The organism is Microbacterium cremeum (assembly GCF_015277855.1).
In the GTDB taxonomy this organism is placed as follows: Bacteria; Actinomycetota; Actinomycetes; order Actinomycetales; family Microbacteriaceae; genus Microbacterium; species Microbacterium cremeum.
In genome coordinates this window covers 3308884-3423519 of sequence record NZ_CP063812.1, presented here as the reverse complement: position 1 = coordinate 3423519, position 114636 = coordinate 3308884, and the positions used below count along the sequence as shown (strand labels likewise).

Here is a 114636-nt window from a genome sequence, read left to right as displayed (position 1 = left end):
CCACCGCATGCGTCGGCCAGGCGCCGAGGACTCCTCCGATCGAGTGCGTGGGGTACCACAGCGGCGGATAGCTGGCGGTGGCCCTCCAGTTCTCGCCGCCGGAATAGCGGTAGGCGTCGTAGAAGCCGAGGTCCATGTCGTGGACGTAGTCGCCTTCGGCGTAGAAGAGGCGTCCGAACTCGCCGCTCTCGCGCTTGCCTCGTGCGAAGACGGTCGCCGGGTTGTAGTAGCTCGTCTCGCCCATCATGTAGGTGAGCCCGGTCTCGCGCACTGCATCGATGATCGCCGAGATCTCTTCCAGGCTGATCGCCATCGGCACAGCGGAATAGACGTGCTTGCCGGCGCGGAGTGCCCTCACCACGAGTGGACCGTGCGTCCAGCGCTGCGTGAAGATCGCGACGGCGTCGACCGCGTCCGATGCCAGCATCGCGTCGAAGCTCTCGAAGCTGCCGGCGATGCCCGCCTGTGCGACGAGACCGTCGGCACGGTCCGCGAGCACGTCCGTGACGTAGACGGCCGCGATGCCGGGGTGGTGGTGGAACAGGGTGGCGAATTGACCGGCGAACTGGCCGGCGCCGACGATGCCCAGGGAGAAGGCCATGGCGATTCCTCTTGAGTGTGAGGTCGGCGGCTTGCCGACCATGGAAGTGTGACACGAAGAATCTACGCGCGTCAACCAGTCTGTTGTCGCCGTTTTCTCGCCGAAAATCAAGAACTCATAACGGTCTTGCGGTCTGTGGTCTACGCGGGTAACCTGACCCGTTGTCGGCAGGTTCCGCCGCCGTCATCACAAACGCACCCGAGTGTTAGGAAAGACGATGAAGTCACCATTGGCACCGATCGTCGGCATCGCCGCGATCGCTCTGGCTGTGACCGGCTGTGCCGGCGGCTCCGGCTCCGGCTCCGATACCGCGAAGATCGAGTTCCAGACGAACCTCGGCGCCACCGACCCGATCCTCGTCGTGCTCACCGAGATCACCGATGCGTACGAAGCCGAGAATCCCGGCGTCGACATCGAGCTCGTGCCGTCCACCGACACCTACGAGGCCGACATCAAGGTGCGCCTCGCGTCCGGCGATGTGCCCGACATCTGGGCGACGCACGGCTGGTCCCTCCTGCGCTACTCCGAGTTCCTCGAGCCGCTGGACGCCCAGCCGTGGGCGAAGGACTTCAACCCCGCCCTCGCCCCCGCGATGCAGAACGACGACGGGGAGTTCTTCGCACTTCCGATCGACACCGACGTCGCCGGCATCGTGTACAACGCATCGGTGCTCGAGGCAGCGGGGATCGACCCGGCGTCTCTCGAGGACTGGGCGTCGTTCACCGACGCGCTCGCCACGCTCGACGCGGCAGGCGTGATTCCCCTCTCGTCCAGCGGCAAGGACTCGTGGTTCGCCGGCAACATCGCCGACTTCATGGCGTCGGGCGGGTTCACCGACGACCAGCTCGACGGCTTCCTCGACGGCGAGTTCCAGAACGACGGCTACGCCGATCTGCTCGACGATGTGGCGCAATGGCAGGCCGCCGGCTACTTCAATCCCGACTACTCGTCGGCGACGATGGACGATCTCGGCCGGTCGCTGGCAGAGGGGACGACGGCGTTCGTCATGGTGCAGAACTATCTCGTCACCACGGCGCTGGGCTTCAACCCCGACGCTGAGTTGGGCTATATGCCCATCCCGAGCGATGTGGGTTCCCCCTTCCTCGTCGGCGGTGAGGGCCGTGCGTTCGGCGTCGCGAAGGACTCCGCCCACAAGGAGCAGGCGCTGGACTACCTGGCCTTCCTGGCCGATCCCGCGAACCTCTCCCAGCTCGCGAGCGCGGTGGGCGGCATCCCGGGTCTCACGAACGCCACGAGCGACCTCGGCATGCTGCAGGCCAGTTATGACCAGTTCGTCGCCAGCGGCGACTACCCGCTGCTGCCGTACTTCGACCGCGTGTACCTGCCCAACGGCATGTGGGACACGATGGTGTCGACGACCGACAGCGTGATCACCGGTCAAGGCGCGGTCGGGTCCGCCGTCGAGCAGATGGCGGCCGACTTCGACAGCCTGTTCGCCCAGTGATCCCCGTGAGGGCGGTCCGGCCACCGGTGGACCGCCCTCACGATCCCCGAAAGGCTGCGCCGTGACAACGACGTCCTCCCCGCTCCGAATGCCGACGGCCCGACCGCGCCGCGGGCGTGCGACCGGACCGCGATTCGCCCGGGCGGGCCTGAACGTGTTCTACCTGCCGGCCCTCGCGCTCGTCGGTGTCTTCACGATCCTTCCGCTCATCAACGGCATCGGGATCTCGTTCACGAACTGGAACGGCTACAGCGCCGCCCGCGCGTTCGTCGGCGCCGACAACTACGCGCGGCTGTTCTCCGATCCGAACTTCCATACGGCTCTCGTCAACACGATCGTCTACGGCTTCGGCAGCACGATCGTGCAGCAGGTGATCGGCCTCGCCCTCGCGCTGGCGCTGGATCGCGCCATCCGCGGACGCGGCATCGCACGCGCTGTCATCTACCTCCCCGTGCTGGTGTCGCCCATCGTCATGGGCACGATGTACTACCTGTTCTTCGCGTACAACACGGGCGGCCTCAACGACATCGTCGTCGCCTTCGGCGGTGAGCGGGTCGCCTGGCTCGCCGACTCGACCACCGCGATCGCCGTGATCGTGATCGTCAACTCGCTCCAGTTCGTCGGCATCTCGATGGTGATCTATCTCGCCGGACTCCAATCGATCCCGGTGATGTACCTCGAAGCGGCACGGTTGGACGGTGCCAGCGCGTGGCAGCAGTTCCGTCATGTGACCGTGCCGCTTCTGCAGCCGGCGTTCGCCACCAGCATCGTGCTGAACCTCATCGGCGGTCTGAAGCTGTTCGACATCATCCAGGTGCTCACCGGCGGCGGTCCGGGCTACTCCACCAACTCGGTGTCGACGCTCATCAGCAAGGTCTACTTCGACAATCAGAATGCCGGGTACGCGTCCGCCATCGGGGTCGCCCTGTTCGTGCTGATCGCGGTGTTCACCCTCGTGCTCAACACGATGCTCAACCGGAACAGGCTCGACGTATGACCTCGACCATCTCCCGCACGGCCGGCGAAACGACGGCCTCGACCCGCACGATCGTCGTCGGCCATCACGATGACACGCCGCCGCGTCGCGGCGGCACGGCGGCGCGCATAGCGATCGGCGTCGGGCTGGTCGCGGCATCCCTCGTCCAGCTGCTGCCGTTCTACATCGCGGTCACCACGTCGCTGAAGCCCCGGACCGACCTGTCTTCGCAGTGGCTGCCGCCGACCCAGATCTACTGGGAGAACTACGTCAACGCGATCGACCGCGGAAACGTGCTGGGCGCGATCGGCAACAGTGCGATCGTCACGGTCGCCAGTACCGTGCTCGTGTGCGTGCTCGGGGCGCTCGCCGCGTACCCTCTCGCGCGCCGCACCACGGTCGTGAACCGCGGCGTGATGCTGCTCATGATCGGGCTCATCATGGTGCCGCCGCTCAGCATCCTCGTGCCTCTGTACACGATGCTCAACGGGCTGCACGCGATCAACACCTACTGGGGCACGATCCTCGTGATGGTCGCGACGCAGCTTCCGCTGAGCGTGTTCCTCTACGCGTCCTTCATGCGCGGGCTGCCGGTCTCGATCGAGGAGGCCGCGTCGGTGGACGGCGCCGGGCCGGTGCGGATCCTGTTCCAGGTCGTGGTGCCGATGCTCAAACCCGTCACCGCGACCGTGGTGATCCTCACCGGCGTCGCGGTGTGGAACGAGTACGCGCTCAGCGTCTATCTGATGCGTGCGCCGGAGATGCGCACGATCGCCCCCGCCATCGGCACGTTCTTCGCGAGTTCCGGCAGCGACCTCGGCGCCGCCGCGGCGGCGGCCCTCATCTCGGTGATCCCTGTGCTGGCGGTCTACCTCATGCTGCAGCGGTACTTCATCAAGGGGATGGTGGCCGGCGCCGAGAAGTGATCCGCCCGATGCCCTCGCCGAGGGCGAGGACAGTTGCCCAGGCGCGAGGCGCCAGACAGACTGGGTGGTCGTACGACGGATCGATCCAGGGAGCGAGAAACATGCAGCAGCGGGAACCGGAAGCATCGATCCGTGAGGCACAGGCGAGCCTGCGGGCATCACTGCCCTTCGACGACATCGATGACTTCGCGGCCGCCGACCGCGGGTTCATCGGCACGCTCGACGACCCGAAGATCCGCAACGCGGCCGGGGACGTGGTGTGGGATGCCTCGACCTACGACTTCATCCAGGGCGATGCGCCCGACTCGGTCAACCCGAGCCTCTGGCGCCAATCCAAGCTCGTCGCCAAGCACGGTCTGTTCGAGGTCGTCGAGGGGCTCTACCAGGTGCGCGGACTCGACCTGTCGGTGATGTCGTTCATCGAGGGCGACACCGGGGTGATCGTCGTCGACCCGCTCATCTCGAAAGAGACCGGCGCCGCCGCGCTCGAGCTCTATCGCCGCCACCGGGGCGACCGTGCGGTGAAAGCGGTCATCTTCACGCACAGCCACATCGACCACTTCGGCGGCGTGCTCGGCTTCGTGAGTGCGGACGACGTGACCTCCGGCCGCGTGGAGATCCTCGCGCCCGAAGGTTTCCTGGAGCACTCGGTGGCCGAGAACGTGTATGCGGGCGTGGCCATGGCTCGCCGCGCGGGGTACATGTACGGCGCGGCGCTGGCCCGCGGCCCGAAGGGCGCGGTCGGTGCCGGCCTCGGCCAGACCACGTCGATCGGTGAGGCGACGATCCTGCCGCCGTCGATCGAGGTGACGACGACGGGCGAGACGCACACGCTCGACGGCGTCGAGTTCGAGTTCCAGATGGCACCGGGCACCGAGGCGCCGTCCGAGATGCACTTCTACCTCCCGCGCTACCGTGCGCTGTGCATGGCGGAGAACGCCACGCATACACTGCACAACCTGCTGACGCTGCGCGGCGCCCTCGTGCGCGACCCGCACGTGTGGTCGCGCTACCTCACGGAGGCGATCGAGCGGTTCGGCGGCGAGGCAGAGGTGGTCTTCACGTCGCACCACTGGCCGACGTGGGGCAACGCCGAGATCAAGAAGTTCCTCGCGATCCAGCGCGACCTGTACGGATACCTGCACGATCAGACGCTGCGACTGCTGAACCAGGGTTACACCGGAGCCGAGATCGCCGAGATGATCCAGATGCCGCCGGCGCTGGAGGCGTCGTGGAGCACTCACGGCTACTACGGCTCGGTGAGCCACAACGTCAAGGCGATCTACCAGCGCTACATGGGCTGGTTCGACGGCAATCCTGCACGCCTCTGGCCGCACCCGCCGAAGCCGCTCGCCGAACGCTACGTCGCCGCGATCGGCGGCGTCGACCGTGTCGTGGAGCTGGCGGGGGAGGCTTTCGAGGCGGGCGACTACCGCTGGGCCGCGACGCTCCTCGATCATGCGGTGTTCGCCGACGAGAACCACGCTGCGGCGCGCACGCTGTACGCCGACACGCTCGAGCAGCTCGCCTACGGCGCCGAGAACGGCACGTGGCGCAACTTCTTCCTATCCGGCGCGACCGAGCTGCGCGAGGGCAACTTCGGTACGCCGACGCAGACCAACGCACCGCTCATCCTCGCCCAGCTCACACCGGAGCAGCTCTTCGACGCGGTGGCGATCCGTGTGAACGGCCCGAAGGCGTGGGACCTGTCGCTCGCCATCGACGTCACCCTGTCGGACCTGGGGCGCAGCTTCCACCTGACGCTCGGCAACGGCGTGCTCGTGTACGTCGAGCGAGAGCCTGACGCGTCGACGCCGCTCGCGCTCACGCTGACCAAGCCGCGGCTGATGCTCCTCGCCGGCGGCGACGCCGAGTCCGACGGGATCGAGGTGCGTGGCGACATCGCAGTGCTGACGCAGCTGCTCGAGGTCCTCGACCAGGGCGACTCGGACTTCAACATCGTCACGCCCTGACCCGGGCGAGCGGATCAGGCCGCTGCTCGCGCTACTGGACCACGTGCCGGCTCCGGTGGCTCACACAGTCCTGGCGGCGGGCTATGCCAACCGTGGCAGCGAGTCCGACGGGCCGGTGCTGCAAGAGTGGGCGACACGATTCGCCGGCGGGCTCGGCATCCGCTGCAGCAGGTGTTTCCTCACGGCGTCGAGTGTTCGGCAGGGTCGACGCGATCGAACTCTGGGAGCGCCGTTGTCGTACTTCACTCGAATCCGTCGCTCGCTGAGAGTGCTGCTATAAAAGCGGATCGAAGTACTTACGTGTGACAGCCGCGGCGTACTGTTCATCGCGAACGTAGACGGCCTGCGTGGAATCTCCCCACTCCCTCAACGCGGCGCTGCTGCCGAAATCCAGCTCTCGAGCGACTTTATTAGGCCAGCGCGCATTCACGAGAACGATACGAATCGGTCCTTCGGCACCTCGAAATGCCGCGAAGTGAGCGCGAGCGTCCGCCCCTCGTAGCACGACCCCGACCTCGAAAGCAGCGCCCGGTTTGGTCAAGGATTTCGGAGTCTGCCGCAGCCCGCTTCTCACGGTCTCCTGGAATGTCACGACTCGACCATTGTTGCTCGCTTTGTTGCTCGCATTGTTTCTCGCGCGGATCGACGCCGCCAGAGCGAGGACGATTGCGAAGCCGATGGGAACCCACAGAAGTCGATACCAGAGCGGGGTGCTCCAGTCGAAAATGAGGATCACTGAACAGACAAGGCCAGCGACCCACCACATACCGAGCGAGTTCGCGTACGCCATGAGGTTCCTCACACCGCCACCCTCCCTCGAGCTGCGACCACCCGGCTCCCGAAATCGTATCCGCCAGCTCCGGGGCGGTGAGCAACGGAAGCGCCGAGGTCGTCCTGGATGAGGTTCGCGACGACCCCAAGGCGGTCTGTCGGGGCTTGGATGCTGACATCGACGACCTCTTTCCAGTGGTCGAGATCCAGCGGCGGATCGGCGCCCATGAGGTGGAAGTGGTTGGCGCTCGCGTGAACTTCCGCTCGGCTCCTGGGCTGACTCCCGTGACTCAGCTCAGGGCGACGCAAGGGTGGTCACCGCGATGTCGAGCTCGCCCGTGGATCGCGCTGCAGGAACGGGCTCGGCCACGCGCCGAGCGCAACCACGCTGAGGACTGTCTGAATCAGGCCGGTGGCGAAGTAGATGCCGTGCAGGGGTGACCAGACGAGCATGATCGCGATCTCCACGAAGATCCAGATCATCATGGTCAGCCCTGCGGCTGCGTGGAGCCCCCACGCCACCCGATACCGGCCGTACTGGGCGGCGAGCGCGAGGGCTTGGACGCCGCCGACGACGACGCCGAGGATCACGCCGGGCCAGAAGTACGACGTGAAGATGCTTCCTTCCAACCACTCCAGAGGGATGCCGAGTCCGCCGCCGAAGGTCAGCCCGACCATCCCGACCAGGGCGGATAGCAGGTTGAACCAGGCGATGACGTACAGCCCGATCCGGAGCGCGCGCGGAGGAGAGGACACAGTCGCCATGCGTCCACGATAGGCCTGGCAAGGGCGCGCGCGAACGTCGAGAGACGGGCGCGCATGCGATGGCGATAGCCTCCGGACGTGGGTTTCTCGCCGCTGGGTCTGGTCGTCGCGCTCTGTGTGCTCGCGCCCACCTTGCTCCTGGTGTGGTTCCCGCCACAGGTGCCGGTGCCGGCCGCACACGTGCCTCGCGCGCTGGGGCTTCTCGAACGGGCGGGACAGGCGCTCTGTGTCGTCGTTCCCGCGATCACGCTACCGGGCCGGCTCATCGGCTGGTGGGCGGTCCCGGCGGTCGTCGCACTGGTGGGCTACTACGCGCTTTGGGCGCGCTACCTGCTCGACGGTCGCACGGCGACCGCGCTGTACCGGCCCTGGTGGGTGCTGCCGGTGCCGATGGCGATTCTCCCCGTCCTGGTGATCTTGAGCACCGCTGCCTGGCTGAGCAACCCCTGGATCGCCGTTGCCGGGGTGATCCTGGCCGCGGGGCACATTCCGGCGTCCGTGATCATCGCCAGGGCGGTGCAAGCCGGCGCTCAGGACGTTCCTTGATGCCTGCTGGTGTACCGGCGAGACTCAAGCGACGAGATCACGCCCTGGTTTCGTTCGCGGTTGGCCACGTGGAGCCGGTCGGCACTTCATCCTCAGGCAGGGGTTCCGCGAGTCTGGTGAACACGTCCGGAAGCGCGGGGCACGTTCCCCGGGAGGCGGCAACTGTGCCCGCGCCGACATCGATATCGAGTTCCACGCACGCGTAGTAGAAGTAGTAGGGATCGCTCGCGAACCCGGCGGACTCTTCATAGCCGCCGAGCACGAACACTTGCACCACACCCGAGGCTGGCTCAGACCCCTCCACCAGCGAGACCACGGTGATGTCGTGCGGGAGGACCTCGCTTCGATTCGGGAGGTACTGCGCCGCGATCTCGTCCTCATCGAGGCCTACGGCATTGAACCATGGCAATCCGCCGTTGCCGTGCGGTCCCTCGCCTGCCGCGATGCTGTGGTCAGCCACAAACTGTCCAACGGTTGTCGCAGGCGTGGAGTCGAGCGCACGGTCGACATCTGAGATGGTTTCCGAGGCTTGGTACATGACCCCTCGGACCGCTGTTTCGAAATTCGGGTTTGGACCGCACGCCGACAGCAGCAGCACGCAAATCGGAAAAGCGAGGACCAGGCTGGCCCGCCTCGTCTTACGGGTAGATACCATTCAGCGCACCCTCCTCAGCCTCCGTGTAGTACCCCGTGCCAGCAGCAGTAGGCGCTCCGCGGATGCCGTCCGGTAGCCGATGGTGGGGGTGCCGCTCGCGTCCCGGTGGTCGATCTACGCGGTCAGCTTCAGATCGCTGGCGGGGCGGTGGACTCACGGATGACCAATTCCGGCTCGATGACCAAGTGTTCTGCGCGCTCGCCCGTCCGAATCTGATGGTGCAGCATCCGAAACGTCGCGTCGCCAACCGCGCGGAAATCGATCCGCATCGACGTCAGCGGGGGAGAGAAGTATGCGGCGGTCGGCATATCGTCGACGCCCACGATGGCGAAGTCGCTGGGCGCTCGATGTCCGCGCTGTTCCATCGCGCTCATGAACCCGAGTGCGATCTCGTCGTTGGCGGCAAAGACCGCCGTGAAGGCATCCGGGTCAACGAGTCCGCCCGCGCGGTAGCCGGACGCGGATGACCAATCGGTCGCGCCAGGTACGACAAGTGGTTCGAGGCCGGCTTCCGTGATCGCGTCGCGGTAGCCGCGCTCGCGCTCGTTCGCTTCGTTGCGCGTCGCCGGTCCGGCGATATGGATGATGCGGCGGTGCCCGAGCGATGCGAGATATCGCGTCGCATCTAGCCCGGCCGAGTAGGAGTGGGTGCTCGCGGACCCCGCGGGGGAGTAGGGAAGCTCCGCAACGGTGATGATCGGTGTGGTCTCGTCCCAGCCCGCAAGGAGAGATTGGATGCCGGGTATCGGAGTGGACACCACCACGCCGTCTACAGGCACTGCGAGGAAGTGCGACAGCGCCCGCTTCGCTTCGCCTTCCCATCCCTGCGCGTCGAAGTCGAGGTCGAGTTCGGCGATCATCAGCGTTACATCGGCTTCCCGGGCGGCTTGCCCGAGTCCGGTCAGGACACCAGCGCTGCCGTAGTTCAGCGCGCCCATCGCGAGCACGCCGACCGTGTTGGTGCGCTGCGAGCGAAGGTTGCGCGCCGACTGGTTGGGTACGTACCCCAGTTCATCGATCGCCGTCGTGATACGCGACCTTGTCTCAGCGCGCACGTATCCCACACCCGTGAAGTACCGCGAGACCGTCTGGGTCGAAACGCCCGCCAAGCGGGCGACGTCGGCCATGCTCGGGCGTGTGCGGGCACGTGATGTCGGCATCTGTTCACTTTCACAGGCGTTTGTAACGATGGGATAACAGTCGACTCGATCTTATAGGTTTACGATCACCTACGGCGTAGGTTTTCGATCACCTAATCGGTCAACCGGTTGAACGAACTATCTGTATACAGAAGGTCAAGGATGACTTCCATCCCCGACGTCGCCGTCACTCAGAACGCCCGCACCTGGACTCTCGGGACCAGTCCGTGGCAGCGCATCCCCGCTATCGGGGCTCCCCGCGCCCGGGTCATCATCGACAACGACTTCTCCGGCGATCCCGACGATCTGTACCAGCTCGTCCACCACCTGCTGTCGCCGAATGTCGACATCCGCCTCGTGGTCGCCTCGCACCTTCGCGACGGCGACCCGTTCGACAGCGGCCCCGATACGGCCGAGAACGCGACGCGCGTCGTCGAGGACGTCTTCGCGCGGATGGGCCTCGAGTCGACCGACGTCGTCACCACTGGATCCAATCGTCCCCTTGCGGATCGCACCACGCCGCAGCCGGCCCCCGCGGTCGATGCGATCGTCACGGAAGCGATGCGTGACGACGACACCCCGCTCTTCTTCGTCGCCGGCGGCGGTCTCACCGACCTCGCTTCGGCGTACCTCGTCGAGCCGCGCATCGCCGAGCGCATGACGGTGATCTGGATCGGCGGTCTCGAGCACGAAGGCCTGGCCGTGCCGCCACCGGACGCGATGCCGATCGAGTACAACCTGCTGATCGACGTCGTCGCCGGCCAGGTCGTGTTCAACGACTCCGGCCTCGCGATCTGGCAGGTGCCGCGCGACGTGTACCGGCAGTGCCTCGTATCGGACGCGGAACTCCGCTTGCGTGTCGCGGCGACAGGACCGCTTGGTCGATACCTCTACGACGAGGTCGCGCGCGTGGTCCGACGCGCGACCGGCCAAGGGCGCGGCCCTGCCGAAACGTACGCACTCGGCGACTCACCCCTTGTTCTCCTCACCGCGCTGCGTTCGCTGTTCGAGGCCGACTCCTCGTCGAGCCGGCATGTCGGGATGCCGACCCCGGCGATCGCCGACAACGGAACCTACGTCCCCGCACCAGACGCCCGCCCGATGCGGGTCTACACCTGGGTCGACACCCGCCTCATGTTCGAGGACTTCTACCTCAAGCTGCAGGAGTTCAGCGCCTGGCAGCAGTCCGAGACCCTCTACCCCAACCAATGACCAACGGGCCCTCCGGGGGACCCGCTCACCAGAAGAAGGAAGCAACGATGCACACCAAGCGCATATTGGGCGCTGTCGGACTCGCCGCGACCGCCGTTACTGTCCTGGCCGGATGCTCCGGAGCGGGCGGCGGCAGCGACTCGGACGAGCTCGTCATCTGGATGCCCACTCAGGAAGACACGCAGGGCACCGCGATCAACGCGCTCATCGACGAGTTCGAGAAGCAGAACGACGGCGTCACGATCAAACTCGAGCAGCGCTCCGTCGACGAGCACAAGACCGCCCTCCGTCAGGTCGCGGGCACGGACGCCGGGCCCGACATCTACTGGTACTGGGAGGGCTCGGGTCTGGGCGGCGAGCTGGTCGACGCGGGGATGAGCCTCGACCTGACGGACTATTACGACGAGTACGGCTGGGAGGATCGTTTCACTGCGGCCTCGATGAGCGGCATCACGCAATACGGCGGCTTCAACGGGGTTCCATGGAGCCAGCAGGGTGAGGGCATCTACTACAACAAGAAGCTCTTCGACCAGGCAGGCATCACCACACCGCCGACAACGTACGACGAGCTCGCCGAGGCCGCGCAGAAGCTCAAGGACGCCGGAATCACGCCGATCGAGTTCGGAGGAACGGTCAACTGGGACGTGATGCGTCTGCTCGACTCGCTCATCGAGACCGAGTGCGGTGCCGACGTCGCCGACGAACTGAACATGGGCGACGGCGACTGGGGCGCTGAAGAGTGTGTCACTGCCGCATTCAGCGAACTGAAGAAGTGGGGCGACGAGTACTTCAACGAGGGCTACCTCGGCATCAACAACGACGACGCCGCCCAGCTGTTCTTCTCCGGCGAGGCCGCGATGTCGCTGGAAGGCACCTGGTACAACGCGCAGGTCGTCGACAACGGCATGAATCCGGACGACATCGGGATCGTTGTATTCCCCACTGGCACCGGCCGTCTGTACGGCTTCGGCGAGGCGTTCTACATCAACGCGGCCAGCGGCAAGGCCGACCTGGCCGCACAGTTCCTCGACTTCGGCACTTCGACCGAGGGCCAGGAGATCGTGGGCTCCGCGTGGGCTGCGCTCTCGGTCAACAAGGACGTCGCGGTCGACGACTCCAACCCCCTCAATGGGATCTGGGCCGACCTGTTCGGCCAGGCCGACGGTGGCTACACGAACAACGACCAGAACTTCTCGACGGCCGAGACGACGGAGTACTGGCGCATCCAGAACTCCGTGCTCACCGGTGCCATCGACCCGGCCGACGCCGGCGCCGAGTTCCAGAGGTTCCGCGATTCCCAGTAGTCGCTCCCCGGTGGGGCGGGCATAGTCCGCCCCACCCAAGTCCCCACTCCGGACCCGCCGATCCACCAGAGGTGAACCATGGCCACCGTCGCCCTCGTGACCGAGGGGCGCGCGAAGCGGCGCACCCCGAAGCACCACCGCCTGACCCTCGCGCTGCCCTACCTGATCCCAGCGGTCGTGCTCTATGGGTGGTTCCTGCTCTACCCGATGCTCGACGCCGTTCGACTGTCCTTCTTCGAATGGTCGGGATTCCGCATCCAGGAGCCCGTCTGGGTCGGTTTCGACAACTACGTGCGTCTGTTCACGCAGGATGCCGTGTTCTGGACCGCGTTCGGCAACTCCGTGGTGTGGGTCATCCTGTCGCTGATCCTGCCCACCGGCATCGCCCTCATCCTCGCGCTCGGCCTCAACCGCAAGATGGTCGGCCGCAACCTGATGCGCGCCGTCTTCTACATCCCCGCCGTCTTCGCCTCGATCACGGTCGCCGCGATGTGGCGGTGGATCTACAACCCCACGCTCGGCTTCGTGAACCAGTTCCTGGAGGCGGTCGGACTCGGAGCATGGACCCAGTCGTGGCTGGGGGACCCCCAGTTCGCGCTGGGCTCCATCTTCATCGCGAACATCTGGCAGGCCGTCGGCTTCAGTATGGTGTTGTTCCTCGCAGGCCTGCAGACGGTCCCGGTCGAACTGATCGAGGCCGCCAAGCTCGACGGGGCGAACGCCTGGCAGCGGTTCCGGGCCGTCACGGTGCCAGCGCTGCGTCCCACCACGATCGTCGTGATCATCCTCACGATCATCAACTCGTTGAAAGTGTTCGACCTCGTGGTCGGCATGACCGGCGGCGGGCCGGCGCAGTCCACCCAGGTGCTCGCGCTGTGGTCGTACACCCAGTCGTTCACCAACCACCAGTTCGGCATGGGCGGCGCCGTCGCCACCGTGCTGCTGATCGTCACTCTGGCCCTGGTCATCCCCTACATGGCCTGGTCGATGAAGGGGGAAGACCGATGACCAGCGCTGTCGCCACGCCGGTCATCGCACCGGAGATCTTCGACGACAAGTCCGCCCGCCGCCGTCGCGGACGCCCGGACTACGTCGGCATCGGCCTGTGGATCTCACTGGGAATCACCGCCCTGCTGTGGTTCCTGCCGTTGTACCTGATGTTCATGACCTCGGTGAAGGGGAGGCCCGACCTCAACAGCACTCCGATGTGGTCGCTGCCGACCACGTGGGAGTGGGGCAACTACGCCTCCGCGATCGACACCGGCGACTTCTGGACCACCGCCGGCAACAGCCTCCTCATCGCGATCATCAAGGTGCCACTCGGACTCGCGATCGCCGCGGCGGCCGCGTACGCCCTCGCCCGCATCCGCTTCCGCGGCGGGCGCGCGGTGCTCATGGTCATCGCGATCGGCTCGATGGTGCCGGTGCAGATCGGGCTCGGCCCGCTGTTCAGCACCATGCTGAATCTCGGCCTGCTCGACTCGCTCTACGGCTTGATCCTGCCCTACCTCGCGTTCGGCATCCCGTACCAGATCTTCGTGCTCTATGGCTTCTTCCGCGGCGTGCCCGAAGAGCTCGAGGAATCCGCCCGCATCGACGGCGCCTCGACGTTCCGGATCTTCTGGCAGATCGTCCTCCCGCTGGCCAAGCCCGCGCTCGCCGCCTTGTTCGTGCTCGACTTCGTCGCGACGTGGAACGAGTACGCGATGGCCACCACGCTGCTGCGCACCCAGTCGAACTGGACCATCCCGCTCGCGGTGCAGAGTTTCTCCACTCAGTACGGCACCGACTACGGCCCGATGAACGCCTTCATCTTCATGTCGGCGATCCCCGTGCTCATCGTCTACCTGCTCTTCCAGCGATACTTCGTGCAGGGCGCACTCGCCGGTGCCGTCAAAGGATGAACCCATTGCCTTTCGCCAGCGCGGGCGAGCGCTCTGGGCACCGAACGAGGAGCCGTCGTCGCGGCCGGAGGGACGTGGCACATTCGCACTCCTATCGGCAAGCTTTGTTCCATCGTCCCGACCTCTCGACACGAGAGTGACTCGTGACGATCGAGCACGATCTCAAATGCGCAACGCCGATCGCGCTTCTGCCCGGACATCGGCCGACGGGATGTCGAGGGTTGCTGTGAGTCCACCCTCTGCGTTCGGTGCGAGATCGAGCCTGCCGCCGTGGGCGGCCATGGCTGCGTCAGCGATCGCGAGACCGAGACCGTGACCGCTCCCGCGTGTGAGGGAGCGTCCGGCGCCACGCGCGAACGGCTCCTTGAGAGTCTCGAGGTTGGCAAGTGCCACCGTGGGGCCAGTGTTCCAGACGATGAGGCGGACGCGCCCGCGAGAGGATGCGACCGAGATTGAGGCACGCCCGCCGCGGTGATTGTGGTGGATGGCGTTTCTGACCAGATTCGACACCGCCTGGCGCAGGAGCACCGGATCTCCCCAGGCGGTGGCGCTCCCGGTGGGACCTTCGATCTCCACATCGAACGAGGCGGCGTCATCGTTCAGGCCGGTCACGACAGTCTGCGCGAGAGCGACAAGATCGACGGGCTCCGGCAGGGCGGCCGCGTGCGCTGCCGTGGCGAGGTCGAGCATGGCATCGACGGTCTCGATGTTGCTTTGGTTGACTTCGCTGATGCGATCGATGAGACCGCGAAGATCGGCGGGATCCGCTGATGGGTTGGAGCGGGTGACGTCGATCATGGTCTTGATGGTCGCCAATGGGCTCTGCAGTTCGTGGGAGGCGTTCGCGGTGAAGCGACGCTGGGCGGCGAAGGAGCGTTCAAGAGAGGCGAGCATCTGATCGAACGCGTCTGCCAGAGTCTGGATCTCGTCCGGTGGGCCGTTGAGTCCTACGCGATGTTCTAGTGACCCCTCGGTCGCGCGACGTGCCGCGTCTCCGATATCACTGAGCGGTTTGACGATGCGTCGGGCGATCAGCCATCCGACGGTGGCTCCGATCAGCGTCATCAAGAGCAGGGCGAGAATCGACGCGACGATGAGGTTGTCGAGGAAGTCGTCGGCCTTGACGATGGCGATCCCGTCTGTGCGCCCCGAGGGTCCGCTGGGTGCTGCGCCCGGGTGAGCCGCGTCGCTGACGATGCGGTAGGTCGGCACGAACCTCATATACAGATACACGAGCGTGATCAGGATCGCGCCAGACCCGGTTATGAGTCCGGCGTAGCTGAGGGTGAGGCGCGTTCGGAGTGTGAGCCGCCGCCGTCTGGCTTCGCTGCGAGGGATCGCTCTTTGCGTCATGTCACTCGTCGAATCGGTAGCCTGCGCCGGGGACGGTCTGGATGACCCACGGGTGGCCGAGTCGCTTGCGGAGGTTCGAGATGGTGACGCGTGCGGTGTTGGTGAAAGGGTCTGCGTTCGCGTCCCAAGCTTTCTCGAGCAGTGACTCCGCACTCAGCACGCCGCCTTGAGCAGCCATCAGTGTGTGGAGCACCGCGAACTCCTTCGGGGAGAGGCGGACCAGGCGTCCATCGCGGTAGACCTCTCTCCGGAATGGGTCGAGTCGCACCCCATGCCCTTCCAGGATGGGCGGGCGTGCCGGCTCGGTGCGACGTTCCAGCGCCCGCAGGCGCGCGACCAGCTCAGGGAACTCGAACGGCTTGGCGAGGTAGTCGTCCGCGCCGATCTCGAACCCGCCCACGCGGTCGTTGAGGGTTCGGGCTGCGGTGAGCATCAGCACGCGCACGCGGGGGTGATCCGCGGCGATAGCCCGACACACGTCGTCGCCATGGATGCCGGGAAGGTCTCGGTCCAGGACCACCAGGTCGTACTCGTCTCCGGCGATCAGCTCGAGCGCTTCCTCGCCTGTCGAGGCGATGTCAGCTGCCATCGCCGCTCGCCGCAGACCGGTTCGCACAGCATCGGCCATGAAGGGGTCGTCCTCGACGATCAGCACCCGCATGTGTGCTCCTCTCGCCGCGGCCGGTCTGATCAGGAAAGCACACCAGCCGTTGGAAAAAGTTAAAGAGATTCTTGAACGCGCTGGCAACGGCCGGGTTGTTGCACTGGTGTCGTCCGCGGAGAGCCCGTGGAGTCACACTGCGAGGAGCACCCCGATGGCCACCACCAAGAAGTCCCGCTATATCGCCACCCTGCTGCTTGCCTTGCCGCTCATCGCGGTCCTGAGCGCCTGCGGCGCGGCCGACACCCGGGGTGACGATGGCTCGAGTCCCGACCCACAGGCGAGCCAGGCGCCGCAGTTCGATTCGTTCGAGGAGTACCAGCTGGGGTTTGCCGAGTGCATGCGCGACAAGGGCATCGACATGGCCGACCCCGCCGACGGCGGCCAGTCGATCGGCCAAGCCGACGATGCGTTCATGGAGGCGGCGGAGGCCTGCCAGACCGAGATGGGCATGCCGCCGGCTCGCGAGAGCGGCTCGGACAACGTCGGGCCGTCATCCGAGGAACTGCGTCAGCAGCACCTGGAGATCGCGGAGTGTCTCCGCGAGCACGGGGTCGACGTTCCCGACCCCGGCCCCGGTGAGGAGCTCGCCATTCCGAGCGACGTGCCCGCGGACGCGTTCGAAACCTGCGCACCTCAGGGCGTCATGGGCAGCACCGGAGGCAACTGATGAGCATCGTCGAGACCGATCCTCCTGCCGAGGATGTTCCTCGTCCAGCAAGGCGACGGCGCCTCTTCGTCGCGCTGGCCGTCCTCATGGCCCTTGCGTTGAGTGCTGCAGGCGCGTTCTGGGTGTACTCCGCTCAGGCGGCGGTGACCGACGAGAACTCGAACGGGCACCCGTTCACCGGCACCACAGACGAGATCACCAGGGGAGACCTGCAAGGCAACACCTCCGTCGCCGGCACGCTGAAGTTCTCCGGCTCGCGTCCGATCCAGGCCGCTGCCGACGGGATCGTGACGGCCCTTCCCGAACCCGGCTCGGTACTGACACCTGGTAGTCGCCTGTATGCCGTCAACGACGTGCCGTCCTTCCTCATGAGCGGTGCGCTGCCGGCATGGCGTGCCTTCACCAACGGCATGGATGACGGACCCGACGTGAGACAGCTCGAACAGAGTCTTCGCGACCTGGGATATTTCACTGAGGAGCCCGACGACCGATTCAGGTGGGCCACGACGCAGGCCATCATGAGTTGGCAGGAAGCGAACGGCCAGCCGAGGACGGGAGAGATTCCGCTCGGCGCGGTCGTCTTCTCCGGTGGCGATCTGCGAGTGGGCGAAATCAGCAGCGGTGTCGGGGAGCGTGTGGGTCCGGGTGCGGACCTGTACAACGCGACACACACCACGCAGGTCGTCGAGGCCAACGTCAAGCTCCCCGACCAGCAGCTCGCCGCGCTGGATACCGCTGTGACGGTGCGACTGCCCGGAGGCGAGAACGCGACCGGAAAGGTCACGGCTGTCGGCACACCCACCGAGATCGACGGCGCCAACGGGCAGAAGCAGACGGTCATCCCCATCGTGGTCTCGCTGGATGACCCTGTTCAGGCTGTGGCGTTCCAGCAGGCATCCGTGACGGTGGTCATTCCGAGCGAGAAGCGGGAGGACGTGCTGTCGGTCCCCGTCGGGGCTCTCTTCGCGATCACGCCGGAGCAGTTCGGAGTCGAGGTCGTGGATGACGACGGCACGACGACGAAGGTACCGGTCACGACGGGGCTGTTCGCCGGCGGTCGGGTCGAGATCAGCGGAGGCGACATCGAGGCCGGTCAGCGCGTCGTGGTGCCGGAGCGATGAATCCGCTCGTGTCGCTCATCGACGTCCATCGCTCTTACGGCAGCCCGCCCGTACAGGCGTGCGCCGGCATCACGCTCGACATCTCCCACGGAGAACTCGTCGCAATCGTCGGTCCCAGCGGATCGGGCAAGTCGACACTGCTGAACCTGGTGGGCACGCTCGACATGCCCACCTCGGGAATCGCCCGCATCGATGGGATCGATGTCAACGAACTCGATGACCGTTCGTTGTCGGCACTGCGTGCACACCGCATCGGGTTCGTGTTCCAGCAGTTCCATCTGGCTGAAGGGACCACGACGATCGACAACGTCGCGGATGGTCTGCTCTACGCCGGCGTACCCAAAGCCGAACGCCGCAGGCGGGCCGTCGTGGCCCTGAAACGCGTCGGGCTCGGCCATCGCCTGGAGCATCGTCCACATCAGCTCTCGGGCGGCGAAAGGCAGCGCGTCGCGATCGCCCGCGCCGTCGTCGGTGAACCACCTCTGCTGCTGGCCGACGAACCGACGGGAAACCTCGACAGCGCCTCTGGTGCAGCGATCGTTGAGCTCCTCCACGACCTGAACCAGCAGGGCACCACGGTCGTCGTCATCACCCACGACAACGAGCTTGCGGCCGAGTTCCCCCGCCGCATCTCGATCCGCGACGGACGGATTCTCAGCGACGCGCGAAAGGAATCCGCTTCATGAGCATCACTGCCCCGCCACAATGGCGCCCCACCGCGACAGCCATCCAGCGTCCGCCGCGATCGGTACTGCGCGGCCGAGACATCCTGTCGCTCGCGGCGACGGGGCTTCGGGCCCGACCGACGCGAGCAGTCCTTTCTGCATTGGGAATCGCCATCGGGATCGCAGCGATGATCGCGGTCGTCGGAATCTCCGCCTCGAGCCAGGCCCGCTTGAACGACGAACTCGACCGGCTCGGAACCAACCTGCTCACCGCTACTGCAGGAAAAGGCTTGACGGGCTCGCAATCTGCGCTTCCCGCCGACACGGTCCAGAAGATCCGGCTCATCGACGGTGTCCTGGAGTCCAGCGCGACGGGCCTCCTGAGCGAATCCGTCTACCGGAGCGAGCTGTCCGAACCGGCCGCAACCGGCGGAATCTCCACGATGGTCGCCGATCAGAATCTTCTCGACGTCGTCTCCGGACACATGCGATCCGGTGCGTGGCTGAATCCGGCCACTGGGACCTACCCGACGGTGGTCCTCGGTGACACGGCCGCCCGACGCCTCGGCGTCGTCACGCCGGGTACGCAGGTGTGGCTCGGTGGCACGTACTTCACGGTCGTCGGCATCCTCGACCCGGTTGCCCTCGCCCCGGAGCTTGACACCGCTGCTCTCATCGGTGAGTCCATCGCGAGCGCCTTGTTCGACTTCGACGGCAGCCCCACAACGGTGTATGAACGGTCCGCAAGTGAATCCGTGGAACGCGTTCGCAGTCTGCTTGCCCCGACGATCTCGCCTCAAGCGCCCGAGGAAGTGGAGATCTCACGACCCTCAGACGCACTCGCGGCCCGCAACGCAGCGAACCAGGCCTTCACCGGTCTCCTCCTCGGGATCGGCTCCATCGCCCTCCTGGTAGGCGGCATCGGCGTGGCCAACACCATGATCATCTCCGTTCTGGAACGCCGCAAAGAGATCGGGCTCCGGCGAGCGCTCGGTGCCACTCGGCCTCACATCCTCGTGCAATTCCTCGGAGAGGCGCTCCTGCTGTCCGCACTGGGGGGAGTCTTCGGGAGCGCGTTCGGTGCTGTCGCCACGCTCATTATGGCGACGCTCAACGGATGGCCGTTCGCTCTCCCTTCGCTCGCGATCGTTGTCGCCATCGGCGCCACGCTCGTCGTCGGCGCCATCGCCGGCCTGTACCCCGCGCTGCGAGCGGCACGCACACCCCCGACCGCCGCACTCAGCTCCTGACGCACAGCCGGCGACGATGAGGTGTTCGTCGAACTCCGTGCTGGTCGCGCCGGGTGAGATGGCGAAGACCTTGACTCCGGTCGCGCGAGTTTCGGCCCACCTCAGGTCCGCATCGGCGAACGCAAGATGGGATTCGCGTTCCTTACAAACCAGATGGGCGGAATTGCAGACCGACGCTCGCACCGCATCCTCAACACCCTGCGGCAGGTGACCTCGGCGTGAAGTCCCTCCGATGCCGCTGCGCTGATCGCTCTACTCGGAGATCTACGCCCGTGCACGGTCCCGGATCAGGGCAAAGCGAAACCCCCGCGATGTAGAAGCTACGCGAGGGTTTCTGGGATGACTGTAACGATCATCCTTGTGGCTCCGACCGGCATCGATCCGGTGACCTTTCGATTTTCAGTCGAACGCTCTACCAACTGAGCTACAGAGCCTCACGGCATCCGTTCCCGACGAATCGGGCGTGCTTGCCGCGTCCTAGACGAAAGGCCCTCTTCGAAAAAAGGGCCCGTCGCTCGGAGCGACCCTGACGGGACTTGAACCCGCGACCTCCGCCGTGACAGGGCGGCACGCTAACCAACTGCGCTACAGGGCCATGCTATTGAATTTTCGGGCGTGACCCCAACGGGATTCGAACCCGTGCTACCGCCGTGAAAGGGCGGCGTCCTAGGCCGCTAAACGATGGGGCCGGGTGAACCCGGGGGCTCACTCACCGAGGGTCAAGCATACGCAACAGTCCGCTAAAACGCCAATCGAGGGCGTGGCGCTCTTGTGCCTCCGGCTCGGCGGGGTGAGACTGGCGGATGACCGCTGTCCCGGAAGCGGCGGTCGCGGCGCCGTGCAGGGGTTGCGGATGTGACTCATGTTGCTAGTGTGAAAAACGTTGACGTCGCGAGGGGAGGATCCGGTGGAGTCCGACAGCGCCATCGTTGATGCCTCAGACGAGTGCGGCTGCGCACCGTCGCCGCGCGAGCGTCGCCTGCTGTGGCCGGCTATGAACCGCCGCACCGCCCTCGGGCTCGGCATCCTCGGTGCCGCCGCGGTCGGCGCCTTCGGAGGCCCGCTCGTCTCGCCCGCGTTCGCGGCGACCTACCCCTCGTGGGAGGAGGTCGAGCGCGCGAAGGCGAACGAGTCCGCCAAGGCGGCCGAGATCACCAAGATCCAGGGCCTCATCGCCGGTCTCGAGACCGAGGTCGCCACCAAGCGCCAGCTCGCGCAGCAGGCGTCCGACGAGTTCTTCGTCGCTCAGCAGGCGTACTTCGACGCGGCGCTGCGCGCCGATGAGCTGCAGCAGCAGGCCGACGAGCAGGCGGCAGCAGCGCTCACCGCCGCGCAGAACGCCGGACGCGTCGCCGCGCAGCTGTATCGCAGCGGTGGCAACGACACGTCGCTCGAGCTGTTCTTCGCGGGTTCCGCCGCGGGCGCCGACGACCTGCTCGCCCGGCTCGGCACGATGGACAAGCTCGTCGCGCGCAACAACGACGTCTACGAGCAGGCCGTCGCCGCGCGCAACTCCGCGCAGAGCCTCACCGCCCAGGCCGAGGTGCAGCGCGCCGAGCGCGACCGGCTGCAGAAGATCGCCGAAGAGAAGATGATCGCGGCGCAGAAGGCCGCGGACGAGGCTCAGGCTGCGCTCGACAAGCAGCGCGCGATGCAGGTGACCCTCGAAGCGCAGCTCGCCGCGCTCCAGGACACGACCGCGAAGACCGTCGCGGCCTACCAGGAGGGCGAGCGCATCCGCAAGGAGCAGGAGGAGCGCGCTCGCCAGGAGGAGGAGCGCCGCCGTCGTGAGGAGGCCGAGCGCCTCAACCAGGGTGGCGGAGGAGGCGGCGGCGGAGGTGGCGGCGGCGGCGGAGGCGCTGTCGTCGGCTCGGGCTGGGCGCGACCGTCGTCGGGATGGCGCAGCTCCGGCTACGGGCCTCGCAGGGTGCAGTGCGGCAACAGCTACTGCTCGAGCGGGTTCCACTACGGCGTCGACCTGGCGGCCGGCTGCGGCGCCGGCATCTATGCCGCGTCCGCCGGGCAAGTCGTCTACGCCGGGTACAACGGCGGTTACGGCAACTACATCAAGATCGACCACGGCGGCGGCGTCGGCACCGGATACGGTCACATCCGCCAGGGCGGCATCTTCGTCGGCCACGGGCAGTGGGTGAGCGCCGGCCAGCTGATCGCGAGCGAGGGCAACACCGGCAACTCCTTCGGCTGCCACGTTCACTTCGAGGTCTACGTCAACGGCGGCACGGTCAACCCGACCGACTTCATGGGCGCGCGCGGCATCTCGGTCTGACGACCCCGAAACGACGAGAAGCGGATGCCGACGGCATCCGCTTCTCGTGACGTTCCCGGTCAGAGCGTGTTCGGTGCCACGCCCTCACCCTGCGTGCGGGTCTCGCCCTCGTGCTCGGCGAAGCGGTCGAACGCCTCCGACACGAGCCGCTCGGCCTCGGCGGCGCCGGCCCACTCGTCGACCTTGACCCACTTCCCGGGCTCGAGGTCCTTGTAGTGCTCGAAGAAGTGCGCGATCTCGTTCTGGGTGTACTCGGGGATGTCGGCGACGTCCTGGATGTGCCCCCAGCGCGGGTCCTTGGCGAGCACGGCGACGACCTTGTCGTCGCCGCCGGCCTCGTCGCTCATCTTCAGCACGCCGACGGGGCGCACCTGGGCGAGGATGCCGGGTGCCAGGTCGTGGTCGAGCAGCACGAGCACGTCGAGCGGGTCGCCGTCCTCGCCGAGCGTGTTCTCGAAGAACCCGTAGTTGGTGGGGTAGCCCATCGGCGTGTACAGGATGCGGTCGAGGAAGACGCGACCGGTGCCGTGGTCGACCTCGTACTTGATGCGGCTGCCGCGCGGGATCTCGATGACGGCGTCGTACGCGCCCATGATGGTGCTCCTTCGGATGACGGTGGGATGCCGCGACAAGCCTAGTCGCGGTGCGCACCCGGGTACGGTGGGCGGGTGGAGGAGCGCAGACCCGGACTCGACCCGGCCGTCGCCGAGGTGCGGCTGGCCGTGCGCCGTGCGCTGACCGGGCTCGTGCCGGGCTCGACCGTGATCGTGGCGCTCTCGGGCGGTGCCGACTCACTCGCCCTCGCTGCCGCGACGGCGTTCGAGGCGCCGAAGCTCGGCCTGCGCGCCGAGTCGGTCACCGTCGACCACGGACTGCAGGAGGGGTCGACGGATGCCTCGGCCACTGCTGCCGCGACGGCCGAGGCTCTCGGGCTCGGTGCCCGCGTCGTGCGTGTCGAGATCGGCGCCGGCGGCGGACCCGAGGCGGCGGCCCGCGAAGCGCGGTACCGCGCGCTCCGCGATGCTGCGCGGGACGTCGGCGCCGTCGCGGTCCTCGTCGGCCACACCCTCGACGACCAGGCCGAGACGGTGCTCCTGGGCCTTGCGCGCGGGGCCGGCGCCGCGAGCCTGCAGGGCATGGCCGAGGCCGCGGAACTGGACGGCGTGGCACTGCTGCGGCCTCTGCTCGGTGTGCGCCGCGCGACCACGCGCGCCGCGTGCGCGGCGGAGGGCCTCCAGCCGTGGGACGACCCCCACAACACCGACCCCCGCTACGCGCGGGTGCGGGTGCGCACGAAGGTGCTGCCGGTGCTCGAGTCGGAGCTCGGGCCGGGCATCGCCGAAGCGCTCGCGCGCACCGCCGCGCAGCTGCGCGAAGATGCGGAGGCGTTCGAGGACATGATCGACGAGACGATCGAAGACATCGTCGAGCACGCCGAGGCGGGCATCTCGGTGTCGGTGGCGGCGCTCGCGGCGAACCCGGCGGCGCTGCGCAACCGCATCATCCGGCACGTGGTGGCCAGCGAGTTCCACGAGAGCCTCACTCGCACGCAGACGCTCGAGGTGGCGCGGCTCGTGACGGACTGGTCGGGTCAGGGACCCATCGACCTTCCCGGGTGCAGCGCTCGCCGCGTCGGCGGCCGCGTCGAGTTCACCGCACGCTGACCCGGACCCGGCATGGGGAATTGTCCCCTTCGGCCCCGGGCCCCGCATCGATAGCGTGAGTGACGACATGGCAGACGTCGAGTTCTCAGACTCCGATTTCACCGGGGCCGTATCGCACCTGCTCGATGCGGGCGACACCTCGGTCGATGCCTTCTGCGTGGCATTCGGGGCCCTCGGGTCGGCGGTGGTGGAGTCCGCGGTCGGCGACGTCGACGGGCTGGTGAGGCACGCGATGGCGGCGCTCGCCGGGGTCGGCGGCGACCTGTCGACCGACGTCGGCACGGTGCACACCGAGCTCCGCGCGCTCGACGCCCAGCTGGCGGGAGCGGGCGGATGACGCTGCCGGGTCTGGCGGCCGACCCGGGCGAGGGCGACGTCGAGGGCATCCGCGACCTCGCGCTCCTGTTCCGCGACCGTGCGGGTGCGCAGCGCGAGCGGAGCGCCTCGTCGCAGAGCGCCCTGAGCGCGCTGTCGCCGGTGTCGGCCGTGAGCGTCGACGCCCTGCGCCCGCGCATCACGGTGCTCGCGGCGCGATTCATCGAGGTCGCCGACGCCGCCGACGAAGCCGCCGTCGTGCTCGAGGACTACGCCGACGCCGTCGCCGACCTCAAGCGCCGGGCCGCCTCGGCGCTGGCGGCCGCGGAGTCCGACTACGCCGACATCGGGACCCGGCGTTCGGCGGCGCTCAACGCCGCGTCCGAGTTCGTCGTCGGCTGGGCGCTGGACTGGGACGACGTGCTGCCGTCGTGGCTGTACCTCGACGACCCGTCGCTGCTGGACCGCTGGCAGGGAGCGATCGACGACTACCGGTCGTCGCGCGCCGCCTACAACGCACTGCGCGACGAACGTGACCAGCTCGACCACGACACGGCGGCACGGCTCTCGGGCATCCCGCTGGTCGCCGCGATCACCCACGACGGCGTCGTCGGTGCGGACGGCTACGTCGCGGCGACCGCGCTGTGGGCGGGCGACACCGACGATGTCACGGCCGAGCAGATCGCCGCGCTCGGCGATCCGGCTCTCGTGCGGCAGGTGTGGGACAGCCTCGACCGCGCCGAGCGCGACGCGCTCATCACAGCCGCGCCCGAGATCATCGGCAATCTGGACGGCATCCCGATCGCCGACCGCGTCGCGGCCAACCGCCTCAACATCGAGGCCGAGATCGCCGCGCGCGAGGCCGAGATCGAACGGCTCGAGGCGCTGCGCGACGCGGCGCTCGAGAACGCGTACCACAGCCACGGCGCGATCGAGCAGCGGTACGACGACCTCATCGCCGAGCAGCAGCGACTCATCGACTCCTACGAGGGACTGCTCACGCAGGAGATCCGCGTGACCGACGAGTCGGGTGTCTCGCGGGTCGAGATCGGCGCCCGGGTGGTGGTGTTCGATCCGTCCCTCGATGCGATCGCGACGTACCACGGACCCCTCGACCCGGTGACGGGGGACATCCCCGCGTGGGTCGAGTCCGTCGCGATCTCCGTCCCGGGAACCGGTTCGAACATGACCGACTTCGGCGACGGCCGTGCCGCCGACCTCCAGCACGCGGCCGGCCGCCGGTCCGCCGTCTTCCAGTGGGCGGGTGGCGCGTTCCCGCAGTCGATTCCGGAGGCGATGAGCACCTCGTACTCGCACGACCTCGCCCCGCGCCTGCGCGACTTCGCCGCCGGCATCGCCATCCCGGCGAGCGCCTCGCTCACGGTGGTCGGCCACAGCTACGGTGGCGCGACGGTCGGACTGGCGGAGGCGGCCGGGCTGCGCGCCGACCGCGTGCTCTACGTCGCAGCCGCCGGCATGGGCGACGGCGTCTCGGGTGTCGCCGACTTCCCGCATACTTCAGAGGTGCCGCACTACGCCATGATGAGCCGCAACGACCTCGTCGTCGGGCTCATCCAGGGTCGCGAGGGCGACCTCCACGCCCTGCACGGGCAGTCGACCCTCACCGCCGGCGGAGTCACGCGTCTCGAGACCGGGTGGATCGACGCGTCCGACCCGGGCAGCGACGACATCGAGGACTACAACGTCCCGGGCAACGGCACCCCCTCGGCGATCGACAGTCACAGCTCGCTCTACACGCCCGGCTCGACCTCGTTCGAGAACATGGTCGCCGTCATCACCGGCGGCGAGGCCGAGCTGTTCGCCGAGGACGAGATCATCGTCGCCGGCGGCCGTCCGATCACGATCGACGGCATCGATCGTGACGACTACGAGCCCACCTACGTCGAGGTGGGCTGACGGATGCGCCGGATCGTCGCCGCCCTCGCCGTCGTGGCCTTCGCCCTCACTCTCGGAGGATGCAGCATGCCCGAAGAAAGCCGCCTCGACGAGTTCCGAGCCGAGGCCGACCGCATCCTGGCCGACACGGTCGCGATCGTGCCAGAAGAGCTGATCGCGGAACGCGGCTTCGCCGAGTCCGAGCCGCGGTTCGGCCCGACGGAGGGCACGCCCGCACCGGGGGACCCGGCGTGGTGGCAGGCGCGCGAGGACCTGAACCTGATCGCCGAGACGGATGCCTCCGCCCGCGCGTTCGACGCCGTATCGGGGCATCTCTCCGCGGACGGCTGGTCGCAGTCCCGCGTGCGCGAGGTTGACGGCTGGGTCACCGAGGGATTCCGCAAGGAGCTCGACAGCGGCGACTGGTACATCGAGGTGACGTGGGTTCCCTCGGCCCCGGGCCTCGCCGAGATCCTCGGCGTGCTCGTCGTCAGCCCGCAGACCGTCCGCGGCGATGCCCGCTGACCTCGGCGTGCGGTCGTCCTGATCGCCCACCCGTGCGTCTTCGCCGTGCCCGCCAGGACGCAGTCCACGGGCGCGAGGTCGTGGGCGGGCGGGACCCTCAGGAGTACGGTCCCGGCGGATGCGCGGGAGGGTTCCGCCTAGACTCGTCGCATGCGCGCGGCCGACGTCTCCAGTGATCTCACCGAAGTCCTCGTCACCGAGGAGCAGATTCACGACAAGCTTCAGGAGATCGCGGCCCAGGTCGCCGCCGACTATGAAGGCAAGGACCTCCTCCTCGTCGGCGTCCTCAAGGGCGCCGTCATGGTGATGGCCGACTTCTCGCGGGCGCTGCCGGCCCTGGTCCCGATGGACTGGATGGCGGTGTCGTCGTACGGTGCGGGCACCAAGTCGAGCGGCGTCGTCCAGATCCGCAAGGACCTCGACACCGACATCCTCGGCAAGCACGTGCTCATCGTCGAGGACATCATCGACTCGGGTCTGACTCTCAGCTGGCTGCTGGAGAACTTCGCCGCCCGCGGTGCGGCATCCGTCGAGGTCTTCGCGCTGCTGCGCAAGCCCGAGGCCGCGAAGGTCGAGGTGCACTGCAAGTACGTCGGGTTCGACATCCCGACCGAATTCGTGGTCGGCTACGGCCTGGACTACGCCGAGCGCTACCGAAACCTGCGCGACGTCGCCGTGCTCGCGCCCCACGTCTATTCGTAGGCCCGGGCCGCGTCTTGCCGGTCGACGGCGCCCCTCGCTCCACGACCGGGACCGCCGGCTTACGCCGTCGGCGAATGCACAGACAGCGCCGAGGATCCCCGCGATACCCTGATTCAACCGTCGGCGGCCGCATTCCGGCCCGCCGCGGCTCGTCGACGAAAGGGGTCGGGCACGCGCCCGCACCATGGACTTCAAGAAGATCACCCGCAACCCGCTCTTCTACGTCCTCATCATCGGGGTCTTCCTCATCGTGGGGTTCTCGCTCATCTCGAGCCTGAACGGCGCGAAGCAGATCTCGACGCAGGAGGGTCTCGAGCTGCTGGCCGGCGACACGGTCACCGAGGTCGTCAACACCGATGGCGACCAGCGCGTGGACATGACTCTCTCGAAGGAGTACGAGGGCGCGACCGACGTGCAGTTCTACTACGTGTCGGCGCGCGCGGACGAGGTGGTCGAGGCGATCAACGCCGCCGACCCGAAGGACGGCTTCAACGACACGGTGCCCCGGCCGTCGTTCTTCGACGGGTTCCTCTCGCTGCTGCTGCCGATCCTGCTCCTGGGCCTGCTGTTCTGGTTCCTGCTGTCTTCCGCGCAAGGCGGCGGCAGCAAGGTCATGCAGTTCGGAAAGTCGCGCGCGAAGCTCGTGACCAAGGAGATGCCGCAGGTCACGTTCGGCGATGTCGCGGGGTCGGACGAGGCGATAGAAGAGCTCGACGAGATCAAGGAGTTCCTCAAGGACCCGGCGAAGTTCCAGGCCGTGGGCGCCCGCATCCCCAAGGGCGTGCTGCTGTACGGCCCTCCCGGAACCGGCAAGACGCTCCTCGCCCGCGCCGTCGCGGGTGAGGCCGGCGTGCCGTTCTACTCGATCTCGGGCTCGGACTTCGTCGAGATGTTCGTCGGCGTCGGCGCGAGCCGCGTGCGCGACCTGTTCAACCAGGCCAAGGAGAACTCGCCCGCGATCATCTTCATCGATGAGATCGACGCGGTGGGCCGCCACCGCGGCGCCGGCATGGGCGGCGGCCACGACGAGCGCGAGCAGACCCTGAACCAGATGCTCGTCGAGATGGACGGCTTCGACCCCAAGGTCAACGTCATCGTGATCGCCGCGACCAACCGTCCCGACATCCTCGATCCCGCCCTGCTGCGCCCGGGCCGCTTCGACCGTCAGATCGGCGTCGACGCGCCCGACCTCAAGGGCCGCACCAAGATCCTCGAGGTGCACGGCCGCGGCAAGCCGCTCGCCGACGGCGTCGACCTCGAGGTCGTCGCCCGCAAGACGCCGGGGTTCACCGGCGCCGACCTCGCGAACGTCCTCAACGAGGCCGCGCTGCTGACGGCACGCTCGAACGCGCAGCTGATCGACAACCGCGCCCTCGACGAGGCGATCGACCGCGTGCTCGCCGGACCGCAGCGCCGCACGCGTGTGATGAAGGACAAGGAGAAGCTCATCACCGCGTACCACGAGGGCGGCCACGCGCTCGCGGCGGCGGCGATGAACCACACCGACCCGGTGACGAAGGTCACGATCCTCCCGCGCGGCAAGGCCCTCGGCTACACGATGGTGCTGCCGCTCGACGACAAGTACTCGGTCACGCGCAACGAGCTGCAGGACCAGCTCGCGTACGCGATGGGCGGTCGCGTCGCCGAGGAGGTCGTGTTCCACGACCCCACGACCGGTGCCTCGAACGACATCGAGAAGGCGACCAACATCGCCCGCAAGATGGTCACCGAGTACGGCATGACCGGTGACATCGGCCCGGTGAAGCTCGGCCAGTCCTCGGGCGAGGTGTTCATGGGCCGCGACATGGGCCACGGCCGCGACTTCTCGGAGCGCATCGCGGAGCGCGTCGACGCCCAGGTGCGCGACCTCATCGAGCAGGCGCACAACGAGGCGTACGAGGTCATCAACGCCAACCGCGACGTGCTCGACAAGCTCGCGCTGGAGCTTCTCGAGAAGGAGACCCTGGACCACCTCGAGCTCGCCGAGATCTTCAAAGACATCAAGAAGCTCCCGCCGCGCCCGCAGTGGCTCTCGAGCGAGCAGCGTCCCCCGTCGACCCTGCCGCCCATCGAGGTGCCGCAGCGCCGCGACGAGGCCGGGCTCGCCGCGAGCGTCGAGGCGGAGCAGCCGGTCGCCGAGAAGGCGCCGAAGCGTCGCCCCAGCGGGCAGGCGCGTCCTGCGACCGCGTAGGCTCGGCCCGTGGCCGTCGACCGTGAGCGCGTCGCCGCGCTCGTGCGTGAACTGCTCGAGGCGATCGGAGAGGATCCCGATCGCCCGGGACTGAGGCAGACGCCCGAGCGGGTCGCCGACGCGTACTCGGAGTTCTTCGCGGGCGTGGGGGAGGATGCCTCGGCCCCCCTCGCGCACACGATCTCGGTGACGCGGGGCCCTGCCCCCGACACGCTGCCGTCGGGCGCGGTCATGCTGCGCGACATCCTGTTCCGCTCGGTGTGCGAGCACCACCTGCTGCCCTTCCGCGGGCATGCGCACATCGCGTATCTGCCGGGTGAGCGGGTCGTGGGGCTCGGATCCCTGCCCAAGGTGGTCGAGATCCTGTCGTCGCGCCCTCAGGTGCAGGAGCGACTCGGCGAGCAGATCGCCGACGTGATCGCAGCGTCTCTCGACACCCGCGGGGTCCTGGTCGTGCTCGATGCGACGCACGAATGCGTGACGATGCGCGGCGGCAAGCAGACGGATGCCTCGACCGTGACGATCGCGGCACGCGGCGAGCTCGCCGAGCCCGCCGCGCGCGCCGAGCTGATCGCGCTCCTGGCGGGGCCGCTGGCGGCGTCACGAGGCCAGGGAGGCCGCGAATGACCCTCGTGATGGGCGTGGTCAACGTCACGCCGGACTCGTTCAGCGACGGCGGGCGGTACGAGGATGCCGAGGCCGCCGTGGCTCACGGGCTGCGGCTGCGCGCCGAAGGCGCCGACATCCTCGACGTCGGCGGCGAGTCCACGCGCCCCGGCGCCGAGCGCGTCGGTCCGGCCGTGGAGCAGCAGCGCGTGCTCCCGGTGGTGCGGGCGCTCGCCGAGGCGGGGGCCGTGGTGAGCATCGACACCATGAACGCCTCGACCGCGCTGGCCGCCGTCGAGGCCGGCGCACGCATCGTGAACGACGTGTCGGGCGGGATGGCCGACCCCGGCATGCTCGCCACGGTCGCCCCCACGGGTGCCGACATCGTGCTGCAGCACTGGCGCGGGCACTCCGCCGACATGTACGCCCACGCGGTGTACGACGACGTCGTCACCGAGGTCGTCGCCGAGCTGGCCGCGCGCGTCGAGGCGGCGGCGGCCGCCGGCATCCCGCCCGCCCGTGTCATCGTCGATCCCGGCATCGGCTTCGGCAAGCGCGGCCGGCAGAACTGGGAGACCCTGCACGGACTGCCGAGGTTCGTCGCGATGGGGCACCGCGTGCTCGTCGGCACGAGCCGCAAGCGATTCCTCGCCGAGGCGCTCGCCGACGACCCGGCCGACGCGACCGAGGCGCGGCGCGACCTCGCCACCGCCGTCACGAGTGTGCTGGCCGCGCAGGCCGGCGTGTGGGCCGTGCGCGTGCACGATGTCGCCGCCACGCGGGATGCTCTCACCGTGGCAGGCACTTGGGAAGGAGCGGACCGATGGGCGTCTCCGACGAGATCGCGCTGACCGGACTGCGCGTCTTCGGCCGTCATGGCGTGTACGAGCAGGAGCGCCGCGACGGCCAGGACTTCGTGATCGACCTCGTGCTCGGGCTCGACACCCGCCCCGCGGCGGCCAGCGACGACGTCGCCGACACCGTGCACTACGGCGAGCTGGCCGAGCAGGTCGCGCAGATCGTGGCGGGCGACCCCGTCGACCTGCTCGAGACCCTCGCCGACCGCATCGCGCGCCGTGTGCTCGACGATGCGCGCGTCGACACGGTGCGGGTGACCGTCCACAAGCCCGATGCGCCCATCCCGCTGACCTTCGCCGACGTCGCCGTCACGATCGAGCGCACGAGGGCGGCATCGTGAGCCGGCGGCTCGCCCAGGGCGTCGACGCGGAGGCCGCTCCCACGCGGCGGGCGCCGATCGAGGCGGTGGTCGCGCTCGGCGCGAACCTCGGCGACCGCGCAGAGACGATGACGGCGGCGATCACGGAGCTGGCACGCCTGCCCCTCGTCCAGAACGTGCGGGTGTCGGAGCCGATCGAGTCAATCGCGCTGAAGCCGGAGGGGCCGGATGCCGCGGCCCCGGCGTACCTGAACGCCGTGGCGATCCTCACCACGCGCCTGGCGCCGTCCGTCCTGCTGGGCTACCTCCACGCGATCGAGCGCCGCTTCGGGCGCGAGCGCAGCGCCGCGCGGTCGGCGCTCGAGCCGGGCTGGGAGGACCGCACGCTCGACCTCGACCTCATCGCGTACGGCGATGTCGTCAGTGACGAACCGCACCTGCTGCTCCCGCACCCGCGCGCCGCCGAGCGGGACTTCGTGCTCGGCCCCTGGCTCACGGTCGACCCCGATGCGCAGCTGCCCGGCGTCGGGCGCGTCGACGCGGCTCTCGAACGCCTGCGGAGGCGGACATGAAGCGCACCGGCGCCGGTGTCCTCCTGTTCGCCGCTGCGCTGGGCACGGGGGCGGGATTCCTCGTCGACCAGCTGCTGACGTCGTCCGGACGCCCGACGTTCACCCCCGCGGTGTCGCTGCCGATCCTGCTGGTCGCGCTGGGCGCGATCGTGATCGTGCTCGCCGTGCCGATCCGTCAGGCGACCCGGGGCACGACGACACGTGCGGTGAACCCGTTCCGCGCCGTGCGCGTGGCGATGCTCGCGAAGGCCTCGAGCATCGTCGGCGCGGCGATCGGGGGCCTCGGGCTGGGGCTGCTGATCTTCCTCACGACCCGACCCGTCGCACCCTCGATAGGCTCGTTGGGAACGGTCATCGCGACGGCTGTCTGCGGCGCCCTCCTCGTCGCGGCCGGGCTCGTCGCGGAGCACCTGTGCACCATCCGGAAGGACGACGATGACGAACAGCCCGGGGATCCCGGACTCGAACCGCGAATCGACGGGCACTGACGCGCCCGGCGACGAGACCTTCCAGACTCTCGTCGAGCCGCGGTCGGCGAACCGGCTCGATCTCGCCGGCGGCGTGTGGCACCAGATCTCGCCCAAGTACGTGCGCGTGCAGTTGATCTCGAACGGCTCGTTCCTGCTGCTGGTCGTCGCGGCGACGCTCGTCCTGACGCTGCTGATGCACCAGTGGTGGGCGTGGATCCCGGGCGGCATCATGACCGTGATCCTCGTCTGGACCCTCGTGATCCTGCCGCGTCAGGCGCGGTCGATCGGGTATCAGCTGCGCCAGGACGACCTCGTCTTCCGCCGCGGCATCCTGTGGCAGCGCTTCGTCGCCGTCCCCTACGGCCGCATGCAGCTCATCGACATCACCCACGGGCCGCTCGACCGCGGCTTCGGGATCGCGCAGCTGAAGTTCGTGACGGCCGCCGCCGCGACCGGTGTCGTGATCCCGGGGCTCGCGCAATCCACCGCCGAGACACTCCGCGACCACCTCGTCGAGGTCGCCGAGAGCCGGCGCACGGGCCTGTGACCGTGGACTCCGACGGTGGGAACCCGCTGCCCGACCCCGTGAACCCGCCCCCCGGCCCGGTCGACGCACACCTCGCCCCGCCGCCCGAGCTCGTGCGCTCGCCGCTGAGCGACGGCGAGTGGCATCGCCTGCATCCGCTCACACCGCTGCTGCGCGGAGGGCTGTTCCTCCTCGTGGTGATCGGCATCATCGTCGCGAACCTCCGCGATCGCCTGCTGATCGTGTTCCTGCCGTGGCTCGCGCCCGACATCGAGGACGAGGTCGGCCGGTGGGAGGGCTCGGGTGGCGACCCGATCGACTTCATCGTCGTGAACAACCTCTACGTGCTGGCGGCGCTCGTCGTGCTCGCGGTGCTCGTCGTGCTCGTCGGGGGCTTCTACCTCTCGTGGCGGTTCCACACCTTCCGCATCACCGGCGACGACGTCGAGGTGCGCAGCGGCATCCTGTTCCGCACGCAGCGCCGCGCGCCGCTGGACCGCGTGCAGGGCGTGAATCTCACGCGGCCGATGGTGGCGCGCCTGCTCGGCATGGCCAAGCTCGAGGTCGTGGGTGCGGGGGCAGACGCCAACGTCAAGCTCGAGTACCTCTCGACCGCCAACGCCGAGGCGGTGCGCGCCGACATCCTGCGGCTCGCGTCCGGACAACGGCTCGCGGAGGCCGCGGCTGCCGCCGGGCCCCGCCAGGGCGGTCGCGTCGCCGCGCTGAGCCACACCGTCGGCCGCGAGCTGACCGGCATCATCGAGGGACCGGAGGCGCCGGCGGCGGTGCCGGAGTCCGTGGTGAACATCCCGGTCGGCCGCCTCGTGGGATCCCACGTCCTGAGCATGTCCACGGTCGGGCTGCTGTTCGCGTTCGCGGCGATCGTGGTGGGTGTGTCGCAGGGCGTGACGTGGCTGCTGTTCGGTTTCGTGCCGGCCATCATCGGCTTCGGCGCGTACTGGGTGCGCTCCATCCTGCGGTCGCTGCGCTACTCGATCGCGCCGACGCCCGACGGCGTGCGGATCACCTTCGGACTGCTCACCACCGTGACGGAGATCGTGCCGCCCGGTCGCGTGCATGCGGTCGAGGTCACCCAGCCGATCCTGTGGCGTCCGGCCGGATGGTGGATGGTGCGGATCAACCGGCTGACCGGCCGAAGCTCGACCGACACCAACACCGACCAGTTCACGACCGTGCTGCCGGTGGGCAGGATCGAGGACGTCGAACGCGTGCTCCGGCTGGTGCAGCCCGGCGTTCCCGAGAGCGAGTGGACGCTCATCGTCCAACAGGGCATGGCCGGCCCCGGCGAGGACGACACCTTCACGAACTCGCCGCGCCGCGCATGGTGGATCCGCCCGCTGTCGTGGCGGCGCAACGGCTTCCGGCTCACGCCCGATCTGCTGCTGCTGCGCCGCGGGGTGGTGTGGCGCAAGCTCGCGATCGTGCCGCTCGCGCGCCTGCAGAGCTTCGGGCTCTACCAGGGTCCGTTCGATCGGCTCACCCGCGTCTCGAACGCCCGCGCGCACGTGGTCGCCGGACCCGTCTACCCGTACCTCGCCGCGATCGACCGCGACACGGCGCTCGAGCTCTTCGACGGCGTCGCCGGCGGGACCGTCCGCGCCGCGCTCGGCGATCGCACGCACCGCTGGGCGGTGACGGATGCCGATTCCGCCGTGACGCCGGGCGACGAGCCGTTCCCTCTCGATTCGCCTGCTCAGCGACCGCTTCCCGAACCGGTCGTCGAGCGAGCGAGGATCGAGCGAGGCGAAACGCCTCCGGCATCCGAGACGACGCCAAGCGAGGAGGACCGCACGTGAACCGTCAAGGACGCCTCGGAGTCGGCGTGATCGGCGCCGGACGCGTCGGCCCGGCGATCGGCGCCGCCCTCGCCGGGGCGGGCCATGCTCTGGTGGGCATCACAGCGGGCTCCGACCCCGACCGGGTGGAGGCCGTCCTTCCCGGCGTTCCGGTGCTCGACGCCACCGAGGTGGCGCGTCGCAGCGAGCTGGTGATCGTCGCCGTGCCGCGCGCCGAGCTGAAAGGGCTCGTCGCGGGGCTCGCCGAGGTCGGCGCGTGGCAGCCGGGGCAGTTGGTGCTGCACACCGACGCCTCGTACGGCACGGACGTGCTCGCACCCGCGGTCGCGAAGGGCGCGATCCCGCTCGCGGTGCATCCCGCCATCACGTTCACGGGGACCTCGATGGATGTGCGGGCGCTGCAGAACTCGTACGCGGCGGTGACGGCGCCCGGACCGGTGCTGCCGATCGCACAGGCGCTCGCGGTCGAACTCGGCTGCGAGCCGGTGGTGGTCGACGAGGCCGCGCGTCCGGTGTACGCCGAGGCGATCGCGACTGCCCGCGACTTCTCGCACTCGATCGTCCGGCAGGCGGCCGGCCTGCTCAACGATGCGGGAGTGCCCCACCCGGGCGCGTACCTTTCGGCTCTCGTGCACACCGCGATCGACCAGGCGCTCGCCGAGGCGGGCACGGGGCCCGGCATCGATCCCACCGCTACGATCCAAGGATGATCTCCACCGCAGCCGAGCTGCGCACCCGGCTTGCGGCGGTCAGGGCCTCGAGCCCGGGCGCCCGCGTCGCTCTCGTCTCGACCATCGGCGCGCTCCACGACGGGCACATCGACCTCATCCACCGTGCGCGCGAAGTCGCCGACATCGTGGTGGTGTCGGTCTTCGTGAATCCGCTGCGGTTCGCGAGCCCGGCCGAATTCGAGGCGTACCCGCGCACGCTCGACGACGACCTGCGACTGCTGGGGTCCCTGGGCGTCGATGTCGTCTTCGCACCCGGCGCGGACGAGCTCCTCCCGAACGGCTCGGCGGCGACGAGGATCAGCGCCGGCGACCTGGGACTGCGGTACGAGGGCCGCTCGCGGCCGTCGTACTTCGACGGCCTGCTGACGGTCGAGGCGAAGCTGTTCCACCTCGTCGAGCCGGATATCGCGATCTACGGCGAACGCGACCGGCAGCGCGTGTTCCTGGTGCGCCGCATGATCGCCGACCTCTTCTTCGACATCGAGGTGGCGACCGTCGAGACCGTGCGGGGTGACGACGGGCTGCCCGTGTCGACGCGGGTCGGGCTGCTCGACGAGCAGGACCTCGCGGCGGCCGCGCTGCTGCCCGCCGCCCTCGATGCTGCGGCGGCGAACGCCGACCGCGGGGTGGACGCCTGCATCGCCGCGGCGCAGTCGGCGCTGATGGGCGAGCCGCGCATCCGCCTGGAGTACCTCAGCATCGTCGACCCCGAGACCTTCCTGCCGTTCGATGAAGGGACCCAGGGTCGCGCGCTGGCGCTCATCGCGGCGACGGTTGCCGGCCACCGGTTCATCGACAACGCCGAGGTCTACGTCGGCTGAGCGGGCGGCGGGAGCGCGGCATCCGTCGTTCACTCGGCGACGAGGCGGCCGTCGATACACTTGAGGGTCCGCTTTGCGAGGAGCCCTCCCCATGACCGACCAGACCCCGCCTGACGAGCCGACCGACCCCTCGGATGCCGAGCTCGACGACGTCTTCGAACAGAAGGCGGTGCGGCTGGCCAAGCGCGAGCGTCTGATGACGGAGCGCGCCGACGCTTCGGGCGGGGCCTACCCCGTGCAGCTCCCGCTCACCGACACCATCCCGGCGCTGCGCGCGCGCTACGGCGACCTGGAGGCCGGTGCCGAGACCGGCGTCACGGCCGCCGTCGCGGGACGTGTCGTCTTCAGCCGCAACACCGGCAAGCTGTGCTTCGCGACTCTTCAGGCCGGCGACGGCAGCCGCATCCAGGCGATGGTCTCGCTCGCCGCAGTGGGCGACGAGTCGCTGCAGCAGTGGAAGGAGCTCGTCGACCTCGGCGACCACGTGTTCGTGTCGGGCGAGGTGATCTCGAGCCGCCGCGGCGAGCTGTCGATCATGGTCACCGAATGGCGCATCGCATCCAAGGCCGTGCTGCCGCTGCCGAACATGTACACCGAGCTCAGCGAGGAGAGCCGGGTGCGCAGCAGGTTCCTCGACCTCATCGTGCGCGACCGCGCCCGTGAGACGGTGATCGCCCGCGCCACGGTGAACGCGAGCCTGCGCGAGACGTTCGCCTCGCACGGCTTCGTCGAGGTCGAGACCCCGATGCTGCAGGTGCAGCACGGCGGGGCGTCCGCGCGCCCTTTCATCACGCACTCGAACGCGTTCGACGCCGACCTCTACCTGCGCATCGCCCCGGAGCTCTACCTCAAGCGCGCCGTCGTCGGCGGCATCGACCGCGTGTTCGAGATCAACCGCAACTTCCGCAACGAGGGCGCCGACTCGACGCACAGCCCCGAGTTCGCCATGCTCGAGGCCTACCAGGCTTACAGCGATTACCACGGCATCGCCGACCTGACGCAGGAGCTCATCCAGAACGCCGCCCGCGCAGTCGCGGGCTCGACGACCGTGACGTGGGCCGACGGCACCGAGTACGACCTCGGCGGGGACTGGGACCGCCTCTCGATGTACCAGTCGCTCTCGCACGCGGCCGGCCGCGAGATCACTCCCGAGACCCCGCTCGACGAGCTGCGCGCGCTCGCCGCGGCCGAGGGCGTCGACGAGCCCCCGCACGTGATCCACGGCAAGCTCGTCGAGGAGCTGTGGGAGCACTTCGTGAAGTCGCAGCTCACCCGTCCGACGTTCGTCATGGACTTCCCGCTCGACACCAGCCCGCTCGTGCGGGAGCACCGGTCGATTCCGGGCGTGGTCGAGAAGTGGGACCTGTACGTGCGCGGCTTCGAGCTCGCGACCGGATACTCCGAGCTCGTCGATCCGGTGATCCAGCGCGAGCGCTTCGTCGAGCAGGCCAAGCTCGCCGCGCGCGGCGACCTCGAGGCGATGCGCGTCGACGAGGAGTTCCTGCGCGCCCTCGAGCACGGCATGCCGCCGACGGGCGGAATGGGCATGGGCATCGACCGGCTGCTCATGGCGATCACCGGGCTCGGCATCCGCGAGACGATCCTGTTCCCGCTGGTCAAGTAGTCACCGGCGACCCCGCTGGGCAAGTAGTCACCCGGCTCCGCCCCGGCGGAACGCCCAGTCGGGCAGGTGGCCCGCGCGGACGAACGACAGCACGATCTCGGACAACCCGTGCTCGGGCTCGATCTCGCACGCCTGCGACGCGTAGACATCGGCGTGCGTCGAGCGGCCCAGTGCCCATGAGAGCCAGGCGCACATCGCGAGCGGTCCAGGGCGGGACGCGCGGGGAGCCACCGCGGCCACGCGCCTGACCAGTCGCAGCGCGACCGCCAGACGCTCCGGGTCGGGCCGGTCGCCCTCGCCCCACATGCGCATCGCGAGGTGCGACGGATACTCCTCGCCCGCCTCCCACCGCAGCTGCGCGTCGAACGCCTCATCCCCCTGGACGAGCGTGCCGCTCCACTGCACGAGGGCGATGTCGCGCAGCGACGGCCGCGAGAGGCACCACGCCAGCGCGGCGGCGTCGAACGCGTCGAGCGCGTCCGGGTCCCATTCGAGCGCGCCTTCGAACAGGCTCGGGAGGTCGTCGAGCCGGCACACCGTCGCGAGCGCCAGGGGGTCCACCCGCGGAGCAGGGGCGGCGGATGCCTCGGCGCCCTCATCCCCGGCGACGGGAGGCGGTGCGGGCGCCAGGTCGGCCGAGGTCGTGCCGGCGGTGCTCGCGGTGGGACGGTCGCAATGGTGGATGGGACGGTCGCCGTGGTGGGCGGGACGGCCGTCCGGGGCGCCGGCTGCGACCGGGGCGTCGGCTGCGACCGGGGCGTCGGCCGGTGCGCCGTCGCCGCACAGCAGGGCGACGGCCTCGCCCAGCGCACCCAGCGCGCGCCCGACCCGCTCTCGTTCGGCGATGTCGGTCAGCGGAAGGTCCGCGCCGGAGGCCTGATCGCCGTCCGGCTCGGGCAGCCCGGCGAGCTCGTCGAAGACCGCCCCGAGATCCGACAGGGATCGCCCCAAGGCGGGCGAGCCCGGGTCGAGGAACGAGCCCCACGCGTCGGAGGCGACGCACAGCACGTCCGAGACGCGCAGGCCGCACGCGTCGGCGCGTCGACGCAGTTCATCGGCGAGGCGGCGGTGCGGCATCCCGTCGCCCTGCACGAACGCGTCGTCGCAGTACACCACCGCGGCGAAGGCGTCGGCATCGGGAAGCCGGCACACCATTCCGGTCACGGTCGAGGCGACCCGCTCCACCGCCCCGGCGTCGCGGGGCAGATCGAAACGCATCGCGCCGAGGCTGCGCGAACCGCGGAACGGGATCACCACGAGGCTCTGCGCCGGGTGGTAGCCGAGCAGGCGTGGGACGAAGGACAGGAACTGCGCGGCATCCGCGGCTTTCACGATCGTCGTGGTCATAGCGAACGACTCTCGTCGCCGGCGGCGGCCGTGCCGCGAGGCCGGGGCGGATCTCTGGACAACCCGCGGCGGATGCCGCCTGGGGAGAAGCCGGTGAGGATCGCACCCCGGCCGCCACGGCGTATCCTGGAGGGCATGGACGATTACTGGGTCGCAGTCGTGTGGACGCTGCTGCCCACCGTGGTCGTCAGCGCGCTCTTCTTCTTCATCCTGCGCAGCGTGATCTTCGCCGACCGCAACGAGCGGCGCCAGTACGCCAAGATCGAGGCCGAGGAGCGCGCGAGACGCGGACTTCCGGCCCACGCGCCGGCCCCGGCATCCGCATCCTCCGCCTCCGCCTCCGAGTCGTGACCGCGGCGCCCAGTACGCTGGGCACACGCAGTCGGGGGAGCGCGGAGGAGACAGTGTGATCACCATCACGTTCGATGCGACGTGGTGGGTCGTGGTCGTCTTCGTGGTCGACATCGCCATCCGCATCGCGGCGATCATCATCGTGCCGCGCAATCGCCGGCCCACGGCTGCGATGGCGTGGCTGCTCGCGATCTACTTCATCCCGATCATCGGCGTGTTCCTGTTCCTGCTGATCGGCAATCCGCGGCTGCCCCGCAAGCGCCGCCGCAAACAGGAGCGCATCAACGACTACATCCACGACACCAGCGCGTCGCTGGACTTCGGCACCCTGCGCCCGCACGCGCCGCAGTGGTTCACGTCGCTGGTCACGCTCAACCGCAACCTCGGCGCGATGCCCCTCGCAGGAGACAACGCCGCGCACATCATCTCGGACTACCAGGAGTGCCTCGACGCGATGGCCGACGCCATCCGCCAGGCGGAGCGCTACGTCCACGTCGAGTTCTACATCTTCCAGGCGGATGCCGCGACCGACAACTTCTTCCGCGCGCTCGAAGAAGTCGCGGCCCGCGGCGTGCCCGTCCGCGTGCTGCTGGACCACTGGGCCAATCGCGGCAAGCCGAAGTACCGCAGCACCCTCAAGCGGCTCGACGCGATGGGCGCGCAGTGGCACCTCATGCTCCCGGTGCAGCCGCTGCGGGGCAAGTACCAGCGGCCCGACCTGCGCAACCACCGCAAGCTCCTCGTCATCGACGGGCGCGTGGCCTTCACGGGCTCGCAGAACGTCACCGACTCGACGTACAACCTGAAGAAGAACATCCGCCGCGGCCTGCACTGGGTCGACCTCATGGCGCGCATCGAAGGCCCGGTCGTGGCATCCGTCAATGCGGTCTTCCTCAGCGACTGGTACAGCGAGACCGACGAGGTGCTCACCGACGAGATCGACCTCTTCGACGTGAAGTCCGGCCCCGGAGACCTCGACTGCCAGATCGTGCCGTCGGGCCCCGGATTCGAGTTCGAGAACAACCTCAAGCTGTTCGCCGCGCTGCTGTACGCGGCGAACCGGCAGATCATCGTGGTGAGCCCCTACTTCGTGCCCGACGAGGCGCTGCTGCTCGCGATCACCACGGCGTGCCAGCGGGGGATCCACGTCGAGCTGTTCGTGTCGGAGGAGGGCGACCAGGCGATCGTCTACCACGCGCAGCGCAGCTACTACGAGGCGCTGCTGCGGGCGGGCGTGAAGATCTGGATGTACCGGAAGCCCTTCATCCTGCACACCAAGAGCCTCACGATCGACGACGAGGTCGCGATCATCGGCTCGAGCAACATGGACATGCGCTCGTTCGGTCTCAACATGGAGATCTCGCTGCTCGTGCGCGGAGAGGAGTTCGTGCGCGAGATGCGCGACGTCGAAGACACCTACCGATCGCTCTCACGGGAGCTGACCCTCGAGGAGTGGGAGAAGCAGCCGCTGCGCTCGACCGTGCTCGACAACCTCGCGCGGCTCACCTCGGCGCTGCAGTAGGGCGTCGGGCGTTCTCCCGGCAGATCGTGACTTTCACGTGATCGGCGTGATGAGACTTCGGCGCCATCTGCGACACCATGAGGGTGGACGGATGCCGCATCTGGGGCATCCGCGTGTTCCGAGGAGGCTCGTATGACCGCTCGTTCCCGTTCAATCGTCGCAGGTCTGGGTCTGGCGCTGCTGGCCGCCGGAGTCCTGACCGCCTGCGCGACCCCCGCCGGTTCGGGCTCTTCGCCGTCCGCATCGGTGGATGACTCGGTCCAGGAGGCCGACATGTCGGCGGCCTGGCTGGACAACGGACGCGCGGTGGGCATCGTCACCCTCGGCTCGTCCACGTGCGTGCCCACGGCGGGCGACGTCGCCTACGCCAAGGGCGTGCTCGAGGTGGAGCTCGTCGAGCCGGAGGACGCGACGGCGTGCACGCGCGACCTCGTGCCGCGCGCGACGATCGTGGCGCTGCCCGAGGGCATCGACCCGACGCAGGAGCTCGAGATCCGCGTGAGCGGCGAGGGGTACCAGGGCGAGACCGACCTCGACGGCGTCGCCGGGCTCGACCCGAGCGGCGAGACCGACTACCTCCCGAGCGCCGGCTGGGCCGGCGACGACGGACAGTTCGTCATCATGTCGTGGGGATCGTCGTCCTGCGCCCCGACGCTCGAGTCGGCCGAGGTCACGTCGCCGACCGAGGTCACGGTGACCTTCGCCACGCCGCCCGCCGACCAGGTCTGCACGATGGACATGGCCCCGCGCGGGGCCGTCGCCCAGGTGCCCGACGACTCCGACCTCGACGACGCCGAGGTGTTCGCCATCCTCACCGGCGGCGAGTTCGACAACGTCCGCGTCCCCATCATCGGCAACGACTGACCGCGGCGACGACGGATGCCGCGGCCCGCGGCATCCGTCGTCCCTCCGCTCCCGCGGCCCCGGCGTCCCCGGGGTTCCGCGCCCTGCGCTTCGCGCCCTGCGTCCCGGCACTGCGCGTCCTGCGCTGCGCGCCCTGCGTCCCAGCGCTGCGCGCCCTGCGTCCCAGCGCTGCGCGCCCTGCCCTGCACTGCGCGCCCTGCGCTGCGCGCCCTGCGCGTCCCGGCGCTGCGCCCTGCGTTCCCGCGCACTGCGCCCCCGTGTTCCGCGCCCTGCGCTACATGCTCCGCAGTCACTTTCCGCGACTCGCGCCCGGGTCTGTCCGCATGTTGTGACTGCTGAACCTCGGGCCTCGGCTCCGTGCCCTGGCGCCCCCGGCGCCCTCCCGCTCCGCAGTCACTTTCCGCGACTCGCGCCCGGGTCCGCACGCATGTTGTGACTGCTGAACCTCGGACCTCGGACCTCGGACCTCGGACCTCGGACCTCGGCTCCGTGCCCCGGCGCCCCCGGCGCGCCCGGCGCCTTCCCGCTGCGCAGTCACTTTCGGCGATTCGCGCCCGGGTCCGCCTGCATTTTGCGACTGCTGAACGTCGAGGACCCCCGCTCCGCAGTCACAATGTGCGGTCCAAAGGGTGCTGGAGCCGCAGTTTGTGACGGCGGAGCGTCGCGCGCGGGGCTGTGGAGAGCGGGCGGAGTTTCCACAGGTGCGCAGGCCTGGACTCACACGGGGCGCTGGGGTGGCCAGGTTGGAGGGCATGCAACGGACTCGGATCCCGGATGAACTCGGCAACGCCTTCACGGTGGCCGACGCTCGATCGGCGGGTGTCACCGCCTCGAGGCTGCGTGGGCGAGATCTCGACGCGCCGTATCGGGGTGTTCGGGTGGTCCGTCGCTCAGACGCCGAGGACGCGGGCATGGCGACCGGCGCTCACGGTGCCGGCGCAACCGCCGCGCGGGCGGATTCGCCGCAGCCCGACGTGATCGGTGAGGCGAAGGCGGCGGCAGACGCCCGCGAGCTGCGTCGGCGGGCGCTGGTGTTCTCCCTGACGATGCCGCCGAACCAGTTCTTCACCCACGTCACCGCCGCGATTCTCTGGGGACTGCCCGTGCCCGCTGCGCTGCTGCGGGATGCGTTCGGACGCCTGAGAGACCTCGACGTCGGCGTCTTCGGTCCGCTCCGGCATCCGCGGCACGCAGGGGTTCGCGGTCATCAACTCAAGCACGGGCGAAGCCGCGTCGTGAAGCACGAGGTGCACGGCGTTCGGCTGACCACACCCGCGTACACGTGGGTCGCTCTGGGCGCAGTGATCGTCGACCACTACGACCTGGTCGCGGTCGCCGATGCCATCGTCCGCGAGCAGATCTTCAGTGACGACCCTCCGCCCCTGGCGACGCTGGCTCAACTGCATCAGGCTCTGGCCGCTGGGCGCCGGGTCGGCGGACCGGCCCTGCGGGAGGCGTTGCCGCGGGTGCGGACGCGTTCGGCTTCGCGCATGGAAACGCGCTGCCGGCTGATCCTGTCGGATGCAGGGCTCCCGGAGCCGGAGCTGAACCACGTCGTGTTCGATGGCAACGGAGACTTCGTGGCCTGCGTGGATCTCGCATACCCGGGGCAGAAGATCGCGATCGAGTACGAGGGTGAGCATCACCTGCGAGACGCGGGGCAGTGGGCGAAAGACATCGCCCGATACGAGGCCTTGGCGGCGGCGGGGTGGTTCGTCATCCGTGTCACCAAGGCCGACGTGTTCGATGCGCGGTCCGACCTGGTTCGGCGCGTCCGCCACGCCCTCCGCAGCCGCGCATAGCCCTCCCACTGCAGCCGCGCGTACCCCTCCCCGCCGCACCCGCGCGTACCCCACACCGTCCGCTCCGCAGTCCCTTCCTGCGCATCCCGCCCCCGCTGAGCACGCACTTCCTGACTGCGGAGCATCGGCGCTCGGCGCCCTACGCGCGCTCCGCCGGAGCTCCGCAGTCAGAAAGTGCGCACGGATGCCGCGGGCCATGACGAAAAGTGACTGCGGCGCATCGGCGCTCGGCGCTCGGCGCTCGGCGCTCGGCCGTACGCGCGCTCCGCTGGAGCTCCGCAGTCAGAAAGTGCGCACGGATGCCGCGGGCCACAACGAAAAGTGACTGCGGAGCATCATCGCGCCCAGGGAAGGGGGCTACGCGTCGGAGCGGACGAGCAGCTCGCCGATCTCGCAGTCCAGGGCCCGGCAGATCGCCGACAGCGTCGAGTAGCGGATCGCCCTGGCCCGGTCGTTCTTGAGGATCGACAGGTTCACGACCGACACCCCGACGAGCTCCGACAGCCGGGTCAGCGTCATGCCGCGCTCCTCGAGCAGCTCGTCGAGCCGACAGTGGACCCCCGAAGGCCCCTCGTCGTCGGCCGGGCTCATACGAGCAGCTCGGTTTCGCGCTGGAGGCGGTCACCCACGGTGAACACCGTCGTCATCATCGCCACAACGAACGCCAGGACAAACAGCTGCCCGAGCGGCACGCTCATGACGACGTTGTCGAACGTGCCGTCCGAGATCGACCGGAACGCGTCATTGGCGACCATGTTGCCGAAGAAGGGCACACCCGCGACGCCCGCGAGCCCTGCGATGCCGGCCGTCGCGACCAATGCCGTGTTCCGCCGGCTGAAGACCCGGCCGCGCATGACCGAGATGGTCACGGCGATGAGGCAGGCGAGGACGCAGGTCAGCGAGAGGATCGACACCGCCTGCTCGATGATGAGCGCGCCGACGCCCGCGATCGAGAGCTCGTCGGGCATGAGCAGCGCAGTGTCGAGCCCGACGCGGCGCGGCTCGCCGTCGGGCCCGATGGGCGCTTCGGCGATGGTCCCGGCGAAGAGCGCCGGCACCGTGATCGGGCCGCCGCTCAGCACGCCCACGACGCGTGCGACGCCCGAGATGGCGGTGGCCCCGACGAGGACGATCCCGGCAGTGATGAAGATCCACATCGCCACGACGTCGCCCTTGCTGAGGGCGTGATCCCGCTTGGTCACAGTCATGCTATCCCCTGCCTCAATATCGATAAACGTTGTTATCGAAAAACGATAAACCCGACGGATGCCTCGGCGCAAGGCATCCGTCAACCGAATGTCGGGGCGGGCGCGCTATGCCCACGGCGAACACGGCCATGCGCTCCCGGCGGCGTCGTTACCCTCGATGTAAGGCGCCAGAAGTGCATCACCGCGCTCCGTGCGCCCCGGAGGAAAAGACGATGTTCGAGAGATTCACCGACCGTGCCCGTCGTGTGGTCGTCCTCGCCCAAGAAGAGGCGAAGATGCTGAACCACAACTACATCGGCACCGAGCACATCCTGCTCGGGCTCATCCACGAGGGCGAGGGCGTCGCCGCCAAGGCCCTCGAGAGTCTCGGCATCTCGCTCGACGCCGTGCGCGAGCAGGTGCAGGACATCATCGGCCAGGGGCAGCAGCAGCCGACCGGCCACATCCCGTTCACTCCCCGTGCCAAGAAGGTGCTCGAGCTGTCGCTGCGCGAGGCGCTGCAGCTCGGCCACAACTACATCGGCACGGAGCACATCCTCCTGGGGCTCATCCGCGAGGGCGAGGGCGTCGCCGCGCAGGTGCTCGTCAAGCTCGGCGCCGACCTCAACAAGGTGCGCCAGCAGGTCATCCAGCTGCTGTCGGGCTACCAGGGCAAGGAGCCTGCGGGCGTCGCGAGCGGCGCCGGCGAGCAGACCCAGGGCACCACGGCGGGTGGCTCGCAGGTGCTCGACCAGTTCGGCCGCAACCTCACGCAGGCCGCGCGCGACAACAAGCTCGACCCGGTGATCGGACGCGAGAAGGAGATCGAGCGCGTCATGCAGATCCTGTCGCGCCGCTCCAAGAACAACCCCGTCCTCATCGGCGAGCCCGGTGTCGGAAAGACGGCGGTCGTCGAAGGCCTCGCGCAGGCGATCGTCAAGGGCGACGTGCCCGAGACGCTCAAGGACAAGCAGCTGTACTCGCTCGACCTCGGCTCGCTCATCGCCGGTTCCCGCTACCGCGGTGACTTCGAGGAGCGCCTGAAGAAGGTCACGAAGGAGATCCGCACGCGCGGTGACATCATCGTCTTCATCGACGAGATCCACACCCTCGTGGGTGCCGGCGCCGCCGAGGGCGCGATCGACGCCGCGTCGATCCTCAAGCCGCTCCTCGCCCGCGGCGAGCTGCAGACGATCGGTGCGACGACGCTCGACGAGTACCGCAAGCACTTCGAGAAGGATGCCGCGCTCGAGCGCCGCTTCCAGCCGATCCAGGTCGCCGAGCCGAGCCTGCCCCACGCGATCAACATCCTGAAGGGGCTGCGCGACCGCTACGAGGCGCACCACAAGGTGCAGATCACCGACGGTGCGATCGTCGCCGCGGCGAACCTCGCCGACCGGTACATCTCGGACCGCTTCCTGCCCGACAAGGCGATCGACCTGATCGACGAGGCCGGCGCCCGCCTGCGTCTGTCGATCCTGTCGAGCCCTCCCGAGCTGCGCGAGTTCGACGACAAGATCGCCAAGGTCCGGCAGGACAAGGAGCAGGCCTCCGAGGACCAGGACTTCGAGAAGGCCGCATCGCTGCGCGACGAGGAGAAGTCGCTGCTCGCGGAGCGTCTGCGCCTCGAGAAGCAGTGGCGCTCGGGTGACGTCGCCTCCCACGCAGTGGTCGACGAGGGCCTGATCGCCGAGGTGCTCGCCCAGGCCACCGGCATCCCGGTGTTCAAGCTCACCGAGGAGGAGTCCAGCCGCCTCGTCTTCATGGAGAAGGCGCTGCACCAGCGCGTCATCGGCCAGGAGGAGGCGATCGCCGCCTTGTCGAAGACGATCCGCCGTCAGCGCGCGGGCCTCAAGGACCCGAAGCGCCCGTCGGGCTCGTTCATCTTCGCCGGCCCCACCGGCGTCGGAAAGACCGAGCTCGCCAAGGCGCTCGCCGAGTTCCTCTTCGACGACGAGGCCGCGCTGATCTCGCTCGACATGTCGGAGTTCGGTGAGAAGCACACCGTCTCGCGGCTCTTCGGCGCTCCTCCCGGATTCGTCGGATTCGAAGAGGGCGGTCAGCTCACCGAGAAGGTGCGCCGCAAGCCGTTCTCGGTCGTGCTGTTCGACGAGATCGAGAAGGCGCACCCCGACATCTTCAATTCGCTCCTGCAGATCCTCGAAGAGGGTCGCCTCACCGACGGTCAGGGGCGAGTGGTCGACTTCAAGAACACCGTGATCATCATGACGACCAACCTCGGATCCTCGGCGATCGCCGGCGGCCCCGTGGGCTTCCAGGTCGAGGGTGATCAGGGCACGACGTACGACCGCATGAAGGGCAAGGTCAACGAGGAGCTCAAGCGCAACTTCAAGCCCGAGTTCCTCAACCGCGTCGACGACATCATCGTGTTCCCGCAGCTGTCGAAGCCGGAGCTCGTGCAGATCGTGGACCTGTTCACGAAGCGCCTCGGCGAGCGTCTGCTCGACCGCGACATGACGATCGAGCTGTCGCAGGCGGCCAAGGAGCGGCTCATCGAGATCGGGTTCGACCCGGCTCTCGGCGCGCGTCCTCTCCGCCGTGCCATGCAGCGCGAGGTCGAGGACCGCCTGTCGGAGAAGATCCTCCACGGCGAGCTCGAGGCCGGTGACCACGTGAAGGTGGATGCCGAGAACGGCGAGTTCGTGTTCGAGAACGGTCCGCGCGGCGAGAAGGTGGCCGTGGGCGTCGCCTCGCGCGGCGAGATCAGCGCGACGCCGGATCTCGCGGCCGGCGCCTAGGGGTCACGCCGCAAGGCGAAGAAGCGGACGAAGCGTGGATGCCGGCGGCATCCACGCTTCGTCGTTCGCGGCCTACTTGAGGCTGCCTGCCGTCAGACCCTCGGTGATCTGCCGGTTGAAGGCGATGTAGATGATGATCATCGGGAGCGTCACGATCGACAGCGCGGAGAACAGCAGGCTGTAGTCCGTCACGTACCGGCTAGAGAACGCGAGCAGACCCGTCGGAATCGTCTTCAGGGCATCGTCCTGGATGTACAGGAGCGCCAGCAGGAACTCGTTCCAGCACGAGAGCGCCGAGAAAACCGCGACCGTGGCGAGCCCGGGCCGCAGCAGCGGCATCGCGACCATGCGGAAGATGCGGAAGTCTCCGGCGCCGTCGATCCGCGCCGCCTCGAACAGTTCTTCGGGTATGGCGTCGAGGAATACCTTGAGCAGGTACGTTGCCAGGGGAAGCCCCATCGCCGTGTAGGGGATGATCAGGGCCAGGTAGGTGTCGGTCAGACCCAGGTTGGTGAACATGGTGCTCTGCGCGATGAAGTACGACTGCAGCGGCAGGATGAGGCCGAGTGCCAGGAGACCGAGCAGCAACTTCGCCCCACGGAATCGATACCGACTGAACGCGAACGCGGCGGCGGACGAGAGCACGAGGATCGCGAGCACCGACACTGTGGTCACGATCGCACTGTTGAGCGCATAGCGGCCAATGTTGCCGACCTCCCACGCCTCCGCCCACACCGAGAAGTCGAATCCCGTCGGAAGCGAAAACGGGGTCGTGAAGATCTCGGAGTTCGTCTTGAAGCTCGACAGCACCATCCAAATGAGCGGGATGAAGAAGACGAGCGCCAGCAGGGCGAGGCCGACGTAGACGAGGCCACGGCTGAGGCGTATCCCGGTGCTCATCGGACCACCTCCGGTGCGACGGCGGATGTTGTGGGCGACACTGGAGCGAGCTTGGCTGTGTCGTCATCCGGCCTCCGCGGTGCGCGATCCTGCCGATCTGCGCGGCGGCGCAGCGTCGTGGCGACGAGACCGACGGCGACGACGACCGCCGTGAGGACGACGGCCATAGCCGAGCCGTAACCGACCTTTCCGGTGTGGAAGACCGACTGCACGAGGTACGTCGTCGGGATCTCGGTGGCGTGGTACGGCCCGCCGTTCGTGAGGACGTAGAAGAGGTCGAACGACTGGAACCCGCCGGTCACGCACAGGAGGATGGCGACCTCGATCGAGTTGCGGATGATGGGCACCCGCACTCGCCAGAAGATCGTGCTCTCCTTCGCGCCGTCGAGGCGGGCGGCCTCGACGACCTCGGTGGGGACCTGCCGGAGCGCCGCGTAGAAGATCGTCATGTAGAACCCGGCGTAGACCCACCCGGATACGAGGCAGATCGCGAGCAGCGCGGTCTGCTCGTCCCCGAGCCACACGCGCGTCCAGTCCTCGAGTCCGAACGCGCGCAGTGCCCCGTTGAGGAGACCGAAGTCGGGGTTGTAGACGAAGGACCAGAGGACCGCGACGACGACCATGGGGAGCATGACTGGTGTGAAGATCGCGACCCGGAACCAGAGCGATCCGCGTTTGACTGAGATCGCGAGGCCGGCGAGGACGAGCCCCAAGAGCACCTCGACGACGAGCGTCGCGAGGATGTACAGGACGACGTTCACGAACGACTGCTGGAACACTGCGTCGCCGAAGGCGCGAAGGTAGTTGTCGACACCGACGAACACCGCGTCGCTGTACCCGTCCCACTCCGTCAGGCTGAAGGCGCCCGTGAAGACAAACGGCACGAGCACAGCGAAGCCGAAGACGACGAGTGCGGGGGCTATGAACAGATACGGGGCAAAGGGCCGGTGTGCCCTCATGAGTCCTCCGATCGTGCAGTGCGGGGCCGAGGTGGTTTGCCCCGGCCCCGCGTGGTTGCTACTTGGTGAGCGTGTCCTGCAGTTGTGTGAGGGCGTTCTCGGCGGTTGTGCGTCCTGCGAGGACTTCGGAGAGGCTGCGGTAGAAAGCGTCGGCGACGTCGAGCTCGTAGCCGGTGTCGGGTGGGCTGATGACGACTTCGGATTCCGAGAGGAGCGAGTTGAGTCGCACGGTGCGTTCGTCGATGGAGTCGGACGCGGTTGCCGTCACGGGGACCGCTTCGGCGTCGATGAACGCCTGCGTGTTCTCGGCGGAGCTGAGCAGCGCGAGGAACTCCGCCGCCTTCTCCTGCTTCTCGTCGCCGCTCTTGGCGTTGACGATGTATCCCGTGACGACGCCGATGACGCTGTCGGGGTCGGCCTCGGACGGCATCGCGGGGAGGTTCTCGAAGTCGAAGTCGAGGTCGGGTGCTTCGTCGATGGCCCAGCTGACGAGCCACGATCCGATCGCGTGCATCGCGGCCTTGCCCTGGAAGAAGAGCTGTGCGCCTTCGTTGTCGTCGATCGCGTTGACCGACTCGTTGACGCACTTGTGCTCCGCGAGGTCCTCCACGTACCCGAACGCCTTCTGCCATTCGGGGGTGTCGACGTCGGCTTCGCCGTTGAGCGCCTTGTCGTACGCCTCGTGCCCGACGACGCGGGAGACGAGGTGGGCGAGCCAGTTGCCCGCCGCCCAGAGGTCCTTGTTGCCCGATGCGATCGGGATGAAGCCCTGCTCGTTGAGCGTGTCGCACGCGTCGAGCAGCTCGTCCCATGTGGTCGGAGCCTCGATACCGGCGGTCTCGAGGATCTCGGTGTTGTACCAGAGCACGTTGGTGACATCCGCGATGTGCGGCAGCATGAGGATGCGCCCATCGACGGTCACCGCGCCGTACTGGGACTCATCGAGGACACCGGTGAGGGGGCCGTCCTCGATGAAGGGCGTGAGATCGGCGGCGAACCCGTCCGCGTCGCGCTGGAGGAGCCGGTTGCCGACCCACTCAAAGTAGAGATCGGGCGCGTTCCGGCCGTTCAGAAGGTTCGGCAGGCCGATGGTCTGGTAGAGATCGTCCTTCTGGAAGTTCAGATCGACCTCCCAGTCGTCGTTGGCGGCCTCGAACTCCTCGGCGACGGCCTCCCAGACGCGGATCTGCGCCTCGCCCGGGGAGCCCATCGCGATGCGCAGGGTGTGGTCATCGGCGGCCGACGCACCGCCGGAGCACCCGGCGAGGGCAAGAACGGCGACGCTCGCCGTCGCCAGCGCGACAGCAGTGTGCAGGCGCCTATTCACCGCGGATGCGGCGTTGCCGGCCAGAACCGGGCGGACATGTGCGACTCTGCGCATATTGTCACCTCTCTAGTTAGTAAAGTTTCCTATCTGCAGATTAGACCCTAGACGCAGTGGTTCTGTCAATGACAGGGGCCACACGGAGGGGAAACGTAGCCGAGCCGTAACCAGCCCGCGCCGGGCGCCGCCCAGCTCGCGATGCTCGACGTTCAGCACGTCGGTGGTCGGGGCGGTCTGCGACCGCCACGAGCACCGCCGGTTGCGAACACCCGCCGGACGCAGGGGCCCGAGAGTGCGGAGCTGACCGTTGACACCGAGATCCGTGGCCGCTAGCGTCCAGATAGGAAAGTTTCCTAACTTACTCGGGAGGCACGGCTTACGGCCTGCGAAAGCCCGAAGCGGCCGCCGAATCGAGTTCAGCTACGTCATTGCCACATCACAACTAGGAAAGGAAAAGCCATGCGTTTCAAATGGAAACCAGCAGTTCTCGTCTTTGCCATACTCGCCTGCCTTCTGGGAGCGACGCCAGCAGTATTCGCTGCCCCGCCTGTCCACTCACAGAAAGCGACTGTGCTCTACACCTACGACGAGGCGCTGAGCAAGCTCGGTTCATCCGATGCAGAAGCCGCCGTGAAGATGTACATCGGCTTTGTTCAGGATGAGACGTATCATCCCGCGACCGCAAACCCGGCCGTCGACATGCCGACACACCTTTCCAACGCCAATACCTTCGTCAACTACCAGTTCGACGTCAAGCCGTCTCTTTTCCCTGCGCTTCGCGGTGTAAACACCTCAGTCCTAGACCACAACCGCAAGAACCTGTGGATCGGGACAGATCACGGGGTTACGAAGATCAACTTGAAAAGCAACAAGATGACGGAGTACCAGGCAGCCGACGACCAACTCGTCGACGACAAAGTGCTGCTGCTCATTTCTGATGGTGGCAAAGGCGTGTTCGCGATCACGGTATCCGGCGTTGCCCGGATTTCCCAGTAAGGAAAGAGGGTGACTCCATGTCAATCATGAACAAGAAGCTCAAAACGCTGATCGGTAGTGCTACAGCCGCCGCTTTGCTGGTCTCACTGCCTGCAATGCCGGCGCTCGCGGCCAAGCCGCAGGGAGCGTCATTCTCGGCAGTCAAGCTGGAATCCACTCGCACGAAAGAGGTTACCTACTATAAGCCCGGGACGACGACGCCGGAGATCAGGTGGGTGACCGACACGTCGGCTCTGACATTCTTGCCGATCGAGGTCGCTGGCGATGTCACGAGTGTGGTGAAGGACGCAGAGGGCGTCTACTGGATCGGAACCGAGAACGGACTGCAGCGCGTCAACTTCGAAGAAGAGGATGAGCGCGACATTGTGCAGTATTTTGCCGGACCGCGCTACATGTTCGACGGGGACGATCATGTGACTGCGCTGGCCAGTGACGGACAGGGCGGCGTGTGGGTTCAGAACGCGCGAGGCATTACGCATATTGCGATGCCGTTCAAGACGCTGGAAGAGAAGGCCGCTGCCTATGAAGACATCATTCAGTCGGTCCATGATCGCAGAGGGATGACCTCGGATGCGGGGTTCACCTTCACCCCCACCGACGCGACTCGCGGGATCAACTACAGCGACGGCACGTTCACATCACATGCGAGAACGTCCGACAACGACGGACTGTGGACGGCGATGTACGCCATCGGTGAGATCTACCGGTACAAAACGTTGCTCGAGCAAGGCGGCTCGCAAGCGGACGTCGCTGCAGCGAAGGATGCCGCGCTTCGCTCCACTAAAGCGGTGCTCTTGCTCGACTACGTGTCGGGCCGTGGCAATGGCTTTCCGGCACGCTCGTACATGTTGACGAGTGAAGCGGGAGCGCAGACGTCTGACGGCACGGACTTTGGCTACCAGAGCCAGAACGGGTTCTGGTTCCATCCTGTGATGGACGGCTCGCCGAATCCGAATGGCATCATTCCGAGCATGGAACGTTTCGATGAGGACAACAACCCCATCGAGCCGATCGGCTACTCGATCGTCCGTGTGACCAGGGACGCGATGACCAAGATCGGCGGCAAGCTGTTCCCCTCAGGGGGAGACGGCGAGATGAACTACAACGGGCTTACGCTGACGGCGGACGCGGTCGCGAAGCTGAACGCTTCACGACCTGCCGATGCGCAACTGGGCACTGACATCTATGTGAAAGTGAACGATTCAGTGCAGCAAGTGCTTCCTGTGATCAGCTCGGCTACCAATACAAGGACGAAGCCAAGCGCTGACACCGGGACGAGCGCCACGAATCCGCCCCTGTTCCAGCTCACAGTGCCGGTTTACGAGCAGATCCCGACGTTCTTCAACGAATTGTTCCCAGAGTCGGCGATCAAGAATGGCCGCATTGACATGAGCCAGATCGTCTACAAGGCAGACACGTCGTCCGATGAGGTCATCGGCCATTATGCTCTGTTCTTTGCAGCCAACGAGTACCTGGTGGGAGATAGTGCCGATCCGGAAATGCTCGCGCTCAAGGACATCATCGAGCAGACAACCGAGCGTATGACCGATCTGATCTTGAAAGACGATCACTTCTACATCGAGGATGCGACCGGCAAATCGACCCTGTGGTCCAAGTGGTTCGCCAAGTATTTCAACGACACGACCGGTGCGATGGAGCAGCGTCCGGAGTGGGCCGCCAACGTCGGCGTCGACGCGAACGGCGAGGATTCGCTTTCGTACGGCTATGAGGATGCGCCACTGAATGCGCTGGAAGTGATGTCCATTCTCAAGACGGCCAGCAACATCATCGGCAATCAGGAGTACAAGGACGCCTATGAGTTGCTGTTCGACGCTTCGGGATATAGCAAGGAAGAGCCGTACATCAACGGCAAGGGCTATATCGGCATGGCGAACGAGTACATCGACCGCCGTCTCGTCAGGCAGGCGACCAATGCATACGGGATCAACAATAATGAGCTGGTGACCCGAGACAATTATGCGGCCGCGTATGCCGAAGCCGGTGACGACATCCAGGAACGGTCGAACATCAACGCCACTCTGCATAATGATTGGACGCAGTACATCAACTACTCCGACGAAGAGCTGGCTTGGTTCGCGCTGTATCCGCTCATTCTGCAGGAGAACGAACCGGCCAAGCGCCAGCAGATCGTCAAGGCCTTCGATCAGTGGTACGTGAATGAGGTGCGTGAGCAGAATCCGTACTATACGTTCCTGTACCAGCTGGCACACCCGGAACGAAAGGACATCGATCTTCAGTCGGCCGTTCGGTACTTGTCCCGGCAGTACGAATATCAGATCGAATTTCCGATGCAGATGAACCGTCAGGACGTCCTCTACATCGAGCCGGGCGATCGCGACGATTACAAGCAGACGAACTACGTGCTGCCGCCTGACGAGCGACGTGCAATGAAGAACAATGGGAATCCCTTCGAAACCGAGAACTCGGCGACCGGTGTATATCCCAACTACGATTACAACAGCGGCAGCTTTGTCGTCGGATTTACGTTCACGCTGCCGTACTGGATGGGCCGCTACCACGGCATCATCAAGGAGTAGCGCGACGCGAGCCGCATGAGAAGACCACCGCACCGGCGTATGGCTACGTGTGGTGGTCTTCTCAGGTTCGCCGCCATCAGCCGCGAAAGTCAGCGGCGACGGGCGTTGACACCGTCCCCCCATGGCCATTACTGTCTAGATAGTAAAGTTTCCTAACTTCCGGAGGATCGCGGTGAACGCATCGGTACCAGGCGACAGCCGCGGCCCGGCACCCGCACAGCCAGGCCTGCTACGCACTCTGAACAACCGCGTCGTGCTCGACCTTCTGATCGAGCACGAAACGTTGAGCCGAAGCGACGTGCGCACGCTCACGGGGCTTTCGAAGCCCACTGCGTCGTCGCTGCTCCAGCGGCTTGAAGAGAGCGGCCTCGTGCGCCCGAGCGGGCTCGGCGATACCGGTCCCGGGGGCCGTGCACCGCAGCTCTACCGCATCAATCCGGCCGCCGGGCATGCTGCCGCCGTCGACGTGCGCCCCGGAAGCGTACGGGTGCGCATTTCAAACATCGCGGGCGCCATTGTCATGGAGCGCGTGGAGGAGAACGATCAGGCCGCAAACGGCCCGGAAAGTGCCGCCGCCATCATCCGGTCCTGCTGCGACGTGGCAGGACTCTCCCCCGACCAGCTCGACGCGATCGTCGTCAGCGTGCCCGGCTCCTACGATATCGCGACCGACACTCTCAACTACGTCGGCCATCTGCCCGGCTGGCAGCGACCCTCCGTTGGCGCCGAGCTGCGAACGCTGTTCCCCGACGCATCAGTCGCCATCGAGAACGACGTGAATCTCGCCGCGATCGCCGAGCGGCACGCCGCCCGCGGTGAGTCCGAGAGCTTCTTCCTCTTTTGGCTTGATGATGGCGTCGGCGGAGCGATCATGATCGACGGGGCGCTTCATCGCGGAAGTCGTGGCGCGGCCGGCGAGGCCGCATTCCTGCTCATTCCCGGTGCCGTGTTCGATGCGGAGAGCCGTACGGACGGAGCACTCGAGCGCATCGTCGGCGATCAGGCGCTGCGCGGGCTCGCCGCTGCAGCCGGGCACGAGGCAGCGACCGCACGCGAGGCGCTGAGTGCACTGCTCGACGATCCCACCGCAGCGCCCGTCGTCACCGAGCTCTGCCACCGCTACGCGTGCGCCATCGTCTCGGTCATCGCATTGCTCGACCCGGCGCGTGTCGTGCTCGCCGGCGAGCTCGCGCGGCTCGGCGGCGAACGGCTGCGCGCCGAGGTCGCCCGGCAGCTCGCCGCGATCATGCCCGCGGCGCCCCAGCTCACCCTCACCGTAGCGACCGACACCCCGATCCTCGACGGCGCGATGCTGATGAGCCTCGAGATCGCGCGCGACCGGGTGTTCACGACATGAGTGGGCGGCGCATTCGGCTCGCTGTGGTCGGCGGCGGCTCGACCTACACGCCCGAGCTCGCGGACGGAATCGCTCGCCTCGGCAAGACCCTCCCCGTCGAGGAGCTCGTGCTGGCGGACCCTGATCCCGCACGCATCGAGGTCGTCGCGGGGCTCACATCGCGCATACTCTCCGAAGCCGGCAGTACCTGCCGCGTCAGCACGACTGCCGACATCACGGCGGCCGCGGAGGGCGCAGACGCAGTGCTCGTGCAGCTACGCGTCGGCGGGCAGGCCGCCCGTAGTCGCGACGAGAGCTGGCCGCTCGAGTGCGGCTGCATCGGGCAGGAAACGACGGGGGCCGGCGGACTCGCCAAGGCACTTCGCACCATCCCCGTCGTACTCGACATCGCCCGTCGGGTGCGTGCCGTGAATCCCGACGCCTGGATCGTCGACTTCACCAACCCGGTCGGGATGGTGACTCGTGCGCTGCTCGACGACGGGCACCGCGCGGTCGGCCTGTGCAACGTCGCGATCGGCTTCGAGCGGCTCTTCGCTTCGCTGCTCGGCGTCGAGCCGGAACGTATCGAGCTCGACCACGCCGGGCTCAACCATCTCAGCTGGGAGCTCGGCGCGCGCATCCGGCACGACAACGGGACAGCCACCGAGGTGCTTGATCGTCTCATCGACGCACACGGCGATGCGCTCGTCGATGAGACCGAGCTGCCGCTCCCCCTGCTCCGCTCCGAACGCGTCATCCCCTCGTACTATCTGCGGTACTACTACCAGCACGACGAGCTGGTGTCGCTCGCCGGCGACCGGCCCTCGCGCGCCGCGCAGGTCGCGGCGCTAGAGGCTGAATTGCTCGAGCTGTACGCCGATCCGGCACTCGACCGGACGCCCCCGCAACTGCGCGGCCGTGGCGGCGCGTACTACTCGGACGCCGCGGTCGGCTTGCTCGCGAGCCTGCTCGGCACGGGCGCAGCACGCGATCACATCGTGAACGTGCGCAACCGCGGCATCCTGCCGTTCCTCGACGACGAGGCGATCATCGAAGTACGTGCGAAGGTGGGGCCGGACAGCATTCTCCCGCATCCGGTGCCCGCGGTACCTCCACTGGTCTCGGGGCTTGTCGCGCATGTCGCGCGCTACGAGCAACTCGGCGTGGAGGCCGCGCTGCACGGCGGTCGCGACCGTGTGGTGCGGGCGCTCCTCGCGCATCCGCTCGTCGGGCAGTACGCGACCGCGCAGGCGCTCGCCGACCGGCTCATCGCCGAGAACAAGGAGTGGCTGCCGTGGGCGCACTGACCGAACCGCGACTGCTCGCGTTTGACGGCGGCAACAGCAAGACCGACGTGCTGCTCGTCGCCTTCGACGGCACGGTCGTCGCACGCGCGCGTTCGGGGCCTTTCGCACCGCATATCATCGGTGCGGCTCCCGCCGTCGCGACAGTGGCGCCCGCCGTGGAACACGTGCTCGCGATCGCCGGGCTCACCCATGTCGACGTCGTCGCCGGCTACCTCGCCAACGCCGATCTCCCGGAGGAAGAGGCGGCGATCGCGTCGGCGATCGCCGCCTACAGGTGGGCCCCCCACGTCGAGGTGCACAACGACACCTTCGCCATGCTCCGTGCGGGCACCGACGCCGAGACGGGCGTTGCGGTCGTCTGTGGGGGCGGCATCAACTGCGTGGGGATCGCGCGCGACGGACGTCACGTGCGCTACCCAGCACTCGGCCGCGCCACGGGCGATTGGGGCGGCGGGTTCGCGATCGGCAAAGAGGTGCTCTGGCACGCCAGCCGCGACGAGGACGGCCGTGGCCCGGCGACCCTGTTGACCGACCTCGCCGCACGGCACTTCGGATGCTCGTCGGCCGTCGAGATCGCGACAGGCATGCACCTCGGCACCATCGACCGTGATCGCGTGCACGAACTTGTTCCCTTGCTGTTCGCAGCGGTCGACGCCGGCGACTCCGTCGCAGCCGGAGTCGTGCAGCGTCAAGCCGAAGAGATCGCCCTGCTCGCGACGACGACAATCCGCCGCATCGACGCGCTCGACGCGTCCATCGACGTCGTGCTGGGCGGCGGTATGCTCACGAGCCGTCACCCAGCGCTCATCGAGCCTGTGTTCGAACGCATCGGCGCCGTCGCGCCGGACGCCGTCGTCTCGATCGTCACCGACGCGCCGATCGTCGGCTCCGCGCTGCTGGGCCTCGAGCACCTGGACGCGCTCGTGGGACAACGCGGCTCCGTCCCCGCCCGCCGTGAACGGCTGCGGGCCACGCTGGAGACTCCTTACGACGTGCGGGCCACGCTGGACGCCGCTTACGACGTGCGGGCCACGCTGGACACCTCCTACGAAGTTCGGGCATGACGCTGCGCATCGGGCTAACGAGACCCGGCTCTGGGTCGAGGCCACGCCCCCGAGAGGGGCGAGGTGGAGGCGGAGGTCGGCGACCGGATCCAGGGGCGCGCGCGAACCTGAACGACGGAATGGCTGCCTCGGCCCCAGGGCCGAGGCATCCATTCGTCGCGTCAGTGTCGCGCGCTACTTGAGGCTTCCCGCGGTGATGCCTTCGGTGATCTGACGGTTGAAGGCCACGTAGATCGCGATCATGGGCACCGTGATGATCGACAGTGCGGCGAACAGCAGGCTGTAGTCGGTGACGTATCGGCTCGAGAACGCTAGGAGGCCTGTCGGAATCGTCTTCAGCGCGTCGTCCTGGATGTACAGCAGTGCCAGGAGGAACTCGTTCCAGCACGACAGCGCGGAGAAGACGGCGACGGTCGCGAGGCCGGGCTTGAGGAGCGGCAGCGCCAGCATGAGGAAGATGCGCACGTCGCCCGCGCCGTCAATGCGCGCCGCCTCGAAGAGCTCCTCGGGGAGCGCATCGAGGTACACCTTCAGCAGGTACGTCGCCAGCGGAAGCCCCATCGCCGTGTAGGGGATGATGAGCGCCCAGTACGTATCGGTGAGCTCGAACTCGGTGAACATCGTGCTCTGGGCGATGAAGTACGACTGCAGCGGCAGGATCAGCCCGAGTGACAGCAGCCCGAGCATGATTCCCGACCCACGGAAGCGGTAGCGGCTGAAGGCGAACGCCGCCGCGCTCGACAGCGCCAGGATGGCCATCACCGAGACGGTGGTGACGATGATGCTGTTGAGCGCATAGCGGCCGAGGTTCCCGATCTCCCAGGCGGTGGCCCACTGCGAGAAGTCGAACTGGGTGGGCGGTGCGAACGGAGCGCTGAAGATCTCGGAGTTCGACTTGAAGCTCGACAGCACCATCCAGATGAGCGGGACGAAGAAGCCCAAGGCCAGCAGTGCGAGCGCGAGGAGTACGACGGGCCGGACGATCCGCAGGCGCGTGACGGTGCTCATCGCGATTCGTCCCTCGCCTTGGCGATGAGTCGTCGGTGACTTCGACCTTCGCGATCGGCAGTGCGCCGGAGGGCGGTGAAGAGGAGACCCACCGCGACAATGACGATCGTGAGGATCACCGCCATCGCAGAGCCATAGCCCACCTCGCCGGTGCGGAACACCGCCTGCACGAGATAGGTCGTCGGGATCTCGGTCGAGTGGTACGGTCCGCCGTTGGTCAGCACGTAGAAGAGATCGAACGACTGGAATCCGCCCGTCACGCAGAGGAGGACCGCGACTTCCACCGCATTGCGGATGATCGGCACGCGGATCCGCCAGAAGACCGACCACTCACCCGCCCCGTCGAGCCGTGCCGCCTCGACGACCTCCGTGGGCACCTGACGGAGGGCGGCATAGAAGATCGTCATGTAGAAGCCGGCGTACACCCAGCCCGAGACGACACAGATTGCGAGGAGTGCGGTCTGCTCATCGCCCAGCCACACCCGCGTCCACTCGCCGAGCCCAAGCTGCGTCAACGCCGCGTTGAGCAGACCGAAGTCCGGGTTGTAGACGAACGACCACAGCAGGGCGACCACGACCATGGGCAGCATGACCGGCGTGAAGATCGCTACACGGAACCAGATGCTTCCGCGTTTGATGCTGAGCACGAGGCCCGCGAGCGCCAGGCCGACCAGCACCTCGAGGACGAGGGTCACCACGATGTACACGACGACGTTGACGAAGGACTGCTGGAAGACCGTGTCCTGAACGGCCTCGACGTAGTTCTGCAGGCCAATGAAGACCTGATCGCCGTAGCCATTCCACCGCGTGAGGCTGTAGTACCCGGTGGTGACGAACGGCACGAGGACGGCGAAGGCGAAGACGGCGAGAGCCGGTGCCACGAAGAGATAGGGCGACACTGCGCGATGGGGCTTCATGCGTTCAAACTCTCTGGGCGCGGGCGCGGGCGCGGGCACGGGCGCGCGCGGGCGCGGACGGGGCGCCCCCTGACCGGGAGCGCCCCGCCCGGCGTCACTCGACCTGTCCGGCCAGCCGCGTCACGGCGTCCTCGGCAGAGGTGCGGCCGCCGAGCACTTCGGCGAGTGCCCGGTAGAAGGCGTCGGCGACCTCGAGGTCGTAGCCGGTGTCGGCGGGGCTGATGACGACATCCGCTTCGCCGAGCATCGTGTTGAGTCGGACCGTGCGCTCGTCGATGGACTCCGACGCCGTCGCACTGAGGGGAACGGCCTCCGCCTCGATGAACGCCTCGGTGTTCTCCGCGGTGTAGAGCATGGCGAGGAACTCGGCGGCCTTCTCGATCTTCTCAGGCGAACTCTCGGCGTTCACGACGTGTCCGGTGATGACGCCCTCGACGCTGCCCGGATCGACCTCGGAGGGCATCGCCGGGAGGTTGACGTAGTCGAAGTCGAGATCCGGCGCCTCATCGATCGCCCAGCTCACGAGCCAGGAGCCGATCGCGTGCATGGCAGCCTTCTCCTGGAAGAACAGCTGTGCGCCTTCGTTGTCGTCGATCGCGTTGACCGACTCGTTGACGCAGCCGTGCTGCTGCAGTTCCTCGATGTAGCCGAAGGCTTGCTTCCACTCTGGGGTGTCGAAACTCGCCTCGCCTGCGAGGGTCGCGTCGTAGACATCCGCGCCCACCACGCGTGAAACGAGGTGGCCGAGCCAGTTGCCTGCTGCCCACAGGTCCTTGTTGCCGGACGCGATGGGGATGACTCCCGTCGTGTTGAGGGCGTCGCAGGCCTCGAGCAGGTCCTCCCATGTCTGCGGCGGTGTTACACCGTGCTCGGCGAGCAGCTCGGTGTTGTACCAGAGGACGTTCGAAACGTCAGCGACGTGGGGGACCATGAGGATCCGGCCGTCGACGGTTGCGGCGTTGTACAGCGAGGGATCGAGGACCCCGGCGAGCGCGCCGCTCTCGACCTGCTCGGTGAGATTCGCCGCGAAGCCGTCCTGGTCGCGCTGGAGCAGGCGGTTGCCGACCCACTCGAAGTAGATATCGGGAGCGTTGCGACCGTTGAGCAGGTTCGGGAGCCCGATCGTCTGGTAGAGATCGTCGTCCTGGTAGTTCAGTTCGACGGTCCAGCCCTCGTTGGCTTCTTCGAACTGCTCGGCCACGGCATCCCAGACCCGGATCTGAGCCTCTCCCGGCGATCCCATCGCGATGCGAAGGGTCTGGTCATCGCCGGCTCCCGCGCCTCCGGCGCAGCCGGTGAGCACGAGAGCGGCTGCGCTGCCCAGCGCCAGTGCCGCGGCAGCAATCCTCTTCCTGGTCATTCACTTCTCCTGTTCTCGCGTATGGTCTGGTCGAAGTACGGCGGTTGACGCCGCGTTCGGTTTGGTCATGAAGCCCACTCCGGGTGGCCGCAGAGGTCGTCGAGGGTCATGTCGAGGACGTCACCGAAGACGCGCCGCCCCCGGGCGCGGAACTCGGCCAGCAGCGGGCTGAGCAGGGACGGCCCCTTCTCGTAGATCTCCCCGGTCGCTGTCAGAGTTCCGATGAGCTCGAGTGCGCGGACCCCGAGCTCGAACGACTCGAGCCAGGGGCGCGCCTCGGCCAGGAGCGCAGCGGTGCGGCAGCGCCCACTCATCAGATGGTCTGACGATGCGCGCAGCTGGGCGGCGAGCGGCAGTATCGCTTCGGCCGCGCGAGCGGAATCGCCGTTGAGCATCGCAAACGCGTGATCTTCGAGGGCGCGCGTCACTTGCGGCGCGTCGTCGGCACTGAGGCACGACGACCGCACGTTCTCGGCGAAGTCGCGGTAGGCGTGAACATCAGCCTCGCCCACGACGTCGCGCAGGGCGACGGTCCAGCTCTCCTCCGGGTCGTAGTTCCGCGGCGACCACAGATAGTCGGCGATGGTCGCGAACGCGATCTTGGACGATTCGAACAGTGCCATCCCGTTCGCGATGACTCCGCGGGAAACGGTGTCGAGGACCGCCGAGCGGCCGCGGTACGGCCCGATGTGCAACTCGTGGCCCATAGCGACGTCGTTGACGGGGTAATTGTCCCAATACAGCGGCTGACGCCCCGTCGCGCGGGCAAAGGTCTCAGCGTCGGCGGCATCGAGAGTCGCGGAGCAGATCGCCCGCCCGGTCCAGAAGAGGTCGATGTCGGGCGCTAGCGCAGCGCCGAGTTCTGAGATGTATGCCTCGTCGCCGTAGCCCCAGTATTCGGTCGGGCAGACGACGAGGCTGGCGTGGTCATCGATGTTGCGCAGGCGTTCGTTCACGGTGTTCGCGAGGTCGCTCTGCGCTTGTGCCAGACTCCGGAATCGCGCGACGTCCTGATCGTGCTGCAGCCTGGCGGGAATGTCGTCCAGGAGCAGGCCGAACCGGCGTACGCCGAGTGCACTCACGCAGGCGAGCTTCGCCACGAGCGCCGCCGTATCGTCGGCACTCGAGTACCGGATGCTGAGCCCCGGCGAGATGCAGTACACGAACTCGACGCCGTGCTCGCCGCACGTCGTGACGAGTTCTTCGATGCGCGCACGGTCTGCCGTGTCGTATTCGGTCGCCCACTCGCGGCGCATGAGCGGGTCGTCTTTCGGCGCGTACACGAACCGGTTCATCCCGCGCGCGCCGATGAACCGGATCATGTCGAGGCGCTGCTCGTGCGTCCAGGGGCGGCCGTAGAATCCCTCGACGATGCCGCGCTCCGCGAAGGCAGGTTCACCGGTCTTGCCGACGCCGAATCGTGGGCCGGTCATCCGCGCCGCTCCATCAGCAGCGCGTTGATCGCGTCGCCCTCGTCGATGTTGCTACTCGCGTACACGCGGGGCACGACTCCCTCACTGACGGCGAGCGCCACGGCCTCGGCGACGATCGTGTTGACGATAGATGCGCCGACGGCCGTCGACGTCGGTGCCACGGCACGGTCGAGCCCGGGGATCTGGACCGCGGCGTCGCCCGGTGCGCCGCCGTTGTCGATCACGATGTCGGCCACGTCCAGCAGGCGCCGATCGCCACCGCGAGGTGCCGTCGACGCGGAGTGGCGTCGGCTCGTGACGGCGATGACCGTGAGCCCTCTGTTCCTCGCCTCCGTCGCCAGTTCGACAGCGACAGGATTGCGACCCGAGTTCGAGAAGACGAGGAGAACGTCGCCGGCCGCGACGTTGTGACCGTCGAGCAGGACCGCGGCAAGCCCCGAGAGCCGTTCGAGGCTCGTGCTGAGGGCGGCATCCGCGTGGAGCATGAGCCCTTCGAAAAGGATGGGCCGGACGTCGGCCAGCCCGCCCGCGCGGTAGTACATCTCTTCAGCGAGCAGGTGCGAGTGCCCTGACCCGAATGCGTGGATGCCGCGGCCTGCGACGAGCGCGGTCGATACCGCCCGAGCCGCAGCGGCGATGTTCTCCCACTCCTCATCTGCGACGAGCTGGATCAGCCGCGCGACCTCGGCGAGATACCGGCGCCCGGGTCCGATGTCGTTCTCTGTCATTGTCAGCCTTTCGCCCAGACGTGTACAGCATCGCCGTACGCCGATGCTTCGAAGGCGAGCCGCTCTGCGCCGTCGAGCCCTCCGCCGAGCGCTGCTCGAAGGTCGACTAGACCGGCGAGTCCGCGAAGCGTGTCCTCGAGCTCGGGGCGGAGCTCTTCGGCGAGCCGGCCCACCACTGCCAGCGGGCTCCCGGGTTCGCGACCGGCAGCGGCCCATCCCGCTCGGACACATGCCGTCAGCTCGACGAGCGCGGTGTCGAGGATCTCGCGTGCCACAGGATCTCCTTCCCGCGCCGCATGAATAACGGCTGGCGCGAACCGCGCGATGCGGTCCACCGCGCGGGGGTCGGCGTGGATGCGGATATGCAGCCCGTGGACGTCTCCGAAGGCTTCGGCTGTCGACAACTGCAATCGGGTCGGGATGCCACGCCCGTCGGCTGCCCGCAGGGCCGCTGCCAGGCCGGCTCGCCCGATCCAGAAGGCACCTCCCTCATCGCCGAGCATGAATCCGTGGCCGCCGATGAACTTCGCGCCTCCGGTGCGAGGCCGTGCGACGCAGGCGACGCCGGTGCCGACGGCGAGGACGATCCCCCATCCGCCACCGAGTGCGCCGGCATGACTGGTGACGCCGTCGTCGCAGATCAGGAGGCGTTCCGCCCCCATCGTCGCGGCGATGAGCTGGGCGAGCCGGTCGCGTTCGCCCACGTCCTCCGGAACCGTCGTCAATCCGAGGACGGCGATCCGCGTGAGCGGGGAACCGGCCGATCGCCACGCCGAGAGCACAGCATCGGCCGTGGCGGCGACGGTGTCGGCACCGCCCCAGCTGACGCCGGGTGCGTCTGCGGCGACTCCGCTCGAGTGGCGCACTCGAACCGCGGACTGACCGCCGTCGACGACCAGAACGGCTTCTCCGATGGTGCTCATGGCGACACCTGTCCTCGGCCGAATCCTGCCGCGCTGCCCGTGACATCGGCGCGCAGCTGGTACTTGTCGCCCCGGTACAGGCACGAGGCGAGCATGACGATGCGGCCGGTTCGATCGGCATCGACCATGCGCAGACGCAGACAGGCTTGATCCTCGTCGATCTCGAGAAGTGCCCGGGAACGCTCATCGGCGAGCGTCGGCTCGATGAGCACGCTGGCCGCGTTCGCGACGATCTTGTAGCGCGAGGCGAGAACCTCATACAGCGAGCCTTCGAGATCGGCGGCGGTGAGTCGCGGCGCGTACGACTCGGGTATGCGCACGTTCTCGATGGCCATGGGCTCGCCGCTGCCGAGCCGCAGTCGGCTGAATGAGAAGACCCGCGATCCGCCCGGGATCTGCAGCCGCTCGGCCAAGGCGGTGTCGGCCTCGATGCTGCGGAACTCGAGCACGCGCGATGACGGAATGAGGCCGCGTGAACGCATGTCCTGCGAGAAGGAGGTCAGCCCGAGCATGCGGAGAACCGGGCGGAACGCGACGAATGTGCCGGACCCGTGCCGCCGTTCCAGGAGCCCTTCGGTGACTAGCGAATCGATGGCTGCACGAAGCGTCATACGCGCGACGCCCCACTCTGCGGCGAGTTCGCGCTCGCCCGGCAGACGCGTGCCGGCGTGCGAATCGCTGACGAGCTCGCGCAACCGACCCCGCAGGAGCTCGCGGGTCGTCGCCTTCGACGTGGGGATCACGGCAATGAGTAGAACCGATGCTGATCCACTTTGCAATCGTCGACTAGACCACTTCATCACGATCGCGTCACAACGCCGTTCGGGCAGAAGCCGCAAGACCACGGCTCCATCCGAGTCGCTCTCCGGAGCGAAGCGGACTGATGATCGGACCACCTCGTTCTCGTCGGATGAGCCAGTGGCTAGACCACTAGGTGCGGCAGGAGGCATCACTCGTCCGCGGAGCGGCTCGTGATTATCCTCAACGTATGCGCGTACGCCCCGCCCGTCTCGACGACCTCCCTGCGGTGTACGCCATCTGCGACGAACTCGGCACGGTCGCAGAGGCTGAACCTCGAACGCGGGAGCTGCTTGGCCACGTCTACGCCGGCCCGTACGTCGTGGCGCCGGAGACGCGCTCGGTCGTGGTGGTGGACGAACTCGGCGTCGCTGGGTATCTGCTTTGCGCGACCGATACCGCCGCGTTCACGGCATGGTGCGAGTCGTCGTGGTGGCCTGGTCTGCGGGCAGACTATCCGCGAGCAGCCGTCGGTCGCGCGGTGGTGGATCAGGAAGTGGTCGACCTCATCCACGCCCCGCCCGCAGCTTCGTCACGTGTCGTCGCGGAGTACCCCGCGCATCTGCACATCGACATGTTGCCTCGCGTGCGGGGAAAGGGCCTCGGCTCCCGACTCATCCGTGACCTGCTCGTAGACCTCTCGCGCCGAGGCATCCCCGGCGTTCACCTCGATGTGGGTAGCAACAACGCTCGCGCAATCGCCCTGTACTCGCGCCTCGGTTTCGTCGAGCTCGAGCGCGGACCCGACTCGGTGTTCATGGGCAGGCGCACCGAGCTCTGACTCTCGTCGGAGGGACCCCGGGGGGCTCTACGCTGGACGGGTGGCAGAGTTCACCGTCCGGCCGGCGCGTACGCGCGACATCCGTGGCATCCAGGCGATGCTCGAGCCGTTCGTGCAGCGACGGATCCTGCTCGGCAAGGACCTCGTCGTGCTCTACGAGGCGACGCAGCAGTTCGTGGTCGCGGAGGACGCGGCCGGCGCGCTCATCGGCTGCGGTGCCCTCCACGTGATGTGGGAGGACCTCGGCGAGATCCGCACGCTGATCGTGGTGGACGGCTGGCTGCACCACGGCGTGGGTCGCGGGATCGTCGAGGCGCTCGAAGACAACGCCCGCACGCTCGGGCTCTCGCGCCTGTTCTGCCTCACGTTCGAGGTCGACTTCTTCACGCGCCGCGGCTTCTCGCAGATCGGCGAGCAGGTGGTCGATCCCGACGTCTACTCGCAGCTGATCCGCTCGCCCGACGAGGGCGTCGCCGAGTTCCTCGACCTCGCGCACGTCAAGCCGAACACGCTCGGCAACACGCGCATGCTCAAGCACCTCTGACGAGGGCGCCGCAGGTCGTACCAGGTCGGCCGGGCGCGCCGACCGGCGAGGACGGATGCCGGGGCCTACCCTTTTCTCATGACCGGCACGCCCGTCCGACGACGCCACTCCCCGGCGGTGTACCGCCGACGGCGCCTCGCGCTGCTGATCGGGGTGCTCGTGATCGCGGGCGTGGTGTGGCTGCTCATCGCGCAGCCCTGGGCCGGCTCGGCGACCGAGCCGCCCGCTGACGACAAGCCGCAGTCGCAGAGCACGGCCGACTCGCTGCCCGTGCCGTCGGGGGGTGCGCCGGACCCGGCTTCGACCGGCGCGGTCGAGGGCTCGGTCGTCGAAGGGACGACGACCGAGACGCCGTCGCCGACTCCGACGGCGCAGCCGTGCGTCGCGAGCGACATCGCCGTCGAGGCCGTCACCAGCCAGGACTCGTACACGGGCGACGAGGCGCCGCAGTTCTTCATCAAGCTCACCAACAACGGCGGCGACTGCACCCTGAACGTGGGCACCAGCGCCCAGTCGTTCACGGTGGCCAGCGGCAGCGACGTGTGGTGGCGCTCGACCGACTGCCAGAGCGAGCCGAGCGACATGGTCGTGCTGCTCGGTGCCGGGCAGACCGTGTCGAGCGCGGCTCCGCTCACGTGGGACCGCACGCGCTCATCCGTCGACACGTGCGCGGATCAGACCCGCCCGCAGGCTCCGGGCGGCGGGGCCTCGTACCACCTGTCGGTGGAGATCGGCGGCATCACCTCGGCGCAGTCGAAGCAGTTCCTGCTCTACTGACCGCCCAGCAGGCCCCTGAGACAGCCGGGCCTACGGCATCGGTGTCCCCCGAAGGGAGGACAGACGCGCACGATGCGCTCGGCGTAACGTGAGCCTCAGCTCCCGCGAGCGCACTCGAAAGCCTGTCCCCAACAGTTGTCTCGGCCCCAGCGAGCGTCTTTCCGAGTCTCCCGGTGAGCATGGGCCCTCTCGAGCCGCCCCCGGGCAGGCGCGAGGGGGTCGTGCGTGCAAGAGCGAGGCCGAGACGCCTCCCCAGAACGTCGCCTCGGCCTCGCTGCCCCCGCACTCAGGACTTGTCTTCTCCGAACACCTCGGTCTCCATCGCGTCGTACCCCTCTTCCTGCGGATCGCCATGCACGCCGCCCGAGAGGGCGTATTCCTCTTCCGGCGAGAGCACGAGCCGGTGCCGGAACACGAGCGCGAAGCCGACCAGCAGCACGACGTACACGATCGCGATCGCGATGATGGCAGGGAGGAACGTCGGGTTCAGCAGGAAGCCGACGAAGATGAGCAGGGCGATCGCGGCGGCGATGACCGCCCCGGTGATGCCCCACGGGCTGCGGTACGGGCGGTCCACGTGCGGCAGCTTCTTGCGCAGGATGATGAACGACACCATCTGCAGGAAGTACGCGAGCACCGCGCCCCACACCGCGATGTTGAGCACGATCGCCCCCGCGACGCTGCCCGACCCGCCTGTGAACTCGATGATCAGCAGCGCGACGAAGCCGATCACCGCGCCCACGACGAGGGCCACCCACGGCGTCTTGCGCCGGCCGGTGAGCGACAGGAACTGCGGGTAGTACCCGGCACGCGAGAGCGAGTACATGTTGCGGCCGTAGGCGAACATGATGCCCTGCAGCGAGGCGAGCAGCCCCACCAGCGCGAACAGCGCGAGCACGGCGGCCACGCCGTCGCCGACGATCGCGCGGAAGCCGTCCAGCAGCGGCTCGGCCGCGACCCCGGTCGCCTCGGCGCCGAGCACGCCGGTGTTGAGGAACAGCACCAGCAGGCCTGTGACGATGAGCGTGCCGCGCGCCCAGAACCCGGCACGGGGGATATCGCGCACGGGGTCGTGCGACTCCTCCGCCGCCAGCGGCAGCTCCTCGATGCCGAGGAAGAACCACATCGCGAACGGCAGGGCGAACAGGATCGGCAGGACGCCGTGCGGCAGGAACTCCGTCTGTCCCGGGTCGGGCACGATGTCCCACAGGTTCGCCCACTGGAACGCGCCCGAGAAGAGCGCCATCGCCGAGAACACCAGGATGATCCCGATCGAGATCACCGAGACGACGATCGCGAACTTGAACGAGATGTTCGCTCCGGCGGCGTTGAGCGCGATGAAGACGGCGTAGAGGATGATCCACCACACCCATCCGGGCAGCGACACTCCGAGCAGCTCGGTCGTGATCGCGTCGGCATACGACGCCGAGAAGAAGACGATGACCGCGGTGGTCGCGACGTACTCGATCGTCTCGGCCGCGCCGGTGATGAGGCCGCCCCAAGGCCCCATCGCCGAGCGGGCGAACGAGTACGCACCCCCGGTGTGCGGCATCGCCGCGGCCATCTCGCCGATCGAGAAGATCATGCCGTAGTACATCGCCACGAGGATCACGAAGGCGATGAGCATGCCGCCGAATCCCGCGAAGTCGATACCGAAGTTCCAGCCCGAGAAGTCACCCGAGATGACGGCGGCGACGGCGAGTCCCCACAGGCCCCATACTCCCGCCGAGCGCTTCAGTCCGCGCTTCTCGAAGTAGCCCTGGCCGGCGCGTGTATAGGTCGCTCCGGCGACCTTGGCGGAGCTTGCGCTCGACGCCCGTGAGGTGGGATCCGGCGTGGGTGCTGCACTGCTCGTTTGGGACATCGGTCCTCCGTGGCTTCGGATACGGACGTGCACTCGGGTGTGGCGCGACGGTGCGTCTTGGGCGATTGTGGTGCCTATTGGTGGGTCCTGTCTACCTTTGCGCAGGATTTTCTGGTTAGAGTGATCCCGTGAGCGCGGTTCGGGGGGAACCGCGCTCACGATTCTGAAGACCGAGTGACACCAGGAGGACGGATGCCGGGCAACCTCTCGGTCGAGCAGCTCGACGCGGCGATCGCCGCCGGCGAGATCGACACGGTCATCGTGGCTTTCGCCGATGCGCAGGGCCGGCTCGTCGGCAAGCGCGTCTCGGCCCGCCTCTTCCAGGAGGAGGTGCTGCCCCACGGTGCCGAGGCCTGCAACTACCTGCTCTCGGTCGACGTCGACATGAACACCGTCGAGGGCTACGCCATGTCGAGCTGGGAGACCGGCTACGGCGACATGATGCTGCGTCCCGACCCGGCGACGCTCCGTCTGGTGCCGTGGCATCCCGGGTCGGCTCTGGTGATGGCCGACCTCACGTGGGAGAACGGCGATCCGGTCGCGCAGTCGCCGCGCGACATCCTGAACCGCCAGCGCGCTCGACTCGCCGACCGCGGACTCGTGCCCTTCGCCGGCACCGAGCTCGAGTTCATCGTCTTCGACGACACGTACCGGGATGCCTGGGCCCAGGGCTACCGCGGACTCACGCCGTCGACCGACTACAACGTCGACTACGACCTGCTCGCATCGGGACGCCTCGAGCCGCTGCTGCGCGACATCCGCGTGTCGATGGACGGCGCCGGCTTCTACACCGAGGGCGTCAAGGGCGAGTGCAATCTCGGCCAGCAGGAGATCGCGTTCCGCTACGCCGAGGCGCTCGAGACGGCCGACCAGCATGTCATCTACAAGGCCGGCGCCAAGACGATCGCGGGCCACCACGGCAAGTCGCTGACGTTCATGGCGAAGTTCAACGAGCGCGAGGGCAACAGCTGTCACATCCACCTGTCGGTGCGCAGCGACGACGGCGAGCCGGTCATGGCCGGCGACGGGCCGCACGGCTTCAGCCCGCTCATGGAGCACTGGATCGCCGGCATCCTCGCCACGTTGCGCGAGTTCACGCTGCTGTACGCGCCCACGATCAACTCCTACAAGCGCTTCGCGAAGGGCTCCTTCGCCCCGACCGGGATCGCGTGGGGACTCGACAACCGCACGTGCGCACTGCGGGTGATCGGGCGCGGCCCGTCGCTGCGCGTCGAGAACCGGGTGCCCGGCGGCGACGTGAACCCGTACCTCGGCATCGCCGCGATCATCGCCGGCGGGCTGCACGGCATCGAGCACGAGCTGCCACTGCCCGACCGCCTCGAGGGCAACGCGTACACCTCCGGCGTCGACCACCTGCCGACGACGCTGCGCGAAGCCGCCCGGCTCTTCGACGAGTCGGCGATCGCGCGCGCCGCCTTCGGCGACGACATGGTCGAGCACTACCTGAACCAGGCGCGCATCGAGGTCGAGGCCTTCGACGCCGCCGTGACCGATTGGGAGAGAGTCCGTGGTTTCGAGCGGCTCTGACGGCGCTTCGCACGTTTCGTCGAGCGAGGAGCACAGCGACGAGACGAAACGCCGCCCCGTCATCGGCCTGACGACGTACCTGGAGCAGGCGAAGCAGGGCGTGTGGGACGTGCGCGCCGCGTTCCTGCCGCAGCAGTACTTCGACTCGGTCACGGCGTCCGGCGGCATCGCGGTGCTGCTGCCGCCCCAGCCCGATCCCGAGGTGGCCGCATCGGCCGTGCTCGACGGCCTCGACGGACTCATCCTCACCGGCGGGCTCGACGTCGATCCGGCGCAGTACGGCGCGCCGCGGCATCCGCTCACCGATCCTGCGCGCCCCGATCGCGACGAGTGGGAGCTCGCCCTGTTCCGCGGCGCGGAGGAGCGACGGATGCCGGTCCTCGCGATCTGCCGCGGACTCCAGCTCGTGAACGTCGCGCGGGGCGGCACGCTCCACCAGCACCTGCCGGAGGCGCTCGGCACCGAGCGCTACCGCATCGGCGGCGGCGTGTTCGCCGAGAACGAGGTCGTCGTCGACGAGGGTTCACGCCTGGCGGACCTCCTGGGGCCGGGAGCATTCGACGTGCACAGCTACCACCACCAGGGCATCGACCGGCTCGGCGAGGGCCTCGTCGTCACGGCGCGCACCGACGACGGACTCGTGCAGGCGTTCGAGTCCGACGGCGACGGGTACGTGGTCGGCGTGCAGTGGCACCCCGAGGAGAACCGCGAGGACCGCCGGCTCTTCGCGGGCCTCGTGGCCGAGGCATCCGCGTACTCCGAGACGTCTCGTCTCGCTTCGCTCGCGCGACGACCGGAGAGTTCTCGGTCGTTGAGCGAGCGAAGCGAGTCGAAACGCGCCGCACCGACGAACGAGCAGGTGACGGCATGACCTCGACGTTCACCCTGATCAACCCGGCGACGGCGCAGCCGGTCGGCGAGGTCGCGCGCGCCGGCGTCGCCGAGGTCGACGACGCCGTCGCGCGAGCAGTCGCCGCCCAGCGATCGTGGGCGGCCCTCCCGCCGGTCGCGCGGGCCGACGCGCTGCGCGCGTTCGCGCGCGCGGTCGAGGCCCGGGTGGAAGAGCTCGCACAGCTCGAAGTGGCGGAGTCGGGGCATCCGATCGGGTCCGCGCGGTGGGAGGCGTCGCACGTCGCCCAGGTGCTGAACTTCTACGCGGGGGCGCCGGAGCGGCTGAGCGGGCAGCAGATCCCGGTGGCCGGCGGCCTCGACGTCACGATCCACGAGCCGTACGGCGTCGTCGGCATCATCGTGCCGTGGAACTTCCCGATGACGATCGCGTCGTGGGGCTTCGCCCCGGCGCTCGCCGCGGGCAACGCCGTCGTGCTCAAGCCCGCCGAGCTCACACCGCTGACCGCGCTGCGGCTCGGCGAGCTGGCGCTCGAAGCCGGGCTTCCTCCCGGGCTCTTCCAGGTGATCACCGGGTCGGGCTCGGTCGTGGGCCAGCGATTCGTGTCGCACCCGGACGTGCGCAAGGTCGTGTTCACCGGGTCGACGTCGGTGGGCACGGATGTCGCAGCCGGCTGCGCGCGCGAACTCAAGCCCGTCACGCTCGAGCTCGGCGGAAAGAGCGCGAACGTCGTGTTCGCCGACGCCGACCTCGAGAAGGCGGCGGCCTCGGCGCCGGGCGCCGTGTTCGACAACGCCGGGCAGGACTGCTGCGCGCGCAGCCGCATCCTCGTGCAGCGGTCTGTGTACGACCGGTTCCTCGAACTGCTCGAGCCCGCGGTGCAGGCCTGGCGAGTGGGCGACCCCGCAGACGAGGCGACCGAGATGGGACCGCTGATCTCGGCATCCCACCGGTCGACCGTCGAGGAGTTCCTCGACGGGGCGAACGTGGCGTTCCGCGGGTCGGCGCCGCTCGCCGGCGATCCGGCGCTGGGCGGCGGCTTCTGGCTCGCGCCGACCGTGGTGCTGGCAGATCGCGGCGACCGGATCGCACGCGAGGAGGTGTTCGGACCCGTCGTGGCCGTGCTGCCCTTCGACGACGAGGCCGACGCGATCCGGCTCGCGAACGACACGATCTACGGGCTCGCCGGGTCGATCTGGACCGAGAACCTCGGCCGCGCGGTGCGGGTGGCGCGGGGAGTCAAGAGCGGGGTGCTGTCGGTGAACTCGCACTCGTCGGTGCGGTACTGGACGCCGTTCGGCGGCATGAAGGCCTCCGGACTCGGACGCGAGCTCGGGCCGGACGCCGCCGAGCACTTCACCGAGACGAAGAACGTCTTCTTCGCGACGGATGCCGACCCCGCCCGCTGAGCGAGCGAAGCGAGACGAACGCCTGTGAACGAATGGAGAGCCGGATGACGATCGACCTCACGCAACGACTGAAGGACCGGGTCGCGGTCATCACGGGCGGCGCGTCCGGCATCGGCCTGGCCACGGCACGCCGCTTCGCCGCCGAGGGGGCGCGCGTCGTGATCGCCGACCTCGACCCGGCGACCGGCGAGGCCGCCGCCGCCGAGGTCGGCGGTGTGTTCCGCCGCGTGGACGTCGCCGACGCGGCGCAGGTCGACGACGTGTTCGACGGGGTCGCCGCCGACCTCGGCCGCATCGACATCGCCTTCAACAACGCCGGGATCTCGCCCGCCGACGACGACTCGATCGAGACGACCGAGCTGCCGGCGTGGGACCGTGTGCAGAACGTCAACCTCAAGAGCGTGTACCTGTGCTCGCGGGCGGCGCTGCGCCACATGGTGCCGGCCGGCAGGGGCTCGATCATCAACACCGCGTCGTTCGTGGCGCTGCTGGGCTCGGCGACGTCGCAGATCTCGTACACGGCCTCGAAGGGCGGCGTGCTCGCGATGACCCGCGAGCTCGGCGTGCAGTTCGCACGGCAGGGCATCCGCGTCAACGCGCTGTGCCCGGGACCGGTCAACACGCCGCTGCTGCAGGAGCTGTTCGCGAAAGACCCGGAGCGCGCGCAGCGCCGCCTGGTGCATGTGCCGATGGGCCGGTTCGCCGAGCCCGAGGAGCTCGCCGCGGCCGTGGCCTTCCTCGCGTCGGACGACGCCTCGTTCATCACCGCGACCGCGTTCGTCGTCGACGGCGGCATCACCAACGCCTATGTGACTCCGCTATGACCGACGCACCGCTGCACGAGGTGCGCAAGGCCGTGTACCGGCCGGTGCGCGAGGGGAACGCGCTCGAAGACACCGTCGCGCGGCTCGTGCAGACCATCCGGCTCGGGGTCGTCGCACCGGGGGAGTCGCTGCCGTCCGAGCGGGAGCTCGCAGTGCTCTACGCGGTGAGCCGCGACACCGTACGCGAAGCCATCCGCGAGCTCGCCGACACCGGCTACCTCGTGCGACGCCGCGGCCGGTACGGCGGCACCTTCGTCGCCGATCCGCTGCCCGAGCCGCCGCATCCGGGCGAGGTCGACGCCTCCGATCTCGAAGACGTGCTCGGCCTTCGCCGCGTGCTCGAGGGCGGCGCCGCGCGAGCCGCAGCCGGACGCACGCTCGATGCGGCCGCGCGCGACGAGCTGTGGGCGCGGTACGAGGCGGCGGCCGCGGCATCCGAAGCCGATTACCGCCGGCTCGACACGCTGCTGCACCTGACGATCGCCGAGCTCTCGGGCATCCCGTCGCTCGTCGCGCTCGCCGCGGAGAACCGGGCGCGCGTGAACGAGTGGCTCGACACGTTCCCGCTGCTGCCGCGCAACATCGACCACTCGAACGCGCAGCACGAGCGGATCGTGACGGCGATCCTCGCGGGCAGGCCGGATGCCGCACAAGCGGCCGTGCTCGACCACCTCGCCGGCTCGGAGGCCCTGCTGCGAGGCTTCCTCGCCTAGGGCGTCCGCTGCTGCTGCTCATGAAGATCTCCTCGATCTCCTCGATCTCTCTCGACATGCGGACACCGCTCGACGCGCACGTGTGACGCCTCTCGACGAACTCGCGCCGAGTTGCCCCTTAACCTGGAGGGATGGCGGGAAAGAAGCGCGCGAAAAAGCAGGAGCCTCTCGAGTTCCGCAACACGCAGCTCACCGACGCGCTGCAGACGCAGGACATGGCGGCGGTCGCGTTCGCGCTCCGGCACGGACCGACGGTGGTGCCGCTGATGCGGCCCGGCGACCGCGATAACCCGCTCGACGTCGGCGAGGTCTGGACCTATCGCGACCCGAAGACCGGTGACGTCGCGCTGCTGCTGTTCAGCGATGCCGCCCACAAGCCCGCAACCCTGCCGCCGGGCGTCGCACTGCAGTCGCCGGCGTGGCTGCGGGCATTCCTCGGCGCGCACGAGAACGAGATCACCACGGTGTTCTTCGACATCGCCGGTCCCCACCCGATGCAGGCGTCGCCGTCCGATCTCATCGCCGTGCTCGACGCCTGACGCGTCGGCGGGCTCGCCGCGCCTCGACGCGTCTTCGCGGGGTTCTCGGACGGCGACGACCCGGCGCCCGGAGCGTACGCCGATGCTCCGGTGCGAGGCATCCGTTCGCGCCACACGGAACCCGACCGCGCGGAATGTCCCGACTGTGTCGTACGCTCGCGGGGTGGAATACGTCGTGGTGGGTATCGTCTGCGCCGCCGGTCTCGTGATCCCGATCGCCCTGGGCCTCGCCGCCCCACGGCAGCGCCGCCGCCCGCGCGGGCGCTGACGGAGACGGCCGAATGCGAACTGCCCGGACGGTCATCGCGTCGGTGGTCGTCGGCATCGGGCTGGTGATGACGCTCGCGGCCTGCACGGCTCCGGGTCCGCTGGGCGGCGTGCCGACGTCGGGTCCGCTCGCCGTGCACCCCCGCGTGGACGCCGGGATGGACGCGCTGCTCGAGGGCACGCTGCGCCCCGAGGGCGACTGCGTGCGCGTGGTGCACGGCCAGGGCGTCGAGGCCGTGCCGAGCTTCCCCGCGGGTGATGCGTCGTTCGCGGACGGCGTGCTCACGTGGCGGGGCGACGACTACCGCGACGGTGACCCGATCTCGCTCGGCGGCGGCTTCGCGTCCGCCGATGCCGGCTACGTGCCCGAGGCGTGCCGCGGGCACGAGGTGTTCATCGTCTCGCCGTTCTGACCGCGCCGGGTGTTCCTGCTTCGTCAGAACTCGGGCACGTCATCGCCCGGCGCGCCCTTCGCGCGGGCCTGCACGTCGCCGAGGGCGCCGCGCAGGCGCCCGGAGCGGTCGTCGATGAGGTCGCGGTAGCCGAGCCGCGCCGCCTCGGCGCGGCGCTGCGCGGCCTGCGTCACGGGACGCACCTCGCCGGCGAGGCTGAGCTCGCCCACGGCGGCGATGTGGCGCGGGATCGACCAGCCTTTCACGGCGCCCGCGACCGCGAGTGCGATCGCGAGGTCGGCGGCGGGCTCGGTGAACCGCACGCCGCCGACGGTCGACACGTAGACGTCCTTGTCGGACGTCGTGACACCCGCGCGCTTCTCGAGCACCGCGAGGACGGTGGCGACGCGGGCCGCGTCGACGCCGTTGACGATGCGCCGCGGGTTGGGCGCCTTCGTGTCGATCGTGAGCGCCTGCACCTCGACGGGCATCGCGCGGCGGCCTTCGAGCGCGATCGACACGCAGGTGCCGGGCTCGCTGCTGCCGTGCCCGAGGAAGAGCGCGCTGGGGTCGGGGACTTCGGCGATGCCGGCGCCTGTCATGTCGAAGCATCCGACCTCGTCGGTCGGGCCGAAGCGGTTCTTGAGCGCCCGCACGAACCGCAGCGACGTCTGCCGGTCGCCCTCGAACTGGCACACGACGTCGACCAGGTGCTCGAGGATGCGCGGGCCGGCGATCGACCCGTCCTTCGTGACGTGGCCCACGATGATCGTGGGGAGCCCGCGATCCTTCGCGACGCGGATGAGCGTCGCCGCGACCTCGCGCACCTGCGACGGATGCCCCGCCATGCCTTCCGACATCGCCGACGACACGGTCTGCACCGAATCGACGATGAGGAGGTCGGGCGAGACCTCGTCGACATGCCCGAGGATCGTGGCGAGGTCGGTCTCGCTCGCGAGGTACAACTCGTCGTGCAGCGCGCCGGTGCGCTCGGCGCGCAGGCGCACCTGGGCGGTGGACTCCTCGGCGCTGGCGTACAGCACGCGCCGCCCCGCGCGCGCGGCCTGCGCCGCGACCTCGAGCAGCAGCGTGGACTTGCCGACGCCCGGCTCGCCCGACAGCAGGATCGCGGCGCCCGCCACCAGCCCGCCCCCGAGCACCCGGTCGAACTCGCCGACGCCGGTCGTGCGCCGGGGGGCATCGGTGGTGTCGATGTGCGTGATGGGCCGCGCCGCGCGCGCCGCGCCCGGCGACACCGGAGTCACCGAGCGCGTGATGCCCGTCTGCTCGGCGGCCTCGACCACCGTTCCCCACTGCTGGCACTCGCCGCAGCGCCCGACCCATTTGATCGTGGTCCAGCCGCACTCGGTGCAGCGATAGGGCGCGGTCTGCGTCGGGCGTCGGGCTGCGGCCATGGCTTCACTGTACGGCGGGGGAGCGACATCGCCCGCGACGGATGCCTCGGGTCGAGGCATCCGTCATCATCGATTGATCTGGTACCACATGACCACGTCGCCGAATCGAGCTCGGCCGTTCAAGACCAGGAACCTGATCGAGACCGTGCTGGGATGCTGCTTCAGCGGCCCCGACAGATCGACCGCCTCCCAGTACGTTCTGGTGTGACTCGTGTCGAAGCTCGTGGAGAGGATGTTCTCGCCGTCGAAGATCACATCGAGGGTGGAGTCCTGGAACGGCCGGACCTTGAACGCGAGGAGGGGCCGGCGTGCGAGTGCCGTGCTGATGTGCATGTCGTCCGGCACGGCGAATGCGAGGGTCTTCTCCTGCGGCTCGCCGGTCACCGGGACTCCGCGCAGGGTGAAGTTGCCGTCGCTGAGCACCTGATAGTCGGTGAGGGATGTCGAGGGCATCGTGCGCTCCTTCCGTGTGGACGGAACGTGCGCCGACGTGCTGCCCGCGCTCGGACGTTCCGTCGAAGAGGAGGAGCGGCGCGAGGGCCGGCTGATACCCGGCGGGCCGAGCGCTCCGCCCGTACGTCCGACGGAGCGCGCGACGCGGTGGGCGATCCGGCGTCAGCTGCGCAGCGAGTCGGCGACCTGGCGCAGGGCCGTGGCGGAGCGGTGGAAGAGGTCGAGCTCACGAGCATCGAACCGCGTCTCGCGCACCGGCACGGCGCCGGCGGCGCTGACCACCGACGGCACCGACAGGGCGACGCCGTCGACGCCGTGGAAGTCGCGCAGCACCGGTGAGACCGGCATCACCGCGTGCTCGTCGCGCAGGATCGCTTCGACGATGCGCGCGCTCGACAGGCCGATCGCGTAGTTCGTGGCGCCTTTGCCCTGGATGACCTTGTAGGCGGCGTCGCGCACGTCGATGGCGATCTGGTCGAGCTCCTCGACGGTCATGCGGTCGCCGCGGGGCGTCACCCACTCGAGGATCGGAACCGTGCCGATGGTGGCCTTCGACCACAGCGGGAACTCGGTGTCGCCGTGCTCGCCGACGATGTACGCGTGGACGCTGCCGGTCGACACGCCGGCGCGTTCGGCGAGCTTCCACCGCAGGCGCGACGTGTCGAGCACCGTGCCCGACGCGAAGATGCGCTCGGGCGGCAGGCCGGTGTCGTCCTGCGCGAGCACCGTGAGGACGTCGCAGGGGTTGGTGACGATGACGTAGATGGCGTCGGGGGCCGCCTCGAGAAGCTGCGGCATCATCTTCTTCATGATCCCGGCGTTGACGCCGGCGAGCTCGATCCGGGTCTGGCCGGGATCCTGTTTCGCGCCGGCCGTGATCACGACGACGTGCGAGCCCTCGACGACCGACAGGTCGCTGCCGCCGGTGATGTCGCTCGATCCGGTGAACTGCGTGCCGTGAGCGAGGTCGAGCACTTCGGCCTCGACGCGTGCGGTCGCGATGTCGTAGAGGGCGACGTGGCGTGCGGAGCCGCGGATGAGCGCCGCGTACGCCGTGCTCGAGCCGACGCTGCCGGCGCCGACGATGGTGACTTTCGAGTTCTCGATGACGGCCATGCAGCAAGTCTCGCAGGGCGACGGATGCTGCGGATACCGCGTGCGGAAGGGATGCGGTCCGCACGCCCCGGCCCTACCATGGCGGCAGCGCCCCCGCGCGCTGCGACCACGACGGACAGGAGTTGCCATGTGCCGCTGGCTGGCATACACGGGAGAGCCGTTGCAGCCGGCCGCCCTGATCCTCGATGCGAAGCACTCGGTCGTCGCCATGTCGCAGAATTCGCCGTTGGGCGCCGAGACGGTCAACGGCGACGGCTTCGGCTTCGGCTGGTACCCCGCCGGAGGGGAGGATCCGACGGTCGCCACGCCCTCTCCCGGCGCCGCCGCCGGGACGGGCGGAGCCTCTGAGGGCGTGGGCACGGCCGCGGGGTCGCGGCATCCGTTCGTGTTCCGCAGCATCGAGCCGGCGTGGAACGACCAGAATCTGCGAGAGATCAGCCGGGCGGTCGTCAGTCCGCTCTTCTTCGCGCACGTGCGCGCGGCCGCGGGGCCGCCGATCCAGCAGACGAATTGTCACCCCTTCCGCCACGACAACTGGCTGTTCATGCACAACGGGGCGATCTCGCAGTTCAGCACGATCAAGCGCGAGCTCGCGCTCGCTGTGGACCCGGCGCTGTATCCGTCGATCCAGGGGACGACCGACACCGAGATGCTCTTCCACCTCGCGCTCTCGTTCGGTCTCGCCGACGACCCGGTCACGGCGGTCGGCGCCGCGATCCGCCGGGTCGAAGAGGCGGGCCACGCCGCCGGCGTGCAGTTCCCGATGCAGGGGACGATCGCCGTGTCGGACGGCGAGACGCTCTGGGCGTTCCGCTACTCGTCGCAGGGGCGCTCGCGCACGCTCTTCCACTCGGCCGATGTGCCGACGCTGCGGACGATGTACCCCGATGCGCAGCGGCTGTCGCTCTTCGGCGATCACGCCCAGGTCGTCGTGTCGGAGCCACTCAACGACCTGCCCGGGGTGTTCCTCGAGGTGCCCGAGTCGACCGTCGCCGTGCTGGATCCGACCGGGTATCACCACCAGCCGTTCCTCGACGCGTGAGCCGCTGGTCCCGCACCGCCAGAGGGAGAGCCTGCGCCGATTCGCGGCATCCGCCCGTGTGTCGTAAACTGGACGACGGTGACGTGTCCGAGCGGCCGAAGGTGCAACTCTCGAAAAGTTGTGTAGGGTAACCCCCTACCGTGGGTTCAAATCCCACCGTCACCGCCAGAAAAATCCCTGATCATCAGGGATTTTTCCATTTCATCGTGGCAACAGTCGGCAACGGTTGAGCTACGACTGCTGTTTCGTGCAACGTCTCGTCGATGAGGCGAGCCAGAGGACCGCCCGTGGGCATCTTGCCCACGGCTGGACGCAGACGCAGACGAGACCGAAACGATCCTCCGTCTCCGCACAACCGTGGACCACTGGGGGTTTCCCCAGGGAACATGTCCCTCCAGATTCGAGGAAGAGTTGCCTTCCAAGGCACTCAACCTGCTGCCGCAGTGCCGCTTGGAATCCCGTCCGTATCGTCTTGCCCGAGGCCGCTTTCGCGCGCCCGGACGATCAGGGCGCTGCGGTCGGCCACTCCGAGTTTGCTCAGGATGCCGGAGAGGTAGTTGCGGATCGTCTTGGACGACAGAACGAGGCGGCGTGCGATCGCGGAGTTGTCATAGCCGCGGGCGACGAGATCGAGCACCTCCCTCTCACGGTCGGTCAGTTCGGGGAACACGACGGGGCCCGCCGTGCGCGCGCCGCTGAGCAGGGCCACCGCGCGGCGTGCGACGTCAGCCGCTAGCAACACGTCGCCGTCGGCGACGGCGCGCACCGCCCGTTCGACCTCGGTCGGCGCGGCGCCCTTGAGGATGTAGCCGCGGGCACCGGCGCGGAGGGAGGCGAACACGGAGTCATCGTCGCCGAGCATGGTCACGATGAGCACCCCGACCTCGGGGTTGGCGCGGACGATGCGGCGCGTCGCCTCGATGCCCGAGCCCGTGCCGAGGTCGAGGTCCATGAGCACGACATCCGGTCGGAGGGATGCCGTTGCCTCGACGGCATCGTCCTCCGATCCGGCTCTGCCGACAACGTCGAATCCGTCGATCGATGCGAGGTAGCTGGCGAGGCCGAACGCGAACACGGGGTGGTCATCGACTATGAGCACGCGGATCGCACCGGGCTCGGCATCCGTCATCGCGTGTCCTTTCCGGCGCGTCGGCTCGCGGGGTTCCTGTCGCCCAACGTACTGGCCGCGTGGTTCATCCGCACAGTGCCGCCGACGTGCATCCCCCCAGGGCGGCGGTGGCTGCGGCCGCGATGGCGATCGCGACGCGGGCTCGGCGTACTCGGAAAGTCCCGCTGCGCTTCGCCACCGTTCCTCCTCGGTCCGATCTCGCTCAACCCGTCCAACGCTAGAAGTCCCGGCATCCCGCGCGTGAGGTCCCCGTGACCCGAGTGTTCGGGACACCGATCCCTGGATTTCGGGCCCGGCGCACGACACACTGGTTCACTGCGGAGGACCCATGACGGATCGGGACCGCGGGCCGGGAGCGCCTGCGCTGAACTCCACGGCGCCTCAACGCATCTCTGCTGCCCTCGGTGTGATCGTCCTTGTGACGGCCGCGCTGGCCGCCGTCACGGGCACCCTCTTGCTCGTCACTGCGACCCCTGACGCATCCCGTCTGCCGGTGTCGCTCGTCAGCGGCGCGCTCGCGCTGGGCGCCACCGCGGCCTTGCTGCTGCGCCGGCGCATGGACGTCGTCGGCCTCGTGTGCGCAGTAGCGGCTGTCGGGTGCGGCATCACGGTGCTCGTGGCAGACCAGGATGCGACCTCAGGCTTGGGTGCGGCAGCCGTGGTGATGGGAACCGCATGGATGCCGGGAGCGCTGATCGTCGTGAGCGTGCTGGGCATCGGCGTGGTCTCGCCTAGGCGCAGCTTGCTCGCCGGCGGCGTGGCAGCATCCCTGCTCTTCTGGTCGACGACGCTGGTAGACCTGCTCCTGGACGGCGTGTGGCCGGGCATGGTGACCACTGCGGCGATCGTATGGGTGGGGGCGGCGCTCGCCGGGGGGGTCGCGCTCATCCACGCGTGGTGGACAGGCGAGGGCTCGCGGCGTGACGCCGCGGGCTGGCTCGTCGTGGCACAGTGGTCGGTGCTGCTGGCCGCAGTGCCCGGCTATGCCGACATCGGGATTCCCGACGCGTTGACGGCGCTGACCGCGACCATCCTTCCCGCAGCAGTCATCCTGCTGGCCGCCGTGCTGCTGCTGACGGGGCTCACGCGAGAGGGTGCGCCTGTGGATGTTTCACTGGCGCGTGTCGTCTTCTGGGTGCTGCTTGTACTGTCGCTCGTGGTCGCGTTCGTCGCGATCGTCACCGCAGTGGCCGAACTCGCCCCGGTGACGCCGACGACCGCCGGCATGTTCGCGGTCGCCGGCTTGGCACTGGCAATCGAGCCCGCGCGCCGGTGGGTGCAGCGGGCGGTCGACCAGCTCGCCTACGGACGGTCTGCTGAGCCGCAAGCCCTGCTTCAGGCGCTCGGGCGCGAGCTCTCGTCCTCCGGTGAAGACGTCGAGGCACCGGAAGTCGACGTGCTGGACCGCATCGCCCGCGCGCTGCGCGAATCACTTCGACTCGTCGCGGTCGAGATCGTGAGCGGACAGCCGGACGGCGTCGCCGCGACGGCGGGCCCGCGAGTCGCCACGACCAGAGCGCTGAGGATCCCCTTACCCGGGCCCGACGGTCCCTCGGGAACCTTGTCGGTGGCCGGCGCCGCCGGCGGACGGGTGGACCGCCGAACTGCGCGCGTGCTGCGGTCGATCGCGGGGATGCTCGGCCTGGCAGTGCGTCTGGCCGACGTGAACCGCGAGATCGACAAGGCCCGGGCCCAAGTGCTCGATGTGGCGGTGCAGGAGCGGCGCCTGGTGCGTTCCGAGCTCGAGGACGGCGTGGGGGCGGGTGTACGTTCGGCGCGGCAGCAGGTGATGCGCGCGGAGGCCCTTGCCGACGAGCGCCCTGGTGACGCGGGCAGCCTCCTGGAGGACGCGGCGCAGTCGCTCAGCGATGTCACGCGCGAGGTGAGAGATCTCGCGCGCACGCTCCTCCCTGGGTCGCTCGACGCCGGCGATGCCCCGGGCGCATTGGCCGAACTCGCCCGCCGGTTCGATCGTCCCCATATCGCCATCGACGTGGCCGAGTCGGCGGGAGAACCCAGTTCGTCGGGGATGGCGCTGGCTTACCATCTCATCGCCGACGCCGTGCTCGCCGCGCGCAGAGACCGCGCCGTCGACCACATTCGCGTGAGAGTGACCGCTGCAAGCGGGCTGACGCGGATCGAGATGAGCATCGCTGGCTCGGGCCACTCAGGGGAGCGGATCGGGCAGCGGCTCATGGAAAGGGCACGGGATGCCGGTGCCAGTGTCCGACCGGTCGCCTGGGGGCCTGGTGCGGTGGCCGTCGACCTGGTGGTGCCGTCGTGATCGTCGCGCCCGCCCGTGCCGGCGTCGCCGCGAACGCGACTCGCCGGCGCTGGATCGTCGCCGTCTCGGTGGTCATCGTGTCGTGGGGGCTGGCCGCAGCATCGGTCGTGCTGTCCTGGGTGTTCCGGCTGCCCGCCGAGCCGCTTCCCGGCATTTTCTTGTCACAGGCGCCCGCGCAGGTGCAATCCCGGTTTGACGACATCGGCGTCGTGGTCGCGCTGATCTACGCGCCCGTCGCCACAGTGCTGATCCTGCGCCGCCCGCAGCCGGTCGCCGTCATTCTCGCCGCCCATGCCGTCGGCTCGGGACTGGCGGCGTTCGGCGTGCAGTACGGGCTCCTCGGCGAGCAGGTTCCTGGGCTGCCATTGTGGGGTCTTCTCGCATACACGGCCGGATGGGGCTTCGTGCCCGGCACCTTCCTCACCGCGATCGTGCCGCTCCTGCTGCTGAGACGCGGACCAGGCTCTCTCGGGCGTGTGCTCATCCCGATGACATGCATCTGCGCGATGCTGGCGACCTTCCTCTCGATCACGCACCAGACCGCGCCGACTCCGTCCAATCCGCTCGCGCTGCCGTGGCCCCAGTACCAGTCCTTCGTCGTTGCGGCGTATGCCGTGACGACGACAACCACCCTCGTCATCTCCGTCGCCGCTGCCGGCATCCTGATCAATCGGTATGCGGGCAGCGCGCGCGGATCACGTCGACCGCTCGGATGGCTCACCCTCGGTCACGTGTTCCTCACGCTGTCATACGTGGCCACGGTGCTTCCGGAATCCATGACGATCCCCGAGACGGTCTGGCAGTTCGGGATGGTCGCCCCCGTCGTGGGACAGATCTTCTACCCGGCCGCCGTGCTCGTGATGGGCCTGGATAGACGGCTCCGGGGCGTCGACGTTGCCGTGAGCCGGGTGCTTGTCACCGCCATTGTGGCCGTGCTGGCCGTCCTGGCGTACCACCTCGCGACCTCGCTACTCGCGCTCGCAGGTGGCGACGGCGGAACGTTCTCGGTGTTCCTCGTCGCGGCCGTCATCGCGGTGGGCCTGCACCCCGTGCACACCATCGTGCGTCGAAGGATCGACCTGCTCGTCTTTGGCACGACGCACGACCCGTCGGGCTTGGCGACCGTGCTCGGCGACAGCCTCGGCGGGTTCGATTCCGGTCCGGAGGGGCTTCGAGCACTGGCGGGTGCGCTCCGCAGGTCGCTCGGATTCGACGGCGTCGAGATCGATCCCGGCTCTCCACTCGTCGAGCCCCAGAGGTCGGGGCGCATGACGGGCCGGGCGACCGTCATCCCTCTGGGCGTCGAAAGCGCCGGCGTGGTGCGGCTGGCACCGCCGGACGGCGCCGCCGTACGGCCGGAGGAACGGGCCGCGCTGGAGGGGATCGCAGGCCTGATCACCGCGGTCATCCAGCTGGCGGAGGCGGGCGTGCGAGCCAAGCGCGCGCGAGTCGAGCTCGTCGATGCGCAGCATGAGCAGCGCCGGGTGCTGCGTCGCGAACTGCATGACGGCATGGGACCAGCACTCGCCGGCGCCGGGTACAGCATCGCCGCGGCATCCAATCTCCTCGCCCAGGGGAAGGCTGGCGAGGCAGGACACATGCTGCGCCGCGTCGAGGAGCAGCTCCGCGAGCGAGAACGCGCGCTGATCGGCCTGGCCAAAGGACATGTCCTCGACCCGGTGGAGGCCGAGCTGGCCGATGGGCTGGCCGACCTCCTCGCGCGGTTCGACGATGCGGGCCCTCGGCTAAGCCTGCACGCCGCGTCGGGAGTGTCGGCGGTGGACGCCCGCACGCGCCGGGCGCTGCTGCTCATCGCCTCCGAGGCACTGGTCAACGCGGTGCGCCACGCACGTGCCACCCGGATCGAGGTCCGGCTCACGCGGGCGAACGGGACCGCGGCGCTCGAGGTGCACGACGACGGCGTCGGCATGCCACTCGAACGGACTGTCGGGGTCGGAGTCACCTCGATGCGCGAATGGGCCGCGAGCATCGATGCCGATCTGCGGGTCGAGGCGGTGCCGGGCCGCGGAACGCACGTGACGGTGCGCTTCGCGCCCGCGCCCACGATCACCCCGTCGACACGAGCGCGATGACGATGCTGCCCTCCCCGGGACGAATCTGGAACGAAACCGCCCCACCGTCACCCACAAGCATCTCCCCTCCGGTCGGCGACGTCTCGCGGGCAACCGAGTAGCCGCCCAGAGCATCCTCGTAGTAGGCGAGCACGGCATCGGCCGTCGCGGGTGTGGCGTATGAGATCGACTCCGAGCCCCCGTCGCCGAGCGCGCTCGCCGTCAGACAGAGCGTCGAGCCGGCGGGCGGCTCCGGCCAGTCGGCGGGCAGCGCTTCGACCTCGGCCAGGCTCGGCGTGCCGATCGCGTGAGGGAACGCGTCCGCGCATTCCTCCGGTGCGTCGGACGAGGCGTCCGCCGTCACTTGCTCGGCGGGTTTCTCCGCCTCGGGCTGCGGGGCACCGGTGCATCCGGCCAGCGCAACGGTGAAGGCCACGACCAGCCCGGCCATGACAAGGCCACGTGGGATGGCGCCTTGGGCGCCCGGTATCCGGTTCATCGCTCGCCGCCCGCGACGCCGCGACTACCGATCAGCATCCAGGTCGACACCAGCGCGAGCGTGAGCCCGCCCACGGGACCGGCGAGCCCCGGCACACCGGTGACCACGTAACCCGCCACGACCAGCAGCGCGGCACCGGCCGCGAGCGTGCCGGCGATGCGGGACACGGCGCGCTCCGCCCACGCCATCCAACCGAGCGCCGCGAACGACACGATGACACCGAACCACGGGATGAACGCACCGAAGTCGGTCAGCGCGTAGAAGATCAGCAAACCGCTGTCGTCGAAGCTACCGAACTCCGCTCCACCGTGGCCGTAGAGGGCGAGTGACCCCTTCCACCCGTACGCGAGTGTCAGGCCGGATGCTGCGACAAGGAGCCCCGCTGCGACGACACGAGCCGCGCCCGAGCGTGGACGTGCGCGCTCGACGTGCAAGCGCCAGAGCGAGTGGAATACGATCAGGCACGCCACCGCCGCGAAGCCCACGAGGAACCCGAGCTGGTTCATCAGCGGATCCAGGTTGGCCATGTCGGCGGCCGTCGCGGCGAGAACGCCGCCCTTCTCATAATCGGCCTCTGTCCACGGGCGCACGTCCAGCAGGATCGTGGCGACGAACCCGAAGAGACCGGCGAGGATGCCCCACAGCATCCACAGCCGGCGTACGCGAGGCACGCGGGCGTCGGTGGTGGCACGCGACTCTACGAGCGGCTGCCGCGCGGGAGCGGGTGAATTGGTCATGGCGACTCCACATCTCAAGAACGGATGCCGGGATACCGGCGCCCACCAGGTTCGACCGCCCGACGTCCCGGGCGCGAGGGCGGTTCGTCACCACTGTGTGGGCGATGGCGTCGGGCACAGCGAGGCACAGACAGGAGTCAGTGCCACGCCGCCAGCGACTCCGGCTCCGCGCCGGTGGCCCGGCTGCTGGCACCGGCACGGAGCAGGACGCCCAGGCGGGTAGGCACTCGGGAACAGGACACGGGTCCGTGGAATCCGGGACACCCACGCGGGCAGGGTGAAGGGGCCGCACGGGTCTCGCGCGGCAGCGGGCCTACGCCCGCGATCACCCAGACAGGCACCTCTTCATGTACGCACGATCGACCACCCGGGTCAGCCTCACCCGCACTCTCGGCCTCCTGCTCGCGGTGCTGCTCGGAATCACGGCGCAACCGTTCGCGGCCCGCGCGAACCCCGCAGACCTGCTGTACTTCGGGGACGGCGAGCCCATGATCACTGCGGGAGCGAACGGCGGAATCTACGCGAGCGGAGCGATCTCGAACGTGCCGCTGTGCCTGTTCGGAGGGACTAACGACTGGGCCTTTCCCGCCGCACGAATCTATGTGGTCGCCGCCGGCAGTGCGCAGGACGGGGCGCGCATGACGCAGGCTGACGGCACCGAACCAGCCGTCGTCATCGGTACGGGTTCCACCGGTGCATTCATCGACGAACTGCTGGCGGTCACAGGACCGCAGGGTGCGCTCACTGAGGGCGTCTACGACGTGGTGATCGACAACTGCCAGGACGGGTTCTACAACGCGGGGGTCGACAGCGTCTACGGCGGCGTGATCACGGTGAGGTACCCGGCCGTTCTGCCGCCGTACGCCACGTGGATCGGTGAGATGAAGGACCGCGCGAATCAGCTCGGCCGCATGTGGCTGTACAGCAACTATCTGGCGCGAGCGCTGCAGGCCCTCTCCTCCTATGAGGCGCCGATCGCCTGGCTGGATCACCTCTGGCAGTCCCGAGGATCGATCCTGGACGCGATCAATGACGTCAAGTTCGAGACGAAGGTGATCCGCTTCCCTTCCGGAGGACCGTGGGCCACGTTCCAGAGTGCGATCAACTACGCCGCCAGCCAGTCGGATCACTACAAAGCCATCGCCGAGGACCCGCCGGATCACGACTTTCAGCACTCCACCGCGATCCCCAAGATCGAGACGCCGGTCGCCGATGCGGCGTATGGCCCGTGGGCTGCGGTGCAGGGCATTGCGAGCGAGGCGGCGACCGAGGGTGGGGTGGCAGCCGCCTATCTGCGATCACTGGAGCGCTACCAGGGCGCGACGGTCGCAGGAGACCCGGAATGGGCGCTTCGGCACGCCCGGGAGCTGCGGGACCTGAGTCTCACGCTCGCCGGAGCCGCGGAGCGCAGCGCTGAGGCGATGGATGTCGCTCGCGCATCGCTCGACCAGATGCCCGCGTACGATCAGCGCAGCCGCCGACTGATGGAGTGGGCGAGCGGGGTGGGCACGAGCTCGTGGACTCCTGCCGAACTGCGCACGCTGGCAAACCTCGGAGTCACTCCCGAAGAACAGGACGCGATCCGGCAGCGCCTGGCCGAGACCGGGCACATGCTCGCCACCGATTCCTGGGATCTGGCACGGATGGACGACCACTACCGGGAGCATGCCGCGCTCCAGCGGGGGACTGCGCAGGAGCTGCGCACGAGCGCGGGGCAGCTGGACGAGACGATCGCAGGCCTGGAGGCACAGGCCGCTGTGCCGAAGACCGCACCGCGCGCCCACGCCGGCGGACCGTACGTCGTCGCGGCCGGTGAGGTGGTCACGCTGGACGGTTCGGCCTCGGCGCCGGGAGAGGGTGGAGGGATCGCCTCGTACGCGTGGGACACAGACGCCGATGGCGAGTTCGACGACGCGAGCGGCCGGCTCGCGGAGATGGCGATCGGGCCCGACAATCCCGGCGTCGTAAGTCTGCGGGTCACCGATGCGGAGGGGAGGGAGGCGACCTCATACGCGCCTCTCGCCGTCGACCGCGGAGCAGGTCCCGAGGTCGGGCTGATCGATGGGCAGCACGTCGACGCGTTCGTGGGCGACGAGTTGACCGTAGCCCCCGAAGTCGAAGGTAACGGTGCCGGGCTGACAGTCTCGTGGACGCTGGAGGGACGCGAGATCGGCGGTGGACTGCCGCTCGTATACACGCCGACGGAGGCTGATCTCGGCGTGCGCGGTCTGGACCTTCGCGTCACCGACGCCCTTGGGCGCACCACGACCGTGCGTTGGTATCTCACCGTGATGCGCCCCGACGCCGACGACGACGGCTGGAGCGCGACGGCCGATTGCGACGACGATGACGCGCTGCGCCACCCCGGCCGAACCGAGGTGGTCGGAAATCGCATCGACGACGACTGCAACGACGGCACTTTGGACGCTCCGCACGGGGCGATGCCCGGACTGCCCGTTTCGTGGAGCACCGCGAGCAGTCCTGACCATGCTGCGGTCGGTCGGTCGATCTCCGCGGCGCTTCCCGCCGACCGTCCGCACGCGATCGATCTCCTCGACCACACCACCCGGCGGATCATCGCCGGTGACCGCATGGGGCTTGCCCTCACCGAGGAGGGCGCGCTCTGGTCATGGGGCCGCTCGGACGGCGACCAGCTCGGCAACGGCGCGAGCGGTGAACGGTTCCAGCCGGGGCCGGTCGTGGGGCTCTCGGGCACGGGTCAGCTCGGGGCCACCGGGCCGCGGGTGACCCACGCCGACACGAACCGCATCGGCGTCGCCGTGCTCGATGACGGCACGGTCGCATCCTGGGGGCCCAACGCGGGCGGCGCGCTGGGCACAGGGAACGAGGCGGCGAGTAGCCGCGTGCCGGCGCTCGTGCGGGCTGGAGCAGACCTGCTCGGCGGGGTCACGGATGCCGTTTCCGCGGGTGGGTTCGCCGCCTTCGTGGCCGATGGCGACCTCTGGGTGACGGCGGGGGCCTGCGGCACGAGCGGCGGTGAAGACCCCGCATCTCGCCCGCGCACCGCGGCGAAGGTGGAAGATCTGCCGGCCGGCGTCGAGCGCATCGGGGCAGGCGAAGGTCACTTGCTCATCGCGCTTCAGGACGGCTCGCTGTTCGGCTGCGGCGACAACAGGCAGGGGCAACTCGGCGAGGGTGAAGGCAGCATCGGATCGCCCGTGCGGATCGAGCTCGAGATCGGAAGCGGTGAGGATCTGGAGCGCGCGGAGCGCCCCGCACGTCTGGCCGCCGGAGACGGCTTCTCGCTCGTGCTCGACGCCGCCGATCGGCTCTGGACGCTCGGCGCCGGCGACCCTCAGTCGCGACTTGTCGAGCTTCCGGAAGGCGCGGTGGTCGCGCACCTCGAGGCCGGTGGAGAGCGCGCCGCGGCGGTGCGCGCCGACGGCTCGATGGTGGAGTGGGCAGTTGCATCCGGTAGCCCGACGGTCACAGAAATGCCCGCCGGCACATTGGTGAACAGCGTCTCCCTCGGAAGGGACGGCGAACTGCGCTTCGCTGTCACGACCCAGGGCCAGGCAACTCTCGCCTGGGGGCACCCGTTCGAGACGCGGCACGAGGGCTGGCCCGCTCACATGAGCACTCCGTACGTCACGGATCTGCCGGCGTACACCGACATCGTGACCAATGCGAACAACGCGACTGCTGCGATCTCCCCCGACGGCCGGGTGTGGTCATGGGGCCGCATCGAGTTCCGAGGCGACGCTCCCCCCGCTCCGTGGTACACCTCGACGCCCGGCCCTGTGGTCGGGGTCGACGGTCAGCCGGGAACGCAGCTGCGGGCGAAGAAGTTCGCGCAGAGCGGTGAGGACAGCATGTCGTTCATGGGTGCTGTCCTGGACGGCGGCCAGGTCGCCGTGTGGGGCTCGAGCGGCCACGCGGGCGCCGGCACCATCGGAGGAGTGCGTCGCTACCCGACGCTCGTGCGCACGCCGGACGGCACCGCGCCACTCAGCGGCGTGCGGCAGGCCGGCCTCGGCCTCAACGTCAACCTCGTGCTGATGGAGGACGGCAGCGTGATGAACTGGGGCGCCGGACAGTGCTCCACGTCCGGCTACGAACCGCTGCCGAGGCGTGTGGAGGGCTTCGGCACCGACAACCGCAAAGTCGCGGTGACCCGTGAGGCATCCTTCGTCGTGAAGCGCGATGGCTCGCTCTACTCGTGCGGCCGGGTCGGAACCGGGCGACCGACCGGAGAGGACACCTACGACATCGAACAGGTGCCCGGTATGGGGCCTGGCAGCGTCGTCGACATCGCCACCTCGATCGCGGGCACCGTCGTCCTGAAAGCCGACGGCACCCTGTGGGCCTGGGGGCAGGATGGCACCTGCCAGCTCGGCTGCACCGAGGGGCAGTCCCCGCAGCAGTCGTTCCGCGCGACGCCCGAGCAGATCAGGCTGCCCGAAGGCCCGCCGGTGGTTTCCATACACACCAGCGGAGGGATCGGCTTCGCGATCCGTGAGGACGGGAGCGTGCTCGCATGGGGCCGCAACTCCGACGACCTGGGCATTCCCGGGGCTCCCGGGGTCGTGGCGACGCCCACGCCGGTGCCGATGCCCGGCGACCGTCCGATCTCGAAGATCGTCGGTGGGTATGCGGGCCTGCACTACCACCACTACCTTGCGCTGGCGGGTGACCCGGTGGCGCGACTCGCCGAGCAGCGCGGGCCGGGCATCGAGGTATCCGTCGCGGACGCGGCCGTGGCCGAAGGCGAGACAGCGCGGCTCGAGGTGACGCTGAATCATCCCGCCGGGATCGACTACCAGCTCGCCTTCCAGACCTTCGACGGCAGCGCCATCGCGGGCACCGACTACGAGAGCGCGGCGAGCAGCGTTGTCATCCCTGCGGGTCAGACGGGCGTCGTCATCGAGGTGCCCACGATCGACAACGCCATGACGCAGTCCGGCGTCGAGCGGTCCTTCGAGGTGCGTCTTTCGGATGCTCCCGCCTGGGCCGGCATCTCGGATGCGAGCGCGTCGGTGTCGATCGCCGACAACGACCCCGTACCCGCGGTGGGCATCGCGGGGCCCGGGAGCGTCGTGGAGGGTTCCGCCGGCGGGCGAGAGGCATCCTTCACGGTGACCTTGGACCGCCCGAGCGCCGCTGCGGCATCTGTCCTGTGGCGCACCGAGGACGGCACCGCGCACGCCGGCGGTGCCGTATCGGTCGCCGGCGACTACATCGCTGGCTCGGGTGTGGCGGAGTTCGCGCCGGGGGAGACGTCGAAGACCTTCTCCGTCGTCGTGAACGGCGACGCCGAACTGGAGCCGGACGAGACATTCTCCATCGCGCTGTCGGATCCACGCGGCGCGGAGTCCGGTGGGGTCACCGAGATCACCATCGCGGACGATGAACCGTTGCTCGTGAAGACCAGTGACCAGACGGTGATCGCTCCAGCGCCTGGTGAGGCGGAGGTCACGGCGTCGTTCACGATCTCGGCGCCGCAGCTCCTTCCCGGCGAGACGCTCAGCGTTCCATGGTCGGTGTCCGCCCCCTGGCAGGGTTCCGGCTCGGCGCCGCCGGGCATTTCAGGCAGCGGCACCGTTGAATTGACTGCCGATGCGCGCGCTGCCGTCGTCGTGGTGACCGTCGCCGCTGGTGACCCCCAGCCGCGCCTCTTCCGACTCGATGTGAGTGGGGCAAGCTCCTCCTCCGGGCGCGCAGTCATCGCGGAACACGGATCCGGCACCGTGAACCCCGCAGATTCACCGATTCCCGACCCGCTCGCACTCATCACCGGTCCGAGCGAGGTGCAAGAAGGCTCCTCGGCGACATTCAGCGCCGCCGACTCCACCGGATCGGGCCAGCTAGCCTACGCATGGGATCTCGACGGCGACGGCGAGACGGACGATGCCGACACGGAGAACGCGCAGGTCAACTTCCCGGTGTTCGGCTCCCGGGTCATCCTGCTTCGGGTCACCGACGATCGGGGTATGCAGGCCACAACGAGCCGCCTTGTGACGGTGCGGAACGTCCCGCCAGCGATCGCTGCGCTCGAGGACGTCACGCTCGGATCTGATGGCCAGTTGCGCGTGGCCGGCGCGTTCGTCGATCCCGGCGCGAACGAATGGACCGCCACGGTGGATTACGGCGACGGGGAAGGGGCCCAAGCGCTGCCGCTGAACGGGCAGGCGTTTGCGCTGGATCACGTCTATCGCACGCCAGGCGCCCGCACGATCACCGTACAGGTATGCGACACGGGCCGGGCCTGCGGTTCAGGATCGTTCACCGTGACGGTCGACGCGCCCCCGCCGGTGCTGTCGGGTATCGATCCGATTCGGGGGCCCGAGGGCGGCGGCACGCGGGTCGCTCTCACCGGCGCGCATCTCTTCACACCCCCGGGCACTCTTGGAGAGGCGGCAGAGTTCCCCACGGTTTTATTCGACGGGTCAGCGGCGACGGACGTCACTTGTTCGCGCACCCCGAGCGGTCCGGAGGAGGAGCCGCGCGACCTCTGTCTGGCGACCACTCCGGCGCACGCGCCGGGCGCCGTCGAGGTCACCCTCACGGTCGCAGGGGGGTCGAGTGCGACACTACCGGACGCGTTCACGTACACCGGTCGGACCGATCCCGATCCGACCGATCCCGGACCCGGCAATCCCGGGCCGGCGGTCCCAGCAGAACCGGGATCGGGCAACCCTCCCGGCACAAGCGCGCAGCAGCCGCGCGAGTTGTCCGAGACGGGGACCGGCCTCCCCCCGTGGCTGCCTGCGATTGCGATGCTTCTCCTGTTTGCCGGATCAGTGGCCTTCGCGCTCCGCAGGCGTCCTGTGCGCCGCGAGCATCAGTAGTGCGAGGAAGTGCACCACCGCCCGCCTTGTGAGAAGCCCCTTCCCCGCCAACAGACAAATTTGCAGGGAAGTCCACGCGAGGGCAGGGCAGACGTTGCGCACCTTTCGCGCGCCGCAGACGCCCCTTCCATTCGGGAGCGTCTCCGGCTGCACGACAAGCTGCACGCCGACATGACGGGTCGCGACGACGAGAGCGCGTCGAGAAGGCCCGGCCTCGACTTGCGGTGAGTAGGCCCCCCAACTCGCAGTGGGGCAGCGATCCTCGGCGCTCCGGGGCGAGCGATGTGCCAGACGAAGATCCGTCAGGCGGGTGGCACGATGACGTCCCGCACCAAGGCGTCAAGCTGCGCATCGGCGTCGAGGAACTGGCGGAGTGTGTTGCGTGCGGCGCCGAAGTCGGCGAATTCTCCCGCGCGAAGCCCGTCGACGTCATAGGCTCGGCGGAACTCGCTCAACGAATGAAGCTCGTCGAGAACCGCCGTGGGGACGGGTTCTGCGATTCGATCCCGAGCGGGGATGCCATTCGCGTCGATGCGGTGCTGCCAGTCGAAGGGCGGCGAAACGACGAGGTCACCGCCCACCAGTTCCGACCACTGCAGGTGGTTGCGGAACGCAGCAGACAGGATGCGGCTGCGGAACCCCCGCTCGCGGAAGATGGCATATGCCTTCTTGAGAGCCGCGACGCCGGCCCAATCGAGTGTTCCCGGAGCCGTGAGGATGCGGTTCTTCGCCGTCCAGGTCTTCAACCAGTCATCGAGCCGTCCACCCATGATCGTGACGACGTGGCCGAACTCCTGGTCGGGACGCCCTGCCTCGCGCCGGCGCTCGAGCGCATGCTCGAGTGCCGCGCCGACCGCGACAGCCTGGGGAACGGTGAAGCTGAGGGTGGCGTTGATGCTGACCCCCTGGAATGCGGCCTCCTCCATGGCGTGGATACCGGTGTCGGTAGCCGGGATCTTCACGATGATGTTCTCGGCCAGCTTCGAGAACTGGACGGCCTGCGCCACAAGTGCCTCGGCATCGCGGTGCAGACGAGGATCGGTCTGGATAGACAGGCGCCCGTCGCGACCGCCACTTTCGTCGAACGCGGGTTTGAGGAGCTTCGCGGCCTCGACGGAGAGTTCTTTGACTGCTTCCCAGCCGAGCTCAGACTCTCCCCAGGTCGGGTGCTCGACTGCGAGTGCCTGCAGTCGAGGCGTCCAGTATGCGGGGTCGTTGCGGATCGCCGTGAGGGCTATGACGGGGTTGCAGGTTGCGCCGACCGCGCCGAGTTCGATGGAGCGGCGAAGCTCAGCGGGGTCAGCAGAGTCGTTCCACAAGACCGTAGGGAATCGTTCAGCTGCCCGGGCAAAGGGACGGACCGGGGAATCGGTGAGGCTGGTCATGCGGCGTCCCTCACACTCCCGCGACGTTCGGCTTCGCCGCCGGCACGGCGAGTTCGCCAGTCAGATACTGCGCGCGGCCGAAGCCGAACGACCAGTCCTGCGGGCCGTTCTCGACGTAGCCGATGAAGACATCCTCGCCGCCGACACCCACCTCAGCGAGCCGGGTGGCAATCTCGGCGTAGAGGGCTTGCTTCGTCTCGTCGGTGCGGCCGCGCTGGGTGAAGATCTGGATGATCACCGGGTCGGCGCGGTCGAAGCCGAGGCCAGCATCCTCCGCGACGATCGTGGTCGCCGGGCGAGAGGTGAGGACCTGGAAGCGATCGCGAACCGGGATGCCGTAGACAGCGACGATGGCATGGTGCACGGCCGCGGCGATCTCGGTCGAGTTGGTACGGGCGTCGCTGTGGTCGATTCGAACGAGAGGCATGCGCGTTCCTTGAGTGGGAGAGTAGTTTGTCCTATCATATGCACATGAACTAGGAATGCCAAGCCTGGTCGCAACAACTGCACACCGAACACGATTGGAGTGGCGCTCAATGAAGAACCGCCGAACACTGAACGTCGGACTCATCTCGGTGGGCTGGATGGGCAGGTTGCACTCGCGCGCGTACCTCGCCGCGGCTCAGCATTTTCCGGAGCTCCCGCTTCGGGCGTCGCTGCATACGGCCGCCGACCCGGACGAAAGTGGACGTCGGTATGCGTCCGACGTCCTCGGCTACCAACGGACCGTCCAGGACTATCGCGATCTTCTCGCCGACCCGCAGATCGAGGCGGTGTCCATCTGCTCACCGAACTTCTTGCATCACGAGATCGCGCTCGCTGCCATCGGTGCCGGGAAGCCGTTCTGGATCGAAAAGCCGATGGGTCGTAGCGCTGACGAATCGCGCGCGATCGCAGAGCGCGCTGCGGATGCGGGCCTGGTCACGGCCGTGGGCTTCAACTACCGCCACGCTCCGGCGCTGGCCGAAGCGCGGCGGCTCATCCGTGGTGGGGCACTCGGACGCATCACGAACCTGCGCGTGAGCTTCCTGGCGGACTACTCGGCAGACCCGTCCGGGGCGCTCACATGGCGCTTCAAGCGATCCCAGGCCGGCTCGGGTGTCGCGGGCGATCTGCTGTCACATGGCATCGACCTGGCGCAATTTCTCGCTGGTCGGGTCTCAAGCGTCACGGCGGCGAGCGAGACCTTTATCAAGGAGCGCCCTCTGCCGTCGGGCGGTGCTGCGAGCCACTTCAGCAGCGGGGCCCTCGGCGGGCCGACGGGAAAGGTCGAGAACGAGGACTACGCCGCTGTCATCGGCCGGTTCGAGTCAGGTGCAGTGGGCGTTTTCGAGTCCAGCAGGACGGCGGTGGGGCCGAGAGCGGAGTACAGAGTGGACGTGTACGGCACGAAAGGATCTTTGCGCTGGGACTTCCAGCGCATGAATGAACTGCTCCTGGCCGACGACCGCGCTGGCTATCGCACCGTCATGGCGCAGCCAGGATTCGGAGACTTCGGACACTTCCAACCTGGTGCCGGTACCAGCATGGGCTTCGACGATCTGAAGACGATCGAAGCATCGTTGTTCCTGGGGTCCATTCACGAAGACCGGCAGCTCGCGCCGTCAGCCGCGGACGGCTGGGCGGCAGCGGAGGTCGCTGACGCCGCATTGAGGAGCGCGCGCGACGGCCGCTGGGTAGACGTTCCTCAGGTCACGGGCACGACGACATTCGATGCGAGCTGACGCGGCCGCGTGCGCTACCCGATGAGCTCCCGCAGCTGCAACCACAACACCTCGTCAGCCTGTCCTCGGCGAGGACGCTCGACATGGCTACTCCGTTACGACGTCAGGCGTAGAAGTCCGGCCGGATCGCCGCTTCAACCGGAATGACGCCCCCATCGAGCGCCCGAACTCCTGCCTCGCACGCCAGCGCCACGACGTAGCCGTCCCACGCGTTCGGACCATCGACGAGTGAGCCGTTGCGAACTGCGTCCACCCAGCGCTGCACCTGGGTGTCGTATGCCGCGGCGAACCGCGTGGTGTAGGAGTCGTGGTCGCGAACAGTGAAGCTGCCAGCACGCCATTGCTGCAATCCGGCGGGTTGTCCTATTCGGGCGATGCCGCGCTCGAAGACAGCTTCCGTCGCGACTTGATATCCGAACTGCGCGCTCGCGCTCAACTCGACATCGACGAGGACGCCGTTCTCGAGTTCCATGATGACCAGAATCGGCTCTCGGAGCCGTTCCGGTGCGAGTGAGTTCCGACGGGGGTACTTGACCTCGATGGTCTTGATGGTGGAGCCGGCGATCCACGGCACGACATCGATCTCGTGAACGACCGAATCGGTGATCATCATGGACTGCATGTACGACTCGGGCACGGACGGGTTGCGGTGAACTCCGCGGACCATGAGAAGCGCGCCGGCGTCCTGGGAGGCGACCAGGTCGCGTAGTGCCGAATACTCGGCGTCGAACCGTCTCATGAACCCGACCTGGATGTGAGGTCTGTCCAGTTTCTGCTCCAGTTCAAGCACCCGCATGGCTGAGGTCGAGTCGGGGGTAAGTGGCTTCTCGCACAGCACCGGAAGACGAGCTTCGAGCGCCGGCACGAGCACAGGCTCATGGAACTGGCCGGGAACCGCGATGAGGACTGCGTCCACAGCGCCGGACTCGATAGCGTCCTCGACGCGCGCGAACACCGCCGTTCCGGGCGCCTGCGCTGCCGCCGCAGTCGCTCGCCCTTGGTCGGAGTCGACCACCGCCGAGACCACAGCGCCCGAAGTCCGCTTCGCAATCCGAGCGATGTGATCGGCGCCCATGATGCCGGCGCCGACAACGCCGACGCGCAGGTCTCCGCCCATCTCCGGCGCGCTCATGCCCACATCCGCAGCGCCTCGCGGTTCACACGCTGGTCGTCGGCGCGCGCGATCCGGAACTGGTCGAGAGCGATGTCTGGCCCGTTCAGGACGTCCTGCTCGACGACGATCCAGCCGTCATATCCGGACTGGTCCATGAGGTTCATGACGCCTTCCAGGTCGACATCTCCGCGCCCGAAGGCGACGAATGAGCCACCGGACCAGACCTCAGTCATGCCTCCGCCGGCTTCCAGGATGCGAGTGAGCGCAGCCCGGTCAACGTCCTTGAGATGAAGATGGTTGATTCGTGATCCCCATCGCCGAGCCGCCTCGACGGGGTCACCACCCGCGATGTAGAGATGGCCGGTGTCAAGGGTAAGACCCACGTCGGTCCCTTCGAGGAAGAGGTCGACTTCCTCCGGAGACTCGACGAACGTGCCTGCGTGATGATGGAAGGTCGGCTCGAAACCGGCGTCCCGGACGATGCTCGCCGCCTTGTCCACGTTCGCGTGGAGACGCTCACGCGCGTGCGTGGACAGCGGGTCCTTCTCGGCTCCGCGCCCGGGGTTGGCGACGCGCAGGGCCGATCCGTCGTCCGCAAGCGTCGGCAGCGGCAGTCTCCCCGGCCCCCGCTCGGCCGCTTCCGAGAACGCACGCAGCGTCTCCCTGAGACCGGGGATGGAGGCTTCGAACGCCTCGTCGTCGGTGAACGGGATCTGGATCCACCCGCCGGCAAGATCCAAGCCGAAACGGTCGAGCCTGCCGCGCAGTTCGTCCCCCCGGCCGAGAAGCCCTGCCGGACCGAGATCGATACCGGCATAGCCGGTCGCCTGAAGAATCTCGCCGATCTCATCTGCGGTAATGGTGGGCGCACCGTCAGGGGTCAGTTCGAACACGCCGAAGCTGACGGGAGCGCCCGCGACTGTAGCCTTCATGCCCTAAGCCATTCGCGAATCGTGTATGTCATGTGTTCACCGTTCTTCTCTGAAGGGTCAGCCGAGGAGGGGTCGCTGCGGCGTCCGCTGCGCGAGGTACTCCTCGCGTGCGCGCTGAGTGGATTCGAGCGTCGAGACTGCCGGCACCGGAACGTCCCACCACCCGAGGCCATCGGGTGCGTACACGAGGGGGTCGCTGTTGATGTGAATGAATGTGGATCGCTCGGAGGCCTTCGCCTTGGTGACCGCGCTCTTCAGATCGTCGATGGCCGACGCCCCGGGCTCGATCTCGATGACATCGAGCCCGTAGCCACGGGCGTTCATAGCGAGGTCGACGGGCAGAATCTTCTCGCCTTGGAAGTTGCGGGCTTCGTTGTCGTACTCCCGGTACCAGGTGCCGAACCGCTCCGACCCGACGGTCTCCGAGAGGTGCCCAATGGAGGCGAACCCGTGGTTCTGGATGAGGACGACGATGAGCTTGATGTCCTCGGCGACAGCCGTCACCAGTTCGGTGTTGAGCATGAGATAAGAGCCGTCGCCGACCATGACGATGACGTCGCGGTCGTCTCCGTCGGCGAGAAGGCCGCGCTTCGCGCCCAGACCGCCCGCAATCTCGTATCCCATGCATGAGAACGCGTACTCGACGTGGTAGCCGAGCGGATCGCGTACCCGCCAGAGCTTGTGCAGGTCGCCCGGCAGAGATCCAGCGGCCTGCACGATGACGTCCCGGGGCGCGGTGCTCGACTGCACGGCTCCGATGATCTCCGGCTGACCAGGAAGCTCGCGGCCCGACGGCTGGAAGGCGGAATCCACGGCCGCGTCCCACTTCGCCTTCTCACGAGCGATGCTCTCGCTGTACTCGGGGGCGATCTCAAAACCTTCGAGCTCGATGGACAGTTCGCTGAGCGTCTCCCGCGCGTCGGCGACAAGCGGAAGCTGCGAGCCGTGCTTGTACGCATCGAACGAGGCGACGTTGATGTTGACGAACAGCACGTCCGGGTTCTGGAATGCCGTGCGTGAGGCGGTCGTGAAGTCGCTGTATCGCGTACCGATGCCGATGATGACGTCAGCTTCGGCGGCAAGACGGTTGGCGGCCAGAGTTCCAGTCGCACCGACGCCGCCGAGGTACTGCGGATGATCCCAGTTGAGCACGCCTCCGCCTGCTTGCGAAGTGCCGACCGGGATACCGGTTGCCTCCACCAGAGCGCGCAGCTGCTCCTCCGCACCGGAGTAGATGACTCCGCCTCCGGCGACGATGAACGGGTTCTTGGCATTCCGGATGGCTGCTACGGCCCGGGCGAGCGGGGCACGCTCGGGCAGGGGGCGACGGATGTGCCATTCGCGGTCCTGAAGGAACTCGAGCGGGACATCGAGTCCTTCCGCTTGGACGTCCTCGGGGAGCGCGATAGTCACAGCGCCGGTCTCTGCGGGATCCGTCAGCACGCGCATTGCTGCCAGCGCAATCGAGTACAACTGCTCGGGACGCTGAACCCGGTCGAAGAATCGCGACAGGGGGCGGAAGGCATCCGTTACCTGAATCCCGATGTCCCACGGTTGCTCAAGCTGCTGTAGGACCGGGTCGGCGACCCGCGTGGCGAACGTGTCGCTCGGAAGCAGGAGTGCCGGGAGCCGGTTGGTCGTGGCCAGCGCTGCGCCGGTCAGCATGTTGGCGGCCCCGGGGCCTACGGAAGCAGCGGACGCATAGGTTCCGCGGCGACGGTGCATGCGCGCGTATCCGACCGCCTGATGCACCATGGCCTGCTCGTTTCGGGCCTGATGGTAGGGCATCAGATCCGGCTGCTCGACATTCACCTGCTTGAGCGCCTGCCCAACACCCGCGACGTTCCCGTGCCCGAAGATGCCGAACATGCCGGGGATGGTCCGCTCCCGGATATCCCCGTCAACGGTCCACTGGTGCGCCAGGAACTCCACGAGTGCCTGACTGACTGTCATCCGCTTGGTCGAGCTCATCAGCGGTGGCCCTTCTTGTCGTCGGTGAACGGAAGCCGGTCATCTACGTCCTGCCCAGCCCAGGTGTCACGCACCCACGAGTGGGCGGGGTCGTCGCTGATCAGCCACTCCCGTTCGGGGTCGGGTCCGGCCATGACGTTGAGGTAGTACAGGTCGTACCCGGGTGCAGCTACCGCCGGACCGTGGTACCCGTAGGGCACGAGCGCGATGTCGCCCGTGCGCACCATCGCATTGATGTCGATGTCACCGGCGGGCGAGGAGTACGTGGAGAACATTCCGAACGACGCATCCGTGGAGGCTTTCGCGCCAGCGGCCGGCGCAGTCTCGAAGTAGTAGATCTCTTCCAGACGCGACTCATGGCCCGGGATGTACTCATCGTGCTTGTGCGGTGGGTACGACGACCAGTTCTCCGCCGGTGTGACCACCTCGCACACGATGAGCTTGGCGGCATCCAACGCCTGCGGTGTGCCGAAGTTGTGGACTTGGCGACTGGAGCGACCAGACCCGCGCAGCTCGATGGGAGTGTCGGACGCCGAGATGTACTGCCACGGGCGGGACTCCATAGCGGGGGCCTCGGTCACCGCGACCCGACCACGTCCTCTTATCTCGGCGGTCGTTCCCGCCGGCAGGTAGAGAACATCCGTGGGACCGTCGAAGACGGACTTCCGACCGTGCAGTTTGGTTTCCCACTCGCCCGGGAAGTGATGGTGGGTCACAGCGAAGGACCCCGCGAGTGGGACGATGATCCGCTCGACATCTCGGGCTTCCAGGGCGAGGTGCTCAGAGTCGGCGACGTTGGCGACGCGAATTCCAGTGTGCTGCCAGCCGGGCGTCCTTGCGTCGACGACACTTTCCCACCCGTCGCGGGAGAGGTCGCCTCGGCGATGGAACCAGCGCTGCTCGGAAGTGCTCATGTGGTCTCTCGTGCGTCGATTGTCGTGGACGGATGCCGCGGCCGCGAGTCCTCGCGGCTGCGGCCGCGGCACCCACCGGTCAGTGGTTCTGGGGGAAGCCGAGGTTGATGCCGCGGGTATCTGAAAGGCTGCGTGTGGCGGGGTCGAGCCAGCGGGCGGTGATGGCCTTCTCGCGGGTGAAGAAGTCGAAGCCGTGCATTCCGTAGGCTTTCGCGTCGCCGAACAGGGACTGCTTCCAGCCGCCGAAGGAGTGGTAGGCGACGGGGACGGGGATGGGCACGTTGATGCCGATCATGCCGACCTGTACTTCGTTCTGGAAGCGGCGGGCGGCGCCGCCGTCGTTGGTGAAGATCGCGGTGCCGTTGCCGAATTGGCCGGAGTTGATCAGGTCGAGTCCTTCGTCGTAGGAGTCGACGCGGATGACGGAGAGGACCGGTCCGAAGATCTCCTCGGTGTAGGCGCGGCTGCTGGTGGGGACGCGGTCGAGGAGGGTGGGGCCGAAGAAGAACCCGTCCTCGTGTCCGTCGACGGTGTATCCGCGGCCGTCGACGACGATCGTCGCGCCGTCTTGCTCGGCGATATCGACGTAGGACGCGACTTTGTCGCGGTGCACGTCGGTGATGAGCGGGCCCATGTCGGGCTCGACACCGTCGGCGCCGGCACCGTTGCCGATGCGGAGCTTGCCGATGCGGTCCTGGATCTTGGCGATGAGGTCGTCGGCGACCGGCTCGACGGCCAGCACGACCGAGATGGCCATGCAGCGCTCTCCGGCGGCGCCGTAGCCGGCGTTGACCGCTTGATCGGCGACCAGGTCGAGATCGGCGTCGGGAAGGACGAGCATGTGGTTCTTCGCGCCGCCGAGCGCCTGTACCCGCTTGCCGTGCTTCGAGGCGGTCTCGTAGATGTACTGCGCGATCGGCGTCGACCCGACGAAGCTGATCGACTGCACGTCGGGGCTGGTGAGGAGCCCGTCGACGGCGAGCTTGTCGCCCTGAAGAACGGTGAAGACGCCGTCGGGAAGCCCCGCTTCCTTCCACAGCTGCGCCAGCCACAGCGACGCGGACGGGTCCTTCTCGCTGGGCTTGAGCACCACGGCGTTGCCGGCGGCGATCGCGATCGGGAAGAACCACATCGGCACCATCGCCGGGAAGTTGAACGGGCTGATGATGCCCACGACGCCGAGCGGCTGCTTGATGGAGTACACGTCGATGCCGTTGGAGGCGTTCTCGGAGTAGGCGCCCTTGATCAGGTGCGGGAACCCGGTGGCCAGCTCCACGACCTCCTGGCCGCGGAGGATCTCACCCATCGCGTCCGAGCGCACCTTGCCGTGCTCGGCCGTGATGATCGCCGCGAGCTCGGCCTTGCGCGCGTTCAACAACTCGCGGAACGCGAACAGCACCCCCTGCCGCCGCGCCACCGAGTAGCCCGACCACACCTCGAAGCCACGCACCGCCGACGCGATCGCAGCATCCACCTCCGCCTCATCGGCCAACGCGACCTGCGCGCTGACCGCACCCGTCGCCGGGTTGAACACCGGCGCCGTGCGACCACTCGCCGACGCGTGCTCCGCCCCATCGATCCAATGTCCGATTGTGACTGACGTGGTGGTGTCCGATGCCGCGGCGGAGTCTGCGGTGATAGTCATGGGTACTCCTTAGAGAGTGGGGATAGGGGGTCAGAGGGTCGCGTGCACACCGGCGGTGTGGACGAGCCCCGCGGCAGTGTCGACGGCCGCTGCGACGTCTCCATCTGGCGGGTAAAGGAGCGTTCGGCCGACCGTGAGGCCGCGAACGCCGGGGAGGGCGAGGGCGTCTTCCCAGGCGGAGAAGGTCTCGTCCGGGTCGGCGCCGGAATCTCCGCCAAGAAGCAGGGTGGGGAGGGTGGTGGACTCCATCACGCGTTCCATGTCCGGAACGACGGGCAGCTTCATCCACGTGTGGGTGCTGCTCGCGCCCAGCCCGGCCGCGATGGCAACCGACAGGATCACGGCGTCCGCGGACAGGTCGTTGACGATGCGACCCTCCTCCCAGCGGCTCATGAATGGCTCGAGCATGATGGGAAGGCCCGCAGCAGCCGCAGCCGTGACAGCATCCGCGGTGGCTTGCAGTGTCGGAGCCGTGGCCGGGTCCTCGAGGTTTATTCGGATGAGGGCTTTCGCGAAGTCGATTCCGGACTCGACCATGCGGGGGACGTCGTAGGCGGTGTAGCGGTCGTCCATCTCGAACCTCGCCCCGCGCAGCCCGCCTCGGTTCATGGACCCGACGACGAGCTTGTCGTCGAGTAGGGACAGTGCGGCGAGGTCGTCGATGATGTCGGGGGTGGCGAGCACACCATCCACTCCGGGGCGGCTGAGCGCGACTGCCAGGCGCTCGAGCAGGTCGTAGCGGTTGGCCATTGCGGAAGCGTCGGGGCCGACCGCGAGTGCGCCTCGCGCAGGGTGGTCAGCGGCGACGATGAAGAGCCTGTCGTCTCCGCGAAGTACTTCTCGCCGCGTCCGCTCCGAAAGCGCGCGTTTGATGATCTCCGGATCCTTCGCCCGCACATCACGCAGGCGTTCGAAGTCCTCCGCCGTGAGAATGCCGATGGTCATGCGCGCGCTCCCGTCTCGAGAATGGCGGCCACTTCCGACTCGTGGGGCATCGCTGTGGAGCATTCGAGGCGACCGGCGACGATCGCGCCGGCCACGTTGGCGAAGCGGAGTACTCGCTCCAGCTCCCATCCCGCGAGGAGTCCATGGCACAGCGCGCCCCCGAACGCATCACCCGCGCCGAGGCCGTTGACGACGTCCACCGGATACGGCGGAACCTCGACGGTCTCGGTTGCCGTCTTTGCGAGGACGCCGCGCGGACCCTGCTTGACGACAGCAAGCTGGACACCGCGCTCCAGGAGCGCGTCGGCTGCGCGATGGGGATCGGTCTCCCCGACAGCAACCTCGCATTCCTCGCGGTTGCCGACTGCGACCGTCGCGAAGGCGAGAGCGGCCGACACTTGCGCGTGAGCGGTGTCACGGTTCGGCCAGAACATGGGCCGGTAGTCCAGGTCGAAGATCGTGAGTGGCTTGCGGCCGCGTGACGCAAGCAGGGCCTTGTGGACGGCGCGACTCGGCTCCTGACTCAGTCCCGTTGCCGTGAACCACAGCACACGGGCGGATCGAACGACGCCCTGGTCGATGTCATCGAGCGTGATGTTCAGGTCCGGGGCCATGGGCTCGCGGTAGAAGTAGAGCGGGAAGTCGTCAGGGGGAAAGATCTCGCAGAAGGTGACCGGGGTAGGGAGGTGTGGATCCGTGCTGACGTAGCGGTTGTCCACTCCGAGGTTGTCGAGTTCACGAAGCAGGTAGCGACCAAACGGGTCGTCTCCCACTCGCGAAAGCAGCGAGGAGTCGCGGCCGTACCGGGCTGCGGCAACCGAGACGTTCGCGGCACTGCCACCGAGGTATTTCCCAAAGGTCTGCACGTCTTCCAGGCCCACGCCGGACTGCAGCGGATAGATGTCCACGCCGAGCCGGCCGATGGCCAGGACGTCGAAGGGTTTCTGCGACTCAGTCATACTCCGCTGTACAACTCTCTCTTGCGGGAAGTGCGGTCGGTTCTGACGCGTGGCGCCATATGTCCTAACAATAACACATGAGTGATTCTCGTCAACCGTTTCGCTCGTGCCGATACGTATGACAAAGCGGTGACTGTGTAAGATTGTCCCGACAATAAGCCCTATCCAATTGGAACACCATGGCGAACGACGAGACAGTGTGGCCCCACGAGCTCTTCGCCGACCTGGACCGTACGGGTCCTGTGCCGCTCTACTTCCAGGTGTCCACGCGGCTCGAAGACGCCATTCGCTCGGGACGAATCGCGCCGGGGGCGCGACTTGAGAATGAGATAGCCATCGGCCAGCGTCTCGGGCTGTCTCGACCCACGGTGAGGCGCGCGATTCAGGAGCTCGTTGACAAAGGCCTCCTGGTGCGCCGCCGCGGGATCGGGACCCAGGTGGTGCAGGGGCAGGTGACCCGCCAGGTCGAGCTGACAAGTCTCTACGAAGACCTCCAGACAGCCCACCACGAGCCTGGGACCAGGGTCCTTGCGCACGAGCTCGTGCCGGCAACGGACACGGTCGCAGCGGGGCTGGGTGTCGCTCAGGGTGACGAAGTGGTGTTCGTCCGCCGTCAGCGCAGCACCGATGGCGTTCCCGTGGCCGTCCTCGAGAACTATCTGCCGCGGGAGTTCTCGGACATCACGACTGAACAGCTCGAGTCTCGCGGCCTGTACCAGATCCTTCGCGCTCGCGGAGTGACCATCAAGATCGCGAAGCAGAAGATCGGCGCCCGACGTGCGACCGGAGACGAGAGCGAGCTGCTCGGCATCGACAAGAGCGGTGCCGTCCTCACAATGGAGCGGATCGCGTTCGACAGCGCTGGCCGAGCGGTTGAGTTCGGACACCACTGCTACCGGCCCGACATGTACAGCTTCGAGACGACGCTCGTCGCGAAGTAGGCCTGCGCGGCCGATGAGCGCCCGCGCAGACCTACTCGAGATCGGTCAGGCCTCGAGGGCCACCGGCCGGTTCTTCTCGACAGAGGTGATGCAGGCGAGGGCGATGGCAAGCGCGGCACGGGCGTCCTCGCCGCGCGCGCCGGATACGGCTCCCGTCCGGATGGCATCGACGAACGAAACCAGTTCATCCGTGTATGCCTGGTGGAACAGGTCGATGTTCAAGCGCGTCGTCGTCGTCTCCTGGCCCGCGGCGGAGTAGTGGCGCATGCTCGTCGAGCGCACATCGCCTGCGGTGACCATCCCGGCGGAACCGAAGACCTCACCTCGGACGTCATAGCCGTAGACAGCCGAGAAGTTCGCCTCGGCAGACGCGAGTGCGCCGTTGTCGTAGCGGATGGTGACGAGCGCTGTGTCGAGCAGACCCGCCTCTCTGAATTCGGGGGCGACCAGCGCATCCGCCTTGGCGAAGACCTCGACGGCGTGCGCGCCGGGGTTGAGCCAATTGAGTGTGTCGAAGTCGTGGATCAGTGTCTCCAGGAAGATCGTCCACGGCTTGACGGCACCGGGATTGGAAAGCCCCGGATCGCGGGTCAGCGAGCGCAGCAGCTGGGGTGTACCGACGCCACCGCCTTCGACGACCGCATGCGCGGCGGCGAAGTCCGTGGAGAAGCGGCGATTGAAGCCGACCTGTAGGGGGAGACCAGCTTCGGCAGCCGCGGAGATGGCGCGGTCGGCATCCTCGAGCGTCAGCGCCATCGGCTTCTCTACGAAGACGGCTTTACCAGCGCGCGCGGCCGCAACCACCAGGTCAGTGTGCGTGAATGCGGGCGACGAGATCACGACGCCGTCGACCGCTGTGTCTGCGAGCAGGTCGGCGCTGTCGAGGTAGGCCTTGGCAACGCCCAGCGGCGAAGCGACGCGTTCGGCCGCGCCCGGCTGCGGATCTGCGACGGCCTCCAAGACGGCGCCGGGGATACGCTGCGCGATGGTCTCGGCGTGGAACTTGCCGATCCAGCCCGAGCCGATAAGCCCGAGCCGTACCGTGCCCGACCGCTCGTCCACCCTGGACGCCTGCGTGGTGGTCTGGCTCATTGAGGTCTCCTTGTCTCCGGCGCCGGCGACGGGGACCGTCGACATCGACACCCTGGTGCGGTTCACGCCGCTTTCGGTAAAGGCTCCTACCTTTGTCCTGACAATAGCACGAAGATCTGGCACGTGCTAGTGCCGCTGATCGACGAGGTCACCCAGCGACGGTAAACGCGTCGCGGAAGCGCTCCAGTGCCACATCGGAGTCGCCCGAGGGCCACGCCTCCAGTGCGACGACGCCGTCGTAGCCGGCCCCTGTGAGCGCCTTCGCCACGTTCCGGTAGTTGATCTCGCCAGTGCCGGGCTCGAAGCGGCCCGGATTGTCGGCAACCTGGATCTCGCCCACCCAGGGGAGCACTTCACGTGTCCGCTCGATGAGGTTCCCCTCGTCGATCTGTGCGTGGTACAGGTCGAAGTTCATCCGCAGGCCCGCGCTGTTCACTGCCTGGACCAGTTGGACGGTCTCCTCCGAGCGAGCGAACGGTGTGCCCGGGTGGTCGACGCGTGTATTGAGGTTCTCGAGCGTGAAAGTGCGCCCCGCCTCCTCTCCCAGCTCGGCGAGTCGGCGAAGACTGTCGACAGCCCGGAGCCAATCGCTCCCCGACGTGCTCCAACGCGGGGCCACCGGCAGTCCACGGTCATCAAGGCCGGTGCCGTGTACGTTCAGCCGCGGGCAGTCCAGCTCGGCTGCGACCTCGAGGGAGCGACGAGCAGAGCTGAGTAGGGCCTCGACCCCATCGACGTCGATCAGATCACCGCTGATGTATCCGGTCATGGACGAGAACTGAGCTCCGCTCGTGGCGAGGGCGGGAATGTCCTTCGCCGTCCAGTCCCAGATCTCAACGAGGAAGCCGGCTTGATGGATGGCGTCTACTCGCTCCAGGAACGGGCGCTCCCCGTAGAGCATCTCGGCATTGGCGGCAAGCGTGAATGGGCAGGCCACGTCTCTCCCTTCGGTGATCGCGATCGCCGTACCGGGACCGCTGTGCCTGACCGAGGCGACTGCCCAGGACTAGGACGCGGATGAGGGACGTCGTCGTCGAGCAATCTCTCGGGTGTTGTAGCACTTCAAACTAGCACGTGCCAGCATTCTTGACAGAATGTATTGACAAATAGACTCCAGTGATTCACACTCGACCCACGACAGAGACGTCGCCCGAGGAGCACTCGACGTCGATTCGTCCTCACCGAAAGGGAAATCACATGAAGAAGCGCTTGTGGAGCGGCATCGCACTTGCCGCCGCAGCCACCCTGGCCCTCACCGCTTGTTCCGGCACCGGCCAGGAGACCGACAATGGCGGCGGCGACGACACCGCCAGCGAATCCAAGGGATTCACGTATGCGGTCGTAACCCACTCGGGCCCCGGCGACGCCTTCTGGGATCGCGTCAAGTCGGGCGCTGAGCAGGCCGGCCGCGACTACGGAGCCGAGGTCCTCTATAACAACGACCCCGACCCTGCCAAGCAGTCGCAGCTCATCGACAACGCAGTCGCGCAGGGCGTGGACGGCATCGTCGTCTCGATGGCCAACCCGGACGGTCTCCAGACGAGCATCGAGGCTGCCGTCGAGGCCGGCATCCCCGTCGTCACCATCAACTCCGGCATGAGCCGATCCGCCGAGTTCGGCGCGCTGACCCACGTCGGCCAGGACGAGAGCATCGCGGGCGCCGCGGTGGGCGAGCGCCTGAGCGACGAAGGGCTCACCAACGTCCTATGCGTCATCCAGGAGGCTGGAAACGTCGCCCTCGAGGAGCGGTGCCGCGCGACCGCCGGATCGTTCAGCGGAACCGTCGAGAACCTTCAGGTCGACGGCACCAACGACGCCGAGGTGAAGGCGACCATCAAATCCAAGCTGCAGGCCGACCCCTCCATCGACGGAGTTCTCACCCTGGGTGGCCAGTACGGAATCGACGCGGTAGGCGCTGTCGAAGAGTTGGGCAGCAGCGCGAAGGTCGCCACCTTCGACCTCTCAGAAGACGTCGTCAGCGCAGTCGAAGACGGGACGATCCTGTTCGCTGTCGACCAGCAGCCTTACGTTCAGGGCTTCATGGGCGTGACCGCGCTGTACCTGAAGAGCCTCAACGGCAACGACCTCGGAGGCGGCCAGCCGATCTACTCCGGCCCCGCGTTCGTCACGTCCGAGAACGCCGCACAGGTCGCGGAGTTCGCCGCGAACGGCACGCGCTAGTCGAACATCGGTCGGGCGAGGGACACCTCGCCCGACCGAATGGCTGAAAGGAATCCCACACGTGACTACGACAGACATCGTCACCATCGCGAACCGACCACGGCTCGAGCGGCAACCGATCCGCCGCCTCCTCGCACGCCCCGAGGTCGGCGCCCTCGTCGCCGCACTCGCCGTCATGATCTTCTTCTCGGTGTACACCGACAAGTTCATGACCCTCGCGGGCGCGGGTGTCTGGCTCGAGTCGGCCTCCACCTTCGGGATCATGGCCGTCGCCGTGGCGCTGCTCATGATCGGTGGCGAGTTCGACCTCTCCGCGGGCGTGATGACCGGCTTCACCGCTCTCATCGTCGGCGTGCTCACGACCCACTACGGCTTGAACATCTGGGTGGCCGTGCTCGTCGCTCTCGTAGCGGCGCTCGCGGTAGGCGCACTCAACGGCTATCTCGTGATGCGCACCGGACTCCCCAGCTTCATCGTCACCCTGGGTACGTTCTTCGTCATCGCGGGCATCGACCTCGCGGTCACCAAGCTCATCACCGGCCAGGTGGCCATCCAGGGCATGACGAAGGTCCCGTTCTACGAAACCATCCAGCCCCTCTTCGGCTCCTCGATCAGGATCGGAACCGGCACGTTCTACATCTCGGTGCTCTGGTGGTTCATCGTGACCGCCATTGCGACGTGGGTTCTCCTTCGCATGCGCGCCGGAAACTGGATCTTCGCGGTCGGTGGTGCTGCCAACTCCTCGCGCCAGGTCGGCGTGCCGATCCTCAAGACGAAGATCGGCCTGTTCATGACGACCGCGGGGGCCGCGTGGCTGGTCGGAATGATCTCCCTCTTCCGGACCTCCACAGTTCAGGCGAACACCGGTGTCGGACAGGAGTTCATCTACATCATCTGCGCTGTGGTCGGCGGCTGTCTTCTGACGGGCGGATTCGGCTCCGCCATCGGCGCGGCTCTCGGTGCGCTCATCTACGGCATGGTCTTCCAGGGCATCACCTTCGCGCAGTGGGACACGAACTGGCTCCGCACATTCCTGGGAGCAATGCTGTTGCTTGCCGTGTTCCTCAATCACTGGGTCCGACTGCGCGCGAGCGGAGCTTCGAAATGACAACGACTGCCACACCCGATACGCCGGTCCTGGAAGTTCGCGACGTCGCAAAGCGATACGGAGCCATCAACGCGCTTCACGGTGTCTCCACCGTCGTCAGCGCCGGCCGCGTCACGTGCGTCCTTGGCGACAACGGCGCTGGAAAGTCGACGTTCATCAAGATGCTGGCCGGCGCGCACGCTCCGACGGAAGGCGAGATCCTCCTCGACGGCGAACCAGTCACGTTCTCGTCGCCGCGCGATGCACTCGACGCCGGTATCGCCACGGTCTACCAAGACCTCGCCGTCGTCCCCCTGATGCCCGTCTGGCGGAACTTCTTCCTCGGCTCGGAGCTGACCAAGGGCTGGGGGCCGTTCCGCCGTCTGGACGTGAAGCAGATGAAGGAGATCACCTACGTCGAACTGGCGAACATGGGCATCGACCTCCGCGACGTCGACCAGCCCATCGGGACTCTCTCCGGTGGAGAGCGACAGTGCGTGGCCATCGCGCGCGCCGTCTACTTCGGAGCTCGGGTCCTGATCCTCGATGAGCCGACGGCCGCCCTCGGGGTCAAGCAGTCCGGCGTCGTGCTCAAGTACATCGCCCGCTCGCGGGACCGCGGGCTCGGCGTGGTCTTCATCACGCACAACCCGCACCACGCGTACCCGGTCGGCGACCGCTTCCTCCTGCTGAATCGGGGCACCAGCCTGGGGGACTACGAGAAGAAGGATCTGACACTGGCCGAACTCACCAGTCTGATGGCCGGCGGTGCGGAACTCGAGTCCCTCGCGCACGAACTCGAGCGAACCATGGGCGCCGAGTCGGACGTCGTTCGCGAGATCGAACGTGAGGCGGACGCGATCCCTGCCGCGCTGCGCGCCGAGGACGAAGGCGCGTCGGCGTCCGCGGTGTGATCTGACCTCATGGTGAACCGCGATCTCGGGCCGGGACGGCAATGCCGCCCCGGCCCGAGTGCATCTGGAACAATCGGCCAGAAGGCAAGGCAGACATGACGGATGACAGCGGGGAATCGGTCTCGGGGGCGAGGGCGCGAGAGCGTCCGACCATGAAGGACATCGCCGAGCATGTGGGGATGTCGCGCCAACTCGTGTCCATCGTTCTGCGCAACGCGCAGGGAGCGAGCGAGGCGTCGCGGCAACGGGTCATAGAAGCTGCCCGCGAACTGGGCTACTACCCGGACGAATCTGCGCGTCTCCTTCGTCAAAGGCGCAGCGGACAGCTGGGCGTACTCTTCACGATGCGGCAACCGTTCGAGGTCGACCTCGTCGATGCACTGTACGGACAGGCCGCGGACTACGGATACCGGCTGGTCCTCAGCACCGTCGGGCTGGGACGGTCCGAAGGTACCGCGCTGGATGAGCTGATGCGACAGCGCATCGAAGCCCTCATCGTCCTGACGACCGAGTCTCGCGACGGCATCATCCGGCGACTGCCCTCCGGCGTACCGATCGTCCTCCTCGGGGGCCCGCAAGCGACCGGTCGGCACGATGAGGTGCACGTCGAGAACGGACAAGGCATGGCGCTCGCCGTGCGCCACCTCGTCGAACTCGGGCACAGCCGCATCACCTACGTCGGGCCATTTGCGGGTCCGAATGCGGCGGAACGACTGGAGGGCTACAAGACGTCGATGCGTTCCCAGGGTCTCCACCACGCCATCGACGCGATCGAGGCGGACTACACCGAGGAGGCGGGATACGCCGCGGCGCAGGAACTTCTCCACCGTGACAGCCGGTCGTCAGCGCTCGTCTGTGCGAACGACCGGTGCGCGTTCGGGGTGATGGAGACCTTCCTGCGTGAAGGAGTGCGCGTGCCAGAGGACATCTCCATCGTCGGGTTCGACGACAGTACTGTCGCGCGGCTTCCGTTCGTCGACCTCACCAGTGTCCAGCCCAATCCCGAGCTGATGGCACGACTCGGGTTGGAGGCCGCTGCCCGGCGTCTCGCCGATCCGGATCACTCCGACTGGTACCGCAGCGTCCCTCCCACGCTCGTGGTGCGAGGTTCGTCCTCGGCGCCGCCTAGCGGCCGTGACTTCGGCCTTCGACGAACTACGTGAGGCCGAGCACTCCATTCCTTCGGCGCGGTACCCCGATCGAGTCGTCACGCAGTTCGGGCGGCAGAGCCCATAGCGGAGCGTTCTGGTAGGCGATGGGCCGCAGATGGAGCGTTGTAGGCGGGCGGAGTTCAGGCATAGCCGAACTGCTTGCGGGTGAGGGCATCGAAGGTGCGGTCCGGCAGGAGCGGAGCGATTCCCGACCGGCCGCGGTGCGTCAGCCGCCCGGGCCGACCGGATCGATCGGCGCCCCGTCGCCGTTCTCGGGCAGATCTCCGCGCTCGACCGGCTCGGCCGGCGGCGTGGGGGCGTCGGAGAAGAGGAGTTCCAGCTCGGCGTCCGAGGGCACCTGCACGGCCTTCGCGGCGGCCAGAAGATCCGCACGCGGGGCGTCGTTCATTCCAGTCACCCGGATGAGCGCCCCGTCCCGGACCGCGACGTACTCGTGGACGCCGCCCCCGGATCGGTGCCAGACGCCGTCCTCGTCGGTGCAGGTCACCGGTTCGTCGGATGCCTCCCACAGCGGCATCTCGACGCAGGACGCTGCGGTCATCCCGCCTCGGTCCGTGCGAATGGTCACCATGGCTCCGGTGGTCGCGTTGAACCACGTGGCCGACATCCCCTCAGCAGCACCCGGCCCGACGGACTGGGGCGCCAGGTCGTAGCCCTCGACCTCGGTGGTGTACACGAGTTCCGGCGCGACGCCGAGGGCGCTCGCACGCTCGGCGATCCGGTCGGGGTCGGCGGATGCCGTGCCCGGCGTCACCGATGCGCATCCACCGAGCGCAACGGCGGCGAGCACGGCGACGACACCCGCCGTCGCCTTGGCGCGGTGCTGACGTGGGGGAGGCATGAGAGCATCCTCCCTCACACGGCCGACCCTGACGTCACGACACGGCTCCGCTGCGCCGCCCGCACCCGGGCGGCTTACTGGGTGGAACGACTTTTGCGCGGCTTCTCGGCGCGAGCCTAGATTCGCACCAGTCCCGGGGCTGGATGCGGTTCGCGTGCCCGAGGGGCCTGCAGGATCGATCAAAGGAGATCACATGAAATCGCTCATACGCTCCGGAGTCGCCCTCGTCGCCGCGGCAGCGCTCGGCGCGACCATGGTGGTCGGGGCGACCGCCGTGAGCACCGACAAGGGGAACGGGAACGGACTCGGCGGGCAGCCCGCGACCGCCAGCCAGATCTACCTCGACGACATCAAGGACTACGGCGTCTGTCGCGGAGTCGACCCCGAGTGCTACAACGCGTGGGGCAACGGCTGGACGGAGGGGGAGCAGAAGCGCATCCTCATCTGGAGCCGGACCGCCGGACCGCGTCACGCGCACCTCGGCACGCCACTCGGCGCCGGAATGAACCCGCCGCTGAACGCCAACAACGTCGCACAGGCCGCCCTCAAGGCGTGGGCGGAGGAACGTGGGATCGCGGTGGACTACACCGAGGACCTGGCGAACTTCAGCCGCCTGAACAACTACCAGGCAGTCGTGTTCCTGAGTTCCAACCGCGACACCCTCGATGACACCGCGCAGACCACGCTCATGCAGTACATCCGCGGAGGCGGAGGGTTCGTCGGCATTCACAACGCCTTCGGCGCCGAGTACCACTGGGAGTACTACGAGGGCCTGCTCGGCGGTGCCAACTTCTACAATCACGGGCCGAACCGCGAGGGCACGGTCGAGACGATCAACCACCAGGACGTGTCCACGTCCTTCCTGCCCGACACGTGGGCGTTCAAGGACGAGTGGTACAACCTGGTGCCGTATCCCAGCTTCGTCAACGTCCTGCTCGAGGTCGACCGGGCCACGAGCGAGGCGACCCCGGCCGGGCACGGCGAGCACCACCCGGTGAGCTGGTGCCAGTACTACGACGGCGGGCGGGCGTGGCTGACGACCCTCGGGCACGATGTCGCGGCCTGGACGGATGCGCCGCTGGCCGGCGACGAGTTCTTCCAGCAGCACGTGATGGAGGGGCTGGAGAGCGCCATGGGGATCAAGCCTTTCTGCTCGGCCTGAAAACCCAGTCGTCCTCAGCCGATGCGAGCGAGGGCCCGAGCCTGCGGGAGGCGGGTTCGGGCCCACTCGCTCGCGCGGCACGGCAGCCGGTCCCGTTCGTTCCACTGAGCGGGACCGGCCCTCCTTCTGAGAAGGAGTTCCTTGCCGCCCCTCGGGACTCGTCGGATACTGCCCACATGCGATCCGCTCACGGAGGCGAGCCCGTCTCGGTGCTCGACCGGATCCTCGCGATCCTCGACACGGTCCGGGAGTCCCACGGCTCCACCACG

The 114636-nt window shown here is 68.1% G+C and carries 102 protein-coding genes and 4 tRNA genes (2 of these 106 cut by a window edge); 63 read left to right on the top strand and 43 right to left on the bottom strand.

Annotated features, from left to right (window positions below):
- A protein-coding gene (locus tag IM778_RS15355; RefSeq protein ID WP_194409684.1) for a Gfo/Idh/MocA family protein crosses the window boundary here: on the bottom strand, positions 1 to 601 show its start. The gene continues 629 nt to the left of window position 1, outside the view; only the first 601 of its 1230 coding nucleotides appear in the window; it begins with the start codon at positions 599 to 601; its stop codon lies off the left edge, out of view.
- Between the two features lie 217 nt (positions 602 to 818).
- Here IM778_RS15355 and IM778_RS15350 point away from each other — a divergent pair, with 217 nt between their 5' ends.
- The 4 genes from IM778_RS15350 to IM778_RS15335 all read left to right on the top strand — a co-directional run bounded on the left by IM778_RS15350 (position 819) and on the right by IM778_RS15335 (position 5941).
- Positions 819 to 2066 carry an ABC transporter substrate-binding protein gene (locus IM778_RS15350; RefSeq protein WP_194409683.1) on the top strand — a complete coding sequence of 416 codons (1248 nt, stop codon included), beginning with the start codon at positions 819 to 821 and terminating at the stop codon, positions 2064 to 2066.
- A 61-nt stretch (positions 2067 to 2127) separates the two neighbouring features.
- Positions 2128 to 3063 (top strand): carbohydrate ABC transporter permease, encoded by a 936-nt coding sequence (locus IM778_RS15345; protein ID WP_228484595.1) that lies wholly within the window; start codon positions 2128 to 2130, stop codon positions 3061 to 3063.
- Complete coding sequence (locus IM778_RS15340) at positions 3060 to 3968, top strand: carbohydrate ABC transporter permease (protein WP_194409682.1); 909 nt, start codon at positions 3060 to 3062, stop codon at positions 3966 to 3968. The genes IM778_RS15345 and IM778_RS15340 overlap by 4 nt, the downstream gene beginning before the upstream one ends.
- Before the next feature lie 101 nt (positions 3969 to 4069).
- Positions 4070 to 5941, top strand: coding sequence for an alkyl/aryl-sulfatase (locus tag IM778_RS15335; RefSeq protein ID WP_194409681.1), 1872 nt, complete (start codon positions 4070 to 4072; stop codon positions 5939 to 5941).
- Positions 5942 to 6215: 274 nt separating this feature from the next.
- Here the strand turns inward: IM778_RS15335 and IM778_RS15330 are convergent, their stop codons facing one another.
- Positions 6216 to 6731 carry a hypothetical protein gene (locus tag IM778_RS15330; RefSeq protein WP_194409680.1) on the bottom strand — a complete coding sequence of 172 codons (516 nt, stop codon included), beginning with the start codon at positions 6729 to 6731 and terminating at the stop codon, positions 6216 to 6218.
- A gap of 296 nt (positions 6732 to 7027) precedes the next feature.
- On the bottom strand, positions 7028 to 7477 hold the full coding sequence (locus IM778_RS15325) for a hypothetical protein (protein WP_228484594.1): 450 nt from the start codon (positions 7475 to 7477) through the stop codon (positions 7028 to 7030).
- A 78-nt stretch (positions 7478 to 7555) separates the two neighbouring features.
- Between IM778_RS15325 and IM778_RS15320 the strand changes: the two genes are divergently transcribed.
- Positions 7556 to 8023 carry a hypothetical protein gene (locus IM778_RS15320; RefSeq protein WP_194409679.1) on the top strand — a complete coding sequence of 156 codons (468 nt, stop codon included), beginning with the start codon at positions 7556 to 7558 and terminating at the stop codon, positions 8021 to 8023.
- A 37-nt stretch (positions 8024 to 8060) separates the two neighbouring features.
- Here IM778_RS15320 and IM778_RS15315 read toward each other — a convergent pair whose 3' ends face one another.
- The gene (locus tag IM778_RS15315; RefSeq protein ID WP_194409678.1) at positions 8061 to 8621 is read right to left on the bottom strand and encodes a hypothetical protein; all 561 of its coding nucleotides are present in this window, start codon (positions 8619 to 8621) and stop codon (positions 8061 to 8063) included.
- A gap of 185 nt (positions 8622 to 8806) precedes the next feature.
- Positions 8807 to 9805 (bottom strand): LacI family DNA-binding transcriptional regulator, encoded by a 999-nt coding sequence (locus tag IM778_RS15310; RefSeq protein WP_194409677.1) that lies wholly within the window; start codon positions 9803 to 9805, stop codon positions 8807 to 8809.
- Between the two features lie 174 nt (positions 9806 to 9979).
- Between IM778_RS15310 and IM778_RS15305 the strand changes: the two genes are divergently transcribed.
- The 4 genes from IM778_RS15305 (at position 9980) to IM778_RS15290 (ending at position 14237) form a co-directional block, all read left to right on the top strand.
- On the top strand, positions 9980 to 11029 hold the full coding sequence (locus tag IM778_RS15305) for a nucleoside hydrolase (RefSeq protein ID WP_194409676.1): 1050 nt from the start codon (positions 9980 to 9982) through the stop codon (positions 11027 to 11029).
- A gap of 47 nt (positions 11030 to 11076) precedes the next feature.
- Complete coding sequence (locus tag IM778_RS15300; protein ID WP_194409675.1) at positions 11077 to 12333, top strand: ABC transporter substrate-binding protein; 1257 nt, start codon at positions 11077 to 11079, stop codon at positions 12331 to 12333.
- Between the two features lie 78 nt (positions 12334 to 12411).
- Positions 12412 to 13341 (top strand): carbohydrate ABC transporter permease, encoded by a 930-nt coding sequence (locus tag IM778_RS15295; protein WP_194409674.1) that lies wholly within the window; start codon positions 12412 to 12414, stop codon positions 13339 to 13341.
- Positions 13338 to 14237, top strand: a complete 900-nt coding sequence (locus tag IM778_RS15290; protein WP_194409673.1) for a carbohydrate ABC transporter permease — start codon at positions 13338 to 13340, stop codon at positions 14235 to 14237. Before IM778_RS15295 ends, IM778_RS15290 begins: the two co-directional genes overlap by 4 nt.
- A 162-nt stretch (positions 14238 to 14399) precedes the next feature.
- Here the strand turns inward: IM778_RS15290 and IM778_RS15285 are convergent, their stop codons facing one another.
- Together IM778_RS15285 and IM778_RS15280 are read right to left on the bottom strand one after the other, a co-directional pair.
- On the bottom strand, positions 14400 to 15590 hold the full coding sequence (locus IM778_RS15285) for a sensor histidine kinase (RefSeq protein ID WP_194409672.1): 1191 nt from the start codon (positions 15588 to 15590) through the stop codon (positions 14400 to 14402).
- A gap of 1 nt (position 15591) precedes the next feature.
- Positions 15592 to 16251 (bottom strand): response regulator transcription factor, encoded by a 660-nt coding sequence (locus IM778_RS15280; protein WP_194409671.1) that lies wholly within the window; start codon positions 16249 to 16251, stop codon positions 15592 to 15594.
- A gap of 154 nt (positions 16252 to 16405) precedes the next feature.
- On the opposite strand from IM778_RS15280, the gene IM778_RS15275 reads away from it, so the two are divergent.
- From IM778_RS15275 to IM778_RS15260, 4 genes are read left to right on the top strand one after another with little or no spacing between them, the layout of a single operon-like run.
- Positions 16406 to 16921 carry a hypothetical protein gene (locus IM778_RS15275; protein WP_194409670.1) on the top strand — a complete coding sequence of 172 codons (516 nt, stop codon included), beginning with the start codon at positions 16406 to 16408 and terminating at the stop codon, positions 16919 to 16921.
- Positions 16921 to 18042 (top strand): efflux RND transporter periplasmic adaptor subunit, encoded by a 1122-nt coding sequence (locus IM778_RS15270; protein WP_194409669.1) that lies wholly within the window; start codon positions 16921 to 16923, stop codon positions 18040 to 18042. Before IM778_RS15275 ends, IM778_RS15270 begins: the two co-directional genes overlap by 1 nt.
- On the top strand, positions 18039 to 18728 hold the full coding sequence (locus tag IM778_RS15265; RefSeq protein WP_194409668.1) for an ABC transporter ATP-binding protein: 690 nt from the start codon (positions 18039 to 18041) through the stop codon (positions 18726 to 18728). The genes IM778_RS15270 and IM778_RS15265 overlap by 4 nt, the downstream gene beginning before the upstream one ends.
- A complete protein-coding gene (locus IM778_RS15260) occupies positions 18725 to 19957 on the top strand; it encodes an ABC transporter permease (protein WP_194409667.1) in 1233 nt (410 codons plus the stop codon). The genes IM778_RS15265 and IM778_RS15260 overlap by 4 nt, the downstream gene beginning before the upstream one ends.
- A 361-nt stretch (positions 19958 to 20318) precedes the next feature.
- Here the strand turns inward: IM778_RS15260 and IM778_RS15255 are convergent.
- The 3 genes from IM778_RS15255 to IM778_RS15245 form a co-directional block, all read right to left on the bottom strand.
- Positions 20319 to 20391: transfer RNA gene (locus IM778_RS15255), tRNA-Phe, on the bottom strand.
- 87 nt (positions 20392 to 20478) lie between these two features.
- A tRNA-Asp gene (locus tag IM778_RS15250) sits at positions 20479 to 20552 on the bottom strand.
- 21 nt (positions 20553 to 20573) lie between these two features.
- Positions 20574 to 20646 (bottom strand) — tRNA-Glu (locus IM778_RS15245).
- A 218-nt stretch (positions 20647 to 20864) separates the two neighbouring features.
- On the opposite strand from IM778_RS15245, the gene IM778_RS15240 reads away from it, so the two are divergent.
- Positions 20865 to 22244 (top strand): peptidoglycan DD-metalloendopeptidase family protein, encoded by a 1380-nt coding sequence (locus tag IM778_RS15240; RefSeq protein WP_228484593.1) that lies wholly within the window; start codon positions 20865 to 20867, stop codon positions 22242 to 22244.
- Between the two features lie 59 nt (positions 22245 to 22303).
- Here the strand turns inward: IM778_RS15240 and ppa are convergent, their stop codons facing one another.
- The gene (gene ppa / locus IM778_RS15235) at positions 22304 to 22837 is read right to left on the bottom strand and encodes an inorganic diphosphatase (RefSeq protein WP_194409666.1); all 534 of its coding nucleotides are present in this window, start codon (positions 22835 to 22837) and stop codon (positions 22304 to 22306) included.
- Between the two features lie 75 nt (positions 22838 to 22912).
- Between ppa and tilS the strand changes: the two genes are divergently transcribed.
- From tilS to lysS, 16 genes are all read left to right on the top strand, one after another.
- Positions 22913 to 23908 carry a tRNA lysidine(34) synthetase TilS gene (gene tilS, locus IM778_RS15230; protein ID WP_194409665.1) on the top strand — a complete coding sequence of 332 codons (996 nt, stop codon included), beginning with the start codon at positions 22913 to 22915 and terminating at the stop codon, positions 23906 to 23908.
- A 67-nt stretch (positions 23909 to 23975) separates the two neighbouring features.
- Positions 23976 to 24245, top strand: a complete 270-nt coding sequence (locus tag IM778_RS15225; RefSeq protein ID WP_194409664.1) for a hypothetical protein — start codon at positions 23976 to 23978, stop codon at positions 24243 to 24245.
- Complete coding sequence (locus IM778_RS15220) at positions 24242 to 26140, top strand: alpha/beta hydrolase (protein WP_194409663.1); 1899 nt, start codon at positions 24242 to 24244, stop codon at positions 26138 to 26140. The genes IM778_RS15225 and IM778_RS15220 overlap by 4 nt, the downstream gene beginning before the upstream one ends.
- A 66-nt stretch (positions 26141 to 26206) precedes the next feature.
- Entirely contained in the window at positions 26207 to 26644 is a 438-nt protein-coding gene (locus IM778_RS15215; protein ID WP_194409662.1) for a hypothetical protein, read from the top strand.
- Between the two features lie 150 nt (positions 26645 to 26794).
- A complete protein-coding gene (gene hpt / locus IM778_RS15210; RefSeq protein WP_194409661.1) occupies positions 26795 to 27346 on the top strand; it encodes a hypoxanthine phosphoribosyltransferase in 552 nt (183 codons plus the stop codon).
- Positions 27347 to 27530: 184 nt separating this feature from the next.
- Positions 27531 to 29537 carry an ATP-dependent zinc metalloprotease FtsH gene (ftsH, locus tag IM778_RS15205; RefSeq protein WP_194409660.1) on the top strand — a complete coding sequence of 669 codons (2007 nt, stop codon included), beginning with the start codon at positions 27531 to 27533 and terminating at the stop codon, positions 29535 to 29537.
- Positions 29538 to 29546: 9 nt separating this feature from the next.
- Positions 29547 to 30164, top strand: coding sequence for a GTP cyclohydrolase I (folE, locus tag IM778_RS15200; RefSeq protein WP_194409659.1), 618 nt, complete (start codon positions 29547 to 29549; stop codon positions 30162 to 30164).
- Complete coding sequence (gene folP / locus IM778_RS15195) at positions 30161 to 30994, top strand: dihydropteroate synthase (RefSeq protein ID WP_194409658.1); 834 nt, start codon at positions 30161 to 30163, stop codon at positions 30992 to 30994. Before folE ends, folP begins: the two co-directional genes overlap by 4 nt.
- Positions 30967 to 31341: a dihydroneopterin aldolase gene (gene folB, locus IM778_RS15190; RefSeq protein ID WP_194409657.1), complete on the top strand. Its 375-nt coding sequence runs from the start codon at positions 30967 to 30969 to the stop codon at positions 31339 to 31341. The genes folP and folB overlap by 28 nt, the downstream gene beginning before the upstream one ends.
- The gene (folK, locus tag IM778_RS15185) at positions 31338 to 31892 is read left to right on the top strand and encodes a 2-amino-4-hydroxy-6-hydroxymethyldihydropteridine diphosphokinase (protein ID WP_194409656.1); all 555 of its coding nucleotides are present in this window, start codon (positions 31338 to 31340) and stop codon (positions 31890 to 31892) included. Before folB ends, folK begins: the two co-directional genes overlap by 4 nt.
- Positions 31889 to 32380 (top strand): DUF3180 domain-containing protein, encoded by a 492-nt coding sequence (locus IM778_RS15180; protein WP_194409655.1) that lies wholly within the window; start codon positions 31889 to 31891, stop codon positions 32378 to 32380. Before folK ends, IM778_RS15180 begins: the two co-directional genes overlap by 4 nt.
- Entirely contained in the window at positions 32328 to 32909 is a 582-nt protein-coding gene (locus tag IM778_RS15175) for a PH domain-containing protein (protein WP_194409654.1), read from the top strand. Before IM778_RS15180 ends, IM778_RS15175 begins: the two co-directional genes overlap by 53 nt.
- A 92-nt stretch (positions 32910 to 33001) precedes the next feature.
- Positions 33002 to 34705: a PH domain-containing protein gene (locus IM778_RS15170; protein ID WP_194411918.1), complete on the top strand. Its 1704-nt coding sequence runs from the start codon at positions 33002 to 33004 to the stop codon at positions 34703 to 34705.
- A complete protein-coding gene (locus IM778_RS15165; RefSeq protein ID WP_194409653.1) occupies positions 34702 to 35415 on the top strand; it encodes a DUF2520 domain-containing protein in 714 nt (237 codons plus the stop codon). The genes IM778_RS15170 and IM778_RS15165 overlap by 4 nt, the downstream gene beginning before the upstream one ends.
- Positions 35412 to 36257: a pantoate--beta-alanine ligase gene (gene panC / locus IM778_RS15160; RefSeq protein WP_194409652.1), complete on the top strand. Its 846-nt coding sequence runs from the start codon at positions 35412 to 35414 to the stop codon at positions 36255 to 36257. Before IM778_RS15165 ends, panC begins: the two co-directional genes overlap by 4 nt.
- A gap of 91 nt (positions 36258 to 36348) precedes the next feature.
- Positions 36349 to 37881, top strand: a complete 1533-nt coding sequence (lysS, locus tag IM778_RS15155; protein ID WP_194409651.1) for a lysine--tRNA ligase — start codon at positions 36349 to 36351, stop codon at positions 37879 to 37881.
- Positions 37882 to 37908: 27 nt separating this feature from the next.
- Here the strand turns inward: lysS and IM778_RS15150 are convergent, their stop codons facing one another.
- A complete protein-coding gene (locus IM778_RS15150) occupies positions 37909 to 39228 on the bottom strand; it encodes a DUF4192 family protein (RefSeq protein WP_194409650.1) in 1320 nt (439 codons plus the stop codon).
- A 135-nt stretch (positions 39229 to 39363) separates the two neighbouring features.
- Between IM778_RS15150 and IM778_RS15145 the strand changes: the two genes are divergently transcribed.
- From IM778_RS15145 to IM778_RS15130, 4 genes are all read left to right on the top strand, one after another.
- Positions 39364 to 39579 carry a hypothetical protein gene (locus IM778_RS15145; RefSeq protein ID WP_194409649.1) on the top strand — a complete coding sequence of 72 codons (216 nt, stop codon included), beginning with the start codon at positions 39364 to 39366 and terminating at the stop codon, positions 39577 to 39579.
- A 55-nt stretch (positions 39580 to 39634) separates the two neighbouring features.
- Entirely contained in the window at positions 39635 to 41101 is a 1467-nt protein-coding gene (gene cls, locus IM778_RS15140; protein WP_194409648.1) for a cardiolipin synthase, read from the top strand.
- A gap of 273 nt (positions 41102 to 41374) precedes the next feature.
- Complete coding sequence (locus IM778_RS15135; RefSeq protein WP_228484591.1) at positions 41375 to 41965, top strand: hypothetical protein; 591 nt, start codon at positions 41375 to 41377, stop codon at positions 41963 to 41965.
- A gap of 629 nt (positions 41966 to 42594) precedes the next feature.
- On the top strand, positions 42595 to 43767 hold the full coding sequence (locus IM778_RS15130) for an endonuclease domain-containing protein (protein ID WP_194409646.1): 1173 nt from the start codon (positions 42595 to 42597) through the stop codon (positions 43765 to 43767).
- Positions 43768 to 44124: 357 nt separating this feature from the next.
- On the opposite strand, the gene IM778_RS15125 is transcribed toward IM778_RS15130, so the two are convergent.
- On the bottom strand, positions 44125 to 44358 hold the full coding sequence (locus IM778_RS15125; protein WP_194409645.1) for a helix-turn-helix domain-containing protein: 234 nt from the start codon (positions 44356 to 44358) through the stop codon (positions 44125 to 44127).
- On the bottom strand, positions 44355 to 44975 hold the full coding sequence (locus IM778_RS15120; protein WP_194409644.1) for a hypothetical protein: 621 nt from the start codon (positions 44973 to 44975) through the stop codon (positions 44355 to 44357). The genes IM778_RS15125 and IM778_RS15120 overlap by 4 nt, the downstream gene beginning before the upstream one ends.
- 212 nt (positions 44976 to 45187) lie before the next feature.
- On the opposite strand from IM778_RS15120, the gene IM778_RS15115 reads away from it, so the two are divergent.
- Positions 45188 to 47713 carry an ATP-dependent Clp protease ATP-binding subunit gene (locus tag IM778_RS15115; protein WP_194409643.1) on the top strand — a complete coding sequence of 842 codons (2526 nt, stop codon included), beginning with the start codon at positions 45188 to 45190 and terminating at the stop codon, positions 47711 to 47713.
- A gap of 72 nt (positions 47714 to 47785) precedes the next feature.
- On the opposite strand, the gene IM778_RS15110 is transcribed toward IM778_RS15115, so the two are convergent.
- The 3 genes from IM778_RS15110 to IM778_RS15100 are packed head-to-tail and all read right to left on the bottom strand — an operon-like array spanning position 47786 to position 50953.
- Positions 47786 to 48613 carry a carbohydrate ABC transporter permease gene (locus tag IM778_RS15110; RefSeq protein ID WP_194409642.1) on the bottom strand — a complete coding sequence of 276 codons (828 nt, stop codon included), beginning with the start codon at positions 48611 to 48613 and terminating at the stop codon, positions 47786 to 47788.
- Positions 48610 to 49572 carry a carbohydrate ABC transporter permease gene (locus IM778_RS15105; protein ID WP_194409641.1) on the bottom strand — a complete coding sequence of 321 codons (963 nt, stop codon included), beginning with the start codon at positions 49570 to 49572 and terminating at the stop codon, positions 48610 to 48612. The genes IM778_RS15110 and IM778_RS15105 overlap by 4 nt, the downstream gene beginning before the upstream one ends.
- A gap of 58 nt (positions 49573 to 49630) precedes the next feature.
- Positions 49631 to 50953, bottom strand: a complete 1323-nt coding sequence (locus IM778_RS15100) for an ABC transporter substrate-binding protein (RefSeq protein ID WP_194409640.1) — start codon at positions 50951 to 50953, stop codon at positions 49631 to 49633.
- Between the two features lie 402 nt (positions 50954 to 51355).
- On the opposite strand from IM778_RS15100, the gene IM778_RS15095 reads away from it, so the two are divergent.
- The 5 genes from IM778_RS15095 (at position 51356) to IM778_RS15075 (ending at position 58157) form a co-directional block, all read left to right on the top strand.
- Complete coding sequence (locus tag IM778_RS15095; RefSeq protein ID WP_194409639.1) at positions 51356 to 51892, top strand: hypothetical protein; 537 nt, start codon at positions 51356 to 51358, stop codon at positions 51890 to 51892.
- 17 nt (positions 51893 to 51909) lie between these two features.
- Positions 51910 to 54450 carry a hypothetical protein gene (locus IM778_RS15090; protein ID WP_194409638.1) on the top strand — a complete coding sequence of 847 codons (2541 nt, stop codon included), beginning with the start codon at positions 51910 to 51912 and terminating at the stop codon, positions 54448 to 54450.
- Between the two features lie 253 nt (positions 54451 to 54703).
- Positions 54704 to 55807: an ROK family transcriptional regulator gene (locus IM778_RS15085; protein ID WP_194409637.1), complete on the top strand. Its 1104-nt coding sequence runs from the start codon at positions 54704 to 54706 to the stop codon at positions 55805 to 55807.
- The gene (locus IM778_RS15080) at positions 55804 to 57093 is read left to right on the top strand and encodes a family 4 glycosyl hydrolase (RefSeq protein WP_228484589.1); all 1290 of its coding nucleotides are present in this window, start codon (positions 55804 to 55806) and stop codon (positions 57091 to 57093) included. Before IM778_RS15085 ends, IM778_RS15080 begins: the two co-directional genes overlap by 4 nt.
- Positions 57081 to 58157 carry an N-acetylglucosamine kinase gene (locus tag IM778_RS15075; RefSeq protein ID WP_228484588.1) on the top strand — a complete coding sequence of 359 codons (1077 nt, stop codon included), beginning with the start codon at positions 57081 to 57083 and terminating at the stop codon, positions 58155 to 58157. The genes IM778_RS15080 and IM778_RS15075 overlap by 13 nt, the downstream gene beginning before the upstream one ends.
- A 174-nt stretch (positions 58158 to 58331) precedes the next feature.
- Here IM778_RS15075 and IM778_RS15070 read toward each other — a convergent pair whose 3' ends face one another.
- From IM778_RS15070 to IM778_RS15040, 7 genes are all read right to left on the bottom strand, one after another.
- A complete protein-coding gene (locus IM778_RS15070; RefSeq protein WP_194409636.1) occupies positions 58332 to 59165 on the bottom strand; it encodes a carbohydrate ABC transporter permease in 834 nt (277 codons plus the stop codon).
- Positions 59162 to 60082 carry a carbohydrate ABC transporter permease gene (locus IM778_RS15065; protein WP_194409635.1) on the bottom strand — a complete coding sequence of 307 codons (921 nt, stop codon included), beginning with the start codon at positions 60080 to 60082 and terminating at the stop codon, positions 59162 to 59164. Before IM778_RS15065 ends, IM778_RS15070 begins: the two co-directional genes overlap by 4 nt.
- Before the next feature lie 94 nt (positions 60083 to 60176).
- Positions 60177 to 61442: an ABC transporter substrate-binding protein gene (locus tag IM778_RS15060; RefSeq protein ID WP_194409634.1), complete on the bottom strand. Its 1266-nt coding sequence runs from the start codon at positions 61440 to 61442 to the stop codon at positions 60177 to 60179.
- Positions 61443 to 61507: 65 nt separating this feature from the next.
- Positions 61508 to 62875 carry a protein O-GlcNAcase gene (locus tag IM778_RS15055; RefSeq protein ID WP_194409633.1) on the bottom strand — a complete coding sequence of 456 codons (1368 nt, stop codon included), beginning with the start codon at positions 62873 to 62875 and terminating at the stop codon, positions 61508 to 61510.
- Positions 62872 to 63603: an SIS domain-containing protein gene (locus IM778_RS15050; RefSeq protein ID WP_194409632.1), complete on the bottom strand. Its 732-nt coding sequence runs from the start codon at positions 63601 to 63603 to the stop codon at positions 62872 to 62874. The genes IM778_RS15055 and IM778_RS15050 overlap by 4 nt, the downstream gene beginning before the upstream one ends.
- 2 nt (positions 63604 to 63605) lie before the next feature.
- Complete coding sequence (locus tag IM778_RS15045) at positions 63606 to 64526, bottom strand: BadF/BadG/BcrA/BcrD ATPase family protein (protein ID WP_194409631.1); 921 nt, start codon at positions 64524 to 64526, stop codon at positions 63606 to 63608.
- A complete protein-coding gene (locus IM778_RS15040) occupies positions 64523 to 65371 on the bottom strand; it encodes a GntR family transcriptional regulator (protein ID WP_228484587.1) in 849 nt (282 codons plus the stop codon). The genes IM778_RS15045 and IM778_RS15040 overlap by 4 nt, the downstream gene beginning before the upstream one ends.
- 143 nt (positions 65372 to 65514) lie before the next feature.
- Here IM778_RS15040 and IM778_RS15035 point away from each other — a divergent pair, with 143 nt between their 5' ends.
- From IM778_RS15035 to IM778_RS15025, 3 genes are all read left to right on the top strand, one after another.
- Positions 65515 to 66105, top strand: a complete 591-nt coding sequence (locus IM778_RS15035) for a GNAT family N-acetyltransferase (RefSeq protein WP_194409630.1) — start codon at positions 65515 to 65517, stop codon at positions 66103 to 66105.
- A 40-nt stretch (positions 66106 to 66145) separates the two neighbouring features.
- Positions 66146 to 66649, top strand: coding sequence for an amino-acid N-acetyltransferase (locus IM778_RS15030; RefSeq protein ID WP_194409629.1), 504 nt, complete (start codon positions 66146 to 66148; stop codon positions 66647 to 66649).
- 78 nt (positions 66650 to 66727) lie between these two features.
- Positions 66728 to 67426, top strand: a complete 699-nt coding sequence (locus IM778_RS15025; RefSeq protein ID WP_194409628.1) for a hypothetical protein — start codon at positions 66728 to 66730, stop codon at positions 67424 to 67426.
- A gap of 286 nt (positions 67427 to 67712) precedes the next feature.
- Here IM778_RS15025 and IM778_RS15020 read toward each other — a convergent pair whose 3' ends face one another.
- Complete coding sequence (locus IM778_RS15020; RefSeq protein ID WP_194409627.1) at positions 67713 to 69290, bottom strand: amino acid permease; 1578 nt, start codon at positions 69288 to 69290, stop codon at positions 67713 to 67715.
- Positions 69291 to 69482: 192 nt separating this feature from the next.
- Between IM778_RS15020 and IM778_RS15015 the strand changes: the two genes are divergently transcribed.
- From IM778_RS15015 to IM778_RS14985, 7 genes are all read left to right on the top strand, one after another.
- Positions 69483 to 70838 carry a glutamine synthetase family protein gene (locus IM778_RS15015; RefSeq protein ID WP_194409626.1) on the top strand — a complete coding sequence of 452 codons (1356 nt, stop codon included), beginning with the start codon at positions 69483 to 69485 and terminating at the stop codon, positions 70836 to 70838.
- Positions 70839 to 70899: 61 nt separating this feature from the next.
- Entirely contained in the window at positions 70900 to 71709 is an 810-nt protein-coding gene (locus tag IM778_RS15010; RefSeq protein ID WP_228484853.1) for a gamma-glutamyl-gamma-aminobutyrate hydrolase family protein, read from the top strand.
- Positions 71706 to 73097 (top strand): aldehyde dehydrogenase family protein, encoded by a 1392-nt coding sequence (locus IM778_RS15005; protein WP_194409624.1) that lies wholly within the window; start codon positions 71706 to 71708, stop codon positions 73095 to 73097. Before IM778_RS15010 ends, IM778_RS15005 begins: the two co-directional genes overlap by 4 nt.
- A gap of 44 nt (positions 73098 to 73141) precedes the next feature.
- Positions 73142 to 73921 carry a 3-oxoacyl-ACP reductase gene (locus IM778_RS15000; RefSeq protein WP_194409623.1) on the top strand — a complete coding sequence of 260 codons (780 nt, stop codon included), beginning with the start codon at positions 73142 to 73144 and terminating at the stop codon, positions 73919 to 73921.
- On the top strand, positions 73918 to 74634 hold the full coding sequence (locus tag IM778_RS14995) for a FadR/GntR family transcriptional regulator (RefSeq protein WP_194409622.1): 717 nt from the start codon (positions 73918 to 73920) through the stop codon (positions 74632 to 74634). Before IM778_RS15000 ends, IM778_RS14995 begins: the two co-directional genes overlap by 4 nt.
- 131 nt (positions 74635 to 74765) lie before the next feature.
- Entirely contained in the window at positions 74766 to 75173 is a 408-nt protein-coding gene (locus IM778_RS14990) for a dehydrogenase (RefSeq protein ID WP_194409621.1), read from the top strand.
- A 281-nt stretch (positions 75174 to 75454) separates the two neighbouring features.
- Positions 75455 to 75853, top strand: coding sequence for a hypothetical protein (locus IM778_RS14985; protein WP_194409620.1), 399 nt, complete (start codon positions 75455 to 75457; stop codon positions 75851 to 75853).
- Between the two features lie 23 nt (positions 75854 to 75876).
- On the opposite strand, the gene radA is transcribed toward IM778_RS14985, so the two are convergent.
- The 3 genes from radA to IM778_RS14970 all read right to left on the bottom strand — a co-directional run bounded on the left by radA (position 75877) and on the right by IM778_RS14970 (position 78816).
- On the bottom strand, positions 75877 to 77247 hold the full coding sequence (radA, locus tag IM778_RS14980) for a DNA repair protein RadA (RefSeq protein ID WP_194409619.1): 1371 nt from the start codon (positions 77245 to 77247) through the stop codon (positions 75877 to 75879).
- 66 nt (positions 77248 to 77313) lie between these two features.
- Positions 77314 to 77700, bottom strand: a complete 387-nt coding sequence (locus tag IM778_RS14975) for a hypothetical protein (RefSeq protein WP_194409618.1) — start codon at positions 77698 to 77700, stop codon at positions 77314 to 77316.
- Positions 77701 to 77862: 162 nt separating this feature from the next.
- Positions 77863 to 78816 carry an L-lactate dehydrogenase gene (locus IM778_RS14970; RefSeq protein ID WP_194409617.1) on the bottom strand — a complete coding sequence of 318 codons (954 nt, stop codon included), beginning with the start codon at positions 78814 to 78816 and terminating at the stop codon, positions 77863 to 77865.
- A gap of 127 nt (positions 78817 to 78943) precedes the next feature.
- On the opposite strand from IM778_RS14970, the gene IM778_RS14965 reads away from it, so the two are divergent.
- Both IM778_RS14965 and IM778_RS14960 read left to right on the top strand, forming a co-directional pair.
- Complete coding sequence (locus IM778_RS14965) at positions 78944 to 79858, top strand: class II glutamine amidotransferase (RefSeq protein WP_194409616.1); 915 nt, start codon at positions 78944 to 78946, stop codon at positions 79856 to 79858.
- Positions 79859 to 79935: 77 nt separating this feature from the next.
- Positions 79936 to 80026, top strand: a tRNA-Ser gene (locus tag IM778_RS14960).
- A gap of 259 nt (positions 80027 to 80285) precedes the next feature.
- On the opposite strand, the gene IM778_RS14955 is transcribed toward IM778_RS14960, so the two are convergent.
- Positions 80286 to 80987: a response regulator transcription factor gene (locus IM778_RS14955; RefSeq protein WP_194409615.1), complete on the bottom strand. Its 702-nt coding sequence runs from the start codon at positions 80985 to 80987 to the stop codon at positions 80286 to 80288.
- Between the two features lie 418 nt (positions 80988 to 81405).
- Between IM778_RS14955 and IM778_RS14950 the strand changes: the two genes are divergently transcribed.
- Positions 81406 to 83271, top strand: coding sequence for a sensor histidine kinase (locus IM778_RS14950; RefSeq protein ID WP_194409614.1), 1866 nt, complete (start codon positions 81406 to 81408; stop codon positions 83269 to 83271).
- The gene (locus IM778_RS14945; protein ID WP_194409613.1) at positions 83268 to 85364 is read left to right on the top strand and encodes a sensor histidine kinase; all 2097 of its coding nucleotides are present in this window, start codon (positions 83268 to 83270) and stop codon (positions 85362 to 85364) included. The genes IM778_RS14950 and IM778_RS14945 overlap by 4 nt, the downstream gene beginning before the upstream one ends.
- On the opposite strand, the gene IM778_RS14940 is transcribed toward IM778_RS14945, so the two are convergent.
- On the bottom strand, positions 85339 to 85794 hold the full coding sequence (locus tag IM778_RS14940; RefSeq protein ID WP_194409612.1) for a hypothetical protein: 456 nt from the start codon (positions 85792 to 85794) through the stop codon (positions 85339 to 85341). The two genes, IM778_RS14945 and IM778_RS14940, sit on opposite strands and share 26 nt — an antisense overlap.
- Before the next feature lie 44 nt (positions 85795 to 85838).
- The gene (locus IM778_RS14935; protein WP_194409611.1) at positions 85839 to 86579 is read right to left on the bottom strand and encodes a hypothetical protein; all 741 of its coding nucleotides are present in this window, start codon (positions 86577 to 86579) and stop codon (positions 85839 to 85841) included.
- A 347-nt stretch (positions 86580 to 86926) separates the two neighbouring features.
- Between IM778_RS14935 and IM778_RS14930 the strand changes: the two genes are divergently transcribed.
- Entirely contained in the window at positions 86927 to 93388 is a 6462-nt protein-coding gene (locus tag IM778_RS14930; protein WP_194409610.1) for a Calx-beta domain-containing protein, read from the top strand.
- 302 nt (positions 93389 to 93690) lie between these two features.
- Here the strand turns inward: IM778_RS14930 and IM778_RS14925 are convergent, their stop codons facing one another.
- Complete coding sequence (locus tag IM778_RS14925; RefSeq protein ID WP_194409609.1) at positions 93691 to 94773, bottom strand: transaldolase family protein; 1083 nt, start codon at positions 94771 to 94773, stop codon at positions 93691 to 93693.
- A 10-nt stretch (positions 94774 to 94783) separates the two neighbouring features.
- On the bottom strand, positions 94784 to 95200 hold the full coding sequence (locus IM778_RS14920; protein ID WP_194409608.1) for a tautomerase family protein: 417 nt from the start codon (positions 95198 to 95200) through the stop codon (positions 94784 to 94786).
- A gap of 109 nt (positions 95201 to 95309) precedes the next feature.
- On the opposite strand from IM778_RS14920, the gene IM778_RS14915 reads away from it, so the two are divergent.
- The gene (locus IM778_RS14915; protein ID WP_194409607.1) at positions 95310 to 96497 is read left to right on the top strand and encodes a Gfo/Idh/MocA family protein; all 1188 of its coding nucleotides are present in this window, start codon (positions 95310 to 95312) and stop codon (positions 96495 to 96497) included.
- Between the two features lie 103 nt (positions 96498 to 96600).
- Here IM778_RS14915 and IM778_RS14910 read toward each other — a convergent pair whose 3' ends face one another.
- The 7 genes from IM778_RS14910 to iolC all read right to left on the bottom strand — a co-directional run bounded on the left by IM778_RS14910 (position 96601) and on the right by iolC (position 104977).
- Complete coding sequence (locus IM778_RS14910) at positions 96601 to 97614, bottom strand: Gfo/Idh/MocA family protein (protein ID WP_194411914.1); 1014 nt, start codon at positions 97612 to 97614, stop codon at positions 96601 to 96603.
- An 11-nt stretch (positions 97615 to 97625) separates the two neighbouring features.
- A complete protein-coding gene (locus IM778_RS14905) occupies positions 97626 to 98543 on the bottom strand; it encodes a sugar phosphate isomerase/epimerase family protein (protein WP_194409606.1) in 918 nt (305 codons plus the stop codon).
- Between the two features lie 57 nt (positions 98544 to 98600).
- Positions 98601 to 100514, bottom strand: coding sequence for a 3D-(3,5/4)-trihydroxycyclohexane-1,2-dione acylhydrolase (decyclizing) (gene iolD / locus IM778_RS14900; RefSeq protein WP_194409605.1), 1914 nt, complete (start codon positions 100512 to 100514; stop codon positions 98601 to 98603).
- Positions 100514 to 101428 carry a 5-deoxy-glucuronate isomerase gene (gene iolB, locus IM778_RS14895; RefSeq protein WP_194409604.1) on the bottom strand — a complete coding sequence of 305 codons (915 nt, stop codon included), beginning with the start codon at positions 101426 to 101428 and terminating at the stop codon, positions 100514 to 100516. Before iolB ends, iolD begins: the two co-directional genes overlap by 1 nt.
- Before the next feature lie 79 nt (positions 101429 to 101507).
- Positions 101508 to 103073 carry a CoA-acylating methylmalonate-semialdehyde dehydrogenase gene (locus IM778_RS14890; RefSeq protein WP_194409603.1) on the bottom strand — a complete coding sequence of 522 codons (1566 nt, stop codon included), beginning with the start codon at positions 103071 to 103073 and terminating at the stop codon, positions 101508 to 101510.
- 30 nt (positions 103074 to 103103) lie between these two features.
- The gene (locus IM778_RS14885) at positions 103104 to 104018 is read right to left on the bottom strand and encodes a class I fructose-bisphosphate aldolase (protein WP_194409602.1); all 915 of its coding nucleotides are present in this window, start codon (positions 104016 to 104018) and stop codon (positions 103104 to 103106) included.
- Positions 104015 to 104977 (bottom strand): 5-dehydro-2-deoxygluconokinase, encoded by a 963-nt coding sequence (iolC, locus tag IM778_RS14880; RefSeq protein WP_194409601.1) that lies wholly within the window; start codon positions 104975 to 104977, stop codon positions 104015 to 104017. Before iolC ends, IM778_RS14885 begins: the two co-directional genes overlap by 4 nt.
- Before the next feature lie 179 nt (positions 104978 to 105156).
- On the opposite strand from iolC, the gene IM778_RS14875 reads away from it, so the two are divergent.
- Positions 105157 to 105918 carry a GntR family transcriptional regulator gene (locus IM778_RS14875; protein ID WP_194409600.1) on the top strand — a complete coding sequence of 254 codons (762 nt, stop codon included), beginning with the start codon at positions 105157 to 105159 and terminating at the stop codon, positions 105916 to 105918.
- A gap of 45 nt (positions 105919 to 105963) precedes the next feature.
- Here IM778_RS14875 and IM778_RS14870 read toward each other — a convergent pair whose 3' ends face one another.
- Both IM778_RS14870 and IM778_RS14865 read right to left on the bottom strand, forming a co-directional pair.
- Positions 105964 to 107010: a Gfo/Idh/MocA family oxidoreductase gene (locus tag IM778_RS14870; protein ID WP_194409599.1), complete on the bottom strand. Its 1047-nt coding sequence runs from the start codon at positions 107008 to 107010 to the stop codon at positions 105964 to 105966.
- A 148-nt stretch (positions 107011 to 107158) separates the two neighbouring features.
- A complete protein-coding gene (locus IM778_RS14865) occupies positions 107159 to 107947 on the bottom strand; it encodes a TIM barrel protein (protein WP_228484586.1) in 789 nt (262 codons plus the stop codon).
- Between the two features lie 260 nt (positions 107948 to 108207).
- Here IM778_RS14865 and IM778_RS14860 point away from each other — a divergent pair, with 260 nt between their 5' ends.
- The 4 genes from IM778_RS14860 (at position 108208) to IM778_RS14845 (ending at position 112355) form a co-directional block, all read left to right on the top strand.
- A complete protein-coding gene (locus IM778_RS14860) occupies positions 108208 to 109191 on the top strand; it encodes a sugar ABC transporter substrate-binding protein (RefSeq protein WP_194409598.1) in 984 nt (327 codons plus the stop codon).
- Positions 109192 to 109252: 61 nt separating this feature from the next.
- On the top strand, positions 109253 to 110299 hold the full coding sequence (locus IM778_RS14855) for an ABC transporter permease (RefSeq protein WP_194409597.1): 1047 nt from the start codon (positions 109253 to 109255) through the stop codon (positions 110297 to 110299).
- Positions 110296 to 111192: an ATP-binding cassette domain-containing protein gene (locus IM778_RS14850; RefSeq protein WP_194409596.1), complete on the top strand. Its 897-nt coding sequence runs from the start codon at positions 110296 to 110298 to the stop codon at positions 111190 to 111192. Before IM778_RS14855 ends, IM778_RS14850 begins: the two co-directional genes overlap by 4 nt.
- Before the next feature lie 152 nt (positions 111193 to 111344).
- Positions 111345 to 112355, top strand: coding sequence for a LacI family DNA-binding transcriptional regulator (locus IM778_RS14845; protein ID WP_194409595.1), 1011 nt, complete (start codon positions 111345 to 111347; stop codon positions 112353 to 112355).
- A 214-nt stretch (positions 112356 to 112569) separates the two neighbouring features.
- Here IM778_RS14845 and IM778_RS14840 read toward each other — a convergent pair whose 3' ends face one another.
- Complete coding sequence (locus tag IM778_RS14840; protein WP_194409594.1) at positions 112570 to 113205, bottom strand: hypothetical protein; 636 nt, start codon at positions 113203 to 113205, stop codon at positions 112570 to 112572.
- Between the two features lie 193 nt (positions 113206 to 113398).
- On the opposite strand from IM778_RS14840, the gene IM778_RS14835 reads away from it, so the two are divergent.
- Together IM778_RS14835 and IM778_RS14830 are read left to right on the top strand one after the other, a co-directional pair.
- Complete coding sequence (locus tag IM778_RS14835; protein ID WP_228484584.1) at positions 113399 to 114367, top strand: ThuA domain-containing protein; 969 nt, start codon at positions 113399 to 113401, stop codon at positions 114365 to 114367.
- 176 nt (positions 114368 to 114543) lie between these two features.
- Positions 114544 to 114636, top strand: the 5' end (the start) of a protein-coding gene (locus IM778_RS14830) for an IclR family transcriptional regulator (RefSeq protein ID WP_194409593.1). Its footprint extends 648 nt past the window's final position; 93 of the gene's 741 nt are visible here — the first part of the coding sequence; its start codon is at positions 114544 to 114546; its stop codon lies beyond the right edge, outside the window.

What these genes read in the sequence shown, in the direction of transcription:
- IM778_RS15290 (WP_194409673.1), top strand. Translation starts at nt 13,338, where the DNA reads ATGACCAGCGCTGTCGCCACGCCGGTCATCGCACCGGAGATCTTCGAC.
- IM778_RS15070 (WP_194409636.1), bottom strand. Translation starts at nt 59,165, where the DNA reads ATGAGCACCGTCACGCGCCTGCGGATCGTCCGGCCCGTCGTACTCCTC.
- IM778_RS14925 (WP_194409609.1), bottom strand. Translation starts at nt 94,773, where the DNA reads ATGACCAGCCTCACCGATTCCCCGGTCCGTCCCTTTGCCCGGGCAGCT.
- IM778_RS14870 (WP_194409599.1), bottom strand. Translation starts at nt 107,010, where the DNA reads ATGAGCCAGACCACCACGCAGGCGTCCAGGGTGGACGAGCGGTCGGGC.
- IM778_RS14930 (WP_194409610.1), top strand. Translation starts at nt 86,927, where the DNA reads ATGTACGCACGATCGACCACCCGGGTCAGCCTCACCCGCACTCTCGGC.
- IM778_RS15280 (WP_194409671.1), bottom strand. Translation starts at nt 16,251, where the DNA reads ATGCGGGTGCTGATCGTCGAGGACGACCCCTTCATGGCCGATGCTGTG.
- IM778_RS14850 (WP_194409596.1), top strand. Translation starts at nt 110,296, where the DNA reads ATGACAACGACTGCCACACCCGATACGCCGGTCCTGGAAGTTCGCGAC.
- IM778_RS14915 (WP_194409607.1), top strand. Translation starts at nt 95,310, where the DNA reads ATGAAGAACCGCCGAACACTGAACGTCGGACTCATCTCGGTGGGCTGG.
- IM778_RS15275 (WP_194409670.1), top strand. Translation starts at nt 16,406, where the DNA reads ATGGCCACCACCAAGAAGTCCCGCTATATCGCCACCCTGCTGCTTGCC.
- IM778_RS15260 (WP_194409667.1), top strand. Translation starts at nt 18,725, where the DNA reads ATGAGCATCACTGCCCCGCCACAATGGCGCCCCACCGCGACAGCCATC.
- IM778_RS15045 (WP_194409631.1), bottom strand. Translation starts at nt 64,526, where the DNA reads ATGAGCACCATCGGAGAAGCCGTTCTGGTCGTCGACGGCGGTCAGTCC.
- IM778_RS15215 (WP_194409662.1), top strand. Translation starts at nt 26,207, where the DNA reads ATGCCCGAAGAAAGCCGCCTCGACGAGTTCCGAGCCGAGGCCGACCGC.
- IM778_RS15340 (WP_194409682.1), top strand. Translation starts at nt 3,060, where the DNA reads ATGACCTCGACCATCTCCCGCACGGCCGGCGAAACGACGGCCTCGACC.
- IM778_RS15220 (WP_194409663.1), top strand. Translation starts at nt 24,242, where the DNA reads ATGACGCTGCCGGGTCTGGCGGCCGACCCGGGCGAGGGCGACGTCGAG.
- IM778_RS15020 (WP_194409627.1), bottom strand. Translation starts at nt 69,290, where the DNA reads ATGTCCCAAACGAGCAGTGCAGCACCCACGCCGGATCCCACCTCACGG.
- folB (WP_194409657.1), top strand. Translation starts at nt 30,967, where the DNA reads ATGGGCGTCTCCGACGAGATCGCGCTGACCGGACTGCGCGTCTTCGGC.
- IM778_RS14885 (WP_194409602.1), bottom strand. Translation starts at nt 104,018, where the DNA reads ATGACCATCGGCATTCTCACGGCGGAGGACTTCGAACGCCTGCGTGAT.
- IM778_RS15050 (WP_194409632.1), bottom strand. Translation starts at nt 63,603, where the DNA reads ATGACAGAGAACGACATCGGACCCGGGCGCCGGTATCTCGCCGAGGTC.
- radA (WP_194409619.1), bottom strand. Translation starts at nt 77,247, where the DNA reads ATGGCCGCAGCCCGACGCCCGACGCAGACCGCGCCCTATCGCTGCACC.
- IM778_RS14860 (WP_194409598.1), top strand. Translation starts at nt 108,208, where the DNA reads ATGAAGAAGCGCTTGTGGAGCGGCATCGCACTTGCCGCCGCAGCCACC.
- IM778_RS15310 (WP_194409677.1), bottom strand. Translation starts at nt 9,805, where the DNA reads ATGGCCGACGTCGCCCGCTTGGCGGGCGTTTCGACCCAGACGGTCTCG.
- IM778_RS15145 (WP_194409649.1), top strand. Translation starts at nt 39,364, where the DNA reads ATGGACGATTACTGGGTCGCAGTCGTGTGGACGCTGCTGCCCACCGTG.
- IM778_RS15125 (WP_194409645.1), bottom strand. Translation starts at nt 44,358, where the DNA reads ATGAGCCCGGCCGACGACGAGGGGCCTTCGGGGGTCCACTGTCGGCTC.
- IM778_RS15080 (WP_228484589.1), top strand. Translation starts at nt 55,804, where the DNA reads ATGAGTGGGCGGCGCATTCGGCTCGCTGTGGTCGGCGGCGGCTCGACC.
- IM778_RS14920 (WP_194409608.1), bottom strand. Translation starts at nt 95,200, where the DNA reads ATGCCTCTCGTTCGAATCGACCACAGCGACGCCCGTACCAACTCGACC.
- IM778_RS15065 (WP_194409635.1), bottom strand. Translation starts at nt 60,082, where the DNA reads ATGAAGCCCCATCGCGCAGTGTCGCCCTATCTCTTCGTGGCACCGGCT.
- IM778_RS15335 (WP_194409681.1), top strand. Translation starts at nt 4,070, where the DNA reads ATGCAGCAGCGGGAACCGGAAGCATCGATCCGTGAGGCACAGGCGAGC.
- folP (WP_194409658.1), top strand. Translation starts at nt 30,161, where the DNA reads ATGACCCTCGTGATGGGCGTGGTCAACGTCACGCCGGACTCGTTCAGC.
- ftsH (WP_194409660.1), top strand. Translation starts at nt 27,531, where the DNA reads ATGGACTTCAAGAAGATCACCCGCAACCCGCTCTTCTACGTCCTCATC.
- IM778_RS14975 (WP_194409618.1), bottom strand. Translation starts at nt 77,700, where the DNA reads ATGCCCTCGACATCCCTCACCGACTATCAGGTGCTCAGCGACGGCAAC.
- IM778_RS15270 (WP_194409669.1), top strand. Translation starts at nt 16,921, where the DNA reads ATGAGCATCGTCGAGACCGATCCTCCTGCCGAGGATGTTCCTCGTCCA.
- panC (WP_194409652.1), top strand. Translation starts at nt 35,412, where the DNA reads ATGATCTCCACCGCAGCCGAGCTGCGCACCCGGCTTGCGGCGGTCAGG.
- IM778_RS15110 (WP_194409642.1), bottom strand. Translation starts at nt 48,613, where the DNA reads ATGAGCACCGGGATACGCCTCAGCCGTGGCCTCGTCTACGTCGGCCTC.
- IM778_RS15150 (WP_194409650.1), bottom strand. Translation starts at nt 39,228, where the DNA reads ATGACCACGACGATCGTGAAAGCCGCGGATGCCGCGCAGTTCCTGTCC.
- IM778_RS15115 (WP_194409643.1), top strand. Translation starts at nt 45,188, where the DNA reads ATGTTCGAGAGATTCACCGACCGTGCCCGTCGTGTGGTCGTCCTCGCC.
- IM778_RS14970 (WP_194409617.1), bottom strand. Translation starts at nt 78,816, where the DNA reads ATGGCCGTCATCGAGAACTCGAAAGTCACCATCGTCGGCGCCGGCAGC.
- IM778_RS14845 (WP_194409595.1), top strand. Translation starts at nt 111,345, where the DNA reads ATGAAGGACATCGCCGAGCATGTGGGGATGTCGCGCCAACTCGTGTCC.
- IM778_RS15055 (WP_194409633.1), bottom strand. Translation starts at nt 62,875, where the DNA reads ATGACCGGCCCACGATTCGGCGTCGGCAAGACCGGTGAACCTGCCTTC.
- IM778_RS15325 (WP_228484594.1), bottom strand. Translation starts at nt 7,477, where the DNA reads ATGGCGACTGTGTCCTCTCCTCCGCGCGCGCTCCGGATCGGGCTGTAC.
- IM778_RS14910 (WP_194411914.1), bottom strand. Translation starts at nt 97,614, where the DNA reads ATGGGCGGAGACCTGCGCGTCGGCGTTGTCGGCGCCGGCATCATGGGC.
- IM778_RS14995 (WP_194409622.1), top strand. Translation starts at nt 73,918, where the DNA reads ATGACCGACGCACCGCTGCACGAGGTGCGCAAGGCCGTGTACCGGCCG.
- IM778_RS15225 (WP_194409664.1), top strand. Translation starts at nt 23,976, where the DNA reads ATGGCAGACGTCGAGTTCTCAGACTCCGATTTCACCGGGGCCGTATCG.
- IM778_RS15180 (WP_194409655.1), top strand. Translation starts at nt 31,889, where the DNA reads ATGAAGCGCACCGGCGCCGGTGTCCTCCTGTTCGCCGCTGCGCTGGGC.
- iolD (WP_194409605.1), bottom strand. Translation starts at nt 100,514, where the DNA reads ATGAGCTCGACCAAGCGGATGACAGTCAGTCAGGCACTCGTGGAGTTC.
- IM778_RS14905 (WP_194409606.1), bottom strand. Translation starts at nt 98,543, where the DNA reads ATGAAGGCTACAGTCGCGGGCGCTCCCGTCAGCTTCGGCGTGTTCGAA.
- iolB (WP_194409604.1), bottom strand. Translation starts at nt 101,428, where the DNA reads ATGAGCACTTCCGAGCAGCGCTGGTTCCATCGCCGAGGCGACCTCTCC.
- IM778_RS15175 (WP_194409654.1), top strand. Translation starts at nt 32,328, where the DNA reads ATGACGAACAGCCCGGGGATCCCGGACTCGAACCGCGAATCGACGGGC.
- IM778_RS14835 (WP_228484584.1), top strand. Translation starts at nt 113,399, where the DNA reads ATGAAATCGCTCATACGCTCCGGAGTCGCCCTCGTCGCCGCGGCAGCG.
- iolC (WP_194409601.1), bottom strand. Translation starts at nt 104,977, where the DNA reads ATGACTGAGTCGCAGAAACCCTTCGACGTCCTGGCCATCGGCCGGCTC.
- IM778_RS15285 (WP_194409672.1), bottom strand. Translation starts at nt 15,590, where the DNA reads ATGACGCAAAGAGCGATCCCTCGCAGCGAAGCCAGACGGCGGCGGCTC.
- IM778_RS15005 (WP_194409624.1), top strand. Translation starts at nt 71,706, where the DNA reads ATGACCTCGACGTTCACCCTGATCAACCCGGCGACGGCGCAGCCGGTC.
- IM778_RS14940 (WP_194409612.1), bottom strand. Translation starts at nt 85,794, where the DNA reads ATGGCCGGGCTGGTCGTGGCCTTCACCGTTGCGCTGGCCGGATGCACC.
- IM778_RS15090 (WP_194409638.1), top strand. Translation starts at nt 51,910, where the DNA reads ATGTCAATCATGAACAAGAAGCTCAAAACGCTGATCGGTAGTGCTACA.
- IM778_RS15350 (WP_194409683.1), top strand. Translation starts at nt 819, where the DNA reads ATGAAGTCACCATTGGCACCGATCGTCGGCATCGCCGCGATCGCTCTG.
- IM778_RS15135 (WP_228484591.1), top strand. Translation starts at nt 41,375, where the DNA reads ATGTCGGCGGCCTGGCTGGACAACGGACGCGCGGTGGGCATCGTCACC.
- IM778_RS15305 (WP_194409676.1), top strand. Translation starts at nt 9,980, where the DNA reads ATGACTTCCATCCCCGACGTCGCCGTCACTCAGAACGCCCGCACCTGG.
- IM778_RS15330 (WP_194409680.1), bottom strand. Translation starts at nt 6,731, where the DNA reads ATGGCGTACGCGAACTCGCTCGGTATGTGGTGGGTCGCTGGCCTTGTC.
- IM778_RS15025 (WP_194409628.1), top strand. Translation starts at nt 66,728, where the DNA reads ATGACCGGCACGCCCGTCCGACGACGCCACTCCCCGGCGGTGTACCGC.
- IM778_RS14965 (WP_194409616.1), top strand. Translation starts at nt 78,944, where the DNA reads ATGTGCCGCTGGCTGGCATACACGGGAGAGCCGTTGCAGCCGGCCGCC.
- IM778_RS14955 (WP_194409615.1), bottom strand. Translation starts at nt 80,987, where the DNA reads ATGACGGATGCCGAGCCCGGTGCGATCCGCGTGCTCATAGTCGATGAC.
- lysS (WP_194409651.1), top strand. Translation starts at nt 36,349, where the DNA reads ATGACCGACCAGACCCCGCCTGACGAGCCGACCGACCCCTCGGATGCC.
- IM778_RS14985 (WP_194409620.1), top strand. Translation starts at nt 75,455, where the DNA reads ATGCGAACTGCCCGGACGGTCATCGCGTCGGTGGTCGTCGGCATCGGG.
- IM778_RS15265 (WP_194409668.1), top strand. Translation starts at nt 18,039, where the DNA reads ATGAATCCGCTCGTGTCGCTCATCGACGTCCATCGCTCTTACGGCAGC.
- IM778_RS15295 (WP_194409674.1), top strand. Translation starts at nt 12,412, where the DNA reads ATGGCCACCGTCGCCCTCGTGACCGAGGGGCGCGCGAAGCGGCGCACC.
- IM778_RS15035 (WP_194409630.1), top strand. Translation starts at nt 65,515, where the DNA reads ATGCGCGTACGCCCCGCCCGTCTCGACGACCTCCCTGCGGTGTACGCC.
- IM778_RS14890 (WP_194409603.1), bottom strand. Translation starts at nt 103,073, where the DNA reads ATGACTATCACCGCAGACTCCGCCGCGGCATCGGACACCACCACGTCA.
- IM778_RS15015 (WP_194409626.1), top strand. Translation starts at nt 69,483, where the DNA reads ATGCCGGGCAACCTCTCGGTCGAGCAGCTCGACGCGGCGATCGCCGCC.
- IM778_RS14990 (WP_194409621.1), top strand. Translation starts at nt 74,766, where the DNA reads ATGGCGGGAAAGAAGCGCGCGAAAAAGCAGGAGCCTCTCGAGTTCCGC.
- IM778_RS15000 (WP_194409623.1), top strand. Translation starts at nt 73,142, where the DNA reads ATGACGATCGACCTCACGCAACGACTGAAGGACCGGGTCGCGGTCATC.
- IM778_RS14875 (WP_194409600.1), top strand. Translation starts at nt 105,157, where the DNA reads ATGGCGAACGACGAGACAGTGTGGCCCCACGAGCTCTTCGCCGACCTG.
- IM778_RS15120 (WP_194409644.1), bottom strand. Translation starts at nt 44,975, where the DNA reads ATGACTGTGACCAAGCGGGATCACGCCCTCAGCAAGGGCGACGTCGTG.
- IM778_RS15300 (WP_194409675.1), top strand. Translation starts at nt 11,077, where the DNA reads ATGCACACCAAGCGCATATTGGGCGCTGTCGGACTCGCCGCGACCGCC.
- IM778_RS15060 (WP_194409634.1), bottom strand. Translation starts at nt 61,442, where the DNA reads ATGACCAGGAAGAGGATTGCTGCCGCGGCACTGGCGCTGGGCAGCGCA.
- IM778_RS14935 (WP_194409611.1), bottom strand. Translation starts at nt 86,579, where the DNA reads ATGACCAATTCACCCGCTCCCGCGCGGCAGCCGCTCGTAGAGTCGCGT.
- IM778_RS14840 (WP_194409594.1), bottom strand. Translation starts at nt 113,205, where the DNA reads ATGCCTCCCCCACGTCAGCACCGCGCCAAGGCGACGGCGGGTGTCGTC.
- IM778_RS15105 (WP_194409641.1), bottom strand. Translation starts at nt 49,572, where the DNA reads ATGAGGGCACACCGGCCCTTTGCCCCGTATCTGTTCATAGCCCCCGCA.
- ppa (WP_194409666.1), bottom strand. Translation starts at nt 22,837, where the DNA reads ATGGGCGCGTACGACGCCGTCATCGAGATCCCGCGCGGCAGCCGCATC.
- hpt (WP_194409661.1), top strand. Translation starts at nt 26,795, where the DNA reads ATGCGCGCGGCCGACGTCTCCAGTGATCTCACCGAAGTCCTCGTCACC.
- IM778_RS15100 (WP_194409640.1), bottom strand. Translation starts at nt 50,953, where the DNA reads ATGCGCAGAGTCGCACATGTCCGCCCGGTTCTGGCCGGCAACGCCGCA.
- IM778_RS15095 (WP_194409639.1), top strand. Translation starts at nt 51,356, where the DNA reads ATGCGTTTCAAATGGAAACCAGCAGTTCTCGTCTTTGCCATACTCGCC.